Origin of the sequence: Acinetobacter pullicarnis (assembly GCF_006352475.1) — a bacterium.
Lineage (GTDB): Bacteria > Pseudomonadota > Gammaproteobacteria > Pseudomonadales > Moraxellaceae > Acinetobacter > Acinetobacter pullicarnis.
The window spans coordinates 3632483-3747825 of sequence record NZ_VCMZ01000001.1 but is presented as its reverse complement, the minus strand read 5'-3'; the positions used below and the strand labels follow the sequence as shown (position 1 = coordinate 3747825).

Annotated in this window: 100 protein-coding genes, 9 tRNA genes, 2 pseudogenes and 2 riboswitches (2 of these 113 running past the window's edge); of the genes and pseudogenes, 71 read left to right on the top strand and 40 right to left on the bottom strand. The window is 42.0% G+C overall.

What is annotated here, in order from left to right:
• The 4 genes from cpdA to FD716_RS16820 all read right to left on the bottom strand — a co-directional run.
• Positions 1-26, bottom strand: the start of a protein-coding gene (cpdA, locus tag FD716_RS16835) for a 3',5'-cyclic-AMP phosphodiesterase (RefSeq protein WP_228714969.1). Its footprint begins 781 nt before the window's first position; only the first 26 of its 807 coding nucleotides appear in the window; the start codon lies at positions 24-26; its stop codon lies beyond the left edge, outside the window.
• Positions 27-45: 19 nt separating this feature from the next.
• Entirely contained in the window at positions 46-657 is a 612-nt protein-coding gene (locus tag FD716_RS16830) for an NUDIX domain-containing protein (protein WP_139853376.1), read from the bottom strand.
• 71 nt (positions 658-728) lie between these two features.
• Entirely contained in the window at positions 729-2624 is a 1896-nt protein-coding gene (gene thiC / locus FD716_RS16825) for a phosphomethylpyrimidine synthase ThiC (protein WP_139853375.1), read from the bottom strand.
• An 87-nt stretch (positions 2625-2711) separates the two neighbouring features.
• Positions 2712-2839: riboswitch (TPP riboswitch) on the bottom strand.
• A gap of 150 nt (positions 2840-2989) precedes the next feature.
• Positions 2990-4066, bottom strand: coding sequence for a hypothetical protein (locus tag FD716_RS16820; protein ID WP_139853374.1), 1077 nt, complete (start codon positions 4064-4066; stop codon positions 2990-2992).
• A 539-nt stretch (positions 4067-4605) separates the two neighbouring features.
• Here FD716_RS16820 and phoU point away from each other — a divergent pair.
• Positions 4606-5331 (top strand): phosphate signaling complex protein PhoU, encoded by a 726-nt coding sequence (gene phoU, locus FD716_RS16815; protein ID WP_139853373.1) that lies wholly within the window; start codon positions 4606-4608, stop codon positions 5329-5331.
• Between the two features lie 602 nt (positions 5332-5933).
• Here the strand turns inward: phoU and FD716_RS16810 are convergent.
• Entirely contained in the window at positions 5934-6206 is a 273-nt protein-coding gene (locus tag FD716_RS16810; RefSeq protein ID WP_139853372.1) for an oxidative damage protection protein, read from the bottom strand.
• Between the two features lie 11 nt (positions 6207-6217).
• Positions 6218-7651 carry an argininosuccinate lyase gene (gene argH, locus FD716_RS16805; RefSeq protein WP_139853371.1) on the bottom strand — a complete coding sequence of 478 codons (1434 nt, stop codon included), beginning with the start codon at positions 7649-7651 and terminating at the stop codon, positions 6218-6220.
• Here argH and FD716_RS16800 point away from each other — a divergent pair.
• The 34 genes and pseudogenes from FD716_RS16800 to htpG all read left to right on the top strand — a co-directional run bounded on the left by FD716_RS16800 (position 7642) and on the right by htpG (position 43184).
• Positions 7642-8786, top strand: a pseudogene (locus FD716_RS16800) (sensor histidine kinase). The gene argH and the pseudogene FD716_RS16800 overlap by 10 nt on opposite strands.
• Before the next feature lie 203 nt (positions 8787-8989).
• Positions 8990-9727 carry a LytR/AlgR family response regulator transcription factor gene (locus tag FD716_RS16795; protein ID WP_139853370.1) on the top strand — a complete coding sequence of 246 codons (738 nt, stop codon included), beginning with the start codon at positions 8990-8992 and terminating at the stop codon, positions 9725-9727.
• A gap of 293 nt (positions 9728-10020) precedes the next feature.
• Positions 10021-10938 (top strand): hydroxymethylbilane synthase, encoded by a 918-nt coding sequence (gene hemC, locus FD716_RS16790; protein ID WP_139853369.1) that lies wholly within the window; start codon positions 10021-10023, stop codon positions 10936-10938.
• A gap of 5 nt (positions 10939-10943) precedes the next feature.
• On the top strand, positions 10944-11726 hold the full coding sequence (locus FD716_RS16785) for a uroporphyrinogen-III synthase (RefSeq protein WP_139853368.1): 783 nt from the start codon (positions 10944-10946) through the stop codon (positions 11724-11726).
• Entirely contained in the window at positions 11723-12556 is an 834-nt protein-coding gene (locus FD716_RS16780) for a hypothetical protein (protein ID WP_139853367.1), read from the top strand. The genes FD716_RS16785 and FD716_RS16780 overlap by 4 nt, the downstream gene beginning before the upstream one ends.
• A 4-nt stretch (positions 12557-12560) precedes the next feature.
• On the top strand, positions 12561-13754 hold the full coding sequence (locus FD716_RS16775; protein WP_139853366.1) for a heme biosynthesis protein HemY: 1194 nt from the start codon (positions 12561-12563) through the stop codon (positions 13752-13754).
• Positions 13755-13762: 8 nt separating this feature from the next.
• Entirely contained in the window at positions 13763-14212 is a 450-nt protein-coding gene (locus tag FD716_RS16770; protein ID WP_139853365.1) for an acyl-CoA thioesterase, read from the top strand.
• A 124-nt stretch (positions 14213-14336) separates the two neighbouring features.
• Positions 14337-14660, top strand: coding sequence for an H-NS histone family protein (locus FD716_RS16765; protein ID WP_139853364.1), 324 nt, complete (start codon positions 14337-14339; stop codon positions 14658-14660).
• 166 nt (positions 14661-14826) lie between these two features.
• A complete protein-coding gene (gspN, locus tag FD716_RS16760; protein WP_139853363.1) occupies positions 14827-15570 on the top strand; it encodes a type II secretion system protein N in 744 nt (247 codons plus the stop codon).
• A gap of 2 nt (positions 15571-15572) precedes the next feature.
• The gene (locus tag FD716_RS16755; RefSeq protein ID WP_139853362.1) at positions 15573-16409 is read left to right on the top strand and encodes a type II secretion system protein N; all 837 of its coding nucleotides are present in this window, start codon (positions 15573-15575) and stop codon (positions 16407-16409) included.
• A gap of 40 nt (positions 16410-16449) precedes the next feature.
• The gene (gspD, locus tag FD716_RS16750; protein ID WP_139853361.1) at positions 16450-18735 is read left to right on the top strand and encodes a type II secretion system secretin GspD; all 2286 of its coding nucleotides are present in this window, start codon (positions 16450-16452) and stop codon (positions 18733-18735) included.
• 64 nt (positions 18736-18799) lie between these two features.
• Positions 18800-19696, top strand: coding sequence for an FHA domain-containing protein (locus tag FD716_RS16745; RefSeq protein ID WP_139853360.1), 897 nt, complete (start codon positions 18800-18802; stop codon positions 19694-19696).
• A gap of 132 nt (positions 19697-19828) precedes the next feature.
• Positions 19829-20503, top strand: coding sequence for a phosphoglycolate phosphatase (locus FD716_RS16740; RefSeq protein WP_139853359.1), 675 nt, complete (start codon positions 19829-19831; stop codon positions 20501-20503).
• Between the two features lie 105 nt (positions 20504-20608).
• A complete protein-coding gene (trpE, locus tag FD716_RS16735) occupies positions 20609-22102 on the top strand; it encodes an anthranilate synthase component I (RefSeq protein WP_139853358.1) in 1494 nt (497 codons plus the stop codon).
• A gap of 97 nt (positions 22103-22199) precedes the next feature.
• Positions 22200-22275, top strand: a tRNA-Thr gene (locus FD716_RS16730).
• 45 nt (positions 22276-22320) lie between these two features.
• Positions 22321-22404: transfer RNA gene (locus FD716_RS16725), tRNA-Tyr, on the top strand.
• Between the two features lie 42 nt (positions 22405-22446).
• Positions 22447-22522 (top strand) — tRNA-Gly (locus FD716_RS16720).
• A 14-nt stretch (positions 22523-22536) separates the two neighbouring features.
• Positions 22537-22611, top strand: a tRNA-Thr gene (locus tag FD716_RS16715).
• Positions 22612-22754: 143 nt separating this feature from the next.
• A complete protein-coding gene (gene tuf / locus FD716_RS16710; protein WP_139852887.1) occupies positions 22755-23945 on the top strand; it encodes an elongation factor Tu in 1191 nt (396 codons plus the stop codon).
• Positions 23946-23996: 51 nt separating this feature from the next.
• A tRNA-Trp gene (locus FD716_RS16705) sits at positions 23997-24072 on the top strand.
• A gap of 73 nt (positions 24073-24145) precedes the next feature.
• On the top strand, positions 24146-24586 hold the full coding sequence (gene secE, locus FD716_RS16700) for a preprotein translocase subunit SecE (protein WP_139853357.1): 441 nt from the start codon (positions 24146-24148) through the stop codon (positions 24584-24586).
• 7 nt (positions 24587-24593) lie between these two features.
• Positions 24594-25127, top strand: a complete 534-nt coding sequence (nusG, locus tag FD716_RS16695) for a transcription termination/antitermination protein NusG (protein WP_139853356.1) — start codon at positions 24594-24596, stop codon at positions 25125-25127.
• 120 nt (positions 25128-25247) lie between these two features.
• Positions 25248-25676 (top strand): 50S ribosomal protein L11, encoded by a 429-nt coding sequence (gene rplK, locus FD716_RS16690; protein ID WP_004868049.1) that lies wholly within the window; start codon positions 25248-25250, stop codon positions 25674-25676.
• 3 nt (positions 25677-25679) lie between these two features.
• The gene (gene rplA, locus FD716_RS16685; RefSeq protein ID WP_139853355.1) at positions 25680-26375 is read left to right on the top strand and encodes a 50S ribosomal protein L1; all 696 of its coding nucleotides are present in this window, start codon (positions 25680-25682) and stop codon (positions 26373-26375) included.
• Between the two features lie 355 nt (positions 26376-26730).
• Positions 26731-27237, top strand: a complete 507-nt coding sequence (rplJ, locus tag FD716_RS16680) for a 50S ribosomal protein L10 (protein ID WP_139853354.1) — start codon at positions 26731-26733, stop codon at positions 27235-27237.
• A 48-nt stretch (positions 27238-27285) separates the two neighbouring features.
• Positions 27286-27654, top strand: a complete 369-nt coding sequence (gene rplL, locus FD716_RS16675) for a 50S ribosomal protein L7/L12 (RefSeq protein WP_139853353.1) — start codon at positions 27286-27288, stop codon at positions 27652-27654.
• 307 nt (positions 27655-27961) lie between these two features.
• A pseudogene (gene rpoB / locus FD716_RS16670) lies at positions 27962-32054 on the top strand (DNA-directed RNA polymerase subunit beta).
• A 111-nt stretch (positions 32055-32165) separates the two neighbouring features.
• The gene (rpoC, locus tag FD716_RS16665; RefSeq protein ID WP_139853352.1) at positions 32166-36359 is read left to right on the top strand and encodes a DNA-directed RNA polymerase subunit beta'; all 4194 of its coding nucleotides are present in this window, start codon (positions 32166-32168) and stop codon (positions 36357-36359) included.
• Between the two features lie 103 nt (positions 36360-36462).
• Positions 36463-37161, top strand: coding sequence for a hypothetical protein (locus FD716_RS16660; protein WP_139853351.1), 699 nt, complete (start codon positions 36463-36465; stop codon positions 37159-37161).
• 182 nt (positions 37162-37343) lie between these two features.
• Positions 37344-37880, top strand: a complete 537-nt coding sequence (locus tag FD716_RS16655; protein ID WP_139853350.1) for a hypothetical protein — start codon at positions 37344-37346, stop codon at positions 37878-37880.
• 197 nt (positions 37881-38077) lie between these two features.
• Positions 38078-38437 carry a DNA transfer protein p32 gene (locus FD716_RS16650; RefSeq protein WP_139853349.1) on the top strand — a complete coding sequence of 120 codons (360 nt, stop codon included), beginning with the start codon at positions 38078-38080 and terminating at the stop codon, positions 38435-38437.
• A 294-nt stretch (positions 38438-38731) separates the two neighbouring features.
• Positions 38732-40102, top strand: coding sequence for a Na+/H+ antiporter family protein (locus FD716_RS16645; protein ID WP_139853348.1), 1371 nt, complete (start codon positions 38732-38734; stop codon positions 40100-40102).
• 360 nt (positions 40103-40462) lie between these two features.
• Positions 40463-41047: an OmpW/AlkL family protein gene (locus FD716_RS16640; RefSeq protein WP_139853347.1), complete on the top strand. Its 585-nt coding sequence runs from the start codon at positions 40463-40465 to the stop codon at positions 41045-41047.
• 217 nt (positions 41048-41264) lie between these two features.
• Positions 41265-43184 carry a molecular chaperone HtpG gene (htpG, locus tag FD716_RS16635; protein ID WP_139853346.1) on the top strand — a complete coding sequence of 640 codons (1920 nt, stop codon included), beginning with the start codon at positions 41265-41267 and terminating at the stop codon, positions 43182-43184.
• A gap of 146 nt (positions 43185-43330) precedes the next feature.
• On the opposite strand, the gene FD716_RS16630 is transcribed toward htpG, so the two are convergent.
• The 5 genes from FD716_RS16630 to FD716_RS16610 form a co-directional block, all read right to left on the bottom strand.
• On the bottom strand, positions 43331-44035 hold the full coding sequence (locus FD716_RS16630) for a DsbA family oxidoreductase (protein WP_139853345.1): 705 nt from the start codon (positions 44033-44035) through the stop codon (positions 43331-43333).
• 381 nt (positions 44036-44416) lie between these two features.
• Entirely contained in the window at positions 44417-45391 is a 975-nt protein-coding gene (locus tag FD716_RS16625; RefSeq protein ID WP_139853344.1) for a magnesium transporter CorA family protein, read from the bottom strand.
• 72 nt (positions 45392-45463) lie between these two features.
• Complete coding sequence (locus FD716_RS16620; RefSeq protein WP_139853343.1) at positions 45464-46417, bottom strand: magnesium transporter CorA family protein; 954 nt, start codon at positions 46415-46417, stop codon at positions 45464-45466.
• Between the two features lie 18 nt (positions 46418-46435).
• A complete protein-coding gene (locus FD716_RS16615; protein WP_139853342.1) occupies positions 46436-47368 on the bottom strand; it encodes a magnesium transporter CorA family protein in 933 nt (310 codons plus the stop codon).
• A 232-nt stretch (positions 47369-47600) separates the two neighbouring features.
• A riboswitch (M-box (ykoK) riboswitch) is annotated at positions 47601-47782 on the bottom strand.
• A gap of 891 nt (positions 47783-48673) precedes the next feature.
• The gene (locus FD716_RS16610; RefSeq protein WP_139853341.1) at positions 48674-49366 is read right to left on the bottom strand and encodes a DsbA family oxidoreductase; all 693 of its coding nucleotides are present in this window, start codon (positions 49364-49366) and stop codon (positions 48674-48676) included.
• A 387-nt stretch (positions 49367-49753) separates the two neighbouring features.
• Here FD716_RS16610 and FD716_RS16605 point away from each other — a divergent pair, with 387 nt between their 5' ends.
• Entirely contained in the window at positions 49754-49963 is a 210-nt protein-coding gene (locus FD716_RS16605; RefSeq protein ID WP_139853340.1) for a DUF1090 family protein, read from the top strand.
• 81 nt (positions 49964-50044) lie between these two features.
• Here FD716_RS16605 and FD716_RS16600 read toward each other — a convergent pair whose 3' ends face one another.
• Complete coding sequence (locus FD716_RS16600) at positions 50045-51265, bottom strand: MFS transporter (RefSeq protein ID WP_407641907.1); 1221 nt, start codon at positions 51263-51265, stop codon at positions 50045-50047.
• A gap of 114 nt (positions 51266-51379) precedes the next feature.
• Between FD716_RS16600 and FD716_RS16595 the strand changes: the two genes are divergently transcribed.
• A complete protein-coding gene (locus FD716_RS16595; RefSeq protein ID WP_139853338.1) occupies positions 51380-52267 on the top strand; it encodes a LysR family transcriptional regulator in 888 nt (295 codons plus the stop codon).
• A 67-nt stretch (positions 52268-52334) separates the two neighbouring features.
• On the opposite strand, the gene FD716_RS16590 is transcribed toward FD716_RS16595, so the two are convergent.
• The 3 genes from FD716_RS16590 to FD716_RS16580 all read right to left on the bottom strand — a co-directional run bounded on the left by FD716_RS16590 (position 52335) and on the right by FD716_RS16580 (position 54072).
• Entirely contained in the window at positions 52335-52802 is a 468-nt protein-coding gene (locus FD716_RS16590) for a hypothetical protein (protein ID WP_228714968.1), read from the bottom strand.
• 121 nt (positions 52803-52923) lie between these two features.
• Complete coding sequence (locus tag FD716_RS16585; protein ID WP_139853337.1) at positions 52924-53592, bottom strand: CDP-alcohol phosphatidyltransferase family protein; 669 nt, start codon at positions 53590-53592, stop codon at positions 52924-52926.
• An 81-nt stretch (positions 53593-53673) separates the two neighbouring features.
• Positions 53674-54072 carry a hypothetical protein gene (locus FD716_RS16580; RefSeq protein WP_139853336.1) on the bottom strand — a complete coding sequence of 133 codons (399 nt, stop codon included), beginning with the start codon at positions 54070-54072 and terminating at the stop codon, positions 53674-53676.
• Between the two features lie 311 nt (positions 54073-54383).
• On the opposite strand from FD716_RS16580, the gene FD716_RS16575 reads away from it, so the two are divergent.
• A complete protein-coding gene (locus FD716_RS16575; RefSeq protein ID WP_139853335.1) occupies positions 54384-54899 on the top strand; it encodes a DUF2066 domain-containing protein in 516 nt (171 codons plus the stop codon).
• Between the two features lie 266 nt (positions 54900-55165).
• Here FD716_RS16575 and hdeA read toward each other — a convergent pair whose 3' ends face one another.
• The 5 genes from hdeA to FD716_RS16550 form a co-directional block, all read right to left on the bottom strand.
• Positions 55166-55474: an acid-activated periplasmic chaperone HdeA gene (gene hdeA / locus FD716_RS16570; RefSeq protein WP_139853334.1), complete on the bottom strand. Its 309-nt coding sequence runs from the start codon at positions 55472-55474 to the stop codon at positions 55166-55168.
• Positions 55475-55934: 460 nt separating this feature from the next.
• Positions 55935-56129 carry an endonuclease domain-containing protein gene (locus FD716_RS16565; protein WP_139853730.1) on the bottom strand — a complete coding sequence of 65 codons (195 nt, stop codon included), beginning with the start codon at positions 56127-56129 and terminating at the stop codon, positions 55935-55937.
• A gap of 111 nt (positions 56130-56240) precedes the next feature.
• Complete coding sequence (locus FD716_RS16560; RefSeq protein WP_139853729.1) at positions 56241-56435, bottom strand: DUF559 domain-containing protein; 195 nt, start codon at positions 56433-56435, stop codon at positions 56241-56243.
• Between the two features lie 125 nt (positions 56436-56560).
• Positions 56561-56938 (bottom strand): endonuclease domain-containing protein, encoded by a 378-nt coding sequence (locus FD716_RS16555; RefSeq protein ID WP_139853728.1) that lies wholly within the window; start codon positions 56936-56938, stop codon positions 56561-56563.
• Positions 56939-56963: 25 nt separating this feature from the next.
• The gene (locus FD716_RS16550; RefSeq protein ID WP_139853332.1) at positions 56964-57236 is read right to left on the bottom strand and encodes a hypothetical protein; all 273 of its coding nucleotides are present in this window, start codon (positions 57234-57236) and stop codon (positions 56964-56966) included.
• A gap of 83 nt (positions 57237-57319) precedes the next feature.
• Between FD716_RS16550 and FD716_RS16545 the strand changes: the two genes are divergently transcribed.
• Positions 57320-57529 (top strand): hypothetical protein, encoded by a 210-nt coding sequence (locus FD716_RS16545; protein WP_228714967.1) that lies wholly within the window; start codon positions 57320-57322, stop codon positions 57527-57529.
• A 172-nt stretch (positions 57530-57701) separates the two neighbouring features.
• On the opposite strand, the gene fadA is transcribed toward FD716_RS16545, so the two are convergent.
• On the bottom strand, positions 57702-58874 hold the full coding sequence (gene fadA, locus FD716_RS16540) for an acetyl-CoA C-acyltransferase FadA (RefSeq protein ID WP_139853330.1): 1173 nt from the start codon (positions 58872-58874) through the stop codon (positions 57702-57704).
• A gap of 12 nt (positions 58875-58886) precedes the next feature.
• Positions 58887-61040 carry a fatty acid oxidation complex subunit alpha FadB gene (gene fadB / locus FD716_RS16535; protein WP_139853328.1) on the bottom strand — a complete coding sequence of 718 codons (2154 nt, stop codon included), beginning with the start codon at positions 61038-61040 and terminating at the stop codon, positions 58887-58889.
• Positions 61041-61737: 697 nt separating this feature from the next.
• Here fadB and FD716_RS16525 point away from each other — a divergent pair.
• The 3 genes from FD716_RS16525 to FD716_RS16515 all read left to right on the top strand — a co-directional run bounded on the left by FD716_RS16525 (position 61738) and on the right by FD716_RS16515 (position 68300).
• Positions 61738-63276 (top strand): peptide MFS transporter, encoded by a 1539-nt coding sequence (locus FD716_RS16525; protein ID WP_139853326.1) that lies wholly within the window; start codon positions 61738-61740, stop codon positions 63274-63276.
• A complete protein-coding gene (locus FD716_RS16520) occupies positions 63276-65081 on the top strand; it encodes an aminopeptidase P family protein (RefSeq protein WP_139853325.1) in 1806 nt (601 codons plus the stop codon). The genes FD716_RS16525 and FD716_RS16520 overlap by 1 nt, the downstream gene beginning before the upstream one ends.
• Before the next feature lie 498 nt (positions 65082-65579).
• Positions 65580-68300, top strand: coding sequence for a TonB-dependent receptor domain-containing protein (locus FD716_RS16515; protein WP_139853324.1), 2721 nt, complete (start codon positions 65580-65582; stop codon positions 68298-68300).
• A gap of 114 nt (positions 68301-68414) precedes the next feature.
• Here the strand turns inward: FD716_RS16515 and FD716_RS16510 are convergent, their stop codons facing one another.
• The 3 genes from FD716_RS16510 to FD716_RS16500 all read right to left on the bottom strand — a co-directional run bounded on the left by FD716_RS16510 (position 68415) and on the right by FD716_RS16500 (position 71855).
• Positions 68415-69344: a transporter gene (locus FD716_RS16510; protein WP_139853323.1), complete on the bottom strand. Its 930-nt coding sequence runs from the start codon at positions 69342-69344 to the stop codon at positions 68415-68417.
• 181 nt (positions 69345-69525) lie between these two features.
• Entirely contained in the window at positions 69526-70707 is a 1182-nt protein-coding gene (locus FD716_RS16505) for a serine hydrolase domain-containing protein (protein WP_139853322.1), read from the bottom strand.
• 143 nt (positions 70708-70850) lie between these two features.
• Positions 70851-71855: an AraC family transcriptional regulator gene (locus FD716_RS16500; RefSeq protein ID WP_139853321.1), complete on the bottom strand. Its 1005-nt coding sequence runs from the start codon at positions 71853-71855 to the stop codon at positions 70851-70853.
• A gap of 250 nt (positions 71856-72105) precedes the next feature.
• Here FD716_RS16500 and uvrC point away from each other — a divergent pair, with 250 nt between their 5' ends.
• The 3 genes from uvrC (at position 72106) to pgsA (ending at position 75572) form a co-directional block, all read left to right on the top strand.
• Positions 72106-73905: an excinuclease ABC subunit UvrC gene (gene uvrC, locus FD716_RS16495; protein ID WP_139853320.1), complete on the top strand. Its 1800-nt coding sequence runs from the start codon at positions 72106-72108 to the stop codon at positions 73903-73905.
• Positions 73906-74107: 202 nt separating this feature from the next.
• Positions 74108-74902, top strand: a complete 795-nt coding sequence (locus tag FD716_RS16490) for a thioesterase family protein (protein WP_139853319.1) — start codon at positions 74108-74110, stop codon at positions 74900-74902.
• A gap of 82 nt (positions 74903-74984) precedes the next feature.
• A complete protein-coding gene (gene pgsA / locus FD716_RS16485; protein ID WP_139853318.1) occupies positions 74985-75572 on the top strand; it encodes a CDP-diacylglycerol--glycerol-3-phosphate 3-phosphatidyltransferase in 588 nt (195 codons plus the stop codon).
• Positions 75573-75839: 267 nt separating this feature from the next.
• Here the strand turns inward: pgsA and FD716_RS16480 are convergent, their stop codons facing one another.
• Positions 75840-76640, bottom strand: coding sequence for an IclR family transcriptional regulator (locus FD716_RS16480; RefSeq protein WP_139853317.1), 801 nt, complete (start codon positions 76638-76640; stop codon positions 75840-75842).
• A gap of 412 nt (positions 76641-77052) precedes the next feature.
• On the opposite strand from FD716_RS16480, the gene FD716_RS16475 reads away from it, so the two are divergent.
• Genes FD716_RS16475 through FD716_RS16465 form a run of 3 tightly spaced genes read left to right on the top strand, consistent with a single transcriptional unit; the run spans position 77053 to position 80419 of the window.
• Positions 77053-79158 carry an FUSC family protein gene (locus FD716_RS16475; RefSeq protein WP_139853316.1) on the top strand — a complete coding sequence of 702 codons (2106 nt, stop codon included), beginning with the start codon at positions 77053-77055 and terminating at the stop codon, positions 79156-79158.
• Positions 79151-79357 carry a DUF1656 domain-containing protein gene (locus FD716_RS16470; RefSeq protein WP_139853315.1) on the top strand — a complete coding sequence of 69 codons (207 nt, stop codon included), beginning with the start codon at positions 79151-79153 and terminating at the stop codon, positions 79355-79357. Before FD716_RS16475 ends, FD716_RS16470 begins: the two co-directional genes overlap by 8 nt.
• Positions 79358-79414: 57 nt before the next feature.
• Complete coding sequence (locus FD716_RS16465; protein ID WP_139853314.1) at positions 79415-80419, top strand: HlyD family secretion protein; 1005 nt, start codon at positions 79415-79417, stop codon at positions 80417-80419.
• A gap of 178 nt (positions 80420-80597) precedes the next feature.
• Here FD716_RS16465 and FD716_RS16460 read toward each other — a convergent pair whose 3' ends face one another.
• The 4 genes from FD716_RS16460 to recN form a co-directional block, all read right to left on the bottom strand.
• Entirely contained in the window at positions 80598-81311 is a 714-nt protein-coding gene (locus tag FD716_RS16460) for an SDR family NAD(P)-dependent oxidoreductase (RefSeq protein WP_139853313.1), read from the bottom strand.
• A 131-nt stretch (positions 81312-81442) separates the two neighbouring features.
• Positions 81443-81856, bottom strand: coding sequence for a Holliday junction resolvase RuvX (gene ruvX / locus FD716_RS16455; protein ID WP_228715017.1), 414 nt, complete (start codon positions 81854-81856; stop codon positions 81443-81445).
• Between the two features lie 73 nt (positions 81857-81929).
• Positions 81930-82484 carry a YqgE/AlgH family protein gene (locus FD716_RS16450; protein ID WP_139853311.1) on the bottom strand — a complete coding sequence of 185 codons (555 nt, stop codon included), beginning with the start codon at positions 82482-82484 and terminating at the stop codon, positions 81930-81932.
• An 855-nt stretch (positions 82485-83339) separates the two neighbouring features.
• Positions 83340-84995, bottom strand: a complete 1656-nt coding sequence (gene recN, locus FD716_RS16445) for a DNA repair protein RecN (protein WP_139853310.1) — start codon at positions 84993-84995, stop codon at positions 83340-83342.
• Positions 84996-85388: 393 nt separating this feature from the next.
• On the opposite strand from recN, the gene ppnP reads away from it, so the two are divergent.
• From ppnP to FD716_RS16425, 4 genes are all read left to right on the top strand, one after another.
• The gene (ppnP, locus tag FD716_RS16440) at positions 85389-85712 is read left to right on the top strand and encodes a pyrimidine/purine nucleoside phosphorylase (protein ID WP_139853309.1); all 324 of its coding nucleotides are present in this window, start codon (positions 85389-85391) and stop codon (positions 85710-85712) included.
• Between the two features lie 169 nt (positions 85713-85881).
• Complete coding sequence (gene rlmB, locus FD716_RS16435; RefSeq protein WP_139853308.1) at positions 85882-86634, top strand: 23S rRNA (guanosine(2251)-2'-O)-methyltransferase RlmB; 753 nt, start codon at positions 85882-85884, stop codon at positions 86632-86634.
• Positions 86635-86704: 70 nt separating this feature from the next.
• Complete coding sequence (locus tag FD716_RS16430; protein ID WP_139853307.1) at positions 86705-87649, top strand: DMT family transporter; 945 nt, start codon at positions 86705-86707, stop codon at positions 87647-87649.
• Between the two features lie 218 nt (positions 87650-87867).
• Complete coding sequence (locus FD716_RS16425) at positions 87868-88509, top strand: DUF4240 domain-containing protein (protein ID WP_139853306.1); 642 nt, start codon at positions 87868-87870, stop codon at positions 88507-88509.
• Between the two features lie 46 nt (positions 88510-88555).
• Here FD716_RS16425 and coaE read toward each other — a convergent pair whose 3' ends face one another.
• The 4 genes from coaE to pilB are packed head-to-tail and all read right to left on the bottom strand — an operon-like array spanning position 88556 to position 92959.
• Entirely contained in the window at positions 88556-89164 is a 609-nt protein-coding gene (gene coaE / locus FD716_RS16420) for a dephospho-CoA kinase (protein WP_139853305.1), read from the bottom strand.
• A gap of 42 nt (positions 89165-89206) precedes the next feature.
• On the bottom strand, positions 89207-90067 hold the full coding sequence (locus tag FD716_RS16415) for a prepilin peptidase (RefSeq protein ID WP_139853304.1): 861 nt from the start codon (positions 90065-90067) through the stop codon (positions 89207-89209).
• Positions 90067-91293 (bottom strand): type II secretion system F family protein, encoded by a 1227-nt coding sequence (locus tag FD716_RS16410; protein ID WP_139853303.1) that lies wholly within the window; start codon positions 91291-91293, stop codon positions 90067-90069. The genes FD716_RS16415 and FD716_RS16410 overlap by 1 nt, the downstream gene beginning before the upstream one ends.
• A 31-nt stretch (positions 91294-91324) precedes the next feature.
• Entirely contained in the window at positions 91325-92959 is a 1635-nt protein-coding gene (pilB, locus tag FD716_RS16405) for a type IV-A pilus assembly ATPase PilB (protein WP_407641939.1), read from the bottom strand.
• Positions 92960-93318: 359 nt separating this feature from the next.
• Between pilB and tpiA the strand changes: the two genes are divergently transcribed.
• The 14 genes from tpiA (at position 93319) to FD716_RS16335 (ending at position 105390) form a co-directional block, all read left to right on the top strand.
• The gene (gene tpiA, locus FD716_RS16400) at positions 93319-94113 is read left to right on the top strand and encodes a triose-phosphate isomerase (protein WP_139853301.1); all 795 of its coding nucleotides are present in this window, start codon (positions 93319-93321) and stop codon (positions 94111-94113) included.
• Between the two features lie 10 nt (positions 94114-94123).
• A complete protein-coding gene (gene secG / locus FD716_RS16395; RefSeq protein ID WP_139853300.1) occupies positions 94124-94519 on the top strand; it encodes a preprotein translocase subunit SecG in 396 nt (131 codons plus the stop codon).
• Between the two features lie 52 nt (positions 94520-94571).
• Positions 94572-94656, top strand: a tRNA-Leu gene (locus FD716_RS16390).
• A gap of 36 nt (positions 94657-94692) precedes the next feature.
• Positions 94693-94769 (top strand) — tRNA-Met (locus FD716_RS16385).
• A gap of 90 nt (positions 94770-94859) precedes the next feature.
• A tRNA-Met gene (locus FD716_RS16380) sits at positions 94860-94936 on the top strand.
• Between the two features lie 203 nt (positions 94937-95139).
• Positions 95140-95664 (top strand): ribosome maturation factor RimP, encoded by a 525-nt coding sequence (rimP, locus tag FD716_RS16375; protein ID WP_139853299.1) that lies wholly within the window; start codon positions 95140-95142, stop codon positions 95662-95664.
• A gap of 36 nt (positions 95665-95700) precedes the next feature.
• Complete coding sequence (gene nusA / locus FD716_RS16370) at positions 95701-97185, top strand: transcription termination factor NusA (RefSeq protein ID WP_139853298.1); 1485 nt, start codon at positions 95701-95703, stop codon at positions 97183-97185.
• Positions 97186-97199: 14 nt separating this feature from the next.
• On the top strand, positions 97200-99896 hold the full coding sequence (gene infB / locus FD716_RS16365; protein ID WP_139853297.1) for a translation initiation factor IF-2: 2697 nt from the start codon (positions 97200-97202) through the stop codon (positions 99894-99896).
• Positions 99896-100297: a ribosome-binding factor A gene (locus FD716_RS16360; RefSeq protein WP_139853296.1), complete on the top strand. Its 402-nt coding sequence runs from the start codon at positions 99896-99898 to the stop codon at positions 100295-100297. The genes infB and FD716_RS16360 overlap by 1 nt, the downstream gene beginning before the upstream one ends.
• A 349-nt stretch (positions 100298-100646) precedes the next feature.
• Positions 100647-101237, top strand: a complete 591-nt coding sequence (locus tag FD716_RS16355) for a LemA family protein (RefSeq protein WP_139853295.1) — start codon at positions 100647-100649, stop codon at positions 101235-101237.
• A 39-nt stretch (positions 101238-101276) separates the two neighbouring features.
• Positions 101277-102308, top strand: a complete 1032-nt coding sequence (locus FD716_RS16350; RefSeq protein ID WP_139853294.1) for a TPM domain-containing protein — start codon at positions 101277-101279, stop codon at positions 102306-102308.
• A complete protein-coding gene (locus FD716_RS16345; RefSeq protein ID WP_139853293.1) occupies positions 102302-102862 on the top strand; it encodes a TPM domain-containing protein in 561 nt (186 codons plus the stop codon). Before FD716_RS16350 ends, FD716_RS16345 begins: the two co-directional genes overlap by 7 nt.
• A gap of 216 nt (positions 102863-103078) precedes the next feature.
• Positions 103079-103576 (top strand): pilin, encoded by a 498-nt coding sequence (locus FD716_RS16340; RefSeq protein WP_139853292.1) that lies wholly within the window; start codon positions 103079-103081, stop codon positions 103574-103576.
• Between the two features lie 167 nt (positions 103577-103743).
• A complete protein-coding gene (locus FD716_RS16335) occupies positions 103744-105390 on the top strand; it encodes a PglL family O-oligosaccharyltransferase (protein WP_139853291.1) in 1647 nt (548 codons plus the stop codon).
• A gap of 91 nt (positions 105391-105481) precedes the next feature.
• On the opposite strand, the gene bfr is transcribed toward FD716_RS16335, so the two are convergent.
• Together bfr and FD716_RS16325 are read right to left on the bottom strand one after the other, a co-directional pair.
• Positions 105482-105946 (bottom strand): heteropolymeric bacterioferritin subunit Bfr, encoded by a 465-nt coding sequence (bfr, locus tag FD716_RS16330; protein ID WP_139853290.1) that lies wholly within the window; start codon positions 105944-105946, stop codon positions 105482-105484.
• A gap of 263 nt (positions 105947-106209) precedes the next feature.
• Complete coding sequence (locus tag FD716_RS16325; RefSeq protein WP_139853289.1) at positions 106210-106404, bottom strand: bacterioferritin-associated ferredoxin; 195 nt, start codon at positions 106402-106404, stop codon at positions 106210-106212.
• 1109 nt (positions 106405-107513) lie between these two features.
• Here FD716_RS16325 and FD716_RS16320 point away from each other — a divergent pair.
• From FD716_RS16320 to FD716_RS16310, 3 genes are all read left to right on the top strand, one after another.
• Complete coding sequence (locus tag FD716_RS16320) at positions 107514-108389, top strand: pirin family protein (protein ID WP_139853288.1); 876 nt, start codon at positions 107514-107516, stop codon at positions 108387-108389.
• Between the two features lie 455 nt (positions 108390-108844).
• Positions 108845-110143 carry an FAD-dependent oxidoreductase gene (locus FD716_RS16315; protein ID WP_215895473.1) on the top strand — a complete coding sequence of 433 codons (1299 nt, stop codon included), beginning with the start codon at positions 108845-108847 and terminating at the stop codon, positions 110141-110143.
• 6 nt (positions 110144-110149) lie between these two features.
• Positions 110150-110989, top strand: a complete 840-nt coding sequence (locus tag FD716_RS16310) for an SAM-dependent methyltransferase (RefSeq protein ID WP_139853287.1) — start codon at positions 110150-110152, stop codon at positions 110987-110989.
• 86 nt (positions 110990-111075) lie between these two features.
• Here the strand turns inward: FD716_RS16310 and FD716_RS16305 are convergent.
• Both FD716_RS16305 and FD716_RS16300 read right to left on the bottom strand, forming a co-directional pair.
• A tRNA-Thr gene (locus tag FD716_RS16305) sits at positions 111076-111151 on the bottom strand.
• A gap of 280 nt (positions 111152-111431) precedes the next feature.
• Positions 111432-111668 carry a hypothetical protein gene (locus tag FD716_RS16300; RefSeq protein ID WP_139853286.1) on the bottom strand — a complete coding sequence of 79 codons (237 nt, stop codon included), beginning with the start codon at positions 111666-111668 and terminating at the stop codon, positions 111432-111434.
• 398 nt (positions 111669-112066) lie between these two features.
• On the opposite strand from FD716_RS16300, the gene FD716_RS16295 reads away from it, so the two are divergent.
• Both FD716_RS16295 and FD716_RS16290 read left to right on the top strand, forming a co-directional pair.
• Complete coding sequence (locus FD716_RS16295) at positions 112067-112957, top strand: tetratricopeptide repeat protein (protein ID WP_139853285.1); 891 nt, start codon at positions 112067-112069, stop codon at positions 112955-112957.
• Between the two features lie 139 nt (positions 112958-113096).
• A complete protein-coding gene (locus FD716_RS16290; protein ID WP_139853284.1) occupies positions 113097-113888 on the top strand; it encodes a suppressor of fused domain protein in 792 nt (263 codons plus the stop codon).
• Between the two features lie 92 nt (positions 113889-113980).
• Here the strand turns inward: FD716_RS16290 and FD716_RS16285 are convergent, their stop codons facing one another.
• Together FD716_RS16285 and FD716_RS16280 are read right to left on the bottom strand one after the other, a co-directional pair.
• Positions 113981-114316: a DUF1622 domain-containing protein gene (locus FD716_RS16285; protein ID WP_139853283.1), complete on the bottom strand. Its 336-nt coding sequence runs from the start codon at positions 114314-114316 to the stop codon at positions 113981-113983.
• 474 nt (positions 114317-114790) lie between these two features.
• Positions 114791-115343, bottom strand: a protein-coding gene (locus FD716_RS16280) for an IS4-like element ISAba1 family transposase (protein ID WP_088631513.1) whose coding sequence is annotated in 2 segments (ribosomal slippage) — positions 114791-115341 and positions 115341-115343 — 1092 coding nt in all; it runs 538 nt beyond the window's last position. Because the reading frame shifts where the segments join, the coding sequence is not laid out codon by codon here.

Here is a 115343-nt window from a genome sequence, read left to right as displayed (position 1 = left end):
GCTGTTAATTCGACTGGCGCAGACACTCGTATCCCCTTTACCTTTTTATTGCGTTAATAAATGTTGTTTCAGCCATTGTAATGCCATGATAACGGGTGCATTCCGTAAACGCTGATTATGTAATAAAGTGTTTAATTTGTCATAAGGAATAATGTGCAATTTTATATTTTCGCCTTCTTCTTCAAGGCCGAATATACCACCTTGCATCGGTAAATCGACTGGAGCGCTATACAGATGAAAGATTTCATCACAAGCACCCGCAGAAGGATAAAAACTAAAAAGATGCTCAAGGGTTGAAATTTCACAACCTGATTCTTCCAAACTTTCACGTCGAATACAACACGCTGGACTTTCGTCACCATCTAAAACACCCGCGATGATTTCAAGTTGCCAAGGTGAGTGTGGGTCATCCATCGCACCAATTCGAAACTGTTCAATCAGCGCAAAGCTTTGTTGACGATCATCATAAAGTAATACACCTGCAGCCTGCTTACGTCGAACCAGTTCACGTGTCAGGGTTGGGGTTTCATGATTCTGCTCGAATAAACGGTGTCGTAAGCTGACTTTTTCAACTTGGATGAATCCATGAAAAACCAATTCCCGATTTTCAATGCGAAGGTCATTTGAATCAAAAGACGCTTTTAGAATAATGTCCATATAAGTGAATAGGATGAAATAAATTCATCCTATTCTAACTGAGCGTAATGTGAAAACAACTTTTTTAGCAACTAGACCTTGTGGTAAAGCTGTTGACCTTGTTCTTGATAAACATTTTTCATGGTGTTCATTCCCGCCTCAACCTCAGCTGCAGATACGCCTGTTTCTTTAGATTTTTCGAGATTCTGCGCATAGTCACGTACATTCTGAGTGATTTTCATCGAACAGAATTTTGGTCCGCACATTGAACAGAAATGCGCAGATTTATGTGCTTCTTTCGGCATCGTTTCATCATGCATGCTACGTGCTGTGTCTGGATCTAAACTCAAATTGAACTGATCTTCCCAACGGAATTCAAAACGAGCTTTTGACAAAGCATTGTCACGGACTTGTGCACCAGGATGACCTTTGGCTAAATCAGCGGCATGTGCTGCAATTTTGTAGGTGATAATGCCGTCTTTCACATCTTTTTTGTTGGGTAGACCCAAATGCTCTTTCGGTGTGACATAGCACAACATTGCTGTGCCATACCAACCAATCATCGCAGCCCCAATCGCTGAGGTAATGTGGTCATAACCAGGGGCAATATCTGTGGTCAGTGGGCCAAGCGTATAGAATGGGGCTTCCTGACAAACTTCAAGTTGTAGATCCATGTTTTCTTTAATCATATGCATTGGCACATGGCCTGGACCTTCAATCATCACTTGCACATCATGCTTCCAAGCGCGGTGGGTTAATTCACCTAAAGTCCGAAGTTCGCTGAACTGGGCCTCGTCATTGGCATCTTGAATACAACCAGGACGTAAACCATCGCCTAAACTGAAAGAGATATCATAGGCTTTCATGATTTCGCAAATTTCATCAAAGTGCGTATATAAAAAGTTTTCTTGATGATGTGCCAAACACCACTGCGCCATAATAGAACCACCACGCGACACGATGCCAGTCAAGCGATTGGCCGTCATTGGCACATAATGCAGCAGTACGCCTGCATGAATAGTAAAGTAATCCACGCCTTGCTCGGCTTGCTCAATGAGGGTGTCTTTGAAAATTTCCCAGGTTAGATCTTCTGCAACACCATCTACTTTTTCTAAGGCTTGATAAATGGGAACGGTGCCAATCGGGACTGGTGAGTTACGAATAATCCATTCGCGGGTTTCATGAATGTTTTTACCCGTCGAAAGATCCATGATGGTGTCTGCGCCCCAGCGGGTTGCCCACGTCATTTTAGCAACTTCTTCATCAATGCTTGAACCCAGTGCTGAGTTACCAATATTGGCATTAATTTTCACTAAAAAGTTACGCCCAATAATCATGGGTTCAAGTTCGGGGTGGTTAATGTTGGCAGGAATAATGGCACGGCCTTCAGCAACTTCTTGACGTACAAATTCTGGCGTGATTTCACGCAGATTTTTTGCACCAAAGTTTTGACCAGCATGTTGGCGTTGATCGACGTCTTCTTGCTGACGTTGGTTTTCACGGATTGCAATATATTCCATTTCAGGGGTAATGATGCCCTGTTTGGCATAATGCATTTGCGTTACATTTCTATCCGCTTTCGCACGAAGTGGGTTTTGAATATGAGCAAAGCGAATATTGGCCGTGCGAATATCGTTTAAACGTTCACGACCAAAACGCGAACTGAGGTTATCAAGTTGATCGGTATCATTTCGTTCAGCAATCCAAGCATCACGTAATTTAGGTAAACCTTGATTTAAATCAATTGTTACCGTTGGATCGGTATACACCCCTGAGGTGTCGTAAACCATAATCGATGGATTGATCTCACCGCCTAAACCCGTTGGCGTATCAGTTAAGCTGATGGCGCGGAAAGGCACTTGAATATCTGGACGAGATCCTTGGACATAGATTTTTTGGGAAGCAGGGAGAATTCGAGTGAGATCTTTGGCGTCTTGCTCATGTTGAGCAGAAAGAGTAGCTGAAGAAAGATTCGTTAACTGGTTCATGGCATGATCCTTATGAATGATATCAACGAATCAAGCACGACTAAAAATATGGCAGAGACACTCGCAGATAGAATGGTCATTCGCTAAGATTTTTAGATGCTTGATTCCTACGCAGGTTCTAACCTGATCAGGTTCAACGGTACTTGTGTTTAAGTTCTCATCAAAAGAACCGACACAATCTCAGCGAGGTATTACTCGCGCTCCGTCAAGCGAATTTCGATCTTAGCATAGAACAGCACAAGGAATGTTCGGAATTATTGTAATAAATCAAGAATCTGCAGATTAGCTAGCGAACTTGTTTTGTGATGTGTGCAATACAACAATGAATTGTTGTTCTGAGAGATATTGCGAAAAGCAAAGCTTTTTTAGTGATAGGCCATATCATGCCAAGCATCTTTTTTATTGCTGAGTGTCGAGTCAGTGGGTTTCAAGCCGAGGTAGAGATCCAATTGTTGTTGCGTCAATACACCTGAAGAAGTCGCACTGCTAGTGTCTAACCGGTGTTGCTTCGGCAGTAGCTGTTGACGCTGAGTGCTGCTTAGGTCGATAAAGACAAGGAATTTTCTGGCTTGATTGGAAAGTTCTGTTGGCTCAAGTTTTGCTAGTTGTTGGATCTCAGTGAGTGATGCGGGATCAATATCTTTTGCACCGTTATAGTCATAGGATACGGGGGTTTTGGGACTGCCTTTAAAGAGGAGCGCAGTATAGTATTGCGCTAAATTTTTGGCATCAGTTCGATACATGCTTTGCGGAAATTCTAGCTGATATTTTTGCCAAAAGAGCGCACGTTTGGCGATTTCCTGGGGAGAAATAATCAAGTCATGTCCTTGCATGCTCGGTTGTGTTTGCTGTTCAGCCAGTTCAGAAATAAAAATACTTTCCACATCAGGTAGGTAGGGTGCAAAAACCTTGGCTAAATATTGTGGGTTACGTTGATAGTGAATTGGGCTTGAGTCCGTATCGGTTAATTCGATATAAGCTTGTCCCAGATGGCGCAATAAGTACTGATCTCGAATATTTAATTTTTCGAAATTGAGCTGTTGTAACGTTGGATATTGCGCTTTATCTTGAGTATAGGTTTCAAAGGCATGTTGCTGTTCTGGCGTACGCTTCACATTTAGAAACTGCTTATACATTTGCTTGGAGAGGAGGAGCAATTGCTGTTGTTCTGGAACCTCGATAATGGGCAGACAGGTACGAATACGCTGATTGAGTTGTTCGAGTGCCAGCGTGGTGCGATGGTTACTCATATTTTGCATTTCAGTTTTCAAATTTTGACAAAGGTCGTTTAGATTAGGTGGCGCTTCTTGTGTTGTGCTTGGATGCTCATGTTCTTGAGATTTTTCAGAAGTTGGATTTTGACATGCGGTCAAAAAAGCCGTGAGGGTCAGCATGGTGCATAAAAATATAAGACTGTTTAGTATCGTTTTTTTTTGCTTCATGAGAGTGTCAGGCTGGTTGGGAGAGTTGTGACTTAGTTAACGAATTTATTGTTGCTGAAAATAATTTAATGAAATGAAATAATTTGTAGAGTTTTTTGATAGAACCGTAATTGTAGGCAATGGCTTGATTGATCAAGCTTGGCTGCTTTTTGCACCACTGATTTTTAGATACGTTATTTTTTTGATATACAGGTGAGTCATGGATAATTTATATCTATGATTTTAAAATTTTTAATTAAGTATTTTGAATTTTGTTGTGGTAAAAGGATAACAACTGTTGAGCAAATAACGTTTGTCTAGGTTTTTGTCGTTTTCTTCATTTTTATGAAACTTAGCGAGTGCTGCGCCATTATTGCTCACTGTACTATTTGCTGAATTAATTGATTTTTAACTAGAAAGTGAAGTAGATACAGGCTGAGACCAAAGTTGTGCTGAATAATGGTGCATTGTCATCAAAAATTCACAATCACTGTGTTTTAATGCAACACGAATATCGCTTTTCTATTTTTTTTATTTCGCTGCCCGTGGAGCGTCTTACCTTGAAACCGAGTAATCCTGTTTTAACGCATCACATTTCTTCACAGTTCAATGAAGATTTGCTTGATGTAAACACCAAATTTATGACCATGGGCGGTTTAGTTGAGCAACAGGTGGCCAGCGCCATTCATGCTTTATTAGATACCAATGCAAATCTCGCCATAGAAGTGCAGTTTCAAGACAATGTCGTTAATCAATATGAACGAGATATTGATGAAGCCTTGACGCTTATTTTAGCGAGACGTCATCCTGCCGCAATCGACTTGCGTATGGTCATTGCAATGAGTAAGGCCAATACCGATTTAGAGCGGATTGGTGATGAAGCTGCGAAAATTGCGCGCATTGCCCAAACCTTATGTGAAGAAGGTGAGTCGCCTCGTGGCTATATGGAAACACGACATATTGGTAATCAAGTGCGTGTGATGATTCATGATGCCTTAGATGCCTTTGCCCGTGTTGATGCAGAACAAGCATTAAAGGTGTTGTTAGCTGATGCAGATATTGACCGCGAATATCAATCTGCCACGCGCACTTTAATGACTTATATGATTGAAGACCCACGTTACATTTCTAGAGTCATTAATGTGATGTGGGTATTGCGCTCACTCGAACGTATTGGTGATCACGCTCGCAATATTTCTGAGCAAGTGATTTATATGGCAAAAGGCTTAGATGTTCGACATACCAGCGTTGAAGAAATCGAAGAAAAAGTGCAGCAAAGCAACTAAATCAACGTCGAGTACTCACACGATAAGCGACCTCAATTGAGGTCGCTTTTTTATTGCAGCTCATTAAAGCCTGAGTGTTTGTAATGTTGTTGTGCTAACTTAAATTGAGTGGATTGCTATTTTAAGCCTAAGCTTATCAAGTGAATATAAGATAAAAAAATTAAAAATAAAATATTGAGCAGTTCTGTGACGGTGTTACTGGTATTTTTTAGGCGTCTTAAATTATAGGGATAAGAATAGCAGGCTTAAATTGCAGGTTTTTTTACAAATTTTAAGATAAAAAAATTCCTAGATTTTGGGGGAAATCTAGGAATGAAAACGAGCTTAAACGTTAAATCTTGTTGAACTCAGTCACAAATACAGCAAAGAGATTAATGGTTTAAAACAACTTTATTTGTGACACATTCAGTATCTGTTTTTTCAACGTAATTTGCATTGCTAGTCTTGTAACAACTTTGTAATTATATTTTGTTCTATGTAAATTATTTGTTTTTATGAAAATAATCTCAATTAAATGGCTCAATCATAAGATTAAATTCACTTAAATATGGTTATAAAAAACCTCATGCTGAATCAACAACATGAGGTTTTTAAAAGCAAAGTTATGCTTCTGGTGTCCAACCTTCCGCTTTTTCTACAGCGTCATCGTTGTTGAAAAACTTTTCGCGTTGTTCTTCCAGAAAAACCTTGGTTTCAGGTTCAAAAACATTTAAACGTTTTTCATTAATTAACGTCGTTTGATGTTTGAGCCATTCTTGCCATGCTTGTTTCGATACGCTATTGAATAACGCCTCACCCTTTGCACCTGGGAATGGTGCAAAATCTAGGGCATCCATTTCTTTTTGGTATTTACGGCAAAAGACTTGTTTCGACATTTGAATATTCCTTAAGCTTGTAGTTGCTCAATGCGCGTATAAGCACGCGCAATCGCTTGCTTGACTTGTTCTGGTGCCGTACCACCTAAATGATTACGTGCATTGACAGATGCTTCAAGTGTGAGTGCCTGATCAAATACATCGGCTGTGATTAAGTCAGAGAACTGTTGTAGTTGGCTGAGCGTTAATTCAGACAAATCTTTGCTCTCATGTACGCCAAGTGCAACGGCTTTACCAACAATTTCATGTGCATCACGGAAAGCGATGCCTTTTTTCACAAGGTAGTCTGCTAAATCAGTCGCAGTTGAAAAACCACGTAACGCAGCTTCACGCATGATCTCAATATTGGGCACCAGTGCAGGAATCATATCGGCAAAAGCCATTAGACAGCCACGTAATGTATCGATTGCATCGAATAATGGTTCTTTATCTTCTTGATTGTCTTTGTTATATGCCAACGGTTGCGCTTTCATCAGGGTTAATAAGCTAATTAAGTCACCATAGACACGACCAGTTTTACCACGAACTAATTCGGGTACATCTGGATTTTTTTTCTGCGGCATAATTGAAGAGCCAGTGCAGAAACGATCTGGAATATTCACAAATTTAAATTGAGCAGAAGTCCACAAAATTAGTTCTTCTGACATACGAGAGAGATGCATCATAATTAATGCGGCTGCAGCATTAAATTCAATGGCAAAATCACGATCAGACACTGCATCTAAAGAGTTTTCAGTTGCGCTGTCAAAGCCTAACAATTGTGCAGTGTAATTGCGGTCGATTGGGTAGGTGGTGCCTGCTAGTGCAGCAGAACCCAATGGCATACGATTCACACGTTTGCGGCAATCGATTAAACGTTCACTATCACGTAACAGCATTTCGAACCATGCCATTAAGTGGTGTCCGAACGTCACGGGTTGTGCTGTTTGTAAATGGGTGAAGCCAGGCATGATGGTTTGGGTATGGGTTGCCGCCAAACCTAAAATACCGGTTTGAAGCTTATGAAGCAGGCCTAAAATACCGTCAATTTCATCGCGCACATATAGGCGAATATCGGTTGCTACTTGGTCATTTCGGCTGCGGCCTGTGTGTAATTTTTTTCCTGTAATGCCAATGCGATCTGTGAGGCGTGCTTCGATATTCATATGCACGTCTTCGAGATCGATACGCCACTCAAAGTTTCCAGCTTCAATTTCAGCTTGGATTGTATCTAAGCCTTGAATGATGTCATCTCGCTCTTGTTCCGTTAATACCCCGACTTTTGCAAGCATACTGGCATGTGCTTTCGAGCCTGCAATATCTTGTCGATAAAAACGTTGGTCAAACTGTACAGATGCGGTAAATTCAGCAACAAAAGCGTCTGTCGCTTCAGAAAAACGACCACCCCACATACCAGAGGTCTGATTTTGGGTAGCCGGTTGAGAGGAATGAGATGATGTGGTCATATTGGCTCAGGAAAATAAAAAAGAGTATAACAAATTCAAAGCCGATTGCCGAAGTAGTGCTGCATGAATCACCGCTGAAAGTAAAAAAACAATTTCCTCAGTGGGATCAGTCCGCCAAAATACGGCGTTGGCAGTATTTGGCAGAATTGTTTATTGCCAGTTATATCTTGGCTTTGTTGCTGAGTTTGGCTGAGGCGCAGGCTTGGTCGAATCTACAGTTTGAACAGCTATTGAAATATGTGCTGTACATCAATTGGATTGTATTGTATTGCTCTATGTGGCCTTGATGGATATCTATCATCGAAAAAGCCGAGATTTGCGTAGTCGAGTCACATTAATTGTTGGTTTTTTCTGTTTACAGGGCTGTATCATTTTGAGCAGTGTTGCGCTCAATATTTTGTTGTATTGGGGGGCGCAGTTGTCTTTTAAAAACCTAAGCTGGCAGATTGTTGGGCAAAACCTCAGTATCAATTTGAGTTATGGTCTGTTATTAGGTGCGCTATGTCTACGTTACAGCTATATACGTGAACAGTGGCTAAAACAAAAACAGGCTGAATTAAAAGCGCGTATTCAAGCGCTACAGGCACGGATACATCCACACTTTTTATTTAACAGTTTGAATACAGTTGTAAGTCTTATCGCTGTCGATGCAGAAAAGGCCGAGAAAACACTGATCGATTTCGCGCAGTTGTTTAGGGCAAGTTTGCAAGAAACAAAATTGGTTAGCTTGGAAGAAGAAATAGGATTCTGTAAAAATTATTTGGCGATTCAGGAAATTAGACTCGGTTCAAAGTTGCAAGTTGAGTGGAAAATTCAACAATCCTTGGCATTAATGCAAATACCCATCCCGTTACTTACGCTTCAACCCTTACTGGAAAATAGTATTTTCCATGGTGTTGAACAGCACCAGACTGCATCAAAAGTGAATATATTGATCGAAAGCTGCAACAAGCAGGTCACTATAGTCATTACCAATCCGATTCTGAAAGATAGAATAAAAAATCGCGAGGGACAGGGTCTTGCATTAGAAAATATACAACAACGCTTAACTGCATATTTTGGTTCTGATGCAATATTGAGACACTATTCAAGCAATGCAGTGTTTACAACAGTTCTTCAGTATAGGTATACATAAACTGTTTTTTATTGAGCTACAACTTTGATTTATAAAGTTAAAATTATATTGAACACCAGTGGTTGAACATTTGGTTTTAGATGTTAAGTTTTTAATTAAATGTTTTTTTAGTGTGTGTCTTTAATCTCTCAACTGTCAACGTCCCTTGTAATGCGCCAGTTATTTTATTAAAAAAATTATCCTAACATTGGCAGGGAGGAAAAATGAATATCCTGATTAGTGATGATGAGCCACTCGCAGTGGAGCGTTTGTCTCGACTCGTATCGCAATTGGGTCACCAAGTTGTTGCAACCGCACAAAATGGAAAGCAGGTACTTGAATTGGCTCAGCAGTATGAGCCTGATGTTGTATTACTCGACATTCAAATGCCTGTCATGGATGGATTATCTTGTGCACAACATTTAACTCAACTCAATCCAATGCCCGCAGTGGTGTTTTGTACCGCATATGACCAACATGCTTTAAATGCGATTCAGTCGCAGGCGAGTGGGTATTTGATTAAACCTATCGCTCAATCAGAATTACAGCGTGTATTAAATAATTTAACCAAACTGACTCAAGCTCAGATGTCTAATATAGAAAAAAAACAATCTATGGAAAAAACGACTCAGCGACAGCAAATTGTTGCAAAAACTTATCGTGGTGTGGAGTTAATTCCCACCGAAAATATTTATTATTTTTTAGCAGATCAAAAATATGTGGCTGTCCGACATAAGAATGGCAGTGTGCTTATAGATGAAACATTAAAAGAACTTGAGCAAGAATTTGCTGATAAGTTTATTCGCATTCATCGCAATGCTTTAATCTCATTGGATTATTTAGATGGATTGGAGCTAGTAACCTCCGGACAATACCAAGTGCGTTGTCGTGAAATTGAAGAAAAGCTCGCGGTTAGCCGTCGTCATTTACCTATTTTAAGAGAGAGAATTTACCATTTATGAAACTGGTCTTGATTAAGTTGAAGTAGAAAAATTATAGAGACATGGTGGTGAGGAGGGTTCGTGCATTGCTTGGTTTATCGTTTTAAATCTAGTGAAGCATGCAGGGTCAAATGGATGTGATGAATCTGTTCTTCATTTTATTTTTTGCTTTGGTTTTATTTCGATTTTTCTTTGGCTTGATCATGGGGCATTCGCGTTAGACGTGGCGCAGATTGCCCCGATTATATAATTTACTTGCATTTTTAACATATCAGGTTAAGTTTAGAGGGTTAAAATTTGACTATGTTGTAATAATGACTACTTTAAAAATCGCAACGCGTCAAAGTCCACTCGCACTTTGGCAGGCTGAATATATCCGAAATCGACTTGAGCAATTACATGCTGGGTTAAAAGTTGAATTGGTCACCTTTGTGACGCAAGGTGATAAAATTTTGGATACGCCTTTGGCGAAAATTGGTGGTAAAGGATTGTTTGTGAAGGAGCTTGAGGCTGCTTTACTTGATGGCCGTGCAGATTTAGCTGTCCATTCGATGAAAGATGTTCCAATGCTATTACCTGATGGCTTAGCCCTCGCGGTAATTTGTGAGCGAGAAGATCCTTTTGATGCTTTTGTTTCAAATACATATACATGTTTTGATGAACTGCCATTGGGCGCAAAGTTAGGCACATCGAGTCTGCGTCGTAAAAGTCAGATTCTAAAACACCGTCCAGACTTAGATATTATTGATTTAAGAGGAAATGTTGGAACACGTTTAGGTAAGCTTGATGCTGGATTATACGATGCCATTATATTGGCAAGTGCTGGTTTAAAGCGCTTAGGTCTGACAGATCGAATTCGACATGGTTTATCTGAAACAGTGAGTTTACCTGCGGTTGGCCAAGGTGCTTTAGGGCTTGAATGTCGAGAAGATGATCAGCAAACGTTAGATTTAATTATGCCGTTGATGCATGAACAGAGTCATGTTTGTGTACTGGCTGAACGTGCGATGAACCGTCATTTAGAGGGTGGATGTCAGATTCCGATTGCAGGATTTGCCACGCTTGAGGGTGATCAACTGAGTTTAGAAGGCCGTGTGGGGAGCCTCGATGGAAAAACACTTTTGGTTAGTCGTCTAGTTGCACCAAAAGATCAGGCTGAACAACTCGGGGTTAATGTTGCAAAACATTTATTAGAACAAGGTGCTGCGGAGTTACTGCAGGCACTTTATTAATTCCCATGTTATTTATTAATACGCGCCCGGCAGATCGAGCCCAAGCACTGACCCAGTGCTTGGTACAAGCTCACTTTCAGGTGCTTGATCTTCCATTGTTGGCATTGCAGCCCTTGCCGTATAATGCGCAATTACAGCAACAATTCACACAATTGGCCGCTGTTCAGGCGATTGTCGTGGTGAGTCCAACCGCTGTGGAGGTTGGCTTGGCCTATCTGCAAAGAAGTCAGGTCAAGCTTGAACAATTACAGCATATTGAATGGATTGCTGTTGGCAAGAAAACCGCAGCTGTTCTAGCGCAGCATGGGATTATAGCTTCCGTACCCGAAGTAGAAACCTCAGAGGGCATGCTACAACTGCCCTTATTTACGCAGCGCCCAGATTTAAAAGCAATCGCATTTTGGCGTGGTATCGGTGGTCGAGCATTTATGATGCAGCAGTGCCAACAAAAAAATATTGCTGTTGTGAATATGCTGTTATATGCGCGTTGCTTTCCAGAGTCTAGCAAACAACAGTTTCAGACTTTTTTGACCATGATGCAGCGTGAGCCGCAACCTTTTGTAATGAATATCAGTAGTGAAGCCAGTTGGTGTTATTGGTTGGATTTGTGTGAATCGCATTCGGATATTCTGCAAAAAGGGCATTATTTGGTTCTTGGTAGGCGTTTGTATCAAATTTTGCTAGAAGATAGAAAAAGTAAAAATTTTTGCTTTAATATAACTTCCTTGGAAAATTTGGAAGAAAATACGGTGTTACAGACCCTCTCACTGCTGCAAAGGTCCTTATGAAGAAGTTTTTCGCCCTGATTCTTGTTCTAAGCTTGGCTTGGCTTGCTAAACTCAGCTTTGATTTCTATCAACTGTCTGGGCAATTTAATCAACAGCAGCAGACACTCTTACAAAGCGAACAGCGCAATGCGAGTTTGAATGATCAAGTTGTTGCATTACAACGTGTTCAAACGGAGCCAACAACGGTTGCAAGTGCAAAAGAGCGAGAAAAAACCAAAGCATCAATAACCAATTTAAATCCTTCGCTCTTGGTTCAACAAGAACTGGATCTGGTGCAATTTGCATTACAACAACAACAGTTTGTATATGCGGTGGAAAAATTGGTTCAACTCAATCAGAATCTTGATCATTATGAGATTGCCGATAGCTTAAAAGCCAGTCTGCATCAAGCGATTGATCAAGATCAACAGAGTATTCAACAATTTCTACTCAGCCGACATGCGCAAGAAGAGCGTTTGGTCGTGATGCTTGAAAAGCTGGATCAGCGTTTAAAATCTGAATTAAACAATCAACAGATCACACCAAGCAAAGTACAAACGCAGCACTTCTGGCAAAAATGGTTGCAGATTGAACGTGTCGAAACTAAAACAGTTCAATTTGATAACCGGAGCATGATTTTTAGAGAAGCCCAGTTCAGACTGGTATTGGCACAGCAGGCGTTGTTGGCCAATGAATTCCAAAGCTATCAAAATATGCTTAAGGCTGTCATTCAGCTCTTTGATGCCTTGCCTGATCCAGTCAGTCAAGAAATGAAGCAGCAGGTTATTCAAATAAAGCAGACTCAGATGTCTCCTGTACCTAAACTGAAAAGCCGCACAATCTTAGGGTAATTCAATGAAAAAGCTGTTGTTGATCTATATTTTTATTGCTCTGATTTTGACAGCGCTCCTCAGCGTACTGAGTTATGGTGATGGTGCTGGCTATGTATATATGCTTTGGCATGGAATACAAATTCAGTCTAATATTTGGGTATTGGTTTTTTCTGGATTAATTTTTAGTTTTGGCATGCATTTATTTTGGATAGTGTTCAAACGATATTTATCCAAGGAGCAACGTAAACTACAAGAGATAATAAATTTTGATGCATTGCATCCTTATGAGCAGTTAGGGATGATTTGGATATTAGAAGGCGAGGAAGAACAGCAAGATTTTATTCAAGAAATTTTTAATCAATCAGGTTTATTAAAAGAAATTACACAAGCACGCATATTATTTAAACAAAAGCATTATCAGCAAGCATTAATGATATTAGATTCCAGTCCGCCAGCAACATTTGAATTGGCTGAAATACAGCGAATCGAAATTTATCTAGCACTCCATGATGAACAGCAGGTCTCCACTCATCTTGAGTTTTTAAATGAACATCAGCTCTCACCTTGGCTGAGCCAGATTAGCCATGCGTATATGCAGCGTTTGACAACACTTTGGGCAAGTTTTGCATTGCAGTTTCCTTGGCGCTATTTACGGGTCGTCACCTCGCCAGCTCTTGGTAGCGAAGCGATGCAGGCATGGTTGATTCAATTGCTAAGCCAATTTGAGCAAGCCAGTAGGGAAGACCACATAGAATTAGAACAAAAATATATTAAGGATGAGGAAATAATTCAAAGCCTGGCATTTGAAACACAGGTGCTTTGGCTCAAGTTATTATCACGCTGTGCAGCAATGGAGATTGCACATGAAAAACTAGCATTACATTTGTTGGAGCTCAAGTTTGACCAAGAGGTCTTTTATTTATGGTTTCAGCAACAGTTAATGAAACCTGAGCCTGATTATCTGCTTATTGAAAATTATATATTGCAGCTTGAATTAAGATATCCAAGTATGCCAGTTTTAAGCTTCGCACAATGGCACATATTAATGGCGACACAACGGGTGAGTGAGGCAGAACAGTTATTATTACGCTACCCTGAAAATATCTTAATGGACTATCTGCGGATTAAATCGACCTTGAGTGGGCGTGAAGACTTGATCAAACAGTTAAATTTAGTCTTTGAAAATGATGCAAATTTTATTAAATTTAGAATGTGAGACTTCAAGTGAATATATTCAGCCAATACCCGGTTATCCACGAACAGAAAGTCGCCTGGGGGGATATGGATGCCTTTGGTCATGTTAATAATGTGATTTACTATCGTTATATAGAGAGTGCACGTATTGGCTATTTTGATGAGTTGAATATTTTTGATTATGATGTATTTAGTGTTGTTGCTTCAAATCAATGTACATATTTAAAGCCTGTATTTTATCCAGATGTTTTAAAAATTGCGACACGCATTGAAGAAATGAGACAAACTGCGATTCGAATGCATTATGTCTTATATAGTGAGACTCAACAGCAGATTGTAGCAACAGCAGAGGCGGTTATTGTGTTTGTTGATAAAAAAGAAATGAAAAAAGCATTAATTCCAAATCAGGTGAGAGAAAGTATTATAGGTTTGGAGCAAACTGTTAATCATGATTTAATTTTATTGAATAATAAAAAATAGATTATTCATTTTTTTGTTGGATTATGTATTTAAATTTGGTTTATGTATTGATTCGTGCCATTAATAAAAATATGATGGGCTACATTATTTAGAACGAATATTTGTTTTTAACGGAGCGAGCAAAATGCCAGATATTAGTAAGATGTCAGTTGAAGAATTAAAACGTTTAACAGCTGAAGCGGAAGCATTAATTGAGTCAAAGAAAGATCAAGCAGTTGAAGATGCATATAATCAAATTATTGAAATTGCAGGCGCGGCAGGTTTGAGTTTAGAACAGTTCATCGAATATGGTGCTCAGAAACGTAAGAAGACGACACGTAAAGCAGTTGAGCCACGCTATCGCAACACCAATAATTCAGCTGAAACTTGGACTGGTCGCGGTAAGCAACCACGTTGGTTAGTGGCAGAAATTGAGAAAGGTGCGAAATTAGAGGATTTCCTCATCTAATTTCATAAATCTGTAATTAGTAGCTTTTATTATTTAAAAAAAACCAAGCCAAGTTGCTTGGTTTTTTTATATGAGATCAGATTGCTGTGTAAAAAGGATGAATAATGTATATTCAACAAGACTTAATCTAGCATGGAAGAATTAATGTATAAGTTGGTGACGCTTGATGAATAAAAAATCAAAAAATATAACATGGTGGTTAATTGGCCTCATCGCTTTTTTAATATTCGTGTTGTTACAGGTTCCAGCGACTTGGCTCATTTCAAAGTTTTATAAAGATAATCAAGTATTACAAAATGTGAGTGGGAATATTTGGCAAGGACAAGCAGATTGGCATAAAAGTGGCTTACAGGGAACGGTCCGTTGGAAAACACGCCCTTTAGATTTAGTATTATTGCGTTTAGGTGCAGATGTAGAAATTCATAGTGGTCAAACGAAATTAGAATCGACGCTCGGTTATGGTTTTGGTAAGAAGATTATAATAAGGCAGTTAAACGGACAAATTGCACCAGATACTTTAAAAACGTTAGTTAATTGGCAATGGCCTGCTAATCCGATTCAATTAAGTGAGACACAGTTTAACTTTAATCAGGAAAATGGTTTTAGTCAGGCTGAAGGTAATTTGCAGTGGGGTGGTGGGGAATTAGTTTATACCTTTGCGGAACGCCAAGATCGTATGAATATGCCAGCATTGAATGGCAAGTTAAAAGATGAGGCGGGTAAATTGCAATTTGATATTCAAGACCTACGCAGTCAAAAAATGGCCAATATTGCATTTGATCAAAACCTCATGCTTGATGTACAACTGACACAGCGCTTATTACAAAATGTTCCTTCTTATGATGGTAAAGCGGGCTTGGATACTTATGTTATTTCGACACGTCAGCCTTTATTGCAGCGTGGTCTTTGAGTATGAACATTCAAGAGCGGTTTCAGGATATTCAATGGGAAAAGCTTGATCGCCTTTCTCCTATTATTTTGCTGTTATTAATTCTAGCTTTATGTTGGAAATTGGCTTCTGTCTTTTGGTGGGTGCTTGCACCGCCACAGGTGATTCAACCTGAACCCGTCGTGTTGGGTTCTAAACAGACCCAGGTGCCGAATATTTCTAGTTTTTCATTGTTTTATGAACAAGGTGCGAGTACATCTGTAAATGATAATCTTGCAATGCAACTTCAAGGTGTCATGGTCGCTTCTTCTGGGAGTAAGTCTTCAGCAGTGATTAAAGTGGGCGAAACTGCAGAACGTTATTTGGTGGGGGATAGTTTGGGGGATAGTGGTTATCAGTTGGCAGCCGTCTATTGGGAGCATGTGGTGCTCAAACAAAGCAATGGCGCAACACGCGAACTTAAATTCACCAGCATTGGCAACCTTTATCAACCAGATGGCGCGGAACAGGCAGCCGAAGATCAGAATAAACTTAATAATGTTCAGACTTCTACTGCAACAACGTCACAAAATGCTTTGGGGCAAGCCATTGAGCAAATGGGTGAAGATAAAGACGATTACCTGAAAAAAATGGGGGTCAATACCGGTGGTCAAGGCTATGAAGTGACAGAGCAAACGCCATCCGCATTGCGAAGTAAGTTGGGGCTTAAACCCGGTGATCGAATTCTTTCGCTGAATGGAAAGAGTGTGGGACAAGGCCAAAGCGATGTGCAATTGTTAGAACAGGCGAAGCGGGAAGGTAAAGTGAAAATTGAAATTAAACGCGGTGATCAAACGATGACCCTCCAGCAAGATTTATAGATATTTGGGTAACAAATAGAATTAGGAAAGATAATAAGTTATGGATTTTTGGAATCATCATCGAGCAATTAGAGCTGTCGTGGCTGCGGCACCTCTTATGGCGGCAATGACAGTCAGCGCACATGCGCAGACGTGGAAAATCAATCTACGCGATGCTGATTTAACTGCATTTATCAATGAAGTAGCCGATATCACTGGGAAAAATTTTGCTGTTGACCCTCGGGTGAGAGGCAATGTTACGGTTATTTCAAATAAACCTTTAAATAAAACTGAAGTTTATGATTTATTTTTAGGGGTTTTGAATGTTAATGGTGTGGTTGCGATTCCAGCAGGAAATACCATTCGTCTGGTGCCAGACAGTAATGTTAAAAATGCCGGTGTTCCTTATGATCCGCGGAGTCGTGCACAAGGTGATCAAGTCGTTACTCGGGTGATTTGGCTAGAAAATACCAATCCGAATGACTTGATTCCAGCATTACGACCATTGATGCCGCAATTTGCACATATGGCTGCAATTCAGGGGACCAATGCCCTGATTGTTTCGGACCGTGCAACCAATATCTATCAACTTGAAACCATCATTCGAAATCTGGATGGGACTGGTCAAAATGATATTGAGGCGATCAGCTTGCAGTCTAGCCAAGCAGAAGAAGTCATCAGCTTATTGGAAACCATGTCTGCAACAGGTGCATCTAAAGATGCGGCTGGTTCGAGAGTGCGTATTATTGCAGATGGGCGGACCAATCGAATCTTGATCAAAGGCGATACAGGTTCACGTAAACGTTTGCGCCAAATGATTGAAATGTTGGATGTCCCTTCTGCGGACAGACTTGGTGGATTAAAAGTTTATAAATTGCGTTATGCCAGTGCAGATAACTTGGCAAAAATATTACAAGGTTTGGTGACTGGACAGGCGGTTGAAACCAGTAATAGCAATACATCTGCTAATCAAAACAATAGCGCGAGCGGCATGATTCCAGTGAATAATTCCAGCTCAAATTCAGCTGGAAGTAGCAGTATTGCTGCACCTACGATTAATTTGGGGACCAATAACAATCGCAGTAATCAAAATAATGTGACCAGTTTTAACGGCAATGGGGTCAGCATTATTGCAGATCCGAGTCAGAATGCTTTAGTGGTCAAAGCTGAACCACAATTGATGCGAGAAATTGATGCGGCCATTCAACAATTGGATGTGCGTCGTCAACAGGTGTTGATTGAGGCAGCGATTATTGAAGTTTCAGCCAGCGATGCAGATCAGCTCGGGGTGCAATGGGCGCTTGGGAATATGAGTACTGGCATTGGCTTGGTGAATGCCTCTAATGTTGGCACCAGTTTACTTGATTTGGTTTCTGGCTTTTTAAAAGGCGGAACCGCGGGCGCGGGTGCTGCTATGCAAGGGGGTAAAAATCCGGTTGGCTCAGTGCTTGGTGTCGGGAAATACCGTGAAGGTGCAGATGGTTCACGTGAGTTTTATGGTGCTTTAATTCAAGCGTTAAAAACCAATACCAAATCAAATCTACTTTCTACCCCATCTATTGTGACCATGGACAATGAAGAAGCTTATATTGTCGTGGGGCAAAACGTTCCCTTTGTAACGGGATCGGTCACCACAGGTGCAACAGGTGGTAATCCGTATACTTCCGTTGAACGTAAAGACGTTGGGGTCACTTTAAAAGTTGTGCCACATATTGGTGAAGGTGGTTCAGTCCGTTTAGAGGTTCAGCAAGAAGTTTCAGCCGTTGAAGCCAATAAAGGCCAAGCGGCTGACTTAGTGACCAGTAAGCGTGCGATTAAAACCTCAGTCATTGCCGATCATGGGCAAACCGTTGTATTGGGTGGTTTGGTTGCAGATAACTCTGCCTCTGGTCGTGATGCTGTTCCATTCTTGGGTGCTATTCCGGGCATTGGACATTTATTTCGCTCAGACAATAGAGCCACTGAAAAACGTAATCTGCTGGTCTTTATCCATCCGACCATCATTGGTAACAATGAGAGCATGCAAAAAATTGGTCAGCAACGTTATGAGAAGCTTTATAGTTTGCAGCTGGCGATGGATAAAGAAGGTAACTTCTCAAAACTTCCAGAGAAGTTGGAGGATGTTTATGAGCAGCGCCTGCCGATTCAGTCACCGTTAAAGGCGCCATTGCCTGCACCAGTGACTTATCAACAAGTGCCTTCAGGGGGAGTGATTCCAAGTGAAGCAATTACCACACCTGTTGCAATTGAACCACCTGTGATACAGCAACCTGCGCTTAAGCCGACCCAAGAAGTACAAAAGACCAAGAACACGGTCATTACCACTACGATTGGACCCGCTTCCTAAACCAGCATGCTGTAGATTCAAACTGCATGCTAATATGGGCGCGAACTAGAATGAGAAGATGATCATGACTTGGAAAATACAAGCACTGAGCGGTGAATTTGCTGACAAAGAAATCGTGATTAATCACGATACATTGGTTGGACGACATCAAGATGCAGGTATTGTGCTGCAATCTGCTGAAATTTCTCGCCGTCATGCTGCCTTTATGTTGAAAGATCAGGCACTTTGCTTGCTGGACTTAAATTCATCAAATGGTACTTTTGTAAATGATGTGCGCATTGATGTAGAAACGGCTTTGCAGCCGGGTGATACCGTTCGATTTGCCAGCTTAGCTTTTGCGATCTTATCGGAACCTACCGTGATCGCCGAACCTGTTGTCGCACCGCTCAATAACGATACGACGCAAATAGCTGCAGCACAGATTGTACAGCCTTCGGAAGCCGTGGCGACTTCAGTACATTTTGCTGAACAAGCCTCTGAGCAGGTTATGGTTGAAACGGTTGTGGTTGAGCCGGTTGAAACAATTGTTCCGGCAGTACCTGTGGTTGAGGCTGTTGTAGTTGAGACTGTCGCTGAAAAAGCCAGCGTTGCGCCAGCCGCAGTTGAGCCAAGTGCAGAAACCGTTGCTGAGTCGATTGAGGTTGAAGCAATCATTAAGGCGATTCAGCCAACAGCTGCACAGCAACTTGATGCACAAGGCATGTTAAGTGTGGCAGAACGTGCTGCTGGAACCAAGGTGAGTAAGGAAGGCATGCCTGATCATGTGGCTGTGCCGAAGCCTGCACCGATTCCTGAAAATATTGTGGTAGAAGCACAGCTTGAACCTGTTGCCGTGGCCATTCCAGAACCAGTGAGTGAAGTAAAGCAGGCTGAGGAAGTGAAGAAAAACACTTCGGTTGGTCTGATCACTATTATTGTGTTGTTGATTGTGGCTGTTTTGGCTTGGTTAATGTTTAAATAACACTATAGTCTCAGTGCATCGTATAGAAAACAGTAAGGCATGCAATCGCATGCCTTTGTTTTTGTATGTGGTGCAAGTCTTTGCTTTAGTTGTTACTTTAGATTTTATGATGGATATGGAAAGGAAGTGATCATGAGTATTGCAAGATTAAGTCAGCGTAACGTGATTTTATTTGATTTGGATGGAACGTTGGTTGATTCCGCTTTTGATTTATATCGCGCCATGAATCTAAGCCTCGCACGGTTGCAGTTAGGTCAGGTGACTGAAGCGCAAGTACGGGTTTGGATTGGAAAAGGTACGGCTTTGTTTTGCCAAAGTACCTTGCAGTATTTGAAAGGTGAGGTAGATCCAAGCTTACAACAACAGCTGCTCGATACCTTTCTTGAGATTTATAATGCAGATCCTTGTGTCGATACTCGCTTATTCCCAGGGGTTTTGGCATTTTTGCAATGGGGCCAGCAGCAAAATAAGACCATGATTTGCGTGACCAATAAACCTGAGTTGCCTGCACGTAAGATTATTGAGATTTTACAGTTAAATGAATATTTCGCTGATGTTGTGGGGGGTGACCGCTTTGAAGTGCGTAAACCGGATCCAAAACCCTTGTTATATTGTGCAGAAACCTTCAATGCCTCAGTTGAACAATGTTTGATGGTTGGCGACTCTAGCAATGATGTTGAGGCTGCACGCCGTGCAGGGATGGATTGTATTGTTGTCAGCTATGGCTATAATCATGGCGAAGACATCCGTAACTGTCAGCCTCAGCAGATCGTTGACGATTTAACCGAACTTTTAAATGAATCCTGATTGAAATAAGGCATAGCAATGAATCAAATATTACTTTTTCGATGGCGACGCTAAATAGCAACAGCAAGTACATCTTTATCGTCCATCAAAAAGTGAGATTTATGCATGAGCAGCATTCAGCAATTTGAACAACTAAAAAATGCGGGCTACAACCTAATTCCTGTTTACCGTCAACGTTTAGCCGATACCGACACCCCATTGTCGGTATTTGCACGTTTAAGAGACCACCAGCAAGCCTATTTATTTGAATCGGTTGAAGGTGGTGAAAACTGGGCGCGTTATTCTATTATTGGGCTGGGTGAATCGACCGTATTCTCTTGTAATAATGGTGAGTTGACTGTTCAGCATGCAGATGGCCAAATCAATACGCAGCCATGTTCAGATCCTTTTACCTTTATACGTGACTTTCAAGCACAATATTTGGTACCCAGTCAGGCAGAACTGCCAGAGCTACCAAAATTTACGGGAGGCTTGGTCGGTTATCTGGGCTATGACGCTGTGCGCTATATCGAGCCACGTTTAAATAATGGCCCGACAGATGATCCAGTGGGTTTGCCTGATATCTGGATGATGTTGTCTAAGACGGTAATTGTTTTTGATAACTTAAAAGATACTTTGTTTTTGATTGTGCATGCAGATACCAGTAATTCAGATGCCTATGGACAAGCACAGCAGCAACTTGACGATTTAGAGCAGTTGCTTGCCACACCGATTAGTTTGCCGGCACAAAAACATACTGCCCCTAATTTTGTATCACTGACTGGTGAAAAGAAATTTTTAGAAACGGTTGAGAAGGTGCAGGAATACATCCGTGCCGGGGATGTGATGCAAGTGGTGCCAGGACATCGGATGGTTTCTGACTTTGATGGTGATCCCTTGCAGGTCTATCGCGCCTTACGTCATCTCAATCCATCGCCTTATTTGTTTTTGGTTCAAGGCCGCACTTTGCTGGATCAAAAGGCTTTCTATGTGGTGGGTTCATCACCTGAAATCTTATCGCGATTAGAGCAAGGGGTTGCCACTGTGCGTCCATTGGCGGGCACCCGTCCACGCGGACGAACCAAAGAAGAAGATTTGGCATTAGAGCAAGATTTATTGTCGGATGAAAAAGAGATCGCTGAACATATTATGTTGATCGACTTAGGCCGTAATGATATTGGACGCGTTGCAAAGATTGGTAAAGTAAAGGTGACCGATCAAATGGTCATCGAGCGCTATTCACACGTGATGCATATTGTGTCCAATGTCCAAGGTGAAGTTTTGGATGGCATCGATGCCCTTGATGTGTTTAAAGCCACTTTTCCTGCTGGAACTCTATCTGGCGCACCTAAAATACGGGCAATGGAAATTATTGATGAAGTTGAACCAGTAAAGCGCGGTATTTTTGGTGGTGCGGTTGGATATTTAGGCTGGCATGGCGAAATGGACATGTCGATTGCGATTCGGACCTGTGTTATTCGTGAAAATAAGGTCTATGTGCAGGCGGGAGCGGGTCTTGTTGCGGACTCAAAACCTGAAGCCGAGTGGAATGAAACCCAAATAAAAGCTCGCGCAGTGATCAAAGCGGTTGAATTATCGTCAAACGGTTTGATTTTATGAGTTTTTGACGGTTTTTTTAAAAAAACCCCTTGCATGGTTTGAAAGTTTTGCTAAACTGCACACCGTTCCGATGAGAAACATCGAAAACAAAAGAGTCGCCGGCATAGCTCAGTTGGTAGAGCAACTGACTTGTAATCAGTAGGTCCACAGTTCGAATCCGTGTGCCGGCACCAGTTAAGATGTTTCTAGAAGAGCTGCACTGAAAGTTAAGTGTGTATGGTGAGATTCCCGAGTGGTTAAAGGGAGCAGACTGTAACTCTGCCGCGTAAGCTTCGAAGGTTCGAATCCTTCTCTCACCACCATTAAATTAACTTCGATAAAGTGGTAAATAGTACCAATATTGTGCGGGAGTAGCTCAGTTGGTAGAGCGGCAGCCTTCCAAGCTGCATGTCGCGAGTTCGACCCTCGTCTCCCGCTCCATCGAAGAATTTAACGCTCTTATAGCTCAGTGGTAGAGCACTCCCTTGGTAAGGGAGAGGTCTCGAGTTCAAATCTCGATAAGAGCTCCAGATATCGTTGGGTGGATTTATTCCACAAAATATGAAAGCAGGCTTCTTAGTCTGCTTTTTGAGCATTAGGTGCCTAGCTTTTTGGGCGATATGTCGATGTTGAGTTGTCTTAACTGTGTTCGACGTAAACGAGGAAGATCATCATGGCAAAAGCCAAGTTTGAACGTAATAAACCCCACGTTAACGTGGGAACAATTGGTCACGTTGACCATGGTAAAACAACTTTAACTGCTGCTATTGCAACTGTTTGTGCAAAAACTTTTGGCGGTGAAGCTAAAGACTATGCAGCAATTGACTCTGCACCAGAAGAAAAAGCACGTGGTATTACCATTAATACTTCACACGTAGAATACGATTCTCCGATTCGTCACTACGCGCACGTCGACTGCCCAGGTCACGCCGATTATGTTAAAAACATGATCACTGGTGCTGCTCAAATGGACGGTGCAATCCTTGTTTGTTCATCTACTGATGGCCCTATGCCACAGACTCGTGAGCACATCTTGCTTTCTCGTCAGGTTGGTGTTCCGTACATCATCGTGTTCTTGAACAAATGTGACATCGTTGATGACGAAGAGTTAATCGAATTGGTAGAAATGGAAGTTCGTGAACTTCTTTCTACTTATAACTTCCCAGGTGATGACACTCCAGTAATCCGTGGTTCTGCACTTCTAGCGCTTAATGGCGATGACAGTGCTTACGGTGTTCCTGCAGTTCTTCAACTTGTTGAAGCACTTGATACATATATTCCAGAGCCAGAGCGCGCTATCGATAAAGCATTCCTAATGCCAATCGAGGACGTATTCTCAATTTCTGGTCGTGGTACTGTTGTAACAGGCCGTGTTGAAGCTGGTATCGTTAAAGTTGGTGAAGAAGTTGAAATCGTTGGTATCAAAGATACCGTGAAAACAACTGTTACTGGCGTTGAAATGTTCCGTAAATTGCTTGACGAAGGTCGTGCTGGCGAGAACTGTGGTGTTCTTCTACGTGGTACTAAGCGTGAAGACGTTCAACGTGGTCAAGTACTTTCTAAACCAGGTGCAATCAAACCGCATACTAAATTTGACGCAGAAGTTTACGTTCTTTCTAAAGAAGAAGGTGGTCGTCATACACCGTTCCTTAACGGTTACCGTCCACAGTTCTACTTCCGTACAACTGATGTAACTGGTGCAATCCAGTTGCAAGAAGGCGTTGAAATGGTTATGCCAGGTGACAACGTTGAAATGTCAGTAGAATTGATCCACCCAATCGCAATGGACCCAGGTCTACGTTTTGCGATCCGTGAAGGTGGTCGTACTGTTGGTGCTGGTGTTGTTGCTAAAGTAACACTCTAAGTATTTTCAGTATAAAAAACAAACCGAGAATTTTATTCTCGGTTTGTTTGTAGGTCAGTAGTTCAATTGGTAGAGCGTCGGTCTCCAAAACCGAATGTTGGGGGTTCGAGTCCCTCCTGGCCTGCCAGTTTATTAAATAAAAACTTTATACTGGTTAATATGTCTTATAATAAGTCGCGAATTCAACGACGAGTACAAAAATGTCGAATGATAAATCACGTGACGCATTGAGCGAAGCGCCAATTCCCCAAAGAGATAGTTCTGCTGAAGTAGTGAGTTCAGGTTCGCCATTTGATGTGGTGTTGTGGATCATTGCATTGGCTTTATTTGCAGCTGCACTCATGGTCAATCAGTATTTACCTGCATATTGGGTGCCTGCAAATAGTATTTGGGTACGCATTGGGGTAATTGTTGCTTGTATCGTTGTGGCTTTAGGTTTATTATACGCCACCCATCAAGGCAAAGGCTTTGTTCGTTTAGTTCGAGACTCTCGTATAGAATTAAGACGAGTAACTTGGCCGACGAAGCAAGAAACAGTAACCACTTCATGGCAAGTGCTTTTGGTTGTTGTCGTCGCTGCAATCGCATTGTGGTGTTTTGATACAACGATTGGCTGGTTTATGAAGTTTATTATCGGGTAATTAAACGATGAAACGTTGGTACATTATTCATGCCTATTCAGGTTATGAAAAACAAGTGATGCGTTCACTTAATGATCGAATCCAGCGTAGTGCTGTTGCTGATAGCTTTGGTGAAGTGCTAGTCCCAACCGAAGAAGTGGTTGAGATGAAGGATGGCAAGAAGCGTAAGTCTGAGCGTAAATTCTTTCCCGGTTATGTGTTAATCGAAATGGAAATGGATGACGAAACTTGGCACATTGTTAAAGAATGTCCTAAAGTTTTGGGCTTTATTGGTGGTACTGCTGAAAAACCAGCACCAATTACTCAGAAAGAAGCTGACATTATTCTTGCACGTGTACGCAATACTGGTGAAGCACCGCGTCCTAAGACGATGTTTGAGCCAGGCGAAGAATTACTCGTTATTGATGGTCCATTCACAGACTTTAAAGGTGTGGTGGAAGAAGTTCAGTACGAAAAATCACGTTTAACGTTAACTATTAACGTATTTAATCGACCAACTCAGGTTGAATTGGAATTTCGTCAAGTCGAAAAAGCCAGTTAATTTGAGCTGTAGAGAACGCCCGAGCATATCGGGTATTGTTGTTGCTAATATATGCAAGTGCATATGTTATATGAATAGATTGGGGAGCCTAGCGGCGTTTGTACCCAGAGGTATTAGATAATGGCTAAGAAGATTGACGGCTATATCAAGCTGCAAGTTCCAGCTGGTAAAGCAAATCCATCTCCACCAATTGGTCCTGCATTGGGTCAACGTGGTGTGAACATCATGGCGTTCTGTAAAGAATTCAATGCTGCAACTCAAAAAGTTGAAGCTGGTCTTCCGATTCCAGTCGTGATCACTGTATACAACGATAAGTCGTTTACATTTATCATGAAAACTCCGCCTGCTGCTATTTTGTTGAAAAAAGCTGCTGGTATTCAAAAGGGTTCAGCTGTACCAAACAAAACTAAAGTTGGTAAGTTGACTCGCGCTCAACTAGAAGAAATTGCAACCACTAAAGAGCCAGATTTAACTGGCGCTGATTTGGATGCACGTGTACGTACCATCGCTGGTTCTGCACGTTCTATGGGCTTGGAAGTGGAGCTATAAGACATGGCTAAGTTAACTAAACGTCAAAAAGCGATCGCTACTGCTGTTGAAGCACAAAAAGTTTACACTTTGGAAGAAGCTGTCGCTGTTCTTAACAGCCTGCCTGCTGCAAAATTCAAAGAATCTTTGGATGTTTCAGTAAACCTAGGTGTTGACCCGCGTAAATCGGATCAAGTTGTACGTGGTGCAACAACACTTCCTGCAGGTACAGGTAAAACTGTACGTGTTGCGGTATTCGCACAAGGTGCTGCTGCTGAAGCTGCTAAAGCTGAAGGTGCTGACATCGTTGGTTTTGAAGATCTTGCTGAAAGCATTCAAGCAGGTAACTTGAACTTTGATGTTGTAATCGCAGCTCCAGACGCAATGCGCGTTGTTGGTAAGCTCGGTACGATTCTTGGTCCACGTGGTTTAATGCCAAACCCTAAAGTCGGTACTGTAACGCCTGACGTTGCTGGCGCTGTTCGCAACGCTAAAGCTGGTCAAGCACGTTACCGTGTAGACAAAGGCGGTATTATCCATGCTGCAATTGGCCAACTAGGCTTTGAAGCTGCTGCGATTCGTCAAAACCTTGAAGCACTTGTTTCTGATCTTAAAAGAGCGAAACCTGCGACTTCTAAAGGTATTTATATCAAAAAGATCACTTTGAGCTCAACGATGGGTCCTGGTCTTATTATTGATGTAAGTAACGTTTCTAACTAATTTACCTAAGGTAAGTTGTTGTTAGATAAAAATATTAGACAGAATTTTTAAAGGCCAAAAAATTCCCTTTTCAGGAATTGATAGGAATGAGGATTTACCTCTTCCAATCTCTCCTAAAAGGAGAGGGGATTTTGAGGCGGACTTTGAATTGATAAATGTAAATTTATCAGCGTCAAAGACCTCAGGCGAGTGTGGTGATCTTCACTGGGCTCTTAATTAATTGCCTGAGTAGACGCGGTGGTGTGTTTATCCTCCTCCGCGTGTAAGTCAGATGACTCATTGGAGTGATTTGGCTTACGAATTGGGAGTGCATCTATTGTTATAGATGCATAAATCACCGTTAGGAGGTATTACAGTGGCTCTACGTTTAGAGGACAAAAAAGAGATCGTTGCAGCGGTAAACACTGCTGCAGGTACGGCGCTCTCTGCTGTTGTTGCTGACTATCAAGGTTTGAACGTGACTCAATTGACTCAATTGCGCGTTCAAGCTCGTCAATCAGGTGTTTACTTACGTGTTGTACGTAACACTTTGGCGAAGCGTGCGTTCGAAGGTACTCAATTTGATATCTTGAACGACGTCTTGACTGGTCCAACAATTATCGGTTTATCAACTTCTGCTGACGATATGGGTGCTGCGGCACGCTTATTCGAAGAATTTGCTAAAACTAATAAAGCATTTGAATTAAAAGCAGCTGCTTTTGATGGCAAGGTTTATCAAGGTGCTGAAGTAAGCGTTATCGCGAACCTTCCGAACCAAGAGAAAGCACTTACCATGCTTGCAAATGTTCTTCAAGCTCCTATTTCGAAATTGGGTCGTCTACTTACGGCGCTCAAAGAAAAAGACGAGCAAGAAGCTGCATAAGCTTAAATTTATACACACACCATTCAATTTCCATTTGGAGTTTATCTCATGGCTTTAACAAACGAAGAAATCCTAAACGCAGTTGCTGAAAAAACTGTTCTTGAACTTGTTGAATTAATCTCTGCTTTTGAAGAGAAATTCAATGTATCTGCTGCAGCTGTTGCTGTTGCTGCAGGTCCTGCTACTGCAGCTGCTGCTGAAGAACAAACTGAGTTCAATGTTGAATTGACTAGCTTTGGTGCTAACAAAGTTGCTGTTATTAAAGCAGTTCGTGAAGCTACTGGCCTTGGTCTTAAAGAAGCTAAAGATCTTGTTGAAAGCGCTCCTTCTGCAATTAAAGAAGGCGTTACTAAAGAAGAAGGCGACGAGCTTAAAGCTAAACTTGAAGCTGCTGGTGCTACAGTTACACTTAAGTAAGTGTATTAGGGGTTGGTTTTTTATAAATCGGCCCCACAAATTGGCTGATGGCTCTTGGGTCATCAGCCTTTTTGCGTTACAATAATCGGCTCGATTTTAGATTGCACGAATGTAAATTCGTCACTTTGAAAAATATACCTTATAAATCAAACGCTTACCAATATTTTTCTGATTTAAAAATATTGCTAAGCGTTTTATACCACTGAAAATTGCAGCATTTGTAAAAGGTGGTGGTCATATCGACCTGCGTAAATCCTTCTAAGTCCGTTCTGCAGGCGGACTTGGTTTTACTTTCCGAGGACTCCAGATGGCATACTCATATACCGAAAAAAAAACGGATCCGTAAGAATTTTGGTAAACTGCCCCAAGTAATGGTTGCTCCGTACTTGCTCTCGATTCAAGTCGACTCGTACAGAACATTCTTGCAAGACGGTAAAACGCCAAAAAACCGCGAAGATATCGGGCTTCAAGCGGCATTTCGTTCAGTATTTCCAATAGAAAGCTATTCTGGTAATGCAGCTTTAGAATTTGTTGAGTATAGCCTTGGCAAACCTGAGTTTGATGTGCGCGAATGTATTCTTCGTGGCTCAACTTATGCGGCACCAATGCGCGTGAAAATTCGTTTGATCATTAAAGATCGCGAAACTAAATCAATTAAAGATGTACGTGAACAAGAAGTCTACATGGGTGAAATGCCACTTATGACAGACAACGGTACCTTCGTTGTGAATGGTACTGAGCGTGTTATCGTTTCTCAGCTACACCGTTCACCTGGCGTGTTCTTTGACCACGACAAAGGTAAAACGCATTCAAGCGGTAAAGTGTTGTATTCAGCACGTATTATTCCTTACCGTGGTTCATGGTTAGACTTCGAATTCGATGCCAAAGACTTAGTCTTTGTTCGTATTGACCGTCGTCGTAAATTGCTTGCAACGGTTATATTGCGCGCATTGAACTATACCAATGAACAAATCCTGAACATGTTCTATGAGAAAGTGCCTGTATATCTCGATATGGGTAGCTATCAAATTGACCTCGTGCCTGAACGCTTACGTGGCGAAATGGCGCAGTTCGACCTGACTGACAATGACGGTAAAGTGATTGTTGAGCAGGGTAAACGTATTAACGCACGTCATGTACGTCAAATGGAAGCTGCTGGCTTGACCAAGCTTTCTGTACCTGATGAATACCTCTATGAGCGTATTACTGCAGAAGATATCAAACTTCATGATGGCGATGTGATCGCTGCCAATACGGTACTGAGTCATGAAGTGATGGTGAAATTGGCTGAAGGTGGTGTTAAAGAATTTAACATCCTATTCACCAACGATATCGATCGTGGTCCGTTCATTGCAGATACGCTACGTGCTGACTTAACGCAAGGTCGTGAAGAAGCTCTGGTCGAAATTTATAAAGTAATGCGCCCAGGCGAGCCACCAACCAAAGAAGCAGCAGATAATTTATTCAATAACTTATTCTTCTCTTCTGAGCGTTATGACTTGTCACCGGTTGGACGTATGAAGTTCAACCGTCGTCTAGGTCGTTCTTATGAAGTTGGAACCGATCAGAAGTCGCGTGAAATTGAAGGTATTTTGTCGAACGAAGACATCGTTGATGTGGTTAAAACGTTAGTTGAAATCCGTAACGGTAAAGGCGAAGTCGACGATATCGATCACTTGGGTAACCGTCGCGTACGTTCTGTTGGTGAAATGACAGAAAACCAATTCCGTGTTGGTCTTGTACGTGTTGAACGTGCTGTAAAAGAGCGTTTAAGCCAAGCTGAAACCGATAATCTTTCACCACAAGATTTAATCAACGCGAAACCAGTTGCTGCTGCCATTAAAGAGTTCTTTGGTTCTCACCAATTGTCTCAATTTATGGATCAGAACAACCCGCTATCTGAGATTACGCATAAACGTCGTGTTTCTGCACTCGGGCCCGGTGGTTTGACCCGTGAACGTGCTGGCTTTGAAGTACGTGACGTACATCAAACGCATTATGGTCGTGTGTGTCCAATTGAAACGCCTGAGGGTCCAAACATTGGTTTGATCAACACGCTTTCAGTTTATGCAAAAACCAACGGTTTTGGTTTCTTAGAAACTCCTTACCGTAAAGTAATCGATGGTCGTGTGACTGACGATGTTGAATACCTTTCTGCGATTGAAGAAGTGGGTACTGTCATTGCACAGGCCGACTCCACGCTTGATGCAGATAACAACTTGAGCGAAGAGTTTGTTTCTGTTCGTCACCAAGGTGATTTCGTACGTATGCCACCTGAAAAAGTGACGCATATGGACGTTTCTGCACAACAAGTGGTTTCAGTATCTGCATCACTTATTCCATTCCTTGAGCACGATGACGCCAACCGTGCCTTGATGGGATCAAACATGCAACGTCAAGCGGTGCCTACTTTACTTGCCGACAAACCGTTGGTTGGTACTGGTATGGAAGCCAACGTTGCGCGTGACTCTGGTGTTTGCGTGATCGCAGACCGTGGTGGCCGCATTGAGTTTGTTGATGCATCACGTGTGGTTATTCGTGTGAATGAAGACGAAATGATCGCAGGTGAAGCAGGCGTAGATATTTATAACCTGATCAAATACACCCGTTCGAACCAAAACACCTGTATTAACCAAAAAGTCTTGGTGAATTTGGGTGATAAAGTTGGCCGTGGTGATGTCTTGGCTGATGGTCCTTCTACCGATGGCGGTGAGTTGGCACTTGGGCAAAACATGCGCGTCGCGTTCATGACGTGGAATGGTTATAACTATGAGGACTCGATCTTACTGTCTGAGCGTGTGGTTAAAGAAGACCGTTTGACTTCAATTCACATTCAAGAATTATCATGTGTCGCACGTGATACTAAATTGGGTGCTGAAGAAATCACGGCTGATATTCCAAACGTTGGTGAAGCTGCACTGTCTAAACTAGACGAATCCGGTATTGTTTATATCGGTGCTGAAGTGACTGCAGGCGACATTCTGGTAGGTAAAGTCACCCCTAAAGGTGAAACCCAATTAACGCCGGAAGAAAAATTACTACGAGCAATCTTTGGTGAAAAAGCGGCTGACGTTAAAGATTCATCTTTACGCGTTCCGTCTGGCACCAAAGGGACCGTTATTGACGTACAAGTCTTTACCCGTGATGGTATTGAGAAAGATGACCGTGCTCAAGCAATTGAGAAAGCTCAACTTGATTCATACCGCAAAGATTTGAAAGAAGAATACAAAATCTTTGAAGAAGCGGCACGTGAACGTATTGTGCGTTTGTTGAGAGATCAACAGTCGAACGGTGGTGGTCAAACCCGTCGTGGCGATAAGTTAACTGAAGAATTGTTGTCAGGTATGGAGTTGGTCGATTTACTCGAAATCCAACCAAACGACGAAGGTATTGCTGAACGACTTTCTCAAATTCAAGTGTTCTTAAAAGAAAAGAGCATGGAAATTGATGAGAAATTTGCAGAGAAAAAACGCAAATTGTCGGCTGGTGATGAATTGACAACAGGTGTACTCAAAGTTGTTAAAGTTTACTTAGCGGTTAAACGTCGTATCCAACCAGGTGATAAAATGGCGGGTCGTCACGGGAACAAGGGTGTTGTATCCAACATCTTGCCTGTAGAAGACATGCCACATGATATTCACGGTGTACCGGTTGATATCGTGTTGAACCCACTGGGTGTACCTTCACGTATGAACGTGGGTCAGATTCTTGAGACGCATCTCGGTTTGGCTGCCAAAGGTTTAGGCGAAAAAATCGATCTGATGTTGCAACAACAACGCAGCGTGATCGAGCTACGTGAATTTTTAGACAAAATTTACAACAAAGTTGGTGGTGAGCAAGAAGATCTCGACAGCCTAACGGATGAAGAAGTATTTAAACTCGCAGGCAACTTGTGTGCCGGTGTACCTTTAGCAACGCCTGTATTTGATGGTGCTGAAGAGAGTCAAATTAAAGAATTACTTGAATTGGCAGAATTGCCACGTTCAGGTCAGACCGTACTTTATGATGGACGTACTGGTGAGCGCTTTGACCGCCCTGTAACGGTTGGTTATATGTACATGCTGAAATTGAACCACTTGGTCGATGACAAAATGCATGCGCGTTCTACTGGTTCGTATTCATTAGTAACGCAACAGCCATTGGGTGGTAAAGCTCAATTCGGTGGTCAGCGTTTTGGTGAGATGGAAGTTTGGGCACTTGAGGCCTATGGTGCAGCGTATACGCTTCAGGAAATGTTGACTGTGAAGTCAGATGACGTTGAAGGCCGTACACGTATCTATAAGAATATTGTAGACGGGAACCATTATATGGATCCGGGCATGCCTGAATCGTTCAACGTATTGACCAAAGAGATCCGTTCTTTAGGTATCAACATTGAACTGAAAAATGGTGATTCATAATCCCCCTTATACTCCCCCTGTGTAAAAGGGGGAGGAAAGGTTTTTTCAGGATAAAACAATATTTGTGACCCAGTCGGGGAGTGAGAGCTTCTCGACACACGGAGAAAAAAATTGAAAGACTTGCTCGATATCATGCGCAAAAAGACGGATTCAGAGGGTTATGCACCAGTTGAATTTGACCGTATCCGTATTGGTCTTGCGTCACCAGAAATGATTAAGTCATGGTCTCATGGTGAAGTAAAAAAACCTGAAACCATTAACTATCGTACGTTCAAACCAGAACGTGATGGTTTATTCTGTGCCAAAATTTTTGGTCCAGTAAAAGATTACGAATGCTTGTGTGGTAAATACAAGCGTATGAAGTACAAAGGCGTGATCTGCGAAAAATGTGGCGTTGAAGTAACGACTGCAAAAGTTCGTCGTGAGCGTATGGGTCATATTGATCTTGCATCACCGGTTGCTCATATTTGGTTCTTGAAATCATTGCCGAGCCGCATTGGTTTATTGCTCGATATGACACTACGTGATATCGAACGCGTTTTGTATTTCGAATCATATGTCGTTACCGATCCAGGTATGACGGCACTTGAGAAAAACCAGTTATTAAACGATGAAGAATACTTCACTGCGCTTGAAGAGCATGGCGATGAATTCTCAGCGAAAATGGGTGCTGAAGCAGTTCAAGACTTGTTGAAAGACATCGATCTTGATGCTGAAATTTCACGTTTACGTGAAGAAATTCCACAAACAACCTCTGAGACGAAGCTTAAAAAAGCGTCTAAGCGTTTGAAATTGATGGAAGCATTCAAAGATTCAAATAACAAGCCAGAATGGATGGTGATGAACGTACTTCCAGTACTTCCACCTGATCTTCGTCCGTTGGTTCCACTCGAAGGTGGACGTTTTGCAACGTCTGACTTGAACGATTTATATCGTCGTGTGATCAACCGTAACAACCGTTTGAAACGTCTTCTTGACCTTTCTGCGCCTGACATCATCGTACGTAACGAAAAACGTATGTTGCAAGAATCAGTCGATGCCTTGTTAGACAATGGTCGTCGCGGTCGTGCAATTACTGGTTCGAACAAACGTCCGCTTAAATCTTTGGCCGATATGATCAAAGGTAAGCAAGGTCGTTTCCGTCAGAACTTGTTGGGTAAACGTGTTGACTATTCTGGTCGTTCGGTAATTACCGTTGGTCCAAACTTACGTCTACATCAATGTGGTCTTCCGAAAAAAATGGCGCTTGAATTATTCAAACCATTTATTTTTGCGAAACTACAAGCTTCAGGTCAAGCAACCACCATTAAAGCTGCGAAGAAAATGGTTGAGCGCGAAACCCCAGAAGTTTGGGACGTATTGGCATCGGTTATTCGTCAACATCCAGTGATGTTAAACCGTGCGCCAACACTTCACCGTTTAGGTCTTCAAGCATTTGAACCTATTCTGATTGAAGGTAAAGCAATTCGTCTGCATCCATTGGTATGTGCCGCATTTAACGCCGACTTTGACGGTGACCAAATGGCAGTACACGTACCATTAACACTCGAAGCTCAGTTAGAAGCTCGTGCGTTAATGATGTCGACCAACAACATTTTGTCGCCTGCGAATGGTGAGCCAATTATCGTACCTTCACAGGACGTGGTCTTGGGCCTTTATTACATCACACGTGATGCAATTAATGCCAAAGGCGAAGGCATGGTCTTTGCTGATACACACGAAGTAAACCGTGCATTGGCAACGGGTCAAGTTGATTTACATGCGCGCGTTAAAGCCCGTGTACATCAAACTGTGATTGATGAAAATGGTAACCGTGAACATCAAACGATTATCGTTGAAACAACACCTGGTCGTTGTTTACTTTGGGAAGTTGTGCCAGAAGGCATGGATTTCCAACAAATCAACGTTGAGATGACTAAAAAGAACATCTCTAAATTGATTAACTCTTGCTACCGTAAACTGGGTCTGAAAGACACGGTTATCTTTGCTGACCAATTGATGTATTTGGGCTTCCGTCAAGCGACGCGTTCAGGTGTTTCTGTTGGTATGGAAGACATGGTTATTCCACCGCAAAAAAATGCGATCATTGGCAAAGCAGAAACTGAAGTTCGTGAAATTGAACAACAGTTCGAGCAAGGCTTCGTGACTGCAGGCGAACGTTATAACAAAGTGGTCGATATTTGGGCACGTACCAATGACCAAGTTGCGAAAGCGATGATGGATAACTTGTCATTTACCACTGTTAAAAACAAACAGGGTGAAGACGAGAAGCAAAAGTCATTCAACAGTATCTATATGATGTCGGATTCTGGAGCGCGTGGTAGTGCCGCACAGATTCGTCAGCTTGCTGGTATGCGTGGTTTGATGGCAAAACCGGATGGTTCGATTATTGAAACCCCGATTAAAGCCAACTTCCGTGAAGGTTTGACCGTACTTCAGTACTTTATTTCAACGCATGGTGCACGTAAAGGTTTGGCCGATACTGCATTGAAAACTGCGAACTCGGGTTATTTGACACGTCGTTTGGTTGACGTTGCGCAAGACTTGGTCATCACTGAACCAGATTGTGGTACAGAAGAAGGCCTAGTAATGACACCGTTCATTCAAGGTGGCGATGTAATCGAAGCATTACGTGACCGCGTATTGGGTCGTGTAACTGCTGAAGACGTACGTCGTGCTGCGGATGATGAAATTGTATTGCCACGCGGCACATTAATTGACGAGAAAATCGCCAATTATCTAGAAGACGCTGGTGTCGATGAAGTTAAAGTTCGTTCAGTTGTAAACTGTCGTTCAACCTTCGGTGTATGTGCGCGCTGTTATGGCCGTGACTTGGCCCGTGGTCACCTTGTGAACCCAGGTGAGTCTGTTGGTGTAATGGCAGCTCAATCGATTGGTGAGCCAGGTACACAGTTAACCATGCGTACGTTCCACGTTGGTGGTGCTGCGAGCCGAACATCTGCTGCAAACAGTGTTCAAGTACGTAACAAAGGTACCATCCGTTTCCATAACGTGAAAACTGTTGAGCACAACAAAGGCCACTTGGTTTCTGTTTCTCGTTCTGGTGAAATTGGTATTGCCGATGATCTAGGTCGTGAGCGCGAGCGTTATAAATTGCCATACGGTGCTTCAATTTTGCTGAAAGATGGCGATCTTGTTGAGGGTGGCGGTATTGTTGCAACTTGGGATCCGCATACACATCCATTGGTAACTGAGGTTGCTGGTAAAGCACGCTTCAGCCAAATCGCGGATGGTGTTACTGCAACATCGAAAACTGATGATGCAACCGGTATGACCACAGTTGAAATCCTTCCTGTTACAGCGCGTCCAGTATCTGGTAAAGATTTACGTCCAGCAATTGTATTAGACATGGCTGATGGCGGTGAGCAGTTCTACTTCTTACCACAGAACACCATTGTAACTGTACGTGATGGCGAAACCATTGGGGTGGGTGACGTAATCGGTCGTGTACCACAAGAAACTTCACGTACACGTGATATTACCGGTGGTCTACCACGCGTAGCGGATTTATTTGAAGCACGTAAACCGAAAGAGCATGCAATTCTTGCAGAAATCTCAGGTGTTGTGAGCTTCGGTAAAGAGACCAAAGGTAAGAATCGTTTGGTGATTACACCGGATGATGGTTCTGAAATCTACGAAGAACTGATTCCAAAATGGCGTACCATCAACGTGTTTGAGGGTGAGCATGTGAACCGTGGTGAGACTGTTTCTGACGGTCCACAGAACCCACATGACATCTTACGCTTGAAAGGTGAAGTTGCATTAACCAACTACATCGTAAATGAAGTTCAAGACGTTTACCGCTTACAAGGCGTAAAAATCAACGATAAACATATCGAAGTGATTGTACGTCAGATGTTGCGTAAAGTAGACATCGTTGACGGTGGTGACACCAGCTTCATCAAAGGCGAGCAAGTGGATTACATTCGCGTGGTTCAAGAGAACCAAGCAGTGAATGCACAAAACAAATTTGCTGCTAAATATGAGCGTTTGTTGATGGGTATTACCAAAGCGTCACTTTCAACTGACTCATTTATCTCTGCGGCATCGTTCCAAGAAACGACTCGCGTGTTAACTGAAGCAGCAGTGACAGGTAAAGAAGATGAATTACGTGGTCTGAAAGAAAACGTTGTTGTAGGTCGTCTAATCCCAGCCGGTACTGGTTTGGCTTATCACCTAGAGCGTCGTCGTCAAGAAGCAGAAGCAGCTGAATTTGAGCTTGCCAATGACTTCTCTGATGTAGACCAAGCATTCTCTCAAGCATTAAACGAAGAACAATTCTAAGTTTAAAAGTTTGAGTCAAAAAAGACGCCTTCGGGCGTCTTTTTTTATGGGTTTTGGATACATGCTAAAATGCGAAAAATAATAATGATAAGTGAATATCTCTATGCCAACTAAAAACAATAAAACCTTTCGCATCATTGCAGTGACTGCCTTTAGCTATCCCTTATTTATGATGTTGTTTTTACCTGCGGTGCCGAGAGCGCCTTGGCAAGAATATCTATTTTTAATCATCACACAGCAGCTGCACATTGTTGTGGGGTTAAATGGACCACTGCCATTTTTTACTGTGGTGGTAAGTGCTTATCTCGGTTTTTGGGTGATGATCATAACCATTTGGAGCTTAATAAACATACTGAAAAAATATGGGGTCGGTAAAAAATTCCAACAAGCATGTTATCAATATATCGATGAAGAAATAGTCAATGGAAAGTACACACGTTGGTTAAAGCAGCATCCGATTCTCCTTAAACTCTATGTCATGCTGCTTATTCTATTTAGCTCGCTGATCGGTTTTTGGCATTTATTCGATGTCGATATTTCTTTTGTACGTGGTAGGCGTGGGGGATTACTTGCATTGGGTTATCAATATAAGCTGGGAGTGATTATTTGGGAAAGTATGTTCTACATATTCTCAGTGTTTAGTTTGGTCATCTTATTTCTATTTGGCCTTTATATTTTCAATATTCTGCGTGGTCTTGGTCGTGGAAATAATATTGTGAATCCAGCAGCATTAGACATGAGTCAGTTAACTAAAAATAACAACAAACGCTTAAATCAAATCAAGCGCAGAAAACGCCAATAGTGCCATCTTTCAACAGAGCCTCTACAGATAAATTAGGTGATTCCGTTTAAATCGTTTACTTTATAAAGAGTAGGATTTAACTTATATCTTGTATTTAATCTAAAGCTTATTACGCTTTTATTCTTAGGCTTATTTTTGTCATTTAACTTTTGTATATAACCAATCAATTATAGGAATATCATATGAACTTAAATATTAAATTTGCAGCTGGTCTTTTATTTGCATCAATGGCAACTGTAGCATTTGCAAAGCCTCTCCCTAAAGTCATTATTCAAGATGAAAAAGCAGTGGTACCCGTCACTAAAATTCAGGTAGTGAGAACGGCTGAGGGTCAGAAACCAGTCCGTATGACTGAAACAACTATCCTTGAAATGAAAAATAAAGGGCAAGATATTGTCTCTCGAAATGTCGAGCAAGTAGAAGAAACTGCTGATTTTGCACCTGAAAAATTGGCAATCCCAAGTCTTCATGAAAAAGCAGTCATTGTACCGATCTCAAAAATTGAGCAAAGCTTGACTGAAACGCAAGATGGGCAAGTCATTCGTGAACTCAAAGAAGTTAATGCAGTGGGTGTTGAGTTTAAAGAGGGACAAGAACCGGTACGCAAAGACTTGAAAATTGGAACGGCTGCATCTGCTGAGGGTAAAATCTCACGTGCTGTGGTGAGCAATGATGGTAAAGCGTCAAAAGATATTACGATTGTTCGCCCTGCTGAATAAAAGCTTTATCTAGTTTAAATCGATCAAGATAAAATCGCAGGAAGGACCTGCGATTTTTATAAAAATTGATTTAATATTGAAAATATTGAACGTCTGATGAAGTTACTCATCTTTTAAGACGTGATCAGTGAAACTGAGTTTCAATGCTTGTTTGAATGTGCATAATTGAAGTTGAATGATTTGAGAGGACGTTTGCTATGAAAAAATCTTTGCTTGTATTATCAAGTCTTGTGCTGCCTACATTGTTGTTTGTTGGCTGTCAAAACATGTCTGAAGGCGATAAGCGTATTGGGACAGCGGCAGTCGGTGGGGCTGTCGGTGGGGCTGTGGGCAACCGTGTTGGTGGTGGTATTGGTGCTGCAGCAGGCGGTGCTGGTGGTGCTGCGGTAGGAAGTAAGGCACAAGGTGGTTCAAACAGCAATGCAGCGGGTAGTGCGATTGGTGCGGGCATTGGCGCTGTGATTGGTAAAGGCGTGATCGGTGGTGATGCGGGTGCAGCAATTGGTGGCGCGATTGGCGGTGGTGCTGGTGCAGCGATTGAAGAGAAAAAGAAATAATCTTGTTCAGCCACTGAGTCAAAATAAGCGCTTGATGCGCTTATTTTTATGGAAACGAAAATGATTGATTTCATGAAATATGAGCAAGATCAAAAAAAATGGCATAAAGCATGTGCTGGCCACAGCATAATCGATAGATAAATGTGCATAAAAAAAACAACAGACTTTATTGTTAAATTGGCAAAAAAGCATGACCAAAACTTAATTTACAACTTCACATTTACTTGATAACAGGCGTAATTTAAATAATTAAACTCTGCTAGAATGCTATTTTTTTGTCATAAAGTATTCACTATGATTGCCATTATTGCTGCTATCGTGGTCATGTTCGGATTATCTTTAGCTCGTGTTCCTGTGGTTTTTGCACTTATCACAGGCGCTGTAGTCGGAGGATTGCTGGCTGGACTTGGCTTACATGGAACGTTGGATGCCTTTAATCAAGGCTTGGGTGGTGGTGCTAAAATCGCTTTAGCTTATGGAGTGTTGGGTGCTTTTGCACTGGCTTTGGCGCGTTCTGGTTTACCGGATTTACTGGCATATAAGCTGATTAGAGCGCTCAAAGCTGATGCCAATGCAAAGTCTAAAAATACCGTAAAGTATTTAATTTATTTTACGATTTTATTTGCAGCGATCTGTTCGCAAAATTTAATTCCTGTGCATATTGCATTTATTCCTGTGCTGATTCCACCCTTACTCAGCGTGTTTAATCATTTACATTTAGATCGACGTTTAATTACGTGCCTACTGACTTTTGGTTTAGTTGGCACGTATATGCTGATCCCCGTTGGTTTTGGTGCGATCTTTTTAAATGATATTTTGGCACATAATATTAATACCTTTGGTCAGGCCTATGGTTTTAGTATTCAAGAGGATCAAATTCCACGTGCCATGCTGATTCCTGTTTCAGGCATGTTTGTTGGTTTGCTGGTTGCGATATTTTTTAGCTATCGTAAACCACGTTATTACCAAAATATTAAACTTGAAGGAACGTCACATAATATTTCTGGGAATACCATTGATATTGAAGATAACCAAGCCCCTAAAATCGCCACTTTCACTTTGTTTATGGCGGCATTTGCAGTCTTGGCGACTTTGGCGGTTCAACTCTATTCAGACTCGATGATTTTAGCCGGATTAGTCGGGGTTGCTGTACTGAGTTGTGCAGGAATTTTTAAATGGCGCGAAGCCGATGATGTGATTATCTCGGGTATGCGCATGATGGCCTTGGTTGGCTTTATTATGATTGCAGCACAAGGTTTTGCCTCCGTGATTGATGCAACCAATCAAGTGCCGACCTTGGTACAAGTTTCGGTTGAGTGGATTGGCAACAGTAAAGGTCTGGCTGCATTTTTTATGCTACTGATTGGTCTGATTATTACACTTGGGATCGGTTCTTCTTTTTCGACTGTGCCTATTTTGGCCATTATTTATGTCCCCCTGTGCATCCAATTTGGTTTTAGTCCAGCCGCAACCATTGCAATTATTGGTACAGCAGCAGCATTAGGTGATGCCGGATCTCCTGCTTCAGATTCAACGCTTGGACCAACCTCTGGCTTAAATATGGATGGTCAACATGACCATATGAAGGATAGTGTAATTCCAACCTTTATCCATTTTAATATTCCGCTTCTAATTTTTGGTTGGATTGCAGCAATGGTGCTTTAACCATTATTCTATTCAATAACATACTTATTTATTAAGATTTCTTTTGATTAAAATATTTAAAGAAATTAATGTGTAAAATAAATAAGTTATATTGTTAATATAAAATTTGCGGAATAAGCTAGATATTAATTATAAACAAGTATTATTCCGCTTAACCTTTAATCAGAAATCTCGATTAAATAGGTTGGTTTTATAAACCAACCTATTTAGTCTGATTAAAAATAAATTTCACATTATATCAATAGTTTATAAATAAATCATAATATGTAGATATAATATATGTTGCGTTAGATTAAATAGAGTGGTTAATATAAACCATTATTTGAGTTTTAATGTTTTTCTATTTTGGAGTTTATTGAGATGTTCAAGCAAATTGCACTCATTGCATTATTAGGAGTTTCTGCTTCAGCAATGGCTGGTCCATGGCAAGTAAAAATGGGCGCGAGCGTATTAGCACCGACAAGTGATACAACAATTGCACCAGGTGTTACTGTGAAAGCAGATCATGAATATAACTTTACGCCGTCAGTAGAATATTTCTTTGGTGATACGCCATTTTCTGCAGAGCTTTTACTTGCAGCACCGTTTAATCAAGGTGTTTTAGTAAATGGTGAAAAAGCTGCAAAAGTTAAGCACTTACCACCAACGATTACTGCAAAATATAACTTTAAAAACTCGACTCGTTTTACCCCATATATCGGTGTTGGTGGTACTGCATTAATCGCTTGGGATGAATCAGGTATTGCAGATAAAGTAAAAAATGATTATGGCTTTGCTGGTCAAATCGGTTTTAACTATCAGCCTGCTGATGCGAAAAACTGGGGTGTATTCTTTGATGCACGTTATGCAGACTTAAGCCCAGAAGTTCGTTTAGTTGATGGTACTAAGTTTGATCTAGATATTAAGCCAATGGTTTATACCCTTGGTTATAGCTATAGATTCTAATACGCTCTGTGCAAACAGAACTGTAACAGAATAAAAAAAAGAACAAGATGAAAAATCAGCGCATTCAAGCCTCAGATCTTAGATCTGGGGCTTTTTTTATGCGTGTCTGATTTGAAGGAAATGAAATAAATAAGCGTATCACCTTGAAAAAGGCAGAGAGGACTCCAATTCATATAGCATTCAAGAAAAAATGTAATGTGAATTTACGGAGTTACTTATGAGCGAACAAAGCGCACAAAAACATAGTTTCCAAGCAGAAGTTGCCCAGCTTTTACATTTGGTGACCCATTCTCTTTATTCTAATCCTGAGATTTTCTTACGTGAATTGATTTCGAATGCGTCAGATGCATGCGACAAATTACGTTTCGAAGGCATTAATCATCCTGATTATTATGAAAATGATCCTGATTTACATGTGCGTGTCAGCCTCGATAAAGATGCCAAAACCATTACCATTTCAGACAACGGTATTGGCCTAACTGAGCAAGAAGCCATTGATAACTTGGGGACCATTGCAAAATCGGGCACCAAAGACTTTATGTCTAAACTCAGTGGCGATCAAAAATCAGATGCACAATTGATTGGTCAGTTTGGTGTTGGTTTTTATTCGGGCTTTATTGTTGCTGAAAAAATTACCGTAGAATCGCGTCATGCGGGCGCTGCAGTCAGTGGTGGTGTGCGTTGGGTCAGTGGTGGTTCAGGTGATTTTGAAGTCACCCAAATCAACAAAGCTAGCCGTGGTACCGATATTATTCTGCATTTGCGTGATGATTCACTTGAGTATTTAGAAAGCTATAAAGTTAAGCAAATTATTAATAAATACTCAGATCACATCAGCTTGCCCATTCAAATGCAAAAAGAAGTATGGCAGGAAGAAGAAGTTGCCGAAGGTGAAGAGCCAAAAGGCGGTCAAATGGTCAAGACAGATGAATGGGAAGCCATTAACTCTGCCAGTGCACTGTGGACACGCAATAAAAATGAGATTACTGAAGAACAGTACATCGAGTTTTATAAGAATTTAAGCCATGACTATGATGCACCATTAACTTGGTCACATAACCGTGTGGAAGGCAGCACTGAATATACGCAATTGCTGTATGTGCCAAGTAAAGCCGCAAGCGATATCTTTACCCGTGAAGCCAAAGCGGGCATCAAGCTGTATGTGAAACGTATTTTCATTATGGATGATGCCGATAATCTGATTCCAAACTATTTACGCTTTGTACAAGGCATCGTGGACAGTGCTGATTTACCGCTCAACGTCAGCCGTGAATTGTTGCAAGAAAGCCGCGATGTGAAAACCATTCGTGAAGGTAATACGCGTCGTATTTTGACCATGCTGGATGGCTTGGCTAAATCTGAAGATGAAAAAGATCAAGCGAATTTCAAACAGTTCTACACTGAGTTTGGTTCGGTAATCAAAGAAGGTTTGGGTGAAGATACAGGTAACCGTGAACGTATCTTAAAATTGTTGCGTTATTCAACCTCGACCAATGATGATGTATCAACCTCTTTGGCAGACTACAAAGCACGCATGAAAGAAGGCCAAAAGGCAATTTATTATGTGACTGCAGATAGTTTATTGGCTGCGAAAAATTCACCGCAACTTGAACTGTTCAAGAAAAAAGGCATTGAAGTCTTGCTCATGGCTGATCGTGTTGATGAGTGGGCGATGAACTTTGTACAAGACTTCGACGGTACGCCACTACAGAACGTTTCTAAAGGTGCGGTTGATCTTGGTGACTTACAGGACGCTGAAGAGAAGAAGGCCCTAGAAGCGGCTGCTGAGCAGTTTAAACCTGTGGTTGATCAGCTATCTGATGCACTCAAAGCCAAAACCAAAGAAGTGCGTGTAACCACTCGTTTGGTTGATTCACCTGCATGTTTGGTGACCAGTGAAGGCGAATTGTCTCCGCAATTGATTCGTATGCTGAAACAAGCTGGTCAAGAAGTGCCAGAAATCAAACCGATTTTAGAAATTAATCCTGCGCATCCTTTGGTACAAAAACTTGAGGGCTCGGCACAGTTTGATGACTTGGCCAATGTGATATTTGATCAGGCGGTGATTGCCGAAGGTGGTTTGCCTGCAGATCCAGCGGAATACATCAAACGTATTAATAGCTTGTTATTGAAATAAGTGACCAGTCCCCAGATCAGTCGGTTGTACAAAGGCTGATCTCGGGGCGCGTGTTCGATCTATTTAAATTGCATGATTAAAATCCAAAAAAGCTGATCAAATTTGATCAGCTTTTTTATTGCGCTCGGTTTTGTCTGGGAATCGATCTATTTTGCTGTCGGGACTGCACAGCCATCATCATTACAAACTGCGGCTGGATCGGTATCTAGTTGAGCTGTTGCGGCTTCGCTTTGAACTTGTTGTAAGGCTTGTAAAAATACTTCACGCGGCTGAGCACCAGCAACGGCCAAGCGTTGATCAAAAACAAAGAATGGCACACCAGTGACATTGAGTTGTTCCCGTGCAATTTTTTCATCTTGACGGACTTCGGTAGCAAAGGCATCACCTGCTAACACGGCTTGAACTTCGGTGGCATCTAAACCAACTGCGACTGCAATTTTAGCAACGACTTCAACCTCACCAATATTTTGACCTTCGGTCATATAGGCTCGGCATAAGGCCTCTTTCATGGCATTGCCAAGGCCTTTGCTTTGTGCGAGGTGAATCATGCGATGTGCATTAAAGGTATTGCCCGAATTGGCCTGTTGCCAGTTAAAAACAATGCCTTCACTGGCCGCAGCTTGCGCTACATTGCGTTCCATCACTTGAGTTTGTTCAATGCTTTGACCATATTTTTTCGCCAAACGCTCGGTGTTGGAACTTTCATGTTTGGCGGGTGCATTGGGGTCTAATTCAAAGCTATGCCAATGAATATCCAGTTCAACACCTGCCTCAGCGGCCACATGTTCTAAGCGTTTTTTGCCAATATAACAAAATGGGCACACCACATCTGACCAAATATCTACGCGCATGAGAAAATCTCTGAGAAGTATTGTTGTGATTATTGATGGGGGAGCTTTATTGCTTTTAAAGGCGATTGTTGCTGCAATCGCCTTTTGAGCAGCGTATTGATTGTGAGGGGATTGTGATCGTGGCGCGATGGCCGGTGATGGGCTACAACTCAGTTTGCTTGAGCCAAGCTGCAAAGTTGCAATTTAAGCATCACGTCGCCGCTAGGATATTCATTCAGGGCTAAAACGGCATGGAACTATTTTAAAGTTGCGAGACTTTGCGGTTCGATTTCAATGTGCAGATTCAGTCGGTGACTTTTAAATTATAGTCACCGAGATTACTGAGCTGAGCGCTGTACTTAAAACATTGAGCTTAAAACACGGAGCTTAAAAACCTTGAACTTAAAAATACTGCTTCTTATGGAAGTAATAGGCCACTAAGGCACTAGACACCACCATCGCCACAACAATGACACTAAAGGCATGGTCGGCTTCTTGAAAAGGCAGTGGCACGTTCATGCCATAGACACTGGCGATCAGCGTTGGAATAGACAAGACAATGGTGACTGCGGTCAGTAATTTCACCACATGACTGACGTTGTTTTGGATCACATTGCCATAAGCATCCATCACATTGTTTAAGTTGAGTTGATTAATTTCTGCAACAGCAGCGACTTGTTCGAGCTCAATTAAGCTATGTGCATAGAGGGCCTGATCCTCTTGCTGATGTATTACCGCCATTTTCAAATCTGCTTTTCGCACGACTTGTAGCAATTGTTTTAAAGACGTGGTCACATAAAGCAAACTTTCATTTAAATACAACAGGGCATAGAGTTCTTGGTTGCGATAAGAGCGCGATAACTCATCTTCTGCATTGCTAATCGAACGTTCAATATGCTGCACAAACTTACTATAGTCTTCAGCAGTTTTGGCCAACACGTTTAAGGCCGCTTGTGCTTGGCTAGATTGTGCTGCTGTCGCATTGAGATGCTTAAAGAAGTTGGGCTGAAAAGCGGTTTCTTCTTTGCAGACAGTGATGAAATATTCTGGGCTAATAATCATGGCCAAAGGGATGGTGCGATATTTAACCGCATCATAATGATGTTGCACATCGACTTGATCATAGGGCACATGAATCATTATCAGGGTGCGATCTCCTTGTTGCTCAAATCGCGGACGCTCATCGAGGTCTAAGGCATCGGTGAGGAAATCAGCCGGAAGATTGAAATCATGGGCTAACTTTTCGATATTTTCCGTGGTTGCATCCGCACTTTCTAGCCAAGCCAACGCATTTGCGGACACATTGCAATGATTATGTGCTGGATTATTGCCTGAATTATGTTGGTTTGGGGTGTTGCGATAAATATGAATCATCATCTGTACTCTATAAATGCTTGGAGATCGGTGTTCTAAAGAAATAAAATGGCGTGTTGACTGCAGATCCGCAGTTCATCGCACACGCAGGTATTTTTTCTTGTAGAACAGCATCAGTAATACAGAGACAGTGACCAACATCAGCCCAGCAACCACCACGGTGGTTATCCATTCTTCTTCATGCGGCAAGGCCACGTTCATAGAGAAAACACTGCCAAGCATGGTCGGAATAATCATCACAATCGCCACGGTGGTCAGCATTTTTAAGACCGAGTTTAAGTTGTTATGAATAATCGCGGCATAAGCATCCATGAGGTTACTTAAACTTTCACGTCGCATTTCTGTGATTTCTGCTGCTTGACGAATATCGATTAAAATATCTTCCAGACGATTTTTCTCTTCGGCATGAATTTTAATGTCATGACCATCCATCATACGTTTATACAAAATCGTCATGGCACTGAGTGAGGTGGAGAAAAACACCAAACTCTTATTTAAATTAATTAAACCGAATAACTCATGATTGCGATAAGCACTTTTGAGTTTCTGTTGTAGCTCACTAATCTTTTTATTAATTTGGGTGAGATATTGATTATAAGATTCAGCCACCGCTTTAAACAGCAACAGGCTAATTCGGGTTTTCATATAGCTTTGGAACATGCCATATTGACCCGCAATCAAATCATTTAAGATTGGAAGTTGCTGCCGAGAAACAATAATTAAATTATTTTCAGTATGAATAATACCAATTGGGCTGGTTTGGTAGGGCACCACATTTTGATTGGCATCTTCTTTTGCCATAAAAGGCGTATTGAGGACGATCAGCAAGGCATCTTTGTCTTTCTCAATGCGTGGACGTTCATTTTTGTCTAAAGAATCACGGAAGAAGGCTTTGGGAATATTGAGTTGCATGGCCACTTGCAAAATTTCATCTTTGCTTGGATTAACCAAATAAATGAGGCTGTTGTGTTCAATTTCGCTTGTTTCAATCAGGCTGCCTTGGGCATTGCTTTGGTATATTTTTAACATGGTGCGCTCCGTCAGGACTTAGATAATTTGGCGTTTTTTAAAGTAGAAAATCATCAAGGTGGTGATGACCACACTGATGAGGGCCAAGTAGACCAGGGCATAGGGGTTTTCTTGCATGGGCAAGGGAGTGTTCATGCCAAATAAACTGGCAATGCCCAGTGGAATCGCACCAACAATCACGTAAATAGATAAATACTGAACCAGCAAACTGAGATTATTCTCAATGGCAGCAGAGTAGGCATCCATTAAGTTACACAAATTGATATTGTGAATTTCAGCCATCGCGCTTGCTTGTTCGGTTTCAACCATAACGTTTAATAGCAGATAATCAGCAGCTTCTGAGCTTGCAAAACGTGGTTGTGTATGCAGTGCAGTCAGTACTTTACTGTTGCCTTTTAACGCATTGGTAAAGCGGTTTAGGCTTTTACTGTGCTTGAGTAGCGTAAAAATTTGTTTGTTCTTAATCGATTTTTTGAGTTCTTCTTCGACTTCAACAACCCGTTGATTGACCACTTTGGTGGCATAGATGAATTGATCTGCGACCAGTTCCAATAAACGAAAGATAAAATAGCTAAGCGGGTATTGGTTTTGCTCGGTTAAGTGGTGCTGCAACATGCGATCAAAAATTATATGTTCATTGGCACAAACCATCAGCACATATTGCGGGCCAATGATCAGACCAAATGCTTGAGTGCTAAATGCAGAATGCGTTTCACCCAAATGTTCTAGCGGTAAATGGCTCAGGATCAACGTGGTATTTTGCTGCTGTTGAATACGTGCAATGGCATGCGGGTCAAGCACCGCCTCAATAAATTCACGAGGAATATCATATTTTTCAGCAAAATCACTGATTTCTGCAGGATTTGGATTGATCAATTTTAGCCACAGCGTATTTGCTGTTATGGGCTGTTGATCTTGCAAGCACAATGGGCTTTGTTCAGTTTTAAACATGTTTAAAACTCCTTACTGTAACCGTGCATGAGTAACAGATTTCAAGCGGAATCTGCTTTGGCTCATTTTAATCTTCAAAAAATCGGTGTCGGAACGACATTGATTTTTGAATAGGCAATAAAAAAGCACGCCTCCAATAATCTTGGGGGCGTGCTTAGCCATCACTTTCACAGCGACAGTTGTGCGCTGACACGGCCGATCTTTGCCTAAATTTAGACAATAGAACGCCGTGCCATTACCCCAAATCATTGAGCTTTAGCACTGTACGGCATAAGGGCTGAATTTAATTTCACACCCTAGCTACGTTATAAACCACCTTAATTCGATAGTTTCTGTTCAAACCCGTTGGCGTCTTTGGACGTTTCTGGGCAGTAGCATGTCTCCGTACAGGAGCCTCACCTAACGAGGTTAATTTGCAATTTGTTGGGGCGGATTATAAGCACATAAATTTCACAATGCCAAACAAATTTTGATCATATATTTAACATGTTTATTTAAAAGAAAATCTTTATTGTTTTTTATGCATAATTAGAAACTTTATTTAATTTTTTATATTTTATTTAAATTTTTTATTTAAAACTTATTTTTTTTAGTATTTTAGCTGGCAGGTATTATTTTAATTTTATCTTATTTTTAATAAATTGAATCTATTTTAATTCTAGATGGGTTTCTTATTTTATGTTGTTTGTAATTTAAATAAAAATAATGATTTATTCTAGGGGGGTTGTCTGCTTTAAAATAAAGTGGCCTTACAGTACTTGTTAGATTTTTTAAATGATTGCTGCTTGGGACGTTGGCCTGTTATATGATGAATGCGTATGTTCAGGATTTTGGTTATAGGTCACTTTTGCTTTGTTTTTTTAGGCTTTTTCTATATGGATTTTGCTTAAAAAACACATTTAATGCGGTTTTATGTGCGTTATCTTGGGAAATAAAATGATTTTGTACAATAAGCAATGCGAGAGCTCGCTTAGCTTAGAGGATTTTAGCCTAAGCAGCCAAAGTGAATATTGATTAGTTTTAATTTACATTGGGGCTATTTTTATTTTGCGAGTTGATCCTAATTTTTGGGGTGCTGTGGTTGGTTTTTTTGCGGGAAGTATTATTTTTAAAAATTTGGATGCTTTAAATTTTATTGAGTATATTTAATTTTTAGTTTTATATAATAAATTATTTTTTATAATATCAGTGTTTGGATGGGTTATTTAAAAATCCCCCCCTGTTTTAGGGGAGTAAAACAGGGGGGGAGATGTGATTACTTACTTTTTTTAATCACTATTTGTTTTGTTAATCAACTATTTAGGACTAGTTTTGTGGGTCTTGTTGATCTAGATCTTCGGATGCCGTGTCTTCAGTCTCAATTTGTTCAGGCAGGGCCAAGGCTTTTTCTAAAACTTGCACAAAGACTTCTTGTGGTTGTGCACCGGCCAAAGCGATCCGTTGATTGAACACAAAGAAAGGTACACCGGTTACTTTGAGTTGATTGTTTGCCAAGTCTTGATCGAACTCAACAAACTCAGCAAATTCATTTGAGTCTAAAACATCGTCTACTTCAACTGGATTTAAACCAATACGCGCAGCGATATCTTCGAGGGTTTCACGTGAATCAATCGCCAAACCTTCGGTCAGTACACTATAGAAGAAAGCATTTTGTGCTGCGGTACCCAGTCCTTTGCTCTGTGCCATATGAATAATGCGATGTGCATTGAACGTATTACCAGGCTTCATATTTTCCCAGTTAAATTCGAGGCCTTCTGCTTTGGCTAGTTGTGCAATATCGGCTTGCATTGCTTCAACTTCATCGAGGGTACGGTTATATTTTTCAGCCAAGTACGCGGCATTTGAAAGTTGGGAAAGCGGCTCGGCATTTGGATCAAGCTGAAAGCTGTGCCAATGCAATTCTAGGTTTATCTCAAGTTGTTCGGCTGCAGCTTCTAAACGTTTTTTGCCAATATAGCAAAAGGGACAAACCACATCAGACCAAATATCAACGCGCATAACAATTCTCTAAAAATAAACTGCCTTGATGATAAAGGCATGCGTTGATGATTGAAAGCCAGATTCGGAAAAACTATCTCGTATCAGTATGCAGCTGTATTTAGGTGTTTTGACAGTGTGCATCACCGGCGAATATTTAAATAATGAAAAAACATTGTGAAGATATTATTTAAAAACTTGATATTGAGTAAAATATAAAAGAGGATTCAAAGTCACTGTATAACAAGATAAAGTTATATTTTTATAGATGAATATAAAGGATTTAAAATAAAAAAATAAAACCTATATTTTAATATATCTTTACAATAGGCTTGAGTAAGTACGTTTTTAAACCATAATGAATGATTAAACTTGTCTCAGCTTTTGGTTTATTGGGAGTTTCTTTGAATGTTAATTAAATCATTATTACTTATTGCGGTTTCTTTATTTTCTGTTCAGGCCTTTGCCTATGATGCGAGATCGTGTGAAATTAAAAAGCAAAAACTTGAACAGCAATTGGTTTATGCCAAAAAATATAATAATACCTATCGTATTCGCGGCTTAGAACGGGCAATTGCCAACGTGAATATGAAATGTGCACGTTACGTCAAAAAGTAGTCGTTATCTGCTTTGGTTTGAACATAACAAATCCCCGTCATGACGGGGATTTGTTTTTACATATGCAAAATACGGTTTGATTTAGTCAGTCGCATTTACGGCTTTGATAAAAGCATAATGTTTAGAAAGTTGTACCAATACCAGGGCGAGTGCCAATAAACCCAGCATTGCCCATGGAAAGCTATATGCCCCGACTTTTTGTAGTAGCACGCCCCCCACGATGCCACCCACTGCAAGTGCAAGATTCCAGACGGTCACCAACATGGATTGTGCAACATCGGCATGCGCTCCAGCGGCTTCCGCACATGCGGTTTGCAAGAGTACTGGTGCGGCACCGAGACTGAGTCCCCAAATTGCAACGGCAATCAAGATCAGCATTGGCTGTGCTTGTAGGGTTGCAAAGCACAGCATGGCGATCGCAAATAACAGTAAATTTAGGAAGACTAGGCGTCCCAACATCCGATCAATGAAAATGCCACTGAGCCAGACACCTGCAATCGAGGCCACGCCAAAGATCAGTAATACCACATCGGCTTGCGCGGCCAAACCCATTGGGCTGAGATAGGGCACGATGTAGGTATACAAAATATTGTGTGCCAAGATCCAAAGAATTAAGACATAAAACACCATCCGTAGACTAGGATTGGCCAACACCATCGCAATGCTGACGGGTTTATCTTGTGTCGATTGACCGGCATAGTTGGGCAAGCGCCACAGTACCCACACAATCGCAATGATGGTGAGTAGTGAAATAGCGGCAAAAGTAAAACGCCAACCAATACTTTGACTCAGCCATGCACCCAAAGGCACGCCTAAAGAAAGCGCCAATGGACTGCCCAAGCCTGCAATCGCGAGAGCGCGTCCTTTAAGATGTTCGGGAACCATACGTCGTGCATAGCCAGCCAACATGCCCCACATTACCCCACCTGCAACCCCTGCAAAAAACCGAGACACCAAGGCCAGCTCATAATTGCTGGTGAGGGCCGTGATGCTATTAAACAGCAAGAGTCCTGTGAGAGCAGCCAACAGCAGATGTCGCCTTGGCCAAGCACGTGTCATGCTAATCAATGGGATGGCAGTCAGTACGGTACCAATGGCATACAGCGTCACAAACTGGCCTGCAAAGGCTTCGGAGACCGCAAGCCCTGTACTAATTTGCGTCAACATTCCTGCTGGTATGGTCTCGGTGAGTAGGGTGAGGAATCCTGCAAATGCCAGTGCAAGCAGTGCGGAGAGGGGGAGTCGAAAGCGACTATCTGCATGGCTATTCGATGAGGATGTGGCAGAAGACATTGTTATCATTCATAAAAAAAGAGATGGCTATTGTTGTTAATTTTAAATTGATGAACAATAGGAAAATATTCAGAACATATATGACTTTATTGTCATTAATTTATGCTTGGCAGGGAGGAAATAATGGAAAGTTTGGTTGCGCTTGATATCTTTGTACGTGCTGGCGAGGCACGAAGTTTTACCGTTGCAGGGCAGCAACTGGGTATTTCTGCGTCTGCAGTGAGTAAGTCGATTGCACGGCTTGAACAGCGTTTGGGGGTGCGTTTATTTCACCGTTCCACGCGAAGTATTACCCTGACTGGAGAAGGGCAGTTGTTTCTTGCACGTTGTCATCGGATTTTTTGTGAGATCAGTGCTGCAGAAGCAGAATTATTGCAATCACAAAGTGTGCCGAGTGGCCGTTTGAAAATTAGCTTACCTTCGCTGGGGCTGTTATTTATGTCGAAATTGGCAAGCTTTCAACATTGCTATCCAGAGATTGAATTGGAGATCGATTGTTCAGATCGCATGGTTGAAGTTGTCGAAGAGGGCTTTGATGCGGTGATTCGCACCGGGGAGCACAGTGATTCGAGCTTAATGCTGAAAAAAATTGGAAAATATCGTTCTATTGTGGTGGCCTCACCTGAGTATTTAGCCCGGCATGGCATGCCGCTCGATCCAGAGGCTTTGGCGCAGCACAATGCTTTGCTCTATCGCATTCCAAATAGTGGAAAAATAATGCCATGGCCTGTGTACCGTGACGGGCAGCGTATTGAATTAGATTTGAAAGCCAGCATGGTGGTGAATACCTTAGAACCGCAAATTTGTTTTGCTGAACAAGGGATTGGCATTGCCTGCATTCCCGATATCGCCATTCGGGAGCATCTACGTACTGGGCGGTTGCAGCATATTTTAGCGGACTATACGCCAAGCCAAACCACCCTCAGTGTGCTGTGGCCATCGAGTCGACATCTGTCACCGAAGTTGCGGGTATTTATCGACTTTATGGCAAAGAACTTATCTCCACTGTAGCAAATAGCGCGAGAGATCTTGGCAAGCAAATATGGGAAAGCAGGCTTAAGCTGATTTTTAATTCAGCTTATTTTTTAATTAAGCCTACATTTTTAAAAATTTGAATACGCTGCTCATGGCTTGCCTGATCGCGGCCTATTTTTTTGTAGTCATTTTCTAAAAAGACCACGGCTTGTTTTTCTGACATTGGTTTTTTCATACTTGCAGCCGCCAACAAGATGCTATAGAGATTAAAGCTGTCTTCGGAGTAGATACAGGACTGATTGACGGTATCGATAAGTGTTTTTGCATCGCTGTCTGGATACATTGCTTTGAGTTTCCCAACGGTTTCATCAATGCAGTGGCGATAAAGTAGCTGTGTCTGATCAGCACCTTGCATAATTTCGGCTTCAGTTAAAACTTTATCTGTGAGCGCGGCTTTAAGCTGAGGCATCACTTTATTATTTTCAGAAAGTTCAGTCGCCAAAGCCGTTTGGGCGAGACAAAGACTGAGTAAGCCTGTGAGCAATCGTTTACTTTTTAAAATATTCAGCATTGTTATTCATATCATTCCATATTGAACCTATCTATTCATATAAAAAATCCTCACAAAAGGCGAGGACTTTTTAAACTAAATTGCTTCACAAGATTAGTGAATGCGTCGAATCGAAGATATTTTAATTTGATTGTGACTTTTCAAGATATTGATAGGCGCTATGGGTGCGACGAATCAAAGTCCAAATACAACCCAAGGTCATGATCAATAAGGCAATCAGCATGGCATAGTCGTGATGCCAAAAATGATTTTCAATGGCGACTGCTACACAGCTGATGGTAATCAGTGCCATACGGTGTTGTTTGGCCATTGGGCCGGTAAAGTTGGATGGTGCGCCAATTGATACGGCTAAGGTGCGGACATAGGCCGTTAATACCGCAAGCAGCGCAGCCAAGCCACCAAGTTCAACCCCCCAGGTGACTGCTAAAATCGAATAACCTGCCGCGATAATAATAATGGGGTCTGAAATTCGGTCTGGAATATCATTAAATAACTCACCAGAAGCGGTCGATTTTCCACCTTCGATTGCCACCATCCCATCAAATAGATTACACAGCAGGCGTGCTTGAATAAATAAAGCTGCTGCAATCATCCATGCTGCGCGATATTCAATTTGCTGCACAGACAGGACAAAACAAATCGCCGAGAAAATCGCAAAGACAATACTCAGGACCGAGATTTGATTGGGTGTAATCGATTTTTGACTCAACCATTTTGCAATATTTTTACTGAATTGATTGCCACGAACTTTGAGAGGTCTTCTCGATTCGAGTTGATCAGATGGTTGCATATTTAGGCACTCATTATATTTAGAAAAGTATTTTAAAGAGAATTGTTTTAAAAAGTGGATAGAACCAAATGCACTTAAGAATTAGGCTTTTTTCAGTTGTTGATAAAGTTTTAAGTTGGTAAATACTGCAAAGAGAAAGGCAACACTCAGCACTGGCGTCAGGGTATATACAATAGATGGGGTATGAATTAAATGATGTACCAGCACTAAGAAACTACCTGTCAAAAAAACGGTGAATACTGGTGGCAGCACAAGTTTTAGAATCAGATGATTAAAGAAATTAAACTGTTTCTCAATTAAAAATGCGATTAATAAGGTAAGTATAAAGCTGCAAATACCTTGAGTCAGCCCCGAAATAATTCCGTGGTTTAAACTGCCTTGTTGGGTGTTGATATAAAAAGACCAACCACCCCAAAGAACAAAAGCAAAAAATGCAGAACTCAGATTATAAGTACGACTAGATTTTATGGGTTGCGTCATTGCTGCTGATATCAAATGATTTTGGCTATTTAATCGGATAATACTGCCTAAGTTCAAGTGTTGTGTGCAAGTAACCTGGGAATCTTGAAATTTAAATAAACAAAACAATGGCTTGATTCGATATAACTTATTTTTGATTCTGTCCTAACGGCATGTCAGATAGTAACCAAATATTTTAAAATATCGGCTATAACTGACTTAACTTATGAAGAAAATCATTGTATTTAGGACTTTATGCTAACAAAGTATGCATAGCTGAATTGCTAAACTGTGTGATACAAAGAAAACAATTATTCATTGGAGTTTGTCGAATGTCGCATCAAATTCATGCTGTTAGCCAAAAAAAATTAGCACTCGGTCGTTCAATTCTGATGGCTGCTGCATTGTTCGGGACCACACAATTTGCCGTAGCAGGACCAACAGTCGATCAGCTCAGTGATTGTTTGGTCAAAGCGACTACTGCGACGGATAAAACCACAGTACTGCAATGGACCTTTGTGGCGTTGTCTACCCATCCCGATTTAAAAAGCTTTAGCAATGTGACGGATACGCAGAAAAACCAATTAGATCAAAAGTTTGCACAAGTGGTACAGCGAGTGATTGTAGATCAGTGTGCAGCACAAACCAAAGCAGTGATTCAGGCTGAAGGCTTGCAGGCGGTTGGCGATAGTTTCCAACAATTGGGTCGTGCCACTGGGGAAGAAATTTTGCAGAACCCTGAAGTGAAACAACAATTAAAAGGCGTGATCCGCTATGTTGACCTGAATAAATTGGTCGTGACATTTTTAACACCAGATGTGTTTTCGAAGTTGGGATTGTCTAGATAGATTTGGTGGGTAGTTTTTGATTTATATTCTTGATTTTATTTTTAAATCCCTTGCAACCTCCCTTTTTCAAAGGGAGGAGCATTGCATGTCAAACTCAGTTTGACATGCAATGAAAGGTCGCCTCTTTGAAAAGATAAGCCATATATGGCGTAAGAAGAGGGGATTTGATTGTTCTACTGCTCAGCGATGGAATAATAATGTATTTGGCGTCCCACCGTACGACGGTGGAACGAGAAATTCATATATTATATGCATTGCAGAGAATCTTATTTAATTTTAGCCCATTCCATAGATAGTCTTTTCTTGAAACTTTGTTTCTTATCTTTTTTACATTCCTGAACGATAATCGGAGTAACTTTTGCAATACCTTGTGTATCGATTATCTGATTTTCTACACCTTTATTATTCATGTTTAAAGCTATAGTTACTCCAATAGCAGTGGGCTGATAGGTTTCATCTAATGCAAGGAAGTCCTCACATGTCCAACTGTTTACTGGTTTTTTAACGGGTGCTGCATTTACAAAAAGTGGAGTTAATGCGACGCAGGATAAAATAATGATAGATAGTTTTTTCATTTTTTATGAGTCTCTGAAAAGTATATTAAAGGTATTATAGGTTGTGCTTATTGAACTATAACCTTACTTAAGATACTTAATTCTCACGCTAAAAATGTATACGATTATTAATAATATATATCTGAACTGTTACATAAACTAGAATCCAGTGGGCGTTGAGGTGTACTGATAAAATCAAAACTTATTTAACTTCTTATCTCATCTGCGAAACGCGATTGTAAATCCATAATAGCAATGTCAGTTTTGCGGGACTAATACATTTTAAAATATTCATGTGAGCGAATCTCTAAAACCACCTCTACAAACTCAAAAATCCCCACACGAACGGGGATTTTTCATTTAAGCTTTCGCTTTAAACTAAAACTTATATACGTTCGATAATGGTCGCGATACCTAGACCGATATGCGTATCAAACTAAGTATGACATGCAATGAAAATCCCCCTCTTTGGAAAGAGGGGTTAGGGGAGATTTGATTGATCAAGTATCTGACTAATATGCATTGTGATGATTTGGCAGACCAAATCTGTTTCCAACAAAATCTGGCGATTATTAAAGCGTAAAACACACAGTCCCAACTGAGACAAAGCGTGATCCCTGATTTGATCTGCGCCTAAACCTTCTGCTGTGTAATGTTGGCTACCATCGCATTCAATTCAGCCTTTTTAAAGCAATCCCTCCCAACCTCCCTTTTTCAAAGGGAGGAGCGTTGCGTATTAAACTGAGTATGATATTCAATGAAAATCCCCCTCTTTTTCAAAGAGGGGCTAGGGGAGATTTGATTGATCAAGTATCTGACTAATATGCATTGTGATGATTTGGCAGACCAAATCTGTTTCCAACAAAATCTGGCGATTATCAAAGCATAAAACACACAGTCCCAACTGAGACAAAGCATGATCCCTGATTTGATCTGCGCCTAAACCATCTGCTGTGTAATGTTGGCTACCATCGCATTCGATTCAGCTTTTTTAAAGCAATCCCTCGCTTTACGCAGCGATGCTGCTCACCTTTTCAAAGGGAGGAGCGTTGCGTATCAAACTAAGTATGACATGCAATGAAAATCCCCCTCTTTTTTAAAGAGGGGCTAGGGGAGATTTGATTGATCAAGTATCTGACTAATATGCATTGCAATGATTTGGCAGACCAAATCTGTTTCCAACAAAATCTGGCGATTATCAAAGCGTAAAACACACAGTCCCAACTGAGACAAAGCGTGATCCCTGATTTGATCTGCGCCTAAACCATCTGCTGTGTAATGTTGGCTACCATCGCATTCAATAATCAGTTTTGCCGTAGGGCAATAGAAGTCGACGATGAAATTCAGTAAGGGTTTTTGTCGATAAAACTGCATGCCTAATATTTGTTTACGCTTTAATCGCTGCCACAGTCTTTGTTCAGCCTCAGTCATTTGATTACGTAAATTTCGAGAAGGTTGTTTGAGATATTTATTATAGTTTTCCATCATTGTTATTTATGCATAAATAAATTCAAGTTTGTTGTGAAGCTGATGCTAAGTCAGGCTTATTTTTGTTGGTATCCGGTATTTGTTGATCACTACAAATCAGCCTTTTTAAAGCAATCCATCCTTGCGCAGCAGTGCTGCTCAGCCTTTTTAAAGCAATCCCTGCCAACCTCCCTTTTTCAAAGGGAGGAGCGTTGTGTATCAAACTGAGTATGACATGCAATGAAAATCCCCCTCTTTGGAAAAGATGAGCCATATATGGCGTAAAAGGGGAGATTTGATTGATGACGTGAGCCATATATGGCGCATTTTCTCTGACTAGAGCATTAATTAAGTGATTGATTAATATGTACTTATGATAAAGGTGCAAATGATGTTGAATTGAAAGAACAAACTATTGAGTATCTTTTTGAAAAATATAAAAATAGTTTTGATTGGATAGATAGGGTTGATAACGGGCTTTATATTTCATATGAATCATCTAATGATTCTATCCAAGGCATTTATAGTTATTCTCTAGGAGCAACAGTTTCATTTACGAGTAATGAAGTTAGGAAAGCTGAAACAAAAATTCGTTTTCCAAATCTCTAAAAAATTTCTATTTAACCTAAAGTCTCTGATGCGAAACGCGATTGTAAATCCAAAATAGAAATGTCCGTTTTAAAATATTCATGTGAGTGAATCTCTAAAACCGCATCTACAAACAAAAGAATCCCCACTACTGCGGGGATTCTTCATTTCAGCTTTAGTTTAAAACTAAAACTTACACACGTTCGATAATGGTCGCGATACCTTGACCTAGACCGATACACATGGTGGCAAGACCGATTTGCGTGTCTTGTTGTTCCATCACGTTAAGTAGGGTGGTCGTGATACGAGCACCAGAGCAACCCAATGGGTGACCCAGTGCAATTGCACCGCCGTTCATGTTGATGATGTCTTGCTTTTCATAAATGCCAAGACCTTTCATTACAGATAGACCTTGTGCAGCAAAGGCTTCATTCAACTCGATGGTTTGAATGTCATTCATGCTGAGGCCAGCACGTGCAAGTGCTTTTTGTGTTGCAGGAACAGGACCAAAGCCCATGATCGCAGCATCACAACCTGCAACCGCCATAGAGCGAATCACAGCACGTGGTTTAAGACCAAGTTCTTGCGCACGTTGCGCTGACATCAATAACATTGCAGAAGCACCATCAGACAAAGCTGAAGACGTCGCTGCTGTTACTGTACCGCCTTTAGGATCAAAGGCTGGGCGTAGGCCACGGAAAGCTTCAATGTTGGCATCTGGACGAATCACTTCATCGATGTCACACAAGATTTTAAAGCCATCTGCATTGTGTCCTTCAACACCAATAATTTCGTTTTTAAAACGACCTTCTTGGGTTGCAGCCCAAGCGCGACGATGTGATTCAACACCGAATGCATCTTGTTCTTCACGGCTAATGCCATTCATACGACCTAACAATTCGGCAGTTAAGCCCATCATGTTAGATGCTTTCGCATAATGCTTAGAGGCTTCTGGGTTGAGGTCGATGCCGTGCATCATATTGACGTGGCCCATATGCTCTACACCACCAACGATGAAAATATCACCTTGGTTGGTTGCAATTTGTGCTGCTGCAGTGTGGATTGACTGCATTGAAGAACCACATAAACGGTTCACGGTTTGACCCGCAACTGTTTTAGGCAAATCAGCCAATAACACGATGTTACGGCCAATGTTCATGCCTTGTTCGAGGGTTTGGTTAACACAACCCCAGATCAGGTCTTCAACTTCATTGGTATCAAACTGGTTACGAGCAACTAAGGCACGTACTAATTCAGCAGATAAGCTGTCAGCACGTACATTGCGGAACATACCATTTTTGGTTTTGCCCATGGCAGAACGTACACCATCAACGATGACAACGTCACGTGGATTTAAAGTAGCCATTCACGTTGCTCCTTAACCGTAGAATTTTTGGTTGTTTGCAGCCATGTCACGCAACATCTGTGGCGCTTCATAAGCCTTACCTAAGTGTGCGTACTTGTCGCAAAGCGCAACGTATTCAGCAACACCTGTTTGGTCGATATAACGACATGGACCACCGCGGAATGGTGGGAAACCAATACCCATGATCATGGCCATATCGGCTTCAGATGCAGTCGCAACGATTTTGTCTTCTAAGCAACGTACTGTTTCATTGCAAAGCGCCAACATCATACGATCAATGATTTCTTGTGCATCGAACTCATGTTTTTCAGTGGTCGCCATTGAAGCAACAAGTTCATAGGCTGTTGGATCGATGGTTTTGGCTTTTTTGCCTTTACGATCAAGTTCGTATTTGTAGAAACCAATGTCGTTCTTTTGACCGAGACGTTTGTTTTCATACATCAACTCAATCGCACCTTTGAAGTCAGGCTTCATGCGATCTGGGAAACCTTCCGCCATCACTTCTGCGCCATGCACACCGGTATCGATACCAACCACGTCGATCAGGTAAGCAGGACCCATAGGCCAGCCGAAACGCTCCATGACTTTGTCGACTTGTTGGAAGTCAGCACCGTCTTTTAGCAATAAGTCGAACGCACCAAAGTAAGGGAACAAGACACGGTTCACGAGGAAGCCTGGGCAGTCGTTCACAACGATTGGGGTTTTACCCATTTTCTGCGCAAGCACAACGGTGGTTGCAATCGCTTCAGCAGAAGTTTTCTCACCACGAATGACTTCAACCAATGGCATCATGTGCACTGGGTTAAAGAAATGCATACCGACAAAGTTTTCAGGACGTTTTAGCGATTCAGCTAAACGTGTGATTGAAATGGTTGAGGTATTTGAAGCAATGATGGTGTTGTCACGAACTTTACTTTCAGTTTCTGCAAGTACAGCTGCTTTAATTTTTGGATTTTCAGTCACCGCTTCAATCACGATATCGACTTCTTTAAACTCATCAAAGCTTAAGGTTGGACGAATACGCGCAAGGGTTTCACCCATTTTAGCCGCGGTCATTTTTTTGCGTTCAACTTGCTTGGTCAGCAATTTGTTCGCTTCGTTCATGCCGAGAGCCAATTGTGGATTACCAATATCTTTCATGATAATTGGTGTGCCTTTGCTTGCCGCTTGGTAAGCAATACCGCCACCCATGATTCCTGCGCCAAGAACGGCTGCTTGATTCACTGGATGCGCACCTTTTTCATGGTGCTTCGAGGTTTTTTTCACGATTTGGTCGTTAATAAAGAGACCAATCAAAGCGCCTGCTTGTGGGGTCACCGCAGCTTTGGCAAAACCTTGTGCTTCAATTTTTAAAGCGTCATCACGTGACAAGCTTGAAGAAGCCTGCAAGGAATCAAGCAATAATTTTGGTGCTGGATATTGTGCAGGGTTGGCTTTTGCAAGAACCACACCTTTTGCAGCATTAAATGCCATCATTTGTTCGATTGGGCTAAGCTTCACAGGATCAAGTTTTTCTTGACGTTTAGCTTTCCAATCTAGGCGACCAGCGATGGCTTGTTTCACCAAGTCAACAGCAGCTGCTTGTAATTTGTCTGCAGCAACAACCGCATCAACCGCACCATCTTTGAGTGCAGCAGCAGCGCGTTTCGGTGCAGCCATTGCCATCCATTCAATGGCGTTGTCGATACCGATTAAACGGCTTAGACGAACCGTACCACCGAAACCAGGGAAGATCCCGAGTTTGATTTCTGGCAGGCCAACTTGTGCAGTATCTGACATCACACGATAGTCACATACTAAGCACATCTCGAAGCCGCCGCCCAATGCCATACCATTGATTGCAGCAACTTTAGGAATATCTAAATCTTCAAAACTATTAAAAATATCATGAACAGGCTGAGCCCATTCAACAATGGCTTGCTCGCCTTGGGCAAAATTATCCCCAAATTCGGTGATATCAGCACCAACGATAAATGTAGATTTTCCGCTGCTCACGATTAAGCCTTTAATACTTTGATCTGCTTTCACAGCAGCAATCGCAGCTTTAAAATCGTCTAATGTCGCACGGTTGAATTTATTGACCGACTCACCTTGTAAGTCAAAGCGGAATTCTGCAATTCCGTCCGAAAGCATTTGGACGGTAATGACATTGCCAGCGTGGATCATGCCCTGATCTCCTTTCTTGGAGGACTTCTAAGTTGATGTTTTGAAGCGTGTATGCGATTTGCGCACACAATTCTGCTTCACTAATCTTACGATAACTATAGCGAAAAAGAATAGAACAAGTTGTATCAAGCCGTGACGCAAGGGTCATCTATTTTTTTCATGAAAATACAAATTGCTTCGTTGCTACAATCTGAGCACCTAAGCACAGTTTGGTTAAGTATTATGTTTCAATTGATATTTTTTAAATTTCAGCACTTTATTTTGTGACATTTTGAATTATCACGCAGGCACTTACTCTGTAGTCTTTTTGTCAAAAAGGTCAATTGCCAGTTTAAAAAGGGAAGGCCATGCGCTGTTATGGATAACAATGTAGAGCGGATGCGCTGCTTCATTGGATTGCGTTTGAATTTATAAACCAGTCTGCGCTCTACAGAAAAAAACATAAGTAATGCAAGTTACATTTAATATGGACGGTAGATAAGCCGAATTTCAAAGCTAAAATCGTGATAACTCAATATTATTCCGATATTAATTAAATTATAAAATGATAGGTTTTCACATATGAACAACCTTTCGAGGAATTTATTTTTTTGAAATTCAAACTTGGCATTATGTTAGCTTATTTTAATTATTTTAGAGTTTGAGCGTTACTTTGCTCTCAAATTTCATGGACAGAATATTCTGAAAGGATTTATTTATGCAGTACCCTGCAGATCAGCAAGACCAACGTTTTTTTGGACACCCCAAACCACTCAAAGGTCTTTTCTTTACAGAATTATGGGAACGTTTTTCTTTTTATGGTATCCGGCCAATCCTGATCTTATACATGGCGGCAATGGTGATTGATGGTGGTTTAGGCCTCAATCGTGCAGATGCAGCCGCCATTGTTGGGATCTTTGCTGGGTCGATGTATTTATTAACTATTTTGGGTGGTTGGATTGCCGACAATTGGCTAGGGCAGGCCAGATCAGTTTGGTATGGCTCAATTATTATTGCATTGGGTCATCTTTCCATCGCGCTGAATGCTTTTTTAGATTCATTCTTTTTTTATTTCGGGTTGATCCTGATTGCAGCGGGTACAGGGCTATTTAAAACCTGTATTTCCGTTATCGTCGGTACCTTATATGCCGCGCAAGATTCACGTCGAGATGCGGGTTTTTCGATTTTTTATATGGGCATTAATATTGGTGCGTTCTTGGCACCATTAATAACTGGATTACTGATTCAAGATAACGGTTGGCATTGGGGTTTTGCGATTGGTGGGGTGGGCATGTTGGTTGCACTGCTGATTTTCCGCTTTATCGCGACACCGCAATTGTTGGAAAATAGTGCCAAGTACGGTACCGATCAAAGTTGGAATACGGTGGTTGCTTATAACCCACGCGCGCCAAAAATTGTGGCGGTGATTGTGGCGATTGCTGCAGTGATGATTACATTGGTTAGCATGGGTGTGATTCAGATCGAGCCTGTTCTCTTTGCAACGTATTTAACCGTCATCATTTGTCTATGTATGGTCGGTTATTTCGGATACCTATTATTTTTCGCCTCACTCAAGCGCAAAGAACAATATCAAATTGTGGTGTGTTTTATTTTATTATTGGCAGCGGCATTATTTTGGTCGGCCTTTGAGCAGAAACCAACCTCATTTAATTTATTCGCACATGATTATACCAATCGTCAGTTTTTTGGATTTGAAATTCCAACACTTTGGTTTCAATCAGTTAACGCGCTCTTTATCATTACTTGTGCACCACTTGCCGCATGGCTTTGGGTTAAATTGGGCCGTGCCAATAAAGATCCGAGCTATATAGTTAAGTTTGTGATTGCACTGCTGTTGGCAGGCGCAGGTTTTGTGATGATGGCGATGGCCAGCCAATCGGTGATTGAGCATGGTCAGCTGGTTTCACCTTTATGGATTATCAGTAGCATGTTGCTATTAACGCTAGGTGAATTGTGTTTAAGCCCAGTCGGTTTATCTGCCATGACCAAATTGGCACCCGCTATTATTCGCGGACAAGTCATGGGACTCTGGTTTACTGCTTCGGCTTTAGGCAACTTGATGGCAGGATTAATTGCGAGTAAAGCCACCACACTGGCCATTGTAGATCTGCCGAATTTATTCATGAAATGTACAATTTCATTGGTGATTGGCGCCATCTTGTTATTCTTATTAAGAGGCCCGATTAAAAAGCTGATGGCAACAGAACCATCTCCATCCCCATCTCAAGAGGCATGATGAATAGCATGAATATTCCAGAGAAATTACAACGACTGCGCCTACAAATGCAGAAAGAGGCGACGGATGCGCTGATCATCATGAGTGCAGATCCGCATATGTCGGAGTACTTGCCCGATCATTGGAAAATTAGACAATGGATTACCGGTTTCACAGGCTCTGTGGGCACGATTGTGATCACGCAAGATTTTGCTGGATTATGGGTCGATGGTCGTTATTGGGTGCAAGCTGAACAACAATTGGCAGGCACGGGCTTTGTTTTACAAAAGCTCAGTCATGCACCTGAAACAACCCATTTGGCATGGCTAAAACAGCATTTAGCTCCCCAAAGCTGTATTGCTGTCGATGGCCAAAGCATTTCCATCCAAGCCTATCAAGCCTTAAAGCAATTGGCTGAGCAGTATCAATTTAATTTAAATTTGGACAGTACTGCGATTGCAAGCATTTGGACCGATCGTCCAGCTTTACCCGTAGCACCGATACGGAGTATGTCTTCCGAATTAAATGATTTGAGTGTGCAAGATAAAATTGCCAAAGTTCGTTTAGCGCTCTGCACCGCACTGGCCGATGCACATTTTATTTCGAGCTTGGATGATATTGCATGGTTGCTCAATAGCCGTGGCGGAGATATCGCATACAATCCAGTGTTTCTTGCCCATGTGTATATCGATCGCGCACAGGTGATTGTATTTATTGATGCTGCGAAGCTTAGTGCGACCCAGCAACAGCTATTTGCAACGGCGGGGATTCAGCTGAAAGCTTATACGGATAGCAGCGTATTTCTAAATCAAATCAAAGCGCAGCGGATTTTACTCGATCCCGCCAAAGTCTCTTTACAACATTTGCAGGCGCTTACAGCAACATGCCAGCCCGTTTTTGATATCAATCCAACTACACTTTTTAAGGCGCAAAAACAGCCGTCAGAAATTGCGCATGTACGTCAGGCGATGCTCAAAGATGGGATTGCGCTATGTCAGTTTTTTGCATGGTTAGAGCAAACTTTAGAATTTAAAGCAAGCCTGAGCGAACTTGATATTGATGAAAAACTTACGGCCTTCCGTGCAGCTCAACCAGGTTTTTTGGGACTGAGTTTTGCGACGATTGCGGGCTTTAATGCCAATGGGGCTTTGCCACATTATCGAGCGACGGCTGAAGACTATGCAATGATCGAAGGCAATGGCTTGTTGCTGATTGACTCTGGTGCGCAATATCTTGAAGGTACGACAGATATTACCCGTGTGGTTGCCGTAGGGCAGGTCTCTGCTGAACAAAAACGTGACTATACCTTGGTGTTAAAAGCGCATATTGCTTTGGCTGGGGTGAGTTTCCCAGAAGGGATTGCAGCCCCATTACTGGACGCCATTCCACGTCAAGTGCTGTGGCAGCAGGCTTTGGATTATCGTCATGGAACAGGGCATGGGGTTGGTTTTGCCTTGAATGTGCATGAAGGCCCACAGGTATTGTCTTATTACGCGCCAATTACCGCTTATTCAGGTATGCGTGAAGGCATGATTACCTCGAATGAACCAGGGCTCTATCATGAAGGTCATTATGGAATTCGAATTGAAAATCTGGTGGTCAATCAAGTCAAAGAAACTGAGCAACAGCAGTATGGCCAGTTCTTAAATTTTGAAACGCTTACCCTATGTCCGATTCATCAAGCCAGTATCGAACGCGATATGCTGACTTTTGCTGAAAAACAATGGTTGAATGAATACCACGAAATGGTTCGCACCCGCCTTGCACCGCATTTACACGGCGAAGCTTTAGACTGGTTGATTGCTCAGACCGCTGTAATTGTCTGAACCCCATACAGCAACATCCTTCCATCAAAAAAACGGCTGAATAATTCAGCCGTTTTTGATTGTGTTTCTCAATCTTAAATAAAGTGAAGCATATGTGCACCTGATTGCATTTTAAAGTGTGATGTTCGATTGCACAGCATCCCTTCGCGCGATAAACCACCAATAAGTAAATATGCAAGTGATAATTATTTACAACTAGAATAAATTGGTTTACTTTCGCAAGTGTTGTTTCGGGTTCTAAAAAAAGTTGGATTTCAAAAACAAAAAACGATATCCAATTTCTCCTCTTTTTATAATTTATCTATTTAAATATAAGTGGATGGGGGAAGCTGTTGCCTAAATTTACAGTTGCTAGATTAGGTGGGAAATTTGATTAAAAACGGATGATTGAGTCGTGTTGTTTAACATTCAGCGCGAACGTTTGCCGTGCTTTGAGTTTCAGCAGCATCATTCATTGAAATTTATATTTAGAGTTCAATTCAGGCAGTAATTGATCTAATGAACTATTGTTATATCCAACATGGCAGTTCCAAATTCGGTTATATCGGTGCAACGCATGTCCGCTTAGATGCGTTTAAAATTCCATATCGGACGATTATATTCTGTTTGATGTCGGGAGCTTATGTTGCTACTGCCGAAGCAAATCAGCAGATTGAAAAGCATCCTCAAGCGGTTGTTACAACAGCAAATCTGCCTGAGAAATCATCACTGCAACAGGAAGTTGTACCCACATCGCAACTGGGGATTGTGCAGTTGCAAACCATTGTGGTGAAAGCCGAGGCACAACCAGGACTAGATGCTATTTCTCAACAAGCATTGACACGTTTTGCACCGATTTCAGCGGGAGATTTGTTGAAAGGGCAAGCCAGTGTGCAATTGGGTGATTCACGCAATGGCGGTGCCTTGGATGTCAATATTCGGGGGGTGCAAGGGCAAAACCGTGTTGCTGTCACAGTGGACGGTGCGCAACAATCTTTAGAGGTCTATCGGGGCTATTCGGGCAGTCAAAATCGTAGTTATATCGATCCCTTACTGATCAGCTCGATTGAGATTGAAAAAGGCCCATCGGCTAAAGCTGGCGGGGCGATTGGCGGTACAGTTGCGATGCAAAGTCTTGGCGTTCAAGATATTTTGCGTGATGGCAAAAACACAGGTGTGCGCCTGACGGGAACGTTGGGAAACAATGGGCGAAAGCCTGTTCGCCAACCCACCCAAAATGATCCAAACATTGCCTTAAAGGTTGAGACCTCAAAGCACCAAGGTGATCTCAGTAGCGCGCAATCACGCTCTGGCAGTATTGCGGCAGCTTGGCAGAATGAGAAAATCGACTTTGTAGCGGCCTATGCCGAGCGAGTACAGGGTAATTATTTTGCTGGGCAACAGGGTCGCGACCGTTATCGGCTGTTTGATCAAAATGGCAAAGAACAAGACAGTGTCGCGAAAATTTATGCGGCAGGTGAGGAGGTACTGAACTCCTCGTCAAATACTCAATCGTTATTACTCAAGTCCGTGGTTCGACCTGCCGATGCGCATCGAATTCAGCTGAGCTATATGAATTTTCGCAGTCAGTTTGGCGATGTGATGCCGTCGGATATCATCCGTTCGAGTCTGGCCAATTTGAATCAATATCCGCTAAGTTCAAATCGGATCAATCACTTTGCATCGCAATATCAATATCGACCTGCACAAAATGATTGGATTGATTTGGATATGAGCCTTTGGATGAATCATGCCAAAACCAATCAATTGAGTGCTTCTTTTTTTAGCCCCACCAGTCAGTTATTCCGCAAGGATCGCGCATGGTCTCCGCAACAAAATAATCGCTACGGTCTAGAGCTGAGCAATAAAATCAAATTGAATAATCGTTGGGGAGATTTTGTTTTAACCCTCGGTGGTGCTGCGCAATATGAGCGCTTAAAACCACAGTCGACGGTGCTGATCAGCCAAAATGATCAACACGAAAATAAAATGATGCGCGATGCCGAGCGTAAGCAATATCATCTCTCAATGAAACTGGATTACCATCCTACAGATGCACTGCATTTATGGAGTGGTCTCAATTTTAGTCAAAATCAGATTCGCGATCATAATCGAAGCGCGCGCCCGATTCGTGAAAACCGTGAAGTCAGACAAATTGAAGTGAATGATGAAAAATCAGCACATTCGGGTTATATGTATTGGTTCCCAGATAAAAATGGTGAATACACTGCAGCAACTGACCCACGTTTAAATAATGGTTTGGTATTTAAAGATTCAAACAATCCCTTAAAAGGCGTAAGTTTTAGTGCATTAAGTCAAGATGCCAGCACCACCGCATATGATCCAGAACGCCTCGATTTGATTACGGGCTTTACACTGAGTCAGCAGCCTGAGCAAAAGTTTGATGGGATTGCGCCGCATTTTGGTGTGGATTATAAAATCTCCGACACAACGCATTTATATAGTCAGTACACGGCGCAAAATCGTTTGCCTTCTTTATTTGAAACCAGTTTGGGTACGCATCAAGTGATGCCCGGTCAGCAGTTAAAACCTGAGACAGCACAAAACTGGGAAGTCGGTATGCAGTTTGATGACCAGCAAGGATTAATGGCAAAACTGAATTATTTTAATAATAAAATCGATCACTTTATTACGCGTTATTATGACCCGAGCAAGATGGGGTTAATGACCTTTAGTAATATGGATCATTTTAAGAGCAGTGGGATTGAGCTGCAAAGTAAATATGATCAAGGCGATTTCTTTGCCGAAGTTTCGGCAACACGTTATCTTAAAATTGAATCGTGTGATGCAGCATTTGCAAAGCATCTTCGTGAAACCGCCAGCAGTTATCAAAAGACTGAAAATACTCCAAACTGTACCCATGGTGGTTTTATGGGGTCTTATTTAAATGCACAGAATCCGCCCCGATTTTCTACAAATTTAACTTTAGGCGCGCGCTTATTGGATCAGCGTTTGGTTTTTGGCGGACGTTATACCTATAGTGCTGCAGCAATGAATACCCTGAATAAACCGTGGCAAACCGGTGCAACCACGCCACAGATGAAATATCAGTCTGTGGGGATTATCGATTTATTTGCAGACTATAAAATGAATCAACATGCAGCGCTGAATTTTTCTTTGCAAAACCTGGCCAATCGTTATTATCTAGATCCTTTGGCTTTAAGCTATATGCCAGCACCCGGGCGGACGATCAGTTTGGGATTTAAGCTATTTTTTTAAGCTTTAATCTAGGCTGAACGTGATTGGTTTTAATCCGTTCTTTAATAGAGAAAACGGCTGCATCATGCAGCCGCTTTCTTTTTTTAAGCAAGAGATAATAGCTGCTGTATTGACTTAAAAGGCGTAGAGCATCCGAAGGTTAATACGGTTGTTTTCTTTAAAGCCATTTTCCACCTCAATATCCCGACCATAAGTGGCAATCAGATTGATGGTTGGAGTGGGTGAATAGGCTGTTCCGACCCAGAACTTGCTTTGGGTGGTGCTGGCTGTTTCAACCCCATTGAGTTTGGTTTTCCCCGCATCACTATATGAAATACCAGCACGTAGATCGACTTTATCATTTAAAAAATAACGACTATTGGTTTGGATTTGATAGCCGACATTTTGTTTTAAATCACCACCACCGGCGACATCGTCATTTTTACCATAAACGGTAAAGTCCCCTGCGACATCCCATGCAATTTTCGGGGTGATGCGTGTGGTATAGGCGCCTTGTACGGTGAGTTTTAAACGATTCTCACCGATATTCAGCGCATCATCCCGTTTATATTTTCCTGTGGGTAAATATAAATAGGGGGTAATACCAAACTGACTTTGCTTTTCAGTATTGTGGTGCAGAAAAAAAGCATTGGCCAAGATAATGTCACCAAGACCACTGCTTGAACCCATCTCAGCAATATCTTTGCCGGCATCTAGGCGACCAAAGGGAATTAAAATCTGGGGTGCGATTTGTATACCGGCAAAATCCATATAATGCACATAACGTGCAATGGCAATATCGGAGGTCAGCTCATTTTTTCCTGCGACTTTATCGCTGCCGCTATAGAGCGCATCTCGGTTGGCATGTTGATAATAGACAATGCCGAGATTGGTTCCGCTTGGCGCATAATCGTAATCGCCTGCATCGAGATCAACCGCATGCGCGGATAGACTGGTGAGGGCATAGACCGAACTGATGACTAAGCACGTTTTAAACGTGGCTTTTAGCGCGGATCTGAAGGTGGTTTTGAGATGTATCTGAGTACTACTTTTGATAACGGTCATCTGTTTCAATCCTTGAACGATGAGATAGGTGGCCTTGACGAAAAATCCGTATTTATGGCGTCAAGGCTGAAGTGACCGCTTTTTTGTATAAAAAACGGTCATATTGAGTGTGCCTGAGTAAAGGTAGGATTTAGGTTGCTTAGAAATGCAAAATAATGATTTAAATCAATCAAATCTGCACTTATGTAGTTAGCCCTTGATTAACAGCCTGTTCAAATTGTAAAAAGCAGTCATAGCCGGGTTGATCTAAGAATGGCAGGGTCTGAGTCGCCCAGTAGCCACCCAAATTATTTTTCATATCAATCCAAAAATACAAATTGGCCAAGCCACACCAACCAATGCTGCCCGCAGGACGGCCCGTTGCAGTTTGCGCTTCGTTGACCATAAAGCCCAGTGTCCAACCTTTGCTTGCTTCTGGGTAAAGCACCACATCATTTGAAAGTGCGGGTATGACGCCGGGCAAGTTTTGCATGGCAACTTTGCCTAAGCCATTGTGCAAAGCCAATTCAATGGTGCTTTCTTTGAGCAATTGCTGCCCATTGACCGCGCCACGGTTTAACCACATGCGGATGAATTTAAGATAATCATCGACGGTTGAATATAAGCCGTGCCCGCCCATATGAATTTCAGGATCTTGCGGCAAGATAAAATCGGCATCTGCGGTTAAACTGCCATCCGCTTGACGGTGATGCATGGAAACCCGGCGCTGTTGCATGCTCGGTGTCATCGTAAAGGCGGTGTCATGCATGGCCAATGGATTGAAAATTTGTTCTTGCATCAGGGTGCCAAGGCGTTTACCGCCAACGGCTTCGATGACTAAACCCGCCCAATCAATATTGGCACCATATTGCCACTGGCTGCCTGGCTCAAAGAGCAATGGCGTTTTGAGAGCAGCCTTGGTTGCAGAAATCACACTCGGATAACCGTGATGTGTCGTGAGATTGAGATAATCGGCATTAAAAAAATCATAGCCCAAACCAGCCGTATGCAATAACAACATCCGTGTCGTAATTTCATTTTTTGCTGCACTGAACAGCGGCTGGTTTTGGGCGCCAAAGCCCTGTAAAACTTGGAGTTCAGCAATTTCGGGGAGATATAATCTTGCTGGTGCATCTAAGTCTAACAGGCCATTCTCATATTGCTGTAAAGCAAGGGTGGTGGTGATGGCTTTTGTCGTGGAGAAAATCGCAAAAACACTGTCATCACGCATGTCGACTTGGCTAGACAAGTCGCGCTTTCCAGCATGGTTTAAATAAATGGTTTGATCTTGGTTGGTCAGTCCTGCGACCACGCCTGCAACACGGTTTTGTTGTGCTGCACTTTGTAAGATTGCGTCGAGTTGTTGCTTTAACTGGGTTTGCATAATGACGATTCCTTTCCTCAATTATTCACTTCATACCGGTCCTGTATGAAAGTGCTAATGTAGGGAATTCGCAGATAACACAGCTACTCGATTTCGGCAGAAAATGTCGAAATTCGGTATTTATTTGCATTTTGTTTGAACGATTAAAGCTGTTTCAGGGTTTGCGACGGTAATTCGCCATATTTTAATTTATATTGCCGTGCAAACTCCCCCAAGTTGGAATAACCACAAGCATAGGCAATTTCGGCCACATTACGTTGATGGTGAGCTGCACGTAATTCTTGGCGAACCAAAGTTAAACGCATATCTCGCATGATTGCGCCTGGGGTTTTGTTGCGGTATTTTTTAAAGCCAGCACTTAAAGTTCGCACACTCACACCAATACTACTGGCAACCTCGGTCAAGGTCGGACTATTACGAATAAAGGTCTGCATATATTGTTCGGCATGTTGAATATATTTGGGGGCAATATGGGTATTTTCATTGAGGTTGATTTTGGCATGCATCGCCCATTCATTTAAAATATGCAGGCAAATCATTTGTTGTAAATGTTCCCCCGCTTTTTGGGTTAGCTGGGCTTTGGGAATTTCGGCAATACTTTGACTTAAATATTGCAGCAGAATCATCCACGCTGAATTTACCCCACCAAAACGGGTTTTAAATTCCCATAAGGCCTGTGGAGCTTCGTGGCCAAAGTTGGCCAGCATTAAATCGGCAAGGGTCTGATGTGGAATGGTTAAGTTGAGCTGTAAATGCTCAGGTACAAATTGCACGGCATAATCATCGGTTTGACTACAGTCGACCAAAAAGGATTCACCGACTTGCGTGACTTCCGAGTGGTTTTTATTGACCACATGATCGCCTTTCCCTTGCAGTGTGGTTAATAAAATTATATTGCCCGATTCTTGGGACCAGTCGAATACACGGACTGGCACACCATATTTAAATCGGGTGACGATCATACTGCCGACTTGTGCTGAATGCATTGAAGCTGTCGGGTTTAAGCCTTTTTCTGTGGGTGCCACGGTATAAGGCATATAGACTTCATCAGTCCATGCTTTGATTTCAGGCCAATCTTTAGAGCGGCTTTTATGTGGTTGAGCGAGAGGCTCGCCTTTGGCATTATAAAGTAAAGAATTTTCAAGCATCACCACAATCCTTGGTCATCATTTGAGCCATTTTGCGGAGAATATCACACTGTGGTTTGAGACTGAATTGAATATGCTTGATCAATAGGCTTCTTTTAGCCGTGCTGATCCCCACTTTTGATCATGGCCGAGACCATCAGAGCATGGTTCAGTGCGGTTGATTATTCAATTAAATTGCGATTACAGCTTGAAAAGACCATGACAACCATCACATCATGGATACGATGAAATTTGATCAGATAGGTCGGTTGTGAACGAGAACGCACGGGAAAACATTGAAAAGATATTGGCGAATATGACCCAATTGCCCGGCGTGTATAAAATGCTGGGTAAAGCGGGCGAGCTGCTGTATGTCGGTAAAGCCAAAAACTTAAAAAACCGGGTATCCAGTTATTTTGTCAAAACCATTGAGCATCCCAAAACACAAGCCTTGGTTGCTCGAATCTATGATATTGAAAGTTTGGTGGTACGCTCGGAAACAGAAGCGTTATTGCTCGAACAAAATCTGATTAAGCTGCATCGTCCGCCGTATAACATTATGCTGCGTGATGATAAATCCTATGTCTATATCTTTGTTTCCGCAGACAAACCCTATCCACGAATTGCCAGTGGCCGTGGCAAAGGCAAGCATCAAGCCGGTAAATTCTTTGGGCCTTATCCCAGTGCCTACAATGCACGTGACACGCTATTGGTATTACAAAAACTATTTACAGTACGGCAGTGTGAAAACAGTTATTTCTCACAGCGCAAGCGACCGTGTTTGCAGCATCAAATCAAGCGCTGCTCTGCGCCATGTGTTGGTTTAATCACTCCCGAAGCCTATCACGAAGATGTGCAAAATTCGCTGCGCTTTCTCAGTGGCGATACCAAAGAACTCAATCAAGAATTGATCCAGAAAATGGAAGCAGCAGCCGAAGCACTTGAGTTTGAAAAAGCAGTTTTTTATCGAGACCGTATGGCGCTCTTGCGTGATGTGCAAGGTCAGCAGGCGATTTATCGGGTGAAGGGGGAGGCTGATATTCTGGCAATTGCCTATATGGCGGGTGTGACTTGCGTGCAAATTATGCATGTGCGCAATGGCAAGATGCTGGGCGGCAAGGCTTATTTCCCCGATATGTTGGATGACGATTTAGGTCAGATGTTGTCAGACTTTATGGCCAACTTCTATTTCCAAGTCGCGGATGAAGTGCCTGTCGAGTTGATCATCAATGTCGATTTGCCAGATCGTATCGAACTTGAACAAGCCCTATTGCAACAGTTTGAAAAGAAAATTCAAATCAAACATCGAGTGCGAGAGACCCGTGCAGAATGGTTAGAGCTGGCACAGATGAATGTCGAGCATGCGATTAAAGGTAAGCTAGCCAATCACTTAGAACTGAATGAACGTTTCCATCAACTTGAGCAAGTGCTTGATCGTCCGATTGATCGGATTGAGTGTTTTGATATTTCGCACACCATGGGTGAAGCGACCATTGCCTCATGTGTGGTATTTGATAGCGGTGGTGCGCGTAAACGCGATTATCGTCAGTTTGCTATTGAGGGCATTACTGGGGGCGATGACTATGCCGCAATGCGTCAAGCGCTGACCCGTCGTTATAAGAAAAATATGTTGCCTGACCTACTGCTGATTGATGGTGGCAAGGGGCAATTGCATATGGCGATGGAGGTAATGCAAACCCTTGAGCTGGATGCCTTTATGGTCGGTGTCTCCAAAGGTGAAGGGCGTAAGCCGGGTCTGGAAACCTTACACTTTACCGATGGCAGTAAAATCCAATTGGCAGAAGATCATAAGGCTTTGCACCTGATTCAACAGGTGCGTGATGAAGCACATCGTTTCGCCATTACCAAGCATCGTGCCAAACGCGATAAACGTCGCAGTAGCTCCGTGCTGGAAGCGATTCCCGGATTGGGACCCAAGCGCCGCCGTGATTTACTTACCCATTTTGGGGGGATTCAAGGCGTACTCAAAGCCGCTGAAAATGATTTGGCGCTGGTGCCAGGGTTGGGCAAAGTCATGGCACGCACCATTTATAAAATTTTGCATGAATAAGCACGAATTTGCTGGCGGTTTTGTTGCATCTACGGGGGGCTGTTGAATCAGGTGCTAAGCGGCTGGCTCTATCTGAATTAAGCCCAAAAAAACATTGCAAAAACAATCATTGACGCCCTAGTCACTGAGCATTCACATCTTGGCTTTGATGATGCACTATAGGTTTAAGCACGGAAAGCAGTGATTTAAACGAGGAGTGAGCATGGCATTGTTGCAGATGTTACAGCAGATTGAACAACAGCAATGGGTGGATATCCCGACGGGTTGGCTACAAGGCCGTACCCTTTATGGCGGTCTCGCTGCTGGCATGATGATGCATAAAGCCCAAACGGTGGTGAATGACAGCCGTAAGGCCTTACTCAGTTGTAGTATCACTTTCGTTGGACCAATTCAATTTGCAGCAGTTAAGCTTACGGCAGAAGTATTGCGGCAAGGCAAGTCTGTTACCAGCATTGAAGTGCGCTTGTGGCAAGATGATGCCGTACAAAGTATTTTAGTCGCCAGTTTTGGCACAGGACGTGAGTCACAGCTGCAAGTCTGCAATGAGGCAGTCGCACCAGATTATCCAGCCGTTGAACAGCTTAATATCATGCCATCGAATGCCAAGACCCCAGAATGCTTTAAACAATGTCAATTGGCTTGGGCTGAAGGTCACTATCCTTTTACTGGAAGTAATGTGCCTGATTTTGGAGGATGGTTTCGTTTTGATCCCCATTTGCATTCAGATCGTGCAATGACACTGGCCGATTTTATGATTTTGACGGATATCTGGCCACCCGGTGTATTGCCAATGTTGAACTGCGTTGCGCCAGCCAGTTCCTTAACTTGGCAGATGAGCTTTGTACATCCATTGCAACATCAATTATGTGATTGGTTTAAATATCAAGTAATCACAGATTTCTCAGGAGACGGGTATGCAATTGAATCTGCCCATATTTGGGATAAAAATGATCGTCTTATTGCACTCTCTAGACAGACGGTAACTGTGTTTACCTAGTCGACAGTGCGAGGTGAATCGTTTAAAGTAGCCTTAATTTCCCCAGCTAGCTCGGTTGTTAGGAGACCAATTGGCGGTGTCTATGACTACAGGTCGGATCCTGAATATCCCAAATATCTTGACGTTGGCGCGTATCGCGTTAATTCCAGTATTTTTAATCGTTGCATATTGGCCTCCTGCTATTGGGGTGGGTGGTCACGAAGGCGGAATGACCCGTCATCTTATTTTGACCGCTATTTTTATTATTGCGGCATTAACCGATTGGTTTGATGGTTATTTGGCGCGGACGTTAAATCAAAGCTCTGCATTTGGCCGTTTCCTCGATCCTGTCGCGGATAAATTAATGGTCGCTGCGGCATTGATCGTGTTGGTGCAATGGCATCCCAGTATCGAAATGGCCTTTGCGGCGATTGTGATTATTTCCCGAGAAATTACCGTTTCAGCCTTAAGGGAATGGATGGCAGAACTTGGCGCACGCACCAGTGTGGCGGTCTCTAATATTGGTAAATACAAAACTGCCTTTCAAATGATCGCGATTACGGTGTTTTTATTAAATTGGAAATCACTGGATATGTTGGCGTATAGCTTGTTGTATATGGCTGTATTCCTCACATTATGGTCGATGTTTAGCTATTTAAAAGCCGCGTGGCCTTATCTCAAGCAACCTTAAGTAAAATCTAAATAGAAGCAGCTGTAAAAATTGACACCGTTACGACGGTGTCAATGCATTTTAGGGGCGCCACTTTTGCGTTAACAGTGCTGTAGATCCATGCTCAGTATTGCCCTGTTTTCACGTGGAACATGCTGGAGCTTTGGGTCTAGCCAGATGCTGTGTGAACTGAACTGAAGAGAAAAATCCAAAAGCCGCTGCAAGACGCATGGGCTTTTATTGATTCGGTTGATTCAGTTGATTTAACGGATTGGGATGATCTTGAGATCAGTCCATTTCTACATACGGATAGTCAACCAACTGATGCTTTTCTGAAAGCTCAGCGAAGTGTTTTTCAATTTGCGCTGCATGATCTTTTAAAATTTCAATCAAGCGATCGAGGTTGATAAAATCAAAGCGATTTCGAGAGGCCACCACGGTAAGTGCCAGCGGTGCTTCTTTGCTTGAAAACTTAATGGGAACAGACAGGCCACAGACCTCCGGATCAACCTCACCATGTGACAAGCAATAGCCTTGTTTTTTAATTTTCTTCATTTGTGCGGTAAAAGCAGCCTCATCTTGTGCAAATTCTCGTTCACTGAGTTGAGGTGCATAGCGATGATAATATTCTAAAATCTTCTGTTTACTTAAATTGGCGATAATAACTTTGGGTGATGCACCCATAAAGACTGGACGTGGGCAGCCACGACCATAAGAAAACAGTTGCATGTCTTTAAACACTTCATGATGTACATCGATGCAATAGTCTCGATTTAAAAATGTGAGCAAACAGCACAGCTCTGTGCGTTCTGCAATTTCTTTCATAAAGGGCGTGCTAATTTGCACCAATGGATCGGTGGTGCGTGATATATAGTCCAATACCGCAATTTTAGGACCGAGGGTATAGTCACCAGAGGTACCGCTCAGACGCTGTAATATATCAGCAGAAACAAGTTCTTTGAGATAGCGATAACTGGTGGGTTTGGACAGTCCCAATTCTGCACAGATGAGATCGACATTAATCACTGGGCGTGACACGGAAAATAAGTCCAACACAGTGAGAATTTTGCCAAAACTAGAAAGAGCCATGCATTGCCTATGGATTGAATAAAAGATGAAATAAAATTTCTTAGTATTTTATAGCAAAAAATCAAGCGATAACCTATAGATTTAAATGGATTTAGATAAAACCAATAAAATAGCCAGTATTATCAAATTAAGATATTTTTATTGACTAAAATAGTTTTTTTTGAAAAAATCGCCAGCATCACTATCTTTCTGTGAGTTTATCGCTTCGTGATAATCTGATGGATTGAATCGCGTCCTTAAATTTGAACTCCATCACCATTTATTAAGTGGCCTTGCTTTTGAGCAGGCATATTTTTTCTACTGTCTTTACATCGGGTTTTTGCTTAAAGCTCAGCAATGTCGGTTTAGGTTTCGATTTACATCGGTGTGATATCGGATATTTCAGGTTATTTAGAACAATGTGGCGTTTAGCATGAGTTTAATTCAACAAATCTTCAGCTTTAGACCTTCAAAAATGGCATTGGTTTTTGCAGCCAAAACCTTTGTGGCGGCCATGCTGGCGTTATTTGTTTCCTTTGAACTGGATCTGATTAATCCCATGTGGTCCATCGGTACGGTACTGATTATTGCCAGTCCGTATTCGGGTATGGTTTCATCAAAATGTATTTATCGCTTGATTGGAACGGCTGCTGGGGCGTTGATTGCATTGATCCTAACACCGCAACTGATCAATACGCCGTGGTTATTTACGATCATCCTGTCGCTGTGGGTTGGCTTTGCCTTGTATGTTTCTTTGCTGGATCGAACCCCACGCAGTTATGTCTTTATGTTGGCAGGCTATACCACCGCCATGATCGTGTATAACGCTGTCACCTTGATTGATCAGTACAGTATTTTTGATATTGCGATTGCTCGGGTCATGGAGATCTCGATTGGGGTAATCGCCAGTGCTGTGGTCTCCGCGACGATTTTCCCTGTGCATATTGGTTCTGTCATTAAACAGCGTGTGAGCCAAGCACTTCGCGATACTGAACTGTTGTTTATCGATTTATTTAGCCCTGCACCCGAAAAAAATAGCCAACTTATTTTAGCGGCACTGACCCGTGACAGCACCGACATTCATGCGCTTGCCGTACATTTAACTTATGAAAAAGGCGAGCTAAAAGGCATGACCAAGGCCTTGCAGGAAATGCTGCATCAGTTGTCATTGGTGGTGGCCAATCTGGTGGGCTTGTCGCAACGGCTCAAACAGTTCAATGAACTGCCTGCTTCGCATACACAACAATCTGTGTTGTTACAACAAATGGCAGCACATGTGATTGAGTTTTTACAGCAGCAACGAGATCGCGATGATGAAGACATCCTAAAGTTACCGCCTGATTTTGAATCGTTTTTCGAGCAATTGGCGGCTAAGGCATCATCACAGCAGCGGATGTTACTGGCTGCGATCAAAATGGATATGCGGCATTTTATTAGTAATGTTTTGGCAGTGACCTATATTTGGCAGCGGATTCAGCGTGGCAATAAAGAGATGCCTGCACAAATTACCGCCATGACCACCCATTATCCAAGCTTGCATCGCGATTATGGCGTGGCAGTCCGTGGTGGTATCAGCGCGGTGTTCATTACCTTTATTGTGACAGGAATCTGGATTGTCTCAGGTTGGAAAGCTGGTTTTATGATGGCGCAAATTGGAGCGGTAACGGCCTGTATTTTGACGGCATTGGATAATCCAGTTCCTGTTTTGAAAATTTTTATTTGGGGCAGTGTGCTCTCTGCTGTTTTGGTGTTTGTTTATGCTTTTGGAGTATTCCCGCATGTGACCGCATTTTGGCAATTGGCCTTGGTGTTGTTGCCATTGGTTTTGGTTGCAGTCTCAATGATGACCAGTCAAAGCTTGATGCCGATCGGAATGGTTTTGGGTATTAACACCATGATGGGATTGAATTTGCATAATCGTTATAGCATGGATGCTGTGTCTTATTTGGACAGTTCTTTTGGCATGATCATGGGGGTGTTGGTATCGCTGATTGTGATTCATATGGTGCGTGCCATGTCACCAGATACCAGTGCCAGTCGAATTTTGGCATTGCATTATCGTGCAGTGAGATTGGCGCTAGATTTACCTTATGCGGCTGCATTTAAAGTCCATTTACGCAGTATGTTTGACCGTATTGGCGTATTAAATACCAAGCTGGTGCAATCGACAGCACTGCAACAAACAATTCGTGAGGCCTTGACCGAGTCCAGTGCCATCGTTGATTTGGCGCGTTTACGTGAATTGATGTTGCTGTTACCCCCAGATAGCCCAATTCAGCAGCTCACCCAAGACTTACAGCAACAACTTGATCAATTTTTTCTCGTGAAGGAAGCGAACGTGCTGGCCGATGCCAAGCTGCAACATCAATTACAGCAGCAGTTAAGCCAATTGCAGCATGCTGCCCACCATGTGGAAGATCCAATGCTACAGCAACGGTTGTTGATTTCACTAAACAATATTGAATACAGCCTCTGCCATTTCGACTTGCGACAACTGCAAGATCAGCATGCTTCACATGGGGAAGCCATACATGGGTGAGTTTAATTTTTACGATATTTATATCCCAACCTTGCTGATTCAGGCACTGCTTGCTTATGTGATTTTCAAATTACTGAGCCCTTTGATTAATCGGCTGATTTTACAGGGCTGGATTATTTTCCCCAATATTTTCAACTTGTGTTTCTACCTGATGTTGTTGTTGGGCGTACACCAAATTTTTATAGGATTGGGCATTTGAACTTGACTGCGTGGGATCAACTTGATCGACATCAACCAGATGGCTTAGGTAAATGAGATGAAACAATTAGATTTGAAAAAAATGATACGGCCTGTGATCTTGTTGCTGGTGGTGATCATTGCAATTTATAGCATTGTGCATTTATGGAATTACTATAATGCATCGCCTTGGACACGGGATGGCCGGGTACGTGGTGATGTCATTCAAGTGTCCTCCGATGTTTCTGGTTTGGTTACCGAAGTTTTGGTGCAAGACAATCAACAGATTAAAAAAGGTCAGGTGCTGTTTAAAATCGATCTTGCACGGCAAGAGATTGAAGTTGAACAAGCCCGTTCGGATTTGGCCAAGGCCAATTCGAGTTTGGCAGCCGCAGAAGCAGGTTTGGCACAGGCACAAGCCAATCTGGTGAAATCACAGGCCAATCTCAATTTGGCAGATAAAAATGCCAGTCGTTATAACAGTTTGATGGATGGTGCGATTTCGAAGCAAGAGCGCGATCAGGTGTTGGCTGTGCGTGATCAGACGCATGCTGAGCATCAACAGTTACAAGCGGCAATTGTGCAGGCACAAGCCAATATTAAACAGCAACATGCCTTGATTGAAGTGGCGAATAGCAATTTACATTTGGCCGAGCTGAATATGCATCGTGCTGAAGTGGTGGCACCCGCAGATGGGACCTTATCCAATTTCGATTTACGGGTCGGGACCTATGTCAAAGTGGGGCAGAGTGTTGCAGCCTTACTCGATCGTAAACAGTTATATGTGGTGGGCTATTTCGAAGAAACCAAACTCAATCGGATTCATATTGGAGATGCAGCCACAGTACAGTTGATGGGCGATTCAAGCAAAATCAAAGGTCATGTCCAAGGTATCGCATCGGGTATTGAAGACCGTGAGCGCAGTACTTCATCGGGCTTATTGGCCAACGTGAATCCGACTTTCAGTTGGGTGCGTTTGGCACAGCGTGTACCGGTGAAGATTGTTTTAGATGAAGTGCCACACAATGAATTGGCCTTTGTCGCAGGACGTACCGCAACCGTACACATTATTGAAAAGAAATAGGAGCAGATACACCGTCTTGGATAGACCAATCGGTGATTAACAGTCCCATATAACAACGCATGCCGTTCCTGTTATATGGGATGGTGAGGGTTCGCTGAGATTTTATAATTTCGAGATTTAAATCAATAACGTTTTTTTACGTCATGTGCGGTTTTCCCCGTTCTACAGATCCGTCGCTTTAAACATTGTCATCTGCCATTGCCGGCATATTGATTTCTTTGACGCAGCTTGCAGCACTGGTCGACAAAATAAATTTCAATGCCAACATCACGTCTTGTAAGGGAATTAATTCAGATAGTGTTTGTTGAATCACCGTATCAACCGGCGTGTCTAAGCTAAATTCAGTCGCCAAATAACCTAAATTGACGATACTGACTCCAATGCGATCTTCACGGAGATTTTCACGCAGTGCTTGTACCATCCCGCGTAAGGCATGTTTGGTGGTAGAGAACACCACTTCTTTGCCTTTGTGGTTGTCCAAGCCCCAAGTTGAGCCAATCAAAATAATTTTGGCATTGTCTGACTTTTTAAGATTTTCAATTAAGGATTGAATGGCCAATAAGCAAGCATGCACATTGGTCTGTAACATGCTGGCAATCTCAAAATCTGAGCATTGCTGAAAATCATAAGCCGAGTCAAAGGCCAATGCTTCCCAGATACCCACGTTATAAATCAAATAGTCTACTTTTTCATTTTGTAGGATGGCTTTGACTTGATCACGAGATTGTTCAGGTTTGGATAAATCGGCTGCGATCCAATGAAAATGCTCATGTGTGCAGTTCGGCTCAGAGCGTGAAATACCATAGATGTGATCTTGGTCAGTCGGTAAGGCTTGAATTATGGCCTGCCCAAGTCCCTTACTCACACCATAGACCACAAATGTTTTAGACATAACACAGCTCCGTCGCTGAATCTGATTTAGCGTATTGATAATGAAAAGAGGCGGCTGAAGTCACTGTTTTAAGCAGCAACTTCAAGATTTTAATAGATTGAGAAAATTGAATAATATCGCTGCGGAGGGATTTAAGGTCGCAAGCCTTGTGGATTACGGTACCAACTTTGAATCAGTAAACCTGCAGCCAGACTATCGGCATTGAGTTTTTTGCCTCGTCCTTGCGATTGATAATGATCAAGTTCCTCACGTGCTTCACGCGTGGTGAGACGCTCATCGACCATTAAGGTTTCAATATGACATTGATGGCGTAAACGTCTCGCGAACTTGCGTGCGCGTGCAGAAAGATCGGATTCTGTTTCATCCATATTTAAGGGTAAACCCACCAACAATAAACCCGGTTGATGCTGCTTGAGAATCAGCAACAATTCATCCCAGTTGGGAATGCCATCTTTCATTGGAAATAAGCTCAAGGGCGTTGCACTTTCAATAATGCGTGAGCCAACAGCAATGCCCATTTTTTGGGTGCCAAAGTCAAAGGCCATAATCAGTTGTGCATCAGAACTCTGCGTGGCGGGCGCTTTGGTTTCAGTCACTGTCGCTTGGTCATTCGCATGTTCAGGCATGACCAATCTCCGATGCAAGCCAAACGGGATCGACCCCAATTTTACGATTGGCGGCATCCCAACGATCGTCATAAGGCAGATTAAAAATTAAATCCATATCTGAATCGCAAATCAGCCAATCACCGCGTGAAATCTCAGCTTCAAGTTGGTTTTTGGTCCAACTGGCATAACCCAAAGCAATTTGATAGCGTCCAACCCCTTGGTTGTGGGCAATTGCATCTAAAATATCTTTACTGGTGGTAATACACAGGTTTTCACCCACCGCAATAGACGAGTGCCAAGTCGGTTGACCCGTATGCAAGACAAAACCAGCTTCTGGACGTAGTGGTCCACCTTCGAGCACTTCGTGCGGATTGACATTGTCTGCTTCGATATCCAAATCGTTGAGTAATTCTTTTATTTGTAAACCAGAAGGACGATTAATAATAATACCTTGTGCACCGTCTTCGTCGTGTCGCGCAAGATAAATTACGGTATTGGCAAAGAAATCATCAGCCATATTCAGTGGGGCGATAAGGCAACGATGTGTTTGATATAGTTTAGTCACCTAAGGATGTCTCCTGAAAATAGCGTGCATTGAATCGAAAAGTATACGGTGATAATTGGTTTAAATTTACCATAACTTAAATTTTTAGTTTTATGAAGGCGTAGTAATGAATATTGTTCTATTTTCAAAGTTGACGCTGGGGCAGTCAGAAGAATAAATAAACAGCTAAAAAAAGTAGCATAAATTGAGATGGAAACCAAATGAATTTGAATCGACCAAGTCGTGTTGATCATAAACCTTTCCCGACCTCTCCTTAAAAAGGAGAGGGGAACACAGAACCTCTCCCAGCCTCTCCTTAAAAAAGAGAGGGGAAATGATGCTTATATCAATTATTTGCAATGCTTCAATTTGGTGTTGTACTCCCTCTCCCGTGGGCATAGGTATCTACACAAATATTTAAGCAATGTATTTAGTCGAAATATGTAATCTATTCGAGCTTAATACAAGGTATTTAAGTCCTGTTTAGATTCGGAATTTAGGGCTGAATGCAAATTTCATTGAATATCAAAAATACTAAATCTCCCCCTTGCGCCATATATGGCTCATCTTTGAAAAAGAGGGGAACTTCCATTAAATATCATACTGAATTTGATATACAACGCTCCTTCCTTTAACAAAGGGAGGTTGGGAGTAATGCCAGTCAGTTAAGACAAATACAGCTATTTTTGATTGATTAATTATGTCTGAAAAGCCCCTTCTCCCTTTGGGAGAAGGCTGGGAAGAGGGTGCTTTTAAACCACAAAAGCCCTTAACTGACTAGCATTGAGGTTGGGAGGGATTTCTTTGGATGGTAAACAGCATATCAAAAGATCTGTAGATACCTCTCCTTAAAAAGGAGAGGGGAAACGGCTGGGTCTATTGAAACTTAAGCTGTCTCAATTGCTTGGCGTGTTGCAAGGTGGTGTCATTAATTTCAACACCGCCGGTCATGCGAGCCAATTCTAAAATACGTTGCGCTTCTTCTAGTTCCAAGATGGTGCTACTGGCAGGATCGGTCTGTAGTTTTTTGACCAACAGATGTTGGTCAGACTGCGCGGCGACTTGGGCTTGATGGGTAATACACAAGATTTGCACGTGCTGGCCCAAGCCTGCCAATAAGCGACCAACAATCTCGGCAGTACCACCACTGATGCCGACATCAATTTCATCAAAGACCAAGACTTCCGCTTCGGTCTTTTCAGCATTCATCACTTGCATCACCAAGGCAATTCGCGATAACTCACCCCCAGAAGCCACACGGGCCAAGGGTTGTGCCGGAATACCTTTGTTGGCAGTAAAGAGCAATTGGATAAAGCTTAAACCCTCAGCGCTGGGTTGTTCTAAGGGTTCAAATTTAAATTCGAAATGTGCTTCAGGGAGGGCTAGTTTTTTGACTTGTTCCGTCAATTGCGTTGCCAGTGGCGCTGCGGCTTCGCGACGCATTTGATCAACCGCTTCTGCTTGAGTCATAAATGCTTGCTGACTTTGTTCTACTTGTTCTGCCAAAGCTTCAGGGTCTTCAAGCTGATGGAGTTGTTCTAATTCCTGTTGCCATTGTTGATGCTGGCTGTGTAGCGCTTCGGGTTGGCTGCGATATTTACGTGCCAAACGATGAAATACCTCAAGTTGAGTATTGAGTTGTTCCATACGCTCAGGATCAAAACTTTGTCGATCAATGAACTGGCGTAGATTTGCCGTGGCATCATCAAGTTCGCTTTGTGCATTGGTTAAAGAATTAAAAATTTCAGTGAGTTGTGTACTGCGCCCAGCATGCGACTCTAAACGTCGAATAATTGAAGATAATTCTTGGGTAAGATTAGATTCCGCTTCATCCAGTACATTTAAGCTTACGCTACAGTCTTGCATGATATTTTCATGATGGCTGAGGCGATCAAATTCTTGCTCGATTTCTTTATAATCGATGGCAATAATTTCTTCGAGTTCTTCCAGTTGTAAACCAAGGGTTTCAATACGTTGCTGGCGATTGGCTTGTGCATCTATGGCCGCTTGATGATCACGAATGGTTTTTTGCCAATGGTGATAGGCGTGGCGCAATGCCTGTACTGGTGCGGCAAAATTGTGGTAGCGATCAAGCCAATGTTTAGGATAAGGCGGTTCGAGTAATTGTTGTTGGCTGTGTTGGCTATAAAGTTGCACCAATAATCGCGCAATTTCTTTAAGCTCGGATAGGCTGCTTGGTCGACCATTGATCCAGGCCTTACTGCGACCTGTGGCAAAAATCACGCGGCGTAAATGAATTTCGCCTGAATCGTCATCAAGTTCATGTGTGCTTAACCATTCTGCTTCAGGACTTGCGTCTTGATAACTAAAGACGGCAGTGATGTCGGCTTTCTCTGCGCCATAGCGCACATAATTGGTATCGGTGCGTTCGCCTAAGCAGGCGGAGAGTGCATCAAGCAGTAGCGATTTGCCGGCACCTGTTTCCCCGGTCAGGACGTTAAAACCTTTTTCGATATCAATCGCGAGGTTGTCAGCAAGCGCAAAGTTAATCAGATTTAAGTGTGTCAGCATAAACGCTTCCGAGCTGAGAAAACAGAAGTAGATTGAAGTAACATAATCAAGTTTTGTTTTTGCTACAAGTAATGAAAAATTTTAATATTGAATGCGATAAATTATAGTCTAATTCCAAGTTGATAAAAAAGCCCACTGCTGTAGATTAATCAAGTTGTCATTTTACTTAAATATGCTGCGTGTGTTGGTTTAAGCTCATGTATAATTTATTTTGTTCGATTTTATAATGCCTTATTCATTTAGGCTTGCTTGGCTAAAGTGGTAGAATTCACTTGATCGAGCGCTTATTGATGATAGAAACATAAATAATAAATCGATTGATTCGTTGTTTGGGTGCGATTAAACGTGCTCAATCATTAGTTTTAATAAGTGCGCATTATCTGGAGAATACGCATGTCATCACAATTTGACCATGTTTCAGTAGTAAAAAAATCAAATGTCTATTTTGGCGGGTTATGTGTCAGTCATACGGTACAGTTTGAAGATGGGACAAAGAAAACCTTAGGGGTCATTCTTCCAACTGAACAAGCACTGACTTTTGCAACGCATGTACCTGAACGTATGGAAATTATTTCTGGTGAATGTCGTGTCACCATTGCCGATAACGAAGAACATGAATTGTTCCGTGCAGGACAGTCGTTCTATGTGCCTGGCAACAGTACCTTTAAAATTGAAACAGATGATGTGCTTGATTATGTTTGCCACTTAGAAGGCTAAGTCACAATACCCTATGCCGTCTGGTACTGCCTGCCGATTATTTTAATCGCGATCTTTTAAGAATTGTGTGGCTAAATCGGGTAAAATGCGCAGTCTGACATCATCCTGTAAAGTTGGCTTTGCAGGATTTTTCTTTTTTACTATCGATATAATCGAGTTGAGGTCGTTCATGGCGAAAGCAGAATATTATTATGGCGTTCACTCTGTAGAGTCATTATTGGAGCTAGAGCCTGAACGCGTATTGACTTTGTTCACCTTAAAAGGCCGTGATGATCAGCGTTTAAAGCGTATCTTACAATTGGCTGAACCCTTTGGTGTGAGTGTGCAGCAGGCCAGTCGTGACAGCTTGGAAAAGTTGGCAGGGCAACCCTTTCATCAAGGCGTGGTGGCTGCGGTACGTCCACATCCTGTCCTGAATGAAAATGATCTCGATCAATTACTCAAAAACGATCCAAATGCCTTGCTGTTGGGCTTAGATCATATTACCGATCCGCATAACTTGGGTGCTTGTGTACGTACGGCTGCTGCCATGGGCGTGGCTGCTGTGATTGTTCCACGCGACCGTGCGGCAGGCATGACTCCAACAGCACGTAAAGTCGCTGCGGGTGGCGCTGAAAAAGTGAAATTTATTCAAGTCACCAACTTGGCACGTACTTTGGGTCATATTAAAGAGACCTATAACGTCCGTGTGGTTGGCACCATGTTAGATGAAAAAGCTTTACCAATTCATCAATGTGATTTGACTGGTGGTTTGGTGTTGGTGATGGGTGCAGAAGATACGGGTCTACGCCCGATTACCCAATCGCAATGTGACTACACGGTATTTATTCCAATGTCAGGCAATCTGCAAAGTTTAAATGTGAGTGTGGCAACCGGAATGGCTTTATATGAAGCAACCCGTCAACGCCAAGACAGTCACTAAGCTTACTAAGCGCTTAAGTGTGCACAACGTGAATTGCTGCGTGGTGCCACGGCTGTAGATTGAGGACCACATGCTCAGTTCCCGTTCGATCGGTTATATTTGTGTCTTGATTACCATGTTGATTTGGGGTGGTTTTACCATTACTGCCCGGCTCAATACGCTATGGCATATCGGTGCATGGGATATCGTGGCGCTGCGCTTTGGTCTTGCATTTTGTATTTTGATGCCCGTGTTGATTTATAAAAAAGACACGGCTTTTTTATGGCGTAAACAACCCTTTATTTTGGCGATGGTGGGGGGTGTTGGTTATTGCCTCTCGGTTTACAGTGGTTTCTATTTTGCCCCAACGGCACATGCTGCAATTTTTCTTAGCGGGTTTTTACCGTTATGTACTGCAGTGGCCGCCTATCTCTTATTGCGTGAACCTTTTACCAAAGACACGTGGTTGAGCGTTGTGATTATGCTCACCGCCATTATCAGCATGAGTTTTTTGATGTACCGCAGCACAGGCGTTGCCTTTGGTATTGGTGACTTGCTGTTTTTTTCGGGCGCAGTCTGCTGGGGGATCTTTAGCGTTTTACTTAAACAGTGGAAGCTCACCGCTTGGCATACCATGGCTGGGGTGGTGATTTGGTCAACATTGGTTTATGTGCCGATATACCTGTTGTTTTTGCCGCACAATATTGATCAGGCGCAACCCATTCATCTCATCATGCAAACCTTATTTCACGGTATTTTTGTGGTGATTCTGGCAACGCTAACCTATGTGGAAGCGGTAAAACGCTTGGGCGCTTTTAAGGCCGGAAGTATTGCGACACTGGCACCTTTTATTGCCGCCGTGATTGCCGTGCCCTTACTCAATGAGCCGTTAAGCCCAGCCGTTGCCTGTGGACTAATTGGCATGGTGATTGGCGCGTTACAACCGTGGCGCTGGATAGGTCGTAAAGACAGTTTAGAAAAAGCGCTTTATAAACAAAATAAACAGAACCAAGCGAAAAATCCACCTCAACGCTAGCTCGTAGAGCCAGCGCATTCAGACGATTCATAAGCATCCGAATCACTTTGGTGTTCCCGTGCAAAGCAGGGGCATGAGACTAACTTTTAATGCTGAAAGTCATACGACATGCTATGTCGTTGAAGTCGATGAGGTGCTGGCCGAATGAATCTTAATCAAGTTAAGATCAGGCTATTCATAGCAATATCTATAAATACTTCATTTATCAGGAGCACAGCATGTCTATCGCCGAAAAAAAACCAATATCGAGCCAAGAAGAACAGATGTTCTGGCAAGCCATTGATGTGAGCAATAGCAAAAAACAAGCGAGCTGGGATGCGTACGATATTGATGAGCATTTAGAAAACTTAGTGAAATATCTCGCTCAATTTGAAAAAAACCAATTGATCTCTTTTGAACGGGTTTTACAACAAAAATTGGCTCAGCTTTACACCGCAGAGATTGCAGAACTTTCAATTATTATGGAGTGTGAATTTAGCAAAGATGAAGCGGGTTATAACTTCGATGTCTATGTATCTGACGATGGTTTTATCTATTTCCGTTGTTGGTTGATTCTGAAAGGCAAAGAATTTTTTGACGACATTCAAAGCGATATTCAAAACTTTGTCAGTGGTAAATATAGCTTTGATATTGGTAACTGTTGGGCAGAAGGCTTACTTTATGTCACAGATGAGGCCTATAGCATCGCGCATGACAATGAAGATGAAGCCGAGGTTCGTGATGCTGTCGGCGAGCAATACCCAGAAAATGATTATGATGGTGGGGACTACGAAATGCAGCGTGACATCTATGCAGGCAATGCCTTACACAAAACCTATCCACGCTTGGTCGAAGAAATCTGCGAACTACGGGTTTCATAATCCAAAAATCGAACAGGGCAGCGGAGCTGCCTGATCAGAGCGTAGCTTAAGGGCACTTTGCACGAGCGAGTGTCAAATAATGCTGATGTAACGGGGCAAGATGTGCATAGAGATGGGTGAGTTCACCATCATTGAGCACAATGTCATCGGCCTGTTGTTGTTTCTGCTCACGTGACATTTGTGAGGCAATGATGCGATGTATTTGTTCAATATTTTGTTGGTCGCGTTGGCTGGCACGTTGTACTTGCAAGGCTTCTGTTGCATCAATCAGTAATGTTCGTTGGGTTAATTGGTGCTGTTCGGTTTCAAATAACAGCGGTGAAACCAAGATTACATAAGGGCTTTGCGCTGCGGCCAGTTGCTGGATAATGGCATTGCGAATCGCAGGATGGGTAATCTGCTCCAAATCATGCCGTGCGGTTGAATCTTTGAAAATCAAATCACGCAGTGCGCGGCGGTCCAATTCACCATTGTCTAGCATCACCCAATCACCAAAGCGCTGCTGAATTTGGGTCAGCGCAACTTGCCCTTTGCTGACCACTTCTCGTGCCACCACATCTGCATCAACCACGCTAATGCCCTGTGTTTCAAACCAGTGACTTGCTGCCGATTTACCGCTACCAATGCCACCTGTTAAGCCGAGAATAAAGGTCATACTGTTTCCTTAGGGGATGAAAATTGAATGGATCTGCAAAGATTAAACACCCAAGTACAGTTTCATGATGGGTGCTCCCCAAAGCAGTGCAATCCAACCCGCAATCGCAATATATGGGCCAAATGCAAACGCTTGGTTTTCTTTGCGAATCTTCAGCAAAATAATCCCAATAATTACACCGAGCACCGAAGAAAGCAAGATGACCAAGGGCAGCATCAATGGGCCGAGCCAAGCACCCAGCGCAGCCAATAATTTGAAATCGCCATAGCCCATACCTTCCTTGCCCGTAATTAATTTGAAGGCATAGTAAACCACCCAAAGTGAGAGAAAACCGATGACATAGCCCCAAATAGCAAGGCTTGGTGTGGTGAATAGGTTTTCGGTGTTGATGGCTAAACCAACGGCAGCCAAAATCAGGGTGAAGCGATCTGGCAGCAGTTGACTATCAAAATCAATAAACGTCAGGGTGATCAGCATCCAAGTGAAAAATAACCCTGCAAGCATTTGTAGGGTTGGGCCAAACACCGCGACCACGCAAAGTGAGCAGAGCATGGTGAATAGCTCAATCAAAGGATAGCGAATCGAAATTGCAGCTTGACAGCTATGGCATTTTCCACGCAGCAGCAACCAACTTAAAATTGGAATGTTGTGATACCAGCGAATGGGCGTATTGCATTTGGGACAATGCGAGGCAGGCTGACTGAGGCTGAGTCGCTGTTGTGCATTGATTGTGGTGTCTGGGTGTAAGAGCAGTTGACACTCTTGTTGCCATTCTTGCTGCATGATGGCAACGGTTCTTAAAATAACCACATTTAAAAAGCTACCAATACATAAGCTTAAGATTGCGACAAACCAATACAGTGCAGTTGGTGTTTGGATAAAAAATTGGATCATTGCTTGCATTAGACGACAGAACCCATTTGAAAGATTGGTAAATACATGGCAACCACTAAGCCCGCGATCAAAGCACCGAGTACCACCATAATGAGTGGTTCCATCAAGGCAGTGAGTGTATCGACCGCATTGTCGACTTCAACTTCGTAATGCGTGGCAACTTTTTCGAGCATCGCGTCTAGGGCACCCGCTTCTTCACCAATGGCGACCATTTGAATCACCATGGATGGAAATCGTTGTGAACTACGCATCGCATATTGTAGTTGTTGGCCTGTCGCAATATCATCGCGGATTTTTAAGACAGCTTTATGATAAACCGCATTATTTGTTGCAGCAGCGGTGAATTCAAGTGCATCAATTAATGGCACACCTGCGGCAAAGGTGGTGGCCAGTGTTCGACTATAACGCGCAATAATTGATTTATATACCAAGCTACCGAAAATAGGCAGTCTTAAGACCAGTAAATCTAAAAAGTCACGGAAGGCGAGGCTGCGGCGTATCAGTTGTTTCAAACCAATAAAAATACCCACAATGCCGCCAATCAACATCCACCAATATTGCTGTGTCCAGGTTGACATGTTAATCACCACTTGGGTGAAAGCAGGCAATTCGGCTCCAAAGGATTTAAATAAATCACTAAAGATAGGTACCACTTTAATCATCAACACAATGGTTACGCCCAGTGCAACGACAACGATAGCAATCGGGTAGATCATGGCTTTTCTAATTTTGGACTTGAGAACTTCACTTTTTTCTTTGTAGATGGCGACACGATCGAGCATGATTTCTAATGCGCCAGACTGTTCACCTGATTCAATCAATGAACAAAACAAATGATCGAACTGCATTGGGTATTGCCGCAAGGCTGCAGCAAAGGTGCTACCACTTTCAATTTTGCTTTTGATGCCATTGACGATTTCACGCATATTTTTATTGTCTAGGCCTTCGGCAACAATTTCTAAGCCCTGTACCAAAGGTACACCAGCTTTGATCATGGTGGCCAATTGCCGAGTGAAAATGGTGATATCGAGATGAGATATTCTGCGTTTGAACATGGCTTGGAGCGGATTATGCCGTTTCTCTCGAATACTTTTTATATTAACACCTTGTTTTCTTAAGGTGATCTTAGCCAGTGCCATGCTGCGAACGGATAGGTCGCCTTTTATAATATTGCCCTTTTGATCAGTTCCCTCATAACTAAAGGTCGGAACAGGTGGTTTTTTTTTGGTGGTCATGATGTTGATTATCCTGTGCCAGTAAGTCTAATTATTCGCTGGTAATGCGATTAATTTCTTGTAATGAAGTAAGGCCTTGGATGACTTTGTTGAGGCCCATACGACGTAGGTTATGAAAACCAGATCGTTCTGCGGCTTCTGCAATTTGGATGGCATTGCCATCTTGCATAATGATTTTTGAAATTTCGGGGGTAATTTTTAAGACCTCGTAAATACCAACCCGCCCTTTATAGCCCTCATGGCAATCTGGACAACCGATTGGCTGGAATATTGTAAAGTCAGGTTGTGCCAAATCGTGTGGTGTGAAGCCCATCTCAAGTAAGCTTTGTGAAGGGACATCAAATGGCGTTTTGCAGCGTTTGCACAGTCGCCGTGCTAGACGTTGCGCAATCACCAAATTAACCGAGGTGGCGATATTAAAAGAAGAGACCCCCATATTCCTTAAACGACTTAAAGTTTCAGCTGCACTGTTGGTATGCAGGGTCGACATCACCATATGTCCGGTTTGTGCGGCTTTGATTGCAATTTCAGCCGTTTCCAAATCTCGTATTTCCCCCACCATAATGATGTCAGGGTCTTGGCGTAAAAAAGACTTTAAGGCGACGGAAAAGTTAAGGCCGACTTTGGCATTGACGTTGACTTGGTTAATGCCTTCTAAGTTGATTTCGACTGGATCTTCTGCGGTTGAAATGTTGGCACTTTCAGTATTTAAAATATTTAAGCCGGTATACAGCGACACGGTTTTACCGGATCCGGTTGGACCAGTAATCAGCAGCATGCCTTGTGGTTTATTTAATGCTTGTAAGAACAGTTGCTTTTGTTCCTCCTCATAACCCAGTACATCAATGCCCAAATAAGCACTAGATGCATCTAAGATTCGCATCACAATTTTTTCGCCAAATAAGGTGGGGAGGGCATTGACCCGAAAATCAATTGACTGACTTTTTGACAGTTTCAGTTGGATGCGGCCATCTTGGGGCAGGCGTTTTTCGGAAATATCCATTTGTGACATCACTTTTAAACATGCTGCGATGCGAGTGGCCAATTGAATAGGCGGATGAGCAATTTCCCTTAAAATGCCATCAATTCGATAGCGCACTCTATAGCTACGCTCATAGGGTTCAAAATGTAGATCTGAAGCACCTAAACGAATCGCCTCCATCAGTAATTTATTGATATATCTTACAATTGGTGCTTCTTCTTCGGGCTTCACCGCAACTTTTTCTTCAACGGCTTGGATCTCTTCAGGAAGTGCTTCAATTTGTTTTAATTCTTCTTGGCCAAAGCGAAGGCCACTGTTGATGGGGTGGTACTGATGGATGAGGCGGCAAAGTTTGTCGTATTCGACAATGATGGGTTCAATGGTGAGGTTGCTGCTGAAACGAATGGCATCGAGTGCAGCAATGTCGGTGGGATCACTGGTAGCTAATGCGAGAACTTTGCCACGTTGCATCAGTGGGAGGACCAAATGTTGATGTAGCAGCTGATCACTAATCAGGTTCTTCGGGAAAAACTCAGGGTTATACGCATCTAAATCAAAGAGCACCTCACTAAATTCCAGTGCGATATTTTCGGCAATATGCAGTGGGGCAATATTCAGTTGCTCCACCAAATAGGCAACGATACTGATTTTCGATTGTTGGGCCTGCTGTAATGCGAGTTGCATTTGCGTGGCGGACAAGAAGTTTTCGTCGACCAAACGTCGAATGAATCCAGAAAACTTAGGTAAGTTCTGAGATAAAGACATCTGTGCTATGCCTGTGCTGTGGTGATGAAGATTTGAAAACCTCTAATTTAAAGGCTCAGCAATGGCGATTGCTAGATGGGAAAATATTTATCCTACATTTCTCTGCGATGAAGCGTGTTGCTCGTTGTATTTGTATCGTGATCTTTGAACTATTGCCACTTTGGCAAGGGCTTTGATTCTGAGTTGTTTTTATAAAAAAGCAGCTTTAGAGATGAAAGAATTCTACAAAATTAAATTTACGTGTAGAATGGGCGCATTTTCGATAAAAGGCTAGATGTATGTCGGGTTCGGCTATTACTCCTTGGGTTGTCGGTAATTGGAAAATGAACCCAATGCAATCTGATTCACAACAACTCATTCAATCATTAAAACAATATTTGCAAGCAGCACCTATTTCAGCGCAGCAATGTCGTATTGCGGTTGCACCAACGGCAATTGCATTATTGCCTGTGCAGCAACAATTGAAAGACGCTGCGGTGGACGTGTTGACTGTGGCACAAGATTTATCTCGCGTTGCGGGAACGGGTGCTTATACGGGTGAGGTCAGCGCAGAGCTACTCAAAGACAGTGGTATTGAGCATGTCTTGATTGGGCATTCTGAACGCCGTGAATTGTTTGGTGATAATGTTCAAATTATTACTGAAAAAGTAAAAAATGCACTCAAGGCAGACTTGAGCATTATTTATTGTGTCGGTGAAAGTCTTGAACAGCGTGAAAGCGGTCAGGCTGAACAGGTGGTACTGCAACAAATTTGTGATTTGGCCAATGTGGTCAGTAATGCACAATGGACGAAAGTGATTGTTGCTTACGAACCAATCTGGGCGATTGGTACTGGAAAAACAGCTTCCCCAGCAGATGCCCAAGCCATGCATGCAAACATTCGTTCAGGCCTAAAACAACTCACACCACATGGTGAGACAATGGCAATTCTCTATGGCGGCAGTGTTAAAGCTGAAAATGCTGAAGCATTGGCGGCATGTCCGGATATTAATGGTGCCCTTGTGGGGGGTGCTGCTTTAAACGCTGAGTCTTTTTATCAAATTGCTCAAGCTTTTGCTCAAGTAAAAAAATAAGGAGTTCCGTATGCCAACTTTTGTTCTCGTGATCCATATTATTTTAGCCGTCTTAATGATTGTCTTGATTCTGGTTCAGCACGGTAAAGGTGCTGATGCAGGTGCATCATTTGGTGGTGGCGGCGCAGCAACGGTATTTGGTGCTTCAGGTTCCGCAAACTTCTTGACTCGCGTGACTGCGATTTTGACGGCTTTGTTCTTTATCACCAGTTTAAGTCTGGCCGTACTCGCGAAAAAGCACACTGTAGATGACGGTTTTATTATTGAAACTGTAACCACAGAGCCAGCAGAACCAGTTGCACCATTGCAAAGCATGCCTGCGCCAGCAGCGCAAACAGAACAAACTGCACCTGCTGCAGCAAAAACGTCTGAAACTTCACCAACTGCACCGAAAAGCGCAGAATAAATGTAGATTTTGCTTTCAATTTAGAAATGAAAGCACTAGAATGCGTGCAGCTGCGGTGGTGGTGGAATTGGTAGACACGCTACCTTGAGGTGGTAGTGCCTTCGGGCGTGGGGGTTCAAGTCCCCCCTTCCGCACCAACGATAAACCAGATCGTTGATGCAAGCAGCTTTGGATGCGGGATGGAGCAGTCTGGTAGCTCGTCGGGCTCATAACCCGAAGGTCGTTGGTTCAAATCCAGCTCCCGCTACCAATTGATTTAAGGTGCAACTTAAATCAGATGTAATGAGTAAATACTTCGGTTGAATTTATTTATTTATTGTATATAATATTTGCACGTTGATGCGGGATGGAGCAGTCTGGTAGCTCGTCGGGCTCATAACCCGAAGGTCGTTGGTTCAAATCCAGCTCCCGCTACCAAGTTTCTAAGAGGGCTCACAAATAGGTGGGCCTTTTTGCACAGTGGACTTTAACTTTCTGTGCAATAATAGGGGCGATTAACGCCCTTTTTTATTGGCTATCGTGTAGTGTCGACATCAATTGGTCAAATAATTATGCTGCACTATAGTAAATTGGTGTCGACCCACCGGTCGGCTGCACTGCGCAAAAAATGACGAGAGTAAATGAAGCTATCAAATAAAACCCAAGTATTACAAGATTTAATTGCTCCAGCAGTAAATGCTTGTGATGTTGAGCTTTGGGGAATTGATTTTGTTCCTCAAGGTAAACGTTCGTTATTACGTATCTACATAGATAGAAGCATTGATGCGAATGCTGAGCCAGTAATTAACGAAGATGGTGAAGAAGAGTTAGGTCGTGGTATTGGTGTACAAGACTGCGTACGCGTCACTCAGCAAGTGGGTGCAATACTCGATGTCCATGATCCTATTTCTGGTGAATATGCATTAGAAGTATCCTCTCCAGGTTGGGATCGCCCTTTCTTCCAATTAAACCAAATGCAAGATTATATTGGACAACAAATCGCGTTGCGCTTGATTTCAGCAGTTGAAAATCGACGTAAGTTTCAAGCGAAATTGTTATCTGTTGATATCGAGCGTGAATTAATTCAAGTCGAAGTTGAGAAGCAACAGGTGCTGGAAATTGACAGCAACAACATAGACAAAGCGAATTTGATCTTCCAAGACTAAATTTTAATTAATAAGAATTTGAAGAGTAGGTGACTTATGGGCCGCGAAATTCTTACCGTCGCTGAAACGGTTAGTAATGAAAAAGGTGTTAGTCGTGAGGCAATCTTCGAAGCGCTAGAACAAGCGTTAGTGGCTGCAACGAAGAAAAAATTCTATGAAGGTACGCATGCTGAAGAAGCGCAACTTCGTGTAGAAATTGACCGTAAAACGGGTGAATACAGCACTTTCCGTCAATGGACGGTTGTTGCTGATGAAGATCATGAAATGCCTGCTTGCCAGGATGCCATTTCTGATTTAAATCCAGAAGAATGGTCAATTGGTGATGTACGCGAACTTGAGGTCGAGTCGATTGAATTCGGTCGTATTGCTGCACAAATTGCAAAACAAGTGATTGTGCAAAAAATTCGCGAAGCTGAGCGTGCACTGATTGCTGATGCTTACGAGTCGAAAGTGGGTGAACTCATTTACGGCGAAGTTAAAAAACAAACCAAAGATGGTTTTATCATCGATTTAGGGGATAATGCGGAAGCGTATTTAGCCCGTGAAGAAATGATTCCTAAAGAAGTTCTTCGTCCTAAGCAACGTATTAACGCTATTTTACATAACGTGAATCGTGAAGGTCGCGGTGCACAACTGGTGTTGTCACGTGCGAAACCTGAAATGCTTATCGCGTTGATGAAAAAAGAAATTCCTGAAATTTCTGAAGAAATCATTGAAATTAAAGCGGCAGCTCGTCAACCGGGTGTACGTGCGAAAATCGCGGTGAAAACCAACGATCATCGTATTGATCCAGTCGGTGCATGTATTGGTATGCGTGGTACACGTATCCAAGCTGTACAGCAAGAATTAAATGGTGAACGTATTGATGTAGTGGTATGGTCTGATGATCCTGCTCAATACATCGCCAGCGCTTTAGAACCTGCTGATGTGTCAGGTATTGTCATTGATGAAGAAGAGCGTACTGCAGATATTATTTTTGCAACCAGTGACCAACTGGCACGTGCCATCGGTTCTCAAGGACAAAATGTTCGTTTAGCATCTGAATTGACAGGTTATAAACTGGACATGATGCTTGAAGATGAGTACCGTGCTCGTCAACAAAGTGAAGCGCAACAGTATTTAGACATGTTTACTGCACGTTTAGATATTGAAGATGACTTGGCGATGGCCTTGGTGGAAATGGGCTTTACTTCACTTGAAGAAATTGCTTATGTTCCTGCAGAAACATTTGACGAGATTGAGCTTGATGCTGAATTGGTTGAAATGTTACAGAGCCGTGCCAAAGAAGCGACTCTCGCTGATGCATTGCAACAGCAAGAGAACACTCAAGATCCAAGCCCAGAACTTCTAGCAATGGAAGGAATGAGCGCTGAGATCGCATATGCATTAGCCCAACGTGGTGTTGTAACTGTAGATGACTTAGCCGATCAAGCAACCGACGATATTGAAGATATCGAGGGTCTAGGTGCTGAGAAAGCTGGTCAGTTCATCATGAAGGCACGTGAATCATGGTTTAATTAACTAGGAGGTAATACATGACGGATAAGTCAGTTCAAGAGTTAGCGGTCAAGGTAGGACTCCCAGTAGAAAAACTTCTGGATCAAGTGCGTGAAGCAGGGCTACCACAAAAAAATGCTGATGATTCTATCAGCAATGAACAGCAAGATCGTTTGATGGCTCACCTTACTCGAGGTCAAAGTCAGCCAGGCGGCAATGCAGGAAAAATCACGTTGAAACGTAAAACCACCAGTACCGCTAAAGTTGCGAGTACCTCAGGGAAAGCGAAAACTATTAATGTAGAAGTACGCAAAAAGCATACTTTTACTAAGCCGGATCCTGAACAGATTAAAGCTGAAGCACGCGCCAAGGCAGATGCAGATGCAAAATTCTTTGCTGATCAAAAGTCACAAGTTGCTTCTGCAGCACCTGCTGAAAATAAAGCAAGTGCAACTTTAGATGCCATGCGTGCTGCACAGAAAAAAGAAACTGCACACAAAGTATCTCAAAAAGCAGAAGTTGTAGTGAAACGTCGTTCAACCAACAAGCCGATTGTGAAGGCTGTGGTTAAACCGACTGAAACTGCAGAACAGAAAAAAGCACGCGAAGTACAAGCTGCACAGTTAAAAGCAACTGAAGAAGCAGTTCGTCGTAAGTCGGCTGAAGAAGCGCAACAGCGCACGCTTGAGCAAATGCGTCAAATGGCAACCAAATACTCAAGTGATGATGCAACTGCAACCATTCGTGTTGTAGATGATTCACCACTTGCAGCTGGCTTGGTTGGTCAGGCTTATGAAGATTCATTTGCGAAAGAAGACCGTGAAATCAAACGCGGTACCAACTCAACTAATCCACGCTCTGCTAAAAAAGGCGGACGTCGTGGTCAAGAAGAGCAAAACTTTAGCCATAATCAACATAAACGTGGTCTAAAAACCAGCCAATCAAATAAGCATGGCTTTGAAAAACCAGTTAAAAAGCAAGTCTACGATGTAGAAATTGGCGAAACCATTGTGGTTGCCGATCTTGCTCAGAAAATGGCAGTTAAAGTGCGTGAAGTGATTAAATCACTCATGAAAATGGGTGAGTTAGTGACGCAAAACCAAGCGATTGATCAAGAAATTGCATCTCTCGTGGTTGAAGAAATGGGCCATAACCCAATTTTGGTTTCAGATACTCAAGCAGAAGACAACCTACTTGAAGCAGCTGAAGAAGCACGTGGCGTACAAACAACGCGTCCACCTGTTGTTACCATTATGGGTCACGTTGACCATGGTAAAACATCATTGCTTGACCGTATTCGTCGCTCTAAAGTTGCTTCTGGTGAAGCAGGCGGGATTACACAGCATATCGGTGCTTACCACGTTAAAACTGAAAAAGGCATTATCACGTTCCTCGATACTCCTGGACATGCGGCATTTACGGCCATGCGTTCACGTGGTGCGAAAGCAACGGATATCGTGGTGCTTGTTGTTGCAGCGGATGATGGTGTAATGCCACAAACTGCTGAAGCGATTGACCATGCACGTGCTGCTGGTACTCCAATCATTGTTGCCATTAACAAAATGGACAAAGAATCTGCAGATCCAGATCGCGTCTTAAATGAGTTAACTGCAAAACAAATCGTGCCTGAACAATGGGGCGGTGACGTTCCAGTGGCAATGGTGTCGGCACATAGTGGTGCGGGTATCGACGATTTACTCGATTTGATCTCAATCCAAGCTGAAATGCTCGAACTGAAAGCTTCTGCTGAAGGTGCTGCACAAGGTGTTGTAATTGAGTCGCGTATTGATAAAAATCGCGGTGCTGTAACTTCGATGTTGATTCAAAACGGTACTTTACGTGTAGGCGACTTGGTACTTGCAGGTTCTGCACATGGTCGTGTACGTGCCATGATCGATGAAAATGGTAACCGTATTCAATCTGCTGGCCCATCTATTCCTGTTGAAGTTTTAGGTTTACCTGAAGCGCCAATGGCGGGTGATGAAGTTCTTGTTGTAACCGACGAGAAAAAAGCCCGTGAAGTTGCCGATGCACGTTCAGATCGTGAGCGTCAAAAACGTCTTGAACGTCAAAGCGCAATGCGTCTTGAGAACATCATGGCGTCGATGGGCAAAAAAGATGTACCAGCCGTCAATATCGTATTGAAAACCGATGTTCGTGGTACCTTGGAAGCACTTACAGTTGCCTTGAACGATCTTTCTACAGATGAAGTGAAAGTTGTGATCATCGGTTCAGGTGTTGGTGCAATCACCGAGTCTGACGTGACCCTTGCTGAATCTTCTGATGGCGTATTGCTTGGCTTCAACGTACGTGCCGATACAACTGCACGTCAGAAGTCTGACCAAGACGGTATCGATATTCGTTACTACAGCATCATCTATGAATTGATTGATGACGTGAAAAACGCAATGAGCGGTAAGTTGGCACCAGAGCATCGTGAAACGATTCTGGGTGTTGCACAAGTTCGTAACGTATTCCGTTCAAGTAAGTTCGGTGCTGCAGCGGGTTGTATGGTTATGGAAGGTGTTATCTACCGTAACAAACCAATTCGCGTTCTACGTGATGATGTGGTGGTGTTCCAAGGTGAACTCGAATCACTCCGTCGTTATAAAGAAGTGGTTGACGATGTCCGCGCTGGTATTGAGTGTGGTTTAGCGGTGAAAGGTTATAACGACATTAAAGAACTCGATAAAATCGAAGTCTATAGTGTTCAAATGGTTAAACGGAGTCTTTAATGGCTGGAAGTCAGCGTCTTAAGCGAATGGGTGATACTGTACAACGTGAGTTGTCAGAACTTATTCGCCAAGAGCTCAAAGATCCGCGCTTAGGTGGTCTTGTGACCATCTCTGCGGTCAAGGTCAGTCCAGATCTAGGTTATGCTGATATCTACGTAACCGTGATGGGCCGTGAACTTGAAAATGATCAAAATGAGCAAGCACACAAAGATACTTTAGACATTCTAAATAAAGCTTCTGGTTTTTTGCGTCAAGAATTAAGTCGTCGTTTAAAGACACGTATAACGCCACGTTTACGTTTTCATTACGACAAAACCAATGCATATGGTAACTATATGTTTGGTCTCATTGCGGAAGCAGTGAAAGACTTACCTGAGCGTGAAGACGAAGATCAAGCCTAAATTAAAGCTTGAAAATATTTAGACAGCTCTAAACCAAAAGATTGAAGCCACCTCAGGGTGGCTTTTTTGTGTGCGCAAGATTTGTTTATTTGTAGGTTATATTTGAATCATGAGCAGGTTAACCCATGGCCTTACCGTGATCAGAGACAGCTATGTCAACATTAGATTGAGATGCCGATGTGATATAAGATGGGGATGGCAGATCACATCTGCTGTGGGAAAAGTTAAACAATGCTGGACTTTGATGACGCAGAAATGAAACAAAACTTTTAGATCTTTTCGTTAGAATCTATAGGTTAAAATCTTTTTAATCTGAATAAATACAAGCAAATACTTTGGGGACGATGAGATGAACTTGATCAAGAAAGCCGTATTGACCATGACGTTGAGTAGTACACTGATTTTCTCTGGCTGTGGTTATAACACCTTACAAGCCAAAGATGAGGCGGTGATTGCATCGTGGTCTGAAGTGCAAAACCAATATCAACGTCGGACAGACTTGGTACCCAACTTAGTCAACGTGGTGAAAGGTTATGCCAAGCATGAGCAAACGGTTCTGACTGAAGTCACTGAGGCGCGTGCCAATGTTGCAGGCATTAAAGTCGATAAAGAAGTACTCGAAGATCCAGAACTGTTTCAGAAGTATCAACAAGCACAAGCACAAATGTCGGGCGCATTGTCACGTCTGTTGGCGGTGAGTGAAAACTATCCGGACTTAAAAGCCAATGAGCAATTCCGTGATTTGCAGATCCAGCTTGAAGGTACTGAAAATCGTATTGGAGTAGCGCGTACCCGCTACATTAGCACGGTGCAAGATTACAACACCTATGTTCGCCAGTTCCCGCAAGTCATGACTGCTAAAGTGATTGGTATGAAAGCCAAGCCAAACTTCCAAGCGGAAAGTGGTGCAGACAAAGCCCCAACCGTGCAGTTTGAATAAGTCTATAGCATGCATCACAAGTAAAATAAGGATGAATTAATGTCAGATTTTACTCAATTTCTTGTGCGTCAAGTGAACCTGATGGTGCGATTGGTACTTGTCTTCATGCTATTTTTCAGCCTGCAACTGTCGGTACAGGCTGAATCAGATATTACAGCAGGTGCGGTACAAAATGCGCATCTAGCAGATCAGCGACAAGCAAATACCTCGTTAGATGTAGCCTCAACTGACGTTGCCAATACAGCAGGCAGTGACAGTTTAGTCACCTTATCCAATTTAAATAGTCCCATCATCGATCAAGCCAATATTCTTAGCCCTGCAGAAAAGCAACAGCTGAGTCAGCAGATATTGCAGCTTTATCAGCAGGGTAAAGCACAAGTTGGGATTGTGATTGTGCGCAGTACGGGGCCAGAAAGTATTTTTGATTTCGCCATGCGTGTTGGGGAGCAGTGGAAACTGGGTTCTAATAAGACCGACAATGGTGTGGTGATTGCCGTGGCAGTAGATGATCGTCGCATTCATATTGCGACAGGCTATGGCCTTGAAGGTGTACTGCCCGATATTGTGGTGGGGCAGATTATTAGAAATCAAGTTACACCTGCATTTAAACAAGGTCAATTTGCATTGGGTATACAACAAGCCTTAAGTGAAATTGAACAAATTCTCAATTTGGATCCACAAATTGCCAAGCAAGCCGCAGAAGAATTACAGCAACGTCAGCAACAAGCAGTGAGTGAGCAAAAGGCCAAAGATAAGATCATGAGCACTGGTCTTGTGATCTTTTTTATTGGGACTTTTGCCTCAATGGCGGTCGGTAAAAAAGTCAGTGCTGCAACGTCTGGTGTCACAGGCTTTGCCGCTGGAATGATTTACGGTTCGGGCTTTATCACCAGTTTATTGGTTGGTTTTGGCTTATTTTTCCTAATTGTCACACCTCTGGCGCAACTGATCTTACAGGCGGTGCTCTCAGGTCGTGGTGGAGGCGGTGGAGGCCGTGGTGGTGGAAGCAGCGGTGGTTATGGCGGTGGTGGTGGACGCTTTGGCGGTGGAGGGGCATCAGGCTCATGGTAACGAAAACTGAAACGACAACAATTGTCACGACACCCAAACTGCCAGATCAGGTGCAACCGAGCGTAAAGCGTTGGTTAAAGCATGTTTGCTATTTACCTGCCAGTAAGCGCTATTTTTCCAAAGCGGATCAATTGGCGATTGCCGATGTGGTGCAGCAGGCTGAACAAGGCCATGTTGGTGAAATACAAGTGGTGATCGAAGGGGCAATGCCCAGTCGAGTGGCCTATCACATGGATACTCGGTTAAGGGCTGAGCAGCTATTTGCTGAGCTTGGGGTATGGGACACCGAATATAACAGTGGGGTGTTGCTCTACCTCAATCTCTGTGAGCAGAAAGTCGAGATTGTAATCGACCGTGGCATCCAGCAATTGACCTCACAACAGTGTTGGGATCAATTGTGTGCTGATCTACTGATTGGGCTTAAAAATAAAGACTACCGTGCGGCAGTATCTACAGCCATTGTTGAAATAGGCAAAATTTTCAATGCCTTTGATCAGCATCCAGAGATTGCCAAACAGAATGAACTGTTAGACCTTCCGATTATTCTCAGCTAAATACGTAATATTTAAGTTCAATTTAAAACTGACAAATTTTGTCAGTTTTTTTTCATTTGTGACGCTTATCGGTCTATAAAAAAATATTAATTGTTTAGAAAAAATTAACAAATAAAATAATTTACTCTAGTGTGGATTTAGTTTTCAGCCGAGCTTGATCCATTACCCATCATAAGCATTCAACACTATTCATCCATCAAGGTAGAGGATAATTCTATGCAAACAATTCAAAAGGGTTTCTCACTCATCGAACTGATGATCGTGGTCGCGATCATTGGTATTTTGGCAGCCTTTGCCATTCCGGCTTATCAAAACTATATTGCACGTACTCAGGTTGCTGACGCATTAAATGTGGCAGGGGGATTAAAAATACTGATGACGGAGGCCTTTGCTAATGACGGAGTGTGTGTGAACAACACTACTCCAGCAGACGCTGCTAAATATGGTATAGCACCTGAAATTACTACACAGTTTGTCGCATCCGTTGTAACAGGCGGGGCACCCGTTGCTGCTGGTGGATGTTCCATTATTGCTACATTTAAGACAGAGAATGTAGCAGTGGAGGTTAAAGGCGGAGTCTTAAGGCTTGATTTGAGAAGTAATGGTGGTGTGAATAAGTGGGAATGTACATCACCTGGAATAGATGCAAAGTTCTTACCAAAAACCTGTAGTAAAGGAACTCCAACTCCACTTCCAGTAAAAGCGAGTCCATAACTTAATTTAACTAAGTCATAGTTTCAAGCGCTATAGCACAATCACTTAAAGCATAACTAAAAGAGGCAGCATGCCTCTTTTAGTTTGTTGAAGCTTAAAAATGTTATCAATTCGGCAAAGGCTGAAAACGCTGTATATAATAGGCATCCTTTTTTTATTGTGGTCTTATGAGAGCCTTTTTTGTACTTCTCTCCGCCTTACTGCTTGCTGCAGCGTGGTTACTCCCGTTTCATAAAACCCCGTGGACTACTTTTGGTAGTGAGCTGCTGACTTTTGGCGCGGCGTTTAGTTTACTTGGAGCCTTTATCAAGCAACCCTTTAAAGTTGCAAAACCACAATGGCTTGTGGCTTGGGTGTTACTGATTCCATTGCTGCAATTGGCCTTTGGACAGGTGCTTTACTTAAGTAATGCTTTGCTCACTACAGGTTATCTGCTGTCCTTTTGGCTGATGATTGTGGCGGGTTATAACCTATCGCTCAATCCAGCAGCACGCGAAACCTTGTTTAAACGTTTTTGCCTACTGTTAATTGCTGTTGGGCTGTTATCCAGTTTGATTGCGGTGTTGCAATGGCTGCATTTAATTGGCTATTTTGCACCCTTTATGAATTACCTAAAGGGTAATCGTCCTTATGCCAACTTTGCGCAACCCAATAATTTAGCCACTTTTCTTACCATGAGTGTCTTGGCATGTCTGTATTTATATGAAAAAAGACTTTGCCCGAAAATTGCACTGATTCCTATTAGCTTGGTTCTAATTTTTACCATTGTACTGACCCAATCACGTACTTCATGGGTGGTGGCATTGTTTATCTTGGGCTATTGGGGGATTAAATCCTTTAACCGTTCTAAGCGTTTGAGCATGCTGCAATGTTTGGCTTGGGTCGGTATATTTGTGGGGATGATTTTTTTACTGCCGTATATCAATAGCTTGATTGAGTCATTCTCACATCAGCAGGTGATTAGTACCTCATCGGTGGTGCAACGTGCCTCTTCGGGCTATTTGCGTTTTGATATGTGGACACAAGGCTTGGTGGCGATTGGTCAGCAGCCATGGTTTGGCTATGGCTGGAATCAAACAGGCATGGCGCAAATTGCAGCCTTTGATCTGTATCCATCACATGAATGGTATAAGAGTGCGCATAATGTGGTGCTGGATCTATTGATCTGGAATGGGATTCCGATTGGCGCATTGATTTTACTTTATTTGACAGGTTGGTTGTATTGGCTCAATAAAGGCGCCAAAGAAAGTGTTTCGATTATTGCCATGTTGATGGTCAGTGCAATTTTGATTCATGCCTTGCTTGAGTTTCCGATTCACTATGCTTATTTCCTGTTGCCGATGGGCTTTTTGCTCGGCATGATTCAGGCACAGTATCCACGTTTACCAAGTATTGACGTTCCCCCAAATCTACTCCGCTTGTTTGTTGTGGTGGGGATAATCTTCGTCTCTGTTGTTTACCACGATTATCATTTATATCGCTATCAAAATGGTTTGGCGTATAAAAAACAATTAAATGCGGAAGAACAATTGGAGATGCAGGAGCAGATTTGGGTGCTCACTCAATTTAAAGATCGCTTACGCTGGATTCAACTTGATCCACGTAGTCAGTTGTCAGAGACTGAGCTCCAACACTTTAAACGGGTGGTCGCGAATTCAGCCTCTAGCTCTGATATCTTAAAATATGCAAGAGTCTTAGCCTTTAACGGTAAAAAAGCCGAAGCAGAGCATCAACTTTGGATCTTAAAAGAACTACATGGTCAAACCAAGCAATATGCTGACTTGATTGAGGTATCTGTAGCTTCTACACCTTAGTTTCTGTATGAAGGAATGCAATAAAAAAATCCCGTAGGTTATAAATAACGTACGGGATTTTTTTATTGCATCACACTACAGCATTTGTAGCTTAGATTTGGCTTTGAATATAGTTTTCAATGCCGACTGCAGCGGTTAGATCGAGTTGGGTGGTGAGCCAATCCCAGTATTCTTCTTCTTTTTCTAGAATTTCTTGTACCAAATCACGAGTTACATAGTCGAGCTTTTCTTCTGCGAGTTTCACCGTGATTTGCAGTGCTTCAATATTTTCTTTTACTTTACGCACATCACAATTTAAAACTTCAGCGGTATGTTGGCCAATGTAGAGTTTGCCAAGATGTTGCAGATTGGGTAGACCTTCTAAAAACAGCACCCGTGCAATAATCTTATCTGCATGTTTCATTTGACGAATAGATTCTTTGTATTCAGCACTACCGAGTTGCTCAATGCCCCAATCATTAAACATACGAGAATGTAGGAAATATTGGTTAATCGCAGTGAGGTGGTGGTAGAGCACCTGATTTAATTGATTAATAACATCACGATTGCCTTTCATGGGTGCAGCTCCGTAAACCGATTTTAGCCTTAACAATTTAAGGCAAGATGCAGCCATACTAACCAAGTTGGGCGTTATGAGCGAGTGGTTTATTGAACGGCAAATGAAAATCGAAATCAAAAGCCATTGAGTTTGAAGGAAATGAGGAATTTATACGGCGATAACATAGCGGGATTGATTTTTTGAGTAAGTAATGAGCAAGCTTCAGCTATTTATTTATAATAATGAGTGTTTGAATAATCAACTAAACTTGTTAAATATTTTCAGGCGGCAACTGAAAGTCGAGCAGCCAATTCTGCAAGTTCACTATTGATAATACTACGTGCTTCAGGCACACAACGGCCACAACATGTGCCTAAATCGAGTAAATCACGGATTTCGCGATAACTCTCAGCGCCATTTGCAACAGCTTCCTGAATATCTTGATCTGTAATACCACGACATAAACAAACGTACATTTAACTAACCACCACTCAAATGGGATACTTGTTATTATTGATAATTATTATCGTTTGTCAAACTAAATTGTTGAAAAATTAACACATGGTGATTGTCTTTCTAGATTATAAATGAAAATATGATCGAAAAAATAATAATGTACTCAACTATTCTGCCTTGGTTGCTGATGAATTAAGCCGCATCTTAAAGCAGTTCATATGAATAAAACGGAGTGGATAAGCTGTCACTCATTATTGGGAATATATAAAAGTACTTTCAAATCAATGAAGTGAAAGGTGTGTATGGCGGCTTAAGCAAATAAGCTGTGGTATTGGATTGTATTTAATCGATAGTGGCAAATTCTTCCAAAACCAAGCAATGAAAATATACTTAGGAAGAATGAAAAGTGATTAAAAAATAATTTATTTTTAGCAACGTACAGTGTTATTTAGGCTGTGATTTTAGGGTTGAGCAAGTGAAGGGGAAAGGCACACCTCATAAAATATAGTGGAACTGTGGATAACTTTAGACTTATCAACTGTGCATAAAAGGGGTGTAATTACTGTAAAACCAACGCAGTTAAGCATTTGATTAACAAGGTGATCTTAAGGATGGAATGATGAGGCTGAATAAATTTTCTGATTTAGCCTCAAGTCATCTCAGTATTTCTACAAATGCTTAGATCGCTCTTTAACTCATTTACTTGTGTAATTGTATGATCATTTAAGCGTTGTGAGCTGATCATTAGGCAATGCGTATTATGGGACTTCTGTATTATATTGAAATTATTAGATAATATGGATCGGGTGGCTTCAATATAATTTGAAAACCAAACTTAGTTTATTCTCATTTTTTTTGTAGAAATCACATGGAATTTTCTTATCGGTTAAACAGTATCTAATTGCACGCTTATAATATTAGTCGCGTGGCTTAAAACAAGGCTTCAACAATAATAAACATAATCATATTTATAAGATAATAATGATTAGTAAAATAAGTTCATATATTTTAATGAATTAGTTTTAATTGTTCTATATGTGGGAAATTGCATATCAGTTTACCCATGGGCTTAGTACTTTTAAATGCCTAAAATGCCTGCATATTATATCCTAGTGATCGGAGTCTAGGCATGAAAAAACTAACAGGTGTTTATCATAACGAACAACAACATTGGGTCGGTGATGGTTTTCCAGTCAGAACTTTATTCTCATATGATCGTCTAGGGCAAGCAATCAGTCCTTTCTTATTGCTAGATTATGCTGCGCCTTATCATTTTGATCCAACACTGGCACAACGTGGTGTTGGATCACATCCCCATCGTGGTTTTGAAACAGTTACGCTGGCCTACAAAGGTGAAGTGACGCATAAAGACTCGCACGGTGGTGGCGGTACAATCAAAACAGGTGATGTACAGTGGATGACAGCGGGTGCGGGTTTAGTTCATCAAGAGTTCCATTCAGAGGACTTTGCTAAAACGGGTGGTTTATTTGAAATGGTACAGCTCTGGGTTAATTTACCAACTGCAGATAAAATGACGGCACCTAAATATCAAGCCATAGAAGCTGCGACATTTCCACAAATAAGCTTAGATGCGTTTGGGAGTCAATTGCGTGTTATCGCCGGTAGATTTGCAGATCAGCAAGGCCCAGCAATGACCTATAGTCCAGTTAATGTTTGGGATGTGTCACTCAAATCTGAGCAGGTTCAGGATTTTTATGTTCCTGTAGGTCATAATAGTTTATTGGTGGTTTTAGATGGTCGGGTAAACGTGAATATAACCAACGAGATTGTCGATCATTCGGTTGTATTATTTGCCAACGATGCGGATCCACATATTCATATCGAAGCTTTAAGTGATGCTCAGTTTTTGATATTGACTGGCCAACCGTTGAATGAGCCAATTGAAGGCTATGGACCGTTTGTCATGAATACTCAGGAAGAAATTATTGAGGCATTTAATGATTTTAATAACGGTAAATTTGGTCAGATTAAAGCAGAAATTTAGGCGTGGTTAATCCCGAAAAATAAGTCTAAATATGCATCATCTCTCTGCAAAAATAAAAGGGCTTCTATATGTGAAATCATAGAAGCCCTTTGCGCTGTAGTTTTATTTTTAACTCATTTTTTTAATGCTTTTATTATCTTTTATTATCCTTTTTGTGATGTTTTTATCATTTTTGTGGCTTAATATTAATCAAATATTACTCGTTTGTAAACCTCTATTTAAATAAAAAGTCCAATTATCTTACTTTTTTAAAAGCTTATTTTGCTAAAAAGCTAAAATATATTTGATTTAATATAGGTTTATTTGATTAAGCGACTAATCAATAAAATTACAATTCAAATGAGATTGATGAAACCATGATCTGAAAATAAAAGGAAAACTGGAACTTTTTAATAAGGGGTTTCTTGAAATCTTGATTCATAATAAATCTTATCGTCAACGCATGGATAACAACTGTGAAGATAGCAGTGATTGGTAGTGGGATGGCCGGACTGGCAACCGCAAGAATTCTAAAAGATGCAGGGCATGATATTACGATCTTCGAAGCGCTCGCAGGGCGTGGTATGGATAGCCATACCGTTATATTTGAAGATGGGTTGATTGATGCTCCCCTACGCGTGATGAATCCACATTTATGGAAAAACACACTGAGCCTCGCGGCATATTTGGGGATTCCCACTTTTCCTGTACGTACCTATATGGCGTGCAGTTGGTTATTTGAAAATAAGACAGAAACATGGCTAACCACAACACGTAGCCGTATTGGTAACTTTCCAATTATTAATAATCGTAAAGGAATCAAGCAGTATGGCTGGCGCTTAGTCAAAGGTATGTTGCAACTTAAAACTGCAATTCATCAGTTTTTTAAATCAAAAAATCAAGATATTACCTTGGCTGAATTTATGAATCAGCACCATATCGAAGAGGTTTTTTGGCATGGTGCGGTGATGCCCGTACTTTATACAATTTGCACCTGTAACCCTAAAACGATTGGTGAATGGCCTGCCAAGCCATTGTTGATTTTTTTAAGACAGCTAACGGATGGTGATGCTTTATTGCGTCTACAAGGTGGAACACCTGCGCTCGTGGATAAGTTAATTCAAGGAATTGAAATCCGTAGCGGTTCAGCCATTACCCAGATCACTGAAAAAGATGATCAAATCTTGGTGATGAATGAAACTGGGGAAAATGATTACTTTGATCGGGTTGTCGTTGCAACACCGACTAACAAGATTGATGAATTCTTGGATCCAATTCAGTTTGCAGATGATATTGCCTTGCTTAAACAATTCCGTTTTGAGCAAGGTGATTTAGTGATTCATACCGATCCCTCTGTGATGCCACCCCAGCGTAAAGATTGGGCAGTGCTAAGCTATATGATGGATCGTCAATTTACCCGTCAACAGTTTACGGTTTGGTTAAACTCAATTGAGCCGAGTTTGGTTGGTAAGACACCAGTATTTCAAACCTGGCGACCAGTGACCGATATTGATCCTAAAAAGATTATCTCTACAGTCACTTTAAACCGCGCTGTGGTTGACTCTAAAACAGTAGCATTGAATAAAGCATTACAAGAACGTCATCGCAGTCTGGATCGTAAAATCTTCTATTGTGGTTCATGGTCTTGTGACGGTTTGCCAATTTTAGAATCAGCTGTAACTTCCGCAATGCATATCGCTGAAATCTTTGGTGCACCGCTAGATTTTGTCGGTTTAAAACCGAAAGTTGAAGTTGCACCAGAGCTTGGTTATTAATTAAAAATGCAACGCTGGTGGAAGCCATTATCTCAATGGAAACCAACGCATAAATATGCCATTAACTCAAATTATCTCGGTGACCAAACACAATTGGCCTGGAGTAATTTGGGTTATTGGGATGTAGAGACGGTGAATTATGCGCAAGCATGCCAGCAATTGGCTGAGCGACTTGCTCAAGCTGTTCAACTCAACGCTTCGGATGTACTGCTCGACTTAGGCTGTGGCCAAGGTGCGAGTTTGGCCTATTGGCAACAGCACTACGCCATTCAGCAACTGACTGGTGTTGAGTTGCAGCAAAGTTGTATTGAACAGATACAACAATTCCTCCACCCATGTCCTGTGTTATATACACAATCCTTTCTTGAACTGGCACAGATGCAGTTTAAACAAAACTTCGATGTGATCATGTGCATTGATGCCGCCTATCATAGTCCGTTAACTCCTTTTTTAAGTGCCGTGACATCGGTCATGCGCAATGGCGCACGATTAGGTTTTCATTATTTGCTTTTAACTCAGCCATGGCAGCAATTGAGTGCTATTCAGCAGCAACGTTATAAATATTTACTCAAAGCAGCAGATGTTGATATTCAAGATTTGATGACACAGGCGCAATTGATTGAGCAATTACAACAAGATCAACTGACGCAAATTTGTATTGAAGATCTCTCTAAGCCGGTGTTGGATGGCTTTGCAAACTATGCACAAGAGTTAGGCACACCGAAATTGTCACAATGCTTGCAGTTTGATTATTTAAAAATCAAGATGACGGCCAAGCTTTGTCGGTATTTGTATCAAGATGGCTTGATCCGTTATGTGCAAGTGAGTGCACAGTACCTGAAGTAAACACCATAAAAAAAGCCCTAAATCATTATAATTTAGGGCTTAATTCATCATATAACATAATACTGAATTATATGATTTTATCTGTTTGGTGCCGACACACGGATTCGAACTGTGGACCTACTGATTACAAGTCAGTTGCTCTACCAACTGAGCTATGTCGGCAACGTGGCGCAGATTCTACAGAATTTACTGCAGATTGCAAGTGAAAATAAAAGAATATAGATGTAAGGTCAGTTTAAATATTGCTACTACTAACTCAATATATTGATTTAATGAGTTTTTTGTTTATTTAAAAGTCTTTAATCGTGGTAGTCACAATATCGCCCACCTGTGAAAGATGGGCGATATTGGCATGAATGAGAATAATGTTACTTAATTACGCATAATCATAGGCTTTGATCCATAAGATTGGTCGTATTCGCTGCTTCAAGGTCTTGTACATTTATCTGTTTTCTTTGCCTCTTAATATTTGGTCTAGCGCTTGAGCGCATTCTTCTAAAGTAAGTGCCATATCAATTTGCATTTGAGGTTTTAATTCATTTGCCAAGCTTCTCCATTCTTCGATGAGTCGTGTTACTTTCTGAATTTTGTGTTTATTGATGTCCTTTGCAAGGGTTGGGGTATAACCGCCACGTTTAGCATTTTTGAGCTGTTTGACATAATTTATGCTGTTATTCATTGTCACTCCCGAATAGCAGATTCTATGTAATCACTACTTTGTACTTCGTTTTTTAGGTTTACCGCATTTTCAGTTTAAATGTTGAACATTGCGTCTATATGATAAGTTGCTGCTTTTTTGGACAGTCGGCCATGTGTTGTTTTGGACTGTTCCATTGAGTTATAGCAGTTTATTTTTTTTGAGCAAGTCCCAAATTTAAATGAGAGAGATCCGGTCTGTATCCACTATGGCTGTTTAAAATATTCAAAATATATGCCATCCGACTTGTGTTTGAATCGAGTATTGTCTAAAAATGCTTGCTGCTGATAATATTTAAGTTATAGCCTGTTATAAAAAAAGGTTATTGAGATATCATTTTGTTTAGCATGTAAATTTTTCTAAAAATAGGAAGTGTGGTGATGGTCGTCAAGATAAAAAATGGTTTACAGGTTTTCAGTTTTTCTCTATTACTTTCGATTGCAGCGATGGCGCAAGCAGATACGACCTCTGTTGCAGCTAGACAGCTTGTTAATCAGGCGAATCAAGGGGATATGGCTGCACAAATGCAGTTGCTGATGATGTATGGCAAAGGCGATGGGGTAGAAAAAGACCTTGCTAAAGCATTTGAATATGGCAAAAAAGCGGCATTGCAAGGGAATCCCTATGCGCAGTATATGGTTGGGATGATGCTGATTCGCGGGACTGGCGTTGCTCCAAACGAACAGGAAGGTGTGAAGTGGTTAACCACTGCAGCCGAGGCTGGACAGGTGACAGCACAAACCACTTTAGGCGGTTATTATTTGGCAGGGCAATGGGTGACACAAAATGATGCACTTGCCTTGAAATGGACGGAAGCAGCCGCGAAGCAAAATGATAGTTTGGCATTAAATAATTTGGGGTGGATGTATTATAAAGGCCAAGCTGTTACTCAGAATAATCAGCAAGCCGTAGCATACTTGGAGCGCAGTATTAAGCAAAACAATCCAAGAGCGATGGCAAACCTTGCAACACTTTATAGCCGTGGTGATGGTGTGATGCAAAGTGATCAAAAATCGGTAGCGCTCCTACAAAAGGCAGCTGATCTTGGTATGCCAGAAGCCAAATTTAATCTTGCTGCTGCATATTATGAAGGGAAGGGCGTTAAACAAGATCAAGAGAAGGCGATGCAACTCATTCAGCAAGCTGCCGATGCTGGCGTACCGGCTGCGATTCAAATCATCAGAGAAAGTCTGCAGCAACAAGGTGATTGTCAACAGGTTGAGCGTATGGTGAATGGGAAAGTCATGACTGCAGTTGAATGCCCACTTTAAATTTTAAAATATTAAATTCATCTTTATGATTAATTTTTTTCAGTATCCAAGTGAATTGTATTTATCGGTAGAATCATGCATGTAAATTTGGTTCTACTTGGATATTTCTTTTTATATTTAGTGTCGAATAGAGTAGATAATGATTAAAACACTTAAAAAGTTAATTAAATTTATACCAGGGATAGGGGCACTAACAGCTTCAAGTATCAGTTTTGCGCAGTTAGATAAAGAGCAACAATGGCAGCAGGTTTATGATGCACGAACAGCTTTTTATGAGCAGCATATAGGGGCGCTGCCAGCTGATATTATGAAATCACCGTCATTATTTGTGGTCTGGCCTGCTGGTGGGTTCTATGTGATCCCTGCGGATAAAATAGCGAAGGGATTGTGGGCTTATACCAGTTTTGGGCTAAGCAATGTTGATATGCCAGCTAATATGAAGGCAACCAATGTACAGCTTGAGTATGATGATCAAGGGCGAGTAACGTCTAGCTCTGCAACATTAGAAAATAAAAATCCGCAGATGACCGTTCCAGAGACAGCAGGTTATGGCTATGAGGTCTTATTGATTACCAAAGAGAATGAAGAATGGCCACTTTGGTTTCTACAGTGGTTTGCCAATGCAGAGCTTAGCAACGATGCAGGTATTTTGAATCGAGTAGAAGAATATAATGGCTTAACTGTAGAAGCGATTCAGGTCGGTGAGAATAGTGAAGATCAGATCAATGTCCTAATTACCAAAGCTCAACAACCATTGCCCACGGGTATTCAGCTCCCAAATGGAAAAATGGAATTTTTGGTGGCTATTGTGATTACCGATGAAGAAATGCAATGGTCAATGGAGCATGGTCGTGATGCTTTACTTCAAAAACTGATGAAGAGTGGCATTGGGCAAGTGAGTGATCGTCATCGTGCATCTGTTGTGAAATAGTTTTTTGATGAATGATCCGATGCATCATAAGATGTTAAGGTCTTATAAATGCACGGGATCAATCAAAGAATGCTTTAGTGCATAAGCTTCGTTTATTTTTCAATAGCGGGCTTATGTTCAAGCTCTTTGCTTAGGAAGTAATTTAAGAAGGTTCGAATCACAGCAATAATTGCCAGCTTAATCAAACTATCCAAATCTGGATCGACTGTAGTAATTAAAATGTCGGCAGCCAATTGAAATTCTAATGCTGTTGCGAGCCAGTCACCAAAGCAATAACGTGCAGTTCGGCCAGATTTTAATTGAATAAGAATAATCAGTGTTTTAACTAATCCGATGACCACACAAATGACGGAAATGATTTCTAAAAATAATTGAAGAAAATGAACACTAGAAATTAATATTTCACGTAAAAACGATATCTCAAACATTAAAAGCCTCAAGCATAGATTTTAAATTTTATTTATTTAAAATATCAGTCATTTCCAACAACATTAAAGAAAATTATCGTGATTTTGTCACAGCTTGATGATGTGGAAACTTGGCTATTGTCATAGATTCTATTAAATAAGGCATAAGATTCAGAACAGATGATAGATGTCGTACCACGCAGAGCTAAAACTTCGGGTGCTGGGTATTCTTCGCAGACAACAAAAAAGGCTTAAACCTTTTAGGTGTAAGCCTTTTGACATCATGTGGATGCATGATGGTAATTCTTGGCGGTGAGAGAGGGAATCACATTTTCTAATTAAGTTAATGAAATTAATATAATTTAAAAAAACATTTTTAGGATTTTACCCCCAATTATACCCCCAAATGAATAAGGGTACTTCCGTATCTACTTAGCGCCTGTTTTTACTATAGGATAAAAGCTTTATAAGATTTTGCTCTGTACACGACAAATTTCACAGAACCCTTATCCTATCAGGGTTCTGCCTTCTTAAAATTGCCAAAATTTCCTTAAACTCTTCTTTTTTCCCAAAACCAATTAAACGCTGAATCGCCATTTGAACATAGTCTAAACCATAGCGAAATAAACTCATTGAGAGTCGTCCATGCTTCTTTATTTTTATCACTTTTTTTTGATCATGTTGCCATTCACCCGTTAAGTAACACCAACAGAAGCTTATAGCTAACACCGCAATCAATTTTTTCACTCGTCTAGGGTCTGTCAAGCGCGTATTTTCAAGATTAAACCCGCGTCCTTTGAGACAACTGAATAAGGTTTCAATTTCCCAGCGTAATGCATAATCCTGAATAGCATTGGCATTAAACTGAGGAGAAACGACGAGTAAAAGCTCTCCATTTTCTAACTGTAGTGCACTTATATATAGTTTCACCCGACCAACCAAAATCCGTCGTTTACGACATTCAATTTGACCAACTTTAAGATGGCGAAATAAATCACTAATTTTATGATTCTTTCCTAAATGATTGGTGACAATGAAGTTTTTTTAA

What these genes read in the sequence shown, in the direction of transcription:
- FD716_RS16830 (WP_139853376.1), bottom strand. Translation starts at nt 657, where the DNA reads ATGGACATTATTCTAAAAGCGTCTTTTGATTCAAATGACCTTCGCATT.
- thiC (WP_139853375.1), bottom strand. Translation starts at nt 2,624, where the DNA reads ATGAACCAGTTAACGAATCTTTCTTCAGCTACTCTTTCTGCTCAACAT.
- FD716_RS16820 (WP_139853374.1), bottom strand. Translation starts at nt 4,066, where the DNA reads ATGAAGCAAAAAAAAACGATACTAAACAGTCTTATATTTTTATGCACC.
- FD716_RS16810 (WP_139853372.1), bottom strand. Translation starts at nt 6,206, where the DNA reads ATGTCGAAACAAGTCTTTTGCCGTAAATACCAAAAAGAAATGGATGCC.
- argH (WP_139853371.1), bottom strand. Translation starts at nt 7,651, where the DNA reads ATGACCACATCATCTCATTCCTCTCAACCGGCTACCCAAAATCAGACC.
- FD716_RS16795 (WP_139853370.1), top strand. Translation starts at nt 8,990, where the DNA reads ATGAATATCCTGATTAGTGATGATGAGCCACTCGCAGTGGAGCGTTTG.
- hemC (WP_139853369.1), top strand. Translation starts at nt 10,021, where the DNA reads ATGACTACTTTAAAAATCGCAACGCGTCAAAGTCCACTCGCACTTTGG.
- FD716_RS16785 (WP_139853368.1), top strand. Translation starts at nt 10,944, where the DNA reads ATGTTATTTATTAATACGCGCCCGGCAGATCGAGCCCAAGCACTGACC.
- FD716_RS16780 (WP_139853367.1), top strand. Translation starts at nt 11,723, where the DNA reads ATGAAGAAGTTTTTCGCCCTGATTCTTGTTCTAAGCTTGGCTTGGCTT.
- FD716_RS16775 (WP_139853366.1), top strand. Translation starts at nt 12,561, where the DNA reads ATGAAAAAGCTGTTGTTGATCTATATTTTTATTGCTCTGATTTTGACA.
- FD716_RS16765 (WP_139853364.1), top strand. Translation starts at nt 14,337, where the DNA reads ATGCCAGATATTAGTAAGATGTCAGTTGAAGAATTAAAACGTTTAACA.
- gspN (WP_139853363.1), top strand. Translation starts at nt 14,827, where the DNA reads ATGAATAAAAAATCAAAAAATATAACATGGTGGTTAATTGGCCTCATC.
- FD716_RS16755 (WP_139853362.1), top strand. Translation starts at nt 15,573, where the DNA reads ATGAACATTCAAGAGCGGTTTCAGGATATTCAATGGGAAAAGCTTGAT.
- gspD (WP_139853361.1), top strand. Translation starts at nt 16,450, where the DNA reads ATGGATTTTTGGAATCATCATCGAGCAATTAGAGCTGTCGTGGCTGCG.
- FD716_RS16745 (WP_139853360.1), top strand. Translation starts at nt 18,800, where the DNA reads ATGACTTGGAAAATACAAGCACTGAGCGGTGAATTTGCTGACAAAGAA.
- FD716_RS16740 (WP_139853359.1), top strand. Translation starts at nt 19,829, where the DNA reads ATGAGTATTGCAAGATTAAGTCAGCGTAACGTGATTTTATTTGATTTG.
- trpE (WP_139853358.1), top strand. Translation starts at nt 20,609, where the DNA reads ATGAGCAGCATTCAGCAATTTGAACAACTAAAAAATGCGGGCTACAAC.
- tuf (WP_139852887.1), top strand. Translation starts at nt 22,755, where the DNA reads ATGGCAAAAGCCAAGTTTGAACGTAATAAACCCCACGTTAACGTGGGA.
- secE (WP_139853357.1), top strand. Translation starts at nt 24,146, where the DNA reads ATGTCGAATGATAAATCACGTGACGCATTGAGCGAAGCGCCAATTCCC.
- nusG (WP_139853356.1), top strand. Translation starts at nt 24,594, where the DNA reads ATGAAACGTTGGTACATTATTCATGCCTATTCAGGTTATGAAAAACAA.
- rplK (WP_004868049.1), top strand. Translation starts at nt 25,248, where the DNA reads ATGGCTAAGAAGATTGACGGCTATATCAAGCTGCAAGTTCCAGCTGGT.
- rplA (WP_139853355.1), top strand. Translation starts at nt 25,680, where the DNA reads ATGGCTAAGTTAACTAAACGTCAAAAAGCGATCGCTACTGCTGTTGAA.
- rplL (WP_139853353.1), top strand. Translation starts at nt 27,286, where the DNA reads ATGGCTTTAACAAACGAAGAAATCCTAAACGCAGTTGCTGAAAAAACT.
- FD716_RS16660 (WP_139853351.1), top strand. Translation starts at nt 36,463, where the DNA reads ATGCCAACTAAAAACAATAAAACCTTTCGCATCATTGCAGTGACTGCC.
- FD716_RS16655 (WP_139853350.1), top strand. Translation starts at nt 37,344, where the DNA reads ATGAACTTAAATATTAAATTTGCAGCTGGTCTTTTATTTGCATCAATG.
- FD716_RS16650 (WP_139853349.1), top strand. Translation starts at nt 38,078, where the DNA reads ATGAAAAAATCTTTGCTTGTATTATCAAGTCTTGTGCTGCCTACATTG.
- FD716_RS16645 (WP_139853348.1), top strand. Translation starts at nt 38,732, where the DNA reads ATGATTGCCATTATTGCTGCTATCGTGGTCATGTTCGGATTATCTTTA.
- FD716_RS16640 (WP_139853347.1), top strand. Translation starts at nt 40,463, where the DNA reads ATGTTCAAGCAAATTGCACTCATTGCATTATTAGGAGTTTCTGCTTCA.
- htpG (WP_139853346.1), top strand. Translation starts at nt 41,265, where the DNA reads ATGAGCGAACAAAGCGCACAAAAACATAGTTTCCAAGCAGAAGTTGCC.
- FD716_RS16630 (WP_139853345.1), bottom strand. Translation starts at nt 44,035, where the DNA reads ATGCGCGTAGATATTTGGTCAGATGTGGTGTGCCCATTTTGTTATATT.
- FD716_RS16625 (WP_139853344.1), bottom strand. Translation starts at nt 45,391, where the DNA reads ATGATGATTCATATTTATCGCAACACCCCAAACCAACATAATTCAGGC.
- FD716_RS16620 (WP_139853343.1), bottom strand. Translation starts at nt 46,417, where the DNA reads ATGTTAAAAATATACCAAAGCAATGCCCAAGGCAGCCTGATTGAAACA.
- FD716_RS16615 (WP_139853342.1), bottom strand. Translation starts at nt 47,368, where the DNA reads ATGTTTAAAACTGAACAAAGCCCATTGTGCTTGCAAGATCAACAGCCC.
- FD716_RS16610 (WP_139853341.1), bottom strand. Translation starts at nt 49,366, where the DNA reads ATGCGCGTTGATATTTGGTCTGATGTGGTTTGTCCCTTTTGCTATATT.
- FD716_RS16605 (WP_139853340.1), top strand. Translation starts at nt 49,754, where the DNA reads ATGTTAATTAAATCATTATTACTTATTGCGGTTTCTTTATTTTCTGTT.
- FD716_RS16600 (WP_407641907.1), bottom strand. Translation starts at nt 51,265, where the DNA reads ATGATAACAATGTCTTCTGCCACATCCTCATCGAATAGCCATGCAGAT.
- FD716_RS16595 (WP_139853338.1), top strand. Translation starts at nt 51,380, where the DNA reads ATGGAAAGTTTGGTTGCGCTTGATATCTTTGTACGTGCTGGCGAGGCA.
- FD716_RS16590 (WP_228714968.1), bottom strand. Translation starts at nt 52,802, where the DNA reads ATGCTGAATATTTTAAAAAGTAAACGATTGCTCACAGGCTTACTCAGT.
- FD716_RS16585 (WP_139853337.1), bottom strand. Translation starts at nt 53,592, where the DNA reads ATGCAACCATCTGATCAACTCGAATCGAGAAGACCTCTCAAAGTTCGT.
- FD716_RS16580 (WP_139853336.1), bottom strand. Translation starts at nt 54,072, where the DNA reads ATGACGCAACCCATAAAATCTAGTCGTACTTATAATCTGAGTTCTGCA.
- FD716_RS16575 (WP_139853335.1), top strand. Translation starts at nt 54,384, where the DNA reads ATGTCGCATCAAATTCATGCTGTTAGCCAAAAAAAATTAGCACTCGGT.
- hdeA (WP_139853334.1), bottom strand. Translation starts at nt 55,474, where the DNA reads ATGAAAAAACTATCTATCATTATTTTATCCTGCGTCGCATTAACTCCA.
- FD716_RS16555 (WP_139853728.1), bottom strand. Translation starts at nt 56,938, where the DNA reads ATGGAAAACTATAATAAATATCTCAAACAACCTTCTCGAAATTTACGT.
- FD716_RS16550 (WP_139853332.1), bottom strand. Translation starts at nt 57,236, where the DNA reads ATGGCTCACGTCATCAATCAAATCTCCCCTTTTACGCCATATATGGCT.
- fadA (WP_139853330.1), bottom strand. Translation starts at nt 58,874, where the DNA reads ATGGCTACTTTAAATCCACGTGACGTTGTCATCGTTGATGGTGTACGT.
- fadB (WP_139853328.1), bottom strand. Translation starts at nt 61,040, where the DNA reads ATGATCCACGCTGGCAATGTCATTACCGTCCAAATGCTTTCGGACGGA.
- FD716_RS16525 (WP_139853326.1), top strand. Translation starts at nt 61,738, where the DNA reads ATGCAGTACCCTGCAGATCAGCAAGACCAACGTTTTTTTGGACACCCC.
- FD716_RS16520 (WP_139853325.1), top strand. Translation starts at nt 63,276, where the DNA reads ATGAATAGCATGAATATTCCAGAGAAATTACAACGACTGCGCCTACAA.
- FD716_RS16515 (WP_139853324.1), top strand. Translation starts at nt 65,580, where the DNA reads ATGAACTATTGTTATATCCAACATGGCAGTTCCAAATTCGGTTATATC.
- FD716_RS16510 (WP_139853323.1), bottom strand. Translation starts at nt 69,344, where the DNA reads ATGACCGTTATCAAAAGTAGTACTCAGATACATCTCAAAACCACCTTC.
- FD716_RS16505 (WP_139853322.1), bottom strand. Translation starts at nt 70,707, where the DNA reads ATGCAAACCCAGTTAAAGCAACAACTCGACGCAATCTTACAAAGTGCA.
- FD716_RS16500 (WP_139853321.1), bottom strand. Translation starts at nt 71,855, where the DNA reads ATGCTTGAAAATTCTTTACTTTATAATGCCAAAGGCGAGCCTCTCGCT.
- FD716_RS16490 (WP_139853319.1), top strand. Translation starts at nt 74,108, where the DNA reads ATGGCATTGTTGCAGATGTTACAGCAGATTGAACAACAGCAATGGGTG.
- pgsA (WP_139853318.1), top strand. Translation starts at nt 74,985, where the DNA reads ATGACTACAGGTCGGATCCTGAATATCCCAAATATCTTGACGTTGGCG.
- FD716_RS16480 (WP_139853317.1), bottom strand. Translation starts at nt 76,640, where the DNA reads ATGGCTCTTTCTAGTTTTGGCAAAATTCTCACTGTGTTGGACTTATTT.
- FD716_RS16475 (WP_139853316.1), top strand. Translation starts at nt 77,053, where the DNA reads ATGAGTTTAATTCAACAAATCTTCAGCTTTAGACCTTCAAAAATGGCA.
- FD716_RS16470 (WP_139853315.1), top strand. Translation starts at nt 79,151, where the DNA reads ATGGGTGAGTTTAATTTTTACGATATTTATATCCCAACCTTGCTGATT.
- FD716_RS16465 (WP_139853314.1), top strand. Translation starts at nt 79,415, where the DNA reads ATGAAACAATTAGATTTGAAAAAAATGATACGGCCTGTGATCTTGTTG.
- FD716_RS16460 (WP_139853313.1), bottom strand. Translation starts at nt 81,311, where the DNA reads ATGTCTAAAACATTTGTGGTCTATGGTGTGAGTAAGGGACTTGGGCAG.
- ruvX (WP_228715017.1), bottom strand. Translation starts at nt 81,856, where the DNA reads ATGGCCTTTGACTTTGGCACCCAAAAAATGGGCATTGCTGTTGGCTCA.
- recN (WP_139853310.1), bottom strand. Translation starts at nt 84,995, where the DNA reads ATGCTGACACACTTAAATCTGATTAACTTTGCGCTTGCTGACAACCTC.
- ppnP (WP_139853309.1), top strand. Translation starts at nt 85,389, where the DNA reads ATGTCATCACAATTTGACCATGTTTCAGTAGTAAAAAAATCAAATGTC.
- rlmB (WP_139853308.1), top strand. Translation starts at nt 85,882, where the DNA reads ATGGCGAAAGCAGAATATTATTATGGCGTTCACTCTGTAGAGTCATTA.
- FD716_RS16430 (WP_139853307.1), top strand. Translation starts at nt 86,705, where the DNA reads ATGCTCAGTTCCCGTTCGATCGGTTATATTTGTGTCTTGATTACCATG.
- FD716_RS16425 (WP_139853306.1), top strand. Translation starts at nt 87,868, where the DNA reads ATGTCTATCGCCGAAAAAAAACCAATATCGAGCCAAGAAGAACAGATG.
- coaE (WP_139853305.1), bottom strand. Translation starts at nt 89,164, where the DNA reads ATGACCTTTATTCTCGGCTTAACAGGTGGCATTGGTAGCGGTAAATCG.
- FD716_RS16415 (WP_139853304.1), bottom strand. Translation starts at nt 90,067, where the DNA reads ATGCAAGCAATGATCCAATTTTTTATCCAAACACCAACTGCACTGTAT.
- FD716_RS16410 (WP_139853303.1), bottom strand. Translation starts at nt 91,293, where the DNA reads ATGACCACCAAAAAAAAACCACCTGTTCCGACCTTTAGTTATGAGGGA.
- pilB (WP_407641939.1), bottom strand. Translation starts at nt 92,959, where the DNA reads ATGCAACTCGCATTACAGCAGGCCCAACAATCGAAAATCAGTATCGTT.
- tpiA (WP_139853301.1), top strand. Translation starts at nt 93,319, where the DNA reads ATGTCGGGTTCGGCTATTACTCCTTGGGTTGTCGGTAATTGGAAAATG.
- secG (WP_139853300.1), top strand. Translation starts at nt 94,124, where the DNA reads ATGCCAACTTTTGTTCTCGTGATCCATATTATTTTAGCCGTCTTAATG.
- rimP (WP_139853299.1), top strand. Translation starts at nt 95,140, where the DNA reads ATGAAGCTATCAAATAAAACCCAAGTATTACAAGATTTAATTGCTCCA.
- nusA (WP_139853298.1), top strand. Translation starts at nt 95,701, where the DNA reads ATGGGCCGCGAAATTCTTACCGTCGCTGAAACGGTTAGTAATGAAAAA.
- infB (WP_139853297.1), top strand. Translation starts at nt 97,200, where the DNA reads ATGACGGATAAGTCAGTTCAAGAGTTAGCGGTCAAGGTAGGACTCCCA.
- FD716_RS16360 (WP_139853296.1), top strand. Translation starts at nt 99,896, where the DNA reads ATGGCTGGAAGTCAGCGTCTTAAGCGAATGGGTGATACTGTACAACGT.
- FD716_RS16355 (WP_139853295.1), top strand. Translation starts at nt 100,647, where the DNA reads ATGAACTTGATCAAGAAAGCCGTATTGACCATGACGTTGAGTAGTACA.
- FD716_RS16350 (WP_139853294.1), top strand. Translation starts at nt 101,277, where the DNA reads ATGTCAGATTTTACTCAATTTCTTGTGCGTCAAGTGAACCTGATGGTG.
- FD716_RS16345 (WP_139853293.1), top strand. Translation starts at nt 102,302, where the DNA reads ATGGTAACGAAAACTGAAACGACAACAATTGTCACGACACCCAAACTG.
- FD716_RS16340 (WP_139853292.1), top strand. Translation starts at nt 103,079, where the DNA reads ATGCAAACAATTCAAAAGGGTTTCTCACTCATCGAACTGATGATCGTG.
- FD716_RS16335 (WP_139853291.1), top strand. Translation starts at nt 103,744, where the DNA reads ATGAGAGCCTTTTTTGTACTTCTCTCCGCCTTACTGCTTGCTGCAGCG.
- bfr (WP_139853290.1), bottom strand. Translation starts at nt 105,946, where the DNA reads ATGAAAGGCAATCGTGATGTTATTAATCAATTAAATCAGGTGCTCTAC.
- FD716_RS16325 (WP_139853289.1), bottom strand. Translation starts at nt 106,404, where the DNA reads ATGTACGTTTGTTTATGTCGTGGTATTACAGATCAAGATATTCAGGAA.
- FD716_RS16320 (WP_139853288.1), top strand. Translation starts at nt 107,514, where the DNA reads ATGAAAAAACTAACAGGTGTTTATCATAACGAACAACAACATTGGGTC.
- FD716_RS16310 (WP_139853287.1), top strand. Translation starts at nt 110,150, where the DNA reads ATGCAACGCTGGTGGAAGCCATTATCTCAATGGAAACCAACGCATAAA.
- FD716_RS16300 (WP_139853286.1), bottom strand. Translation starts at nt 111,668, where the DNA reads ATGAATAACAGCATAAATTATGTCAAACAGCTCAAAAATGCTAAACGT.
- FD716_RS16295 (WP_139853285.1), top strand. Translation starts at nt 112,067, where the DNA reads ATGGTCGTCAAGATAAAAAATGGTTTACAGGTTTTCAGTTTTTCTCTA.
- FD716_RS16290 (WP_139853284.1), top strand. Translation starts at nt 113,097, where the DNA reads ATGATTAAAACACTTAAAAAGTTAATTAAATTTATACCAGGGATAGGG.
- FD716_RS16285 (WP_139853283.1), bottom strand. Translation starts at nt 114,316, where the DNA reads ATGTTTGAGATATCGTTTTTACGTGAAATATTAATTTCTAGTGTTCAT.